The following is a 115343-nucleotide window of genomic DNA, read 5'->3' as shown; positions in this document are numbered from 1 at the left end:
TGCTCGGCCCTTCATGCAGGAGAAAACGCCATACCAGCTCTTTTAAAAAGCTCACCACTAGATTCACTCCAAACGATTGTCAGTTTTTTTGGAGAAATGCTCCCTCGTTTCCTCGATCAATTCAATCACCTTTGGGGTGGTTTCTTTCAATTCTTTGATTTGCTGATTTAAAAAATTCAAGTCATCTGACAAAGATGCGGAGAGCTTTTTGGCTTCTTCCATTTTTTCTTTGACGCAGCCGGTCAATAGACCTGGATTGCTTCGGTAAAGCTTGATTTTGTTTTTGCAGGCCGACAATTTTGCACCGCACGCTTCCCTGGTCGGCTTGTGCAGCAATGACAGAGCAGCCCCGACCGAGGCGCCGAGAAGGATGTTTCTAAGGACAACACGTTCACCTTTCATCACAAGATCTCTCCCTTTTGTTTTTTATAAATGGTTCTCTCTTCTGATGTCGTTTAGCAATTGGCGGCAGCCCTCTTCCACAAGCTCGTACACTTCTTCAAAATTTCCGGTGTAATAAGGATCAGGAACGTCTTCCGTTTGGCAGTCATCAACATAATCAAGAAGCCTCCTGATCACGGGCTTTTGGCTGAATCCGGCCAGACTTCGCACATTCCCGGCATTTTCCGCATCCATCGCAACGATGTAATCAAACTCCTCCAAATCGTTTTTTGTGACCTGTCTGGCGAACAGCCCTTCACAGCTGATGTTTTTTTCCGCCAGCAAGGCGCGTGTGCCTTCATGCGGCGGTTTGCCGATATGCCAGTTTCCGGTGCCCGCCGAATCGGCTGCAATCCGGTCGTCAAGTCCGCTTTTTTTGAGCATATCGTTAAATACCGCCTCCGCCATCGGCGATCGGCAGATATTGCCGAGACATACGAATAACACTTTAATCATTTCTTTCACGGCCTCCTCTATTCTTTGCCCTCTTTTTCCGAAGAAAAAACGTATTTGATTTTATACTAAAGATTTTTCTTTTTTTTTCAACTTTCGGAAGAAAATCTGACCGCCCTATTGACAAATCTGACAAACTTTCAGAATATTCTAGTTAGACACAAAATTAAGGGGGATTTTTCACCTATGAATTTTATTTCAAATGTCGTAGATACAATGAACGGTTTTTTATGGGGCCCTCCGCTTTTGATCCTCATCGTTGGAACGGGGATTTACTTAACATTCAGACTGGCTTTTCTGCAGGTCAGACTTTTGCCTTATTCTTTAAAGCTCGCTTTTTCAAAACATCAGGATAAATCCTCTGAAGGCGATATTTCTCATTTTCAGGCACTAATGACTGCGCTGGCCGCTACCGTTGGAACGGGAAATATCGTTGGTGTCGCTTCGGCCGTCGCCGCCGGCGGACCCGGCGCCGTCTTTTGGATGTGGCTGGCCGCATTTTTCGGTATGGCGACGAAATATTCCGAAGCCGTTCTTGCCGTCAGATTCCGCATCAAAGACAAAAACGGCGAAATGGCAGGCGGTCCGATGTATTATTTGGAACACGGGCTGAAGCAAAGATGGCTTGGCGTATTATTTGCGGTATTCGGGGCCCTGGCGGCATTCGGAATAGGCAATATGGTTCAGGCCAATTCTGTTTCAGGCGTCATGAATTCAACGTTTTCCGTGCCGACTTGGGTAACAGGTGTGATTGCGACGGTCTTCACGGCGCTGGTAATCCTCGGCGGAATTAAAAGCATCGGGAAAGTCACCTCGGTCTTCGTGCCGATCATGGCCTTATTTTATGTCATTTCAGGTCTCATCATTCTCATCGGAAACTTTGACCTTGTCCCCGGCGCCATCGGCTTGATTTTCTCAGACGCCTTTACCGGCCAGGCTGTGGCAGGGGGCGCGATCGGAACCGTCATTCGCTGGGGGGTCGCAAGGGGCGTATTTTCAAACGAAGCAGGCCTCGGTTCGGCTCCGATTGCAGCTGCCGCTGCGAAAACGGATATGCCGGCCCGCCAGGCGCTTGTGTCTATGACCCAGGTTTTCATTGATACGCTGGTTGTCTGCTCGATCACGGGTATCACGATCGTCATGGGAAACATGTACTCATCAGAAAAAAATGATGCTCTGACATCGATGACCTTTGCGCATTTTCTCGGGCCGGCCGGGTCATCAATTGTCGCTATCGGCTTGGCTTTGTTCGCCTATTCAACGATATTGGGATGGTCTTATTACGGAGAAAAATGCTTTACCTACCTCTTAGATGCAAAATACGCGATTTTCTACCGGGTGATCTTCGTCATCGCCGTATTTTTCGGGGCGATTTTCAAAGATGATCTCGTATGGGCGCTTGCCGATATGCTGAATGGCTTGATGGCGATTCCGAACTTAATCGGACTGCTCGGCTTAACCGGCATCGTCATCTATGAATCCAAACAAATCCTGGCGAAAATCAAAGCGGAAAAACAAGAGAAGCAAAACAGCCTTTCCGTCTGATGCGGGGGCATGCATGCCACAAAGGTTCTTTTCTTCTCCGGCATTTCTGTTACAATAGAGACTACGAAATCCGAGGGAAAGGAAGTGCCTGATGTCTGATCAAAAAACAGCCGAGCTGAACAAAATGATCGAAGAGATCTCACAAAAGTTAAACATGCTCAACATCGGTATCATCAAAGCAGAGGACTTCAGCAACGAAAAGCTTGATGATCTTCAATATCTGCATCAAATGGTCATGAAAAAGAAATCTTTCAGTCCGAGCGAGATGCAGGCAATCGCCGCGGAGTTGGCTTTGCTGCGAAAATAGAACCGTATGGACGAGAAAAAGACCGGAATGGATTCCGGTCTTTTAGATTGTTGACAAAATCCTAAAACGGTTTTCAGTTTTAGAATTTTGTCATTCTTTCAGCGTGATTGAAAACCCTTGCAGTCTAGGTAGGCCGAGCAGCGGAGCGGAGCGAATGTTGGAATTCGTGAGCACCGACGCACAGGCCTGACAACGAATGCGAGGGTTTGTTGACACGCTGAAAGACCGGAATGGATTCCGGTCTTTTTCATCAATCATTTAGCCGAGCAATTGCAATGCTTCACGGGTAAACGCGGGAATATCGTCGGGCGTCCGGCTTGTGACAAGCTGGTTCTGACACACAACAACTTCCTTGTCCTGAAATTTGGCTCCCGCGTTTTCCACATCAACCTGAATCGATGTATAGCCTGTCGCACTTCTGCCGTCCAATGTCCTGGCCGTAATTAAGAGCTGCGGTCCGTGGCAGATTGCGAATACCGGCTTTTTCTCATCCATAAAAGCTTTTGCAAAAGATACAAACCGTTGATCCGCTCTAAGGATATCGGGTGAAAATCCGCCGGGAATCAATAAGGCGTCAAAATCTTCGGGACTGACATCATCAATGGATGCGTCAACCTCCACATTCGCTTGCCCCTGCTTTCCTTTGAGCGTTTTGCCTTTTTCCTTTTCGATGACGGTCAACTGATGTCCGTCATCTTTAAACGCTTTGGCAGGCTTGGTATACTCGGAATCCTCAAAATAATCCGTCAGTACGACTGCAATGTTTTTGGCCATGTCGTTCCCTCCCTACATCTTCTGTTTACATAAATTCTTTTACCCCTGCCACACTAAATAAAACATGTCATGCTCATCTGATAAAGTACCTATTTCAAGACCTTTTCGGATGAGGACTTTCGAATCAATTTCTGACTGTTTACAATATTCGAAACGAAATATCTACAAAACTTTACAAAAAGTTCTTACAATAGAGGGTGTGACTTTAATCTGAAAGGTGGAGAAATGGTGGGAATACAGAAAAGACGTTTTTTAGTTCTCCGTATTCTGCTAGCCTCAGTGATGATATTCAGCATACTTATTCCAAACACCCAGATTCATGCAGAAGAACATAGCGAACATCCGCTCGTCAAGCTCAGCATACTAGGCACGACGGATATTCATGCACATATCATGGATTATGATTACTACGCCGACAAAGCGACGGCGGCATTCGGACTGGCCCGAACGGCGCAGCTGATCCAAAAATACCGCAGCCAAAATCCAAACACACTTCTCGTCGACAACGGCGACTTAATTCAAGGAAACCCTCTTGGAGAATATGTCTTCAAACATGAACGTGAACAAATCACCTCCAGATCAAAAATACATCCGATCATTGATGTCATGAACAAGCTTCAATACGATGCAGGAACGCTTGGAAACCACGAATTCAACTACGGTCTTGAATTTCTGGACGGGACCGTCAAAGGCGCAGAATTTCCCATCGTCAACGCTAACATCAAAACATTGGACGGGCGGCATAAATATAAGCCCTATCATATAGAAGAGAGGACATTTTCTGATGAAAACGGACAAAAGCATCAGCTGAAAGTCGGCTACATAGGATTTGTTCCGCCGCAAATTTTAACATGGGATAAAAAGCACCTTGACGGCAAAATCAAGGTCCAGGATATTACGGAATCAGCGAAAGAAATGGTTCCGAAAATGAAAGCCGAGGGCGCGGACGTCATCATTGCGATTGCGCACACCGGAATTGAAACAAAAGAACAGCAGGCAGGCGCGGAAAACGCCGTATATGATCTGGCCGTTAAAGCGGAAGGAATCGACGCGATCATTTCCGGCCACCAGCACGGTCTATTCCCGGGCCCCGATTATGCCGGAAATGCCAAAATCGATATTCAAAAAGGGACAATCAACGGGATTCCGGTCGTGATGCCGAAAAACTGGGGAAGCCATTTAGGCATCATCGATATGCAGCTTGAACAAAAAGACGGTCATTGGACGGTCAAAGATGCAAGCGCGAAAACGGAAGCGATTGCCGGGAATGTCGGCTCACAAAACGAGACCGTGACGGCAGCAATCAAAGATACCCATGAAAAAACATTGGAATACGTCCGCAAACCCGTCGGCAAAACGGAAGCCGATATTAACAGCTTTTTCTCACAGGTAAAGGATGATCCGTCCATCCAGATCGTCACAGATGCGCAAAAATGGTATGCGGAAGATGTCATGAAAGACACGGAATATAAGGACCTTCCGATTTTATCAGCGGGCGCTCCGTTTAAAGCGGGAGGCCGAAACGGTCCAGACTATTATACGAATATCAAAGCCGGCGGCCTTGCCATAAAAAATATCGGAGATCTGTATCTATACGATAATACACTGTATATCGTCAAACTGAACGGAAGAGAAGTCAAGGACTGGATCGAGATGTCCGCAGGCCAGTTTAATCAAATTGATCCATCTAAAACGGAAGAACAGGCGCTCCTTAATCAAGATTACAGATCCTATAATTTTGATGTGATTGACGGCGTGACCTATCAGATCGATGTCACACAGCCGGCGAAATACGATGCCAATGGCGGACTGAAAAACCCGCAGGCAAGCCGCGTCAAAAACCTGGCCTATAACGGCAAACCGGTGAAGGATGATCAGGAATTTCTCATTGTCACCAACAACTACCGCGCTTCGGGAGGCGGCGGATTCCCGCATTTGACACAGGATAAAGTCGTTTATGCGGCTGCTGATGAAAACCGGCAGGTGCTGATGAACTACATTATTGAAAAAGGAACGATCAACCCGGCCGCCGACAATAACTGGTCCATCGCGCCAATCAAAGGTGCCGAGGTGACATTTGAATCCTCCCTTCTTGCAAAACCTTTTGCTGAGAAAGCGAAGGACATCGATTTTGTAAGAGAATCGGCCAATAGCGGATATGGCGTGTACAAGCTGAATTTTGAAACAGACGGTGCAGAGCCTCCGCCGAATGACGATCATTGGAGATTAACGGTGATGCATACGAATGATACGCATGCACACCTTGATGATGCGGCAAGGCGCGCCGCAAAAGTAAAAGAAATCCGCGAACAAACGGAAAACAATATTTTGCTTGATGCCGGCGATGTCTTTTCAGGAGATCTTTATTTTACAAAATGGAACGGGCTCGCCGATCTTAAGCTGATGAACATGATGGGCTATGATGCGATGACATTCGGCAACCATGAATTTGACAAAGGGCCGCAGGTGCTCGCCGATTTTCTCGGCGGAAATGGCGCGGCCGTTGATCCGGCGAACAAACACTCGTTTGAAGCCCCATCATTTCCGATTGTCAGCGCAAATGTCGATGTCGCAAAAGAACCAAAGCTGAGCCGATTCCAAAAGAAACCGGCCGTCTTAAAGGCAGGCGCACGGAAGGAAACGGGGATTTATCCGTACATTCTGCTCGATGTGAACGGCGAAAAAGTCGCTGTCTTTGGATTGACGACCGAGGATACGTCATATACGTCAAGCCCCGGTGCGAACATTACCTTCCATGACGCTTATTCGTCCGCCGAAAAAACCGTCAAAGAAATTAAAGAGAAAGAAAAAGTCAACAAAATCATCGCCCTTACCCACATCGGCTACAACCGCGATCTGGAGCTGGCCAAAAAAGTTCAGGGAATCGATTTGATCATCGGCGGGCACACGCATACGCTTGTCGACCATTTGGAAGTCGTTCCAAACACTGAGCCGACGATCGTCGCCCAAGTAAAAGACTACGGGCAGTTTCTTGGAAGAGTCGATGTCGCCTTTGATGAGGACGGCATCGTTCAAACAGACCAATCCAGCTTTGACTTGATCGCCATTGACGATCATGCGGCAGAGGAGCCTGATGTCAAAAACGTCCTTGATGATTTTAAGCAGGAATTGGAAGACGTCAAAACGGAGCGGGTCGGCTATGCCGATGTTCCGCTTGATGGTAAACGCGAGCATGTCAGATCAAAGGAAACCAATCTCGGGAATTTCATCGCGGACGGCATGCTGAGAAAAGCCAGGCAAGCCGGAGGCGCTGACATTGCGATCACAAACGGCGGCGGAATCAGAAGCGGGATCGACAAAGGCAAGATCACCCTCGGCGAAGTCCTCACCGTGATGCCGTTCGGAAACACGCTTTACGCTGCCGATATGACCGGAGCGCAGATTAAAGAAGCGCTCGAGCATGGAGTCAGCCAGGTGGAAGAAGGCGGCGGGGCGTTTCCTCATGTGGCCGGTTTAACGGTTACTTTCACTTTAAATAAGCCTAAAGGGGAACGCATACTCGATGTGAAGCTTATCGATGAAAAAGGAACGTCAAGACCGCTTGATCCGAAGAAAACCTACCGTGTCGCCACAAACAACTTCATGGGCGGCGGCGGTGACGGCTACACCGTCTTTAAAAATGCCAAAAATGGCGTAGATCTTGGATTTAGCGATTATGAGATTTTCACGGAACAGCTGAAACTGTACGACTCTGTCTCACCGAACATCGAAAACAGAATTACGGAAGTCTTCTTGCCGGACCGGCAGACAAACGGCACTTGGACACTGAAGAAAGAGCCGTTCAAAACATACGCAAAAAACGCGAACAAGGCGATCGCCTATTTCCCTGAAACAGAACGGGAAGACATCAGGCTGAACATGACAAAAGCGCAGACGAACCTCATAAAAGCAAGACCAAACGATCCAAGCATCACATTGAAGAATGACAAAATCGCCATGCAGCTGCCGGCTGCAAATCTGGCAGACGAAGAAACGAAAATCGGCATCAGGATTGGAAAAAACATCAAACAGGCGGTCACAAAGGTTTATGATTTCAGCATTCAGCAAAACGGAAAAGCCGTCAGCTCATTCAAGGAGCCGGTCGGACTGTTTTTCCAGGTGGATCATCCTGACAAGCAAGCTGGCGTCTACCATGTCGACCGGAAGCATAACCGCTTTACAAAAGTAAAGAACGGCTACAGCAAAGACCATACCGCCGCCGGCTATGTTGACCATTTCAGCGAGTATACCGTCTTACATGCCCGTCATGCCGGAACGCCTTCAGCCCCTCCGGGATCACAAGACGGCTCGGCTGGCGGCGAACGTCCGGATGCTCCGGGCGGCGGAAGCCATAACGGCGGCTCTGGAAATGGTTCAGGCCATGACGGGGGGAATGGAGGGCAAGCACCGGCTGATCCGGCAAACGGATCTCTCCCCAACACAGCTACAACTTTCTACAATTGGCTCATGCTCGGTCTTCTATTGCTTGCAGCTGGCGGCGGCCTTTACCTTTACCAGCGAAAAAAACGCAACATCAATCACATGTAAACATCAAAAAAGACGGTTCTCTTTCTGAACCGTCTTTTTTTCTTCACTTGACCCATTTCACTACTTGATCGAGCGCCTGTCTTGTTTTCGGACGCGGCTCTTTGACGCGGTATCCGAAAGCGGCCATGACCGAAATATCAAACCGCCCTTCTTCAAGCAGCCCTTCTTTTTCAAGAATGTCATGAACCTTGTCATAATTGAATCCTTCAATCGGGCATGAATCAATTCCGATCAAAGCGGCCGCTGTCATCATATTGGCAAGTGCGATATACGTTTGTTTGGAGACCCAGTCAAACATCGCCCTGTCGCTTTCAAACAAGTGAAAATCGCCGTCTTGAAAGCTTTTCATCACACCGTCTTCTTTGAGCATATTTTCAATGATGTCATCCGGCATTTTTTTCACATGCTTTAATTGATGTGCGACATAGTCGGAGTCATACCTCATTTCCTTTGCCGTGCGGCCGAGCAGCAGCACGAAATGGCTGGCCGTCGGGAACTGCCCCTGCGCCCCCCATGAAACTTGGCGGAGCTTTTCGCGAAGCTCTTTGTTTTGAACAACGACAAATTTCCACGGTTCAAGACCGATTGAGCTTGGCGACAGTCTGCCCGCTTCTAAAATAAACTGAAAATCATCATCAGAAATTTTTTTGTCAGGATCAAATTCTTTAGTGGCATGTCTGAATTGAAATGCATCAAGAATCTCCTGTTTCTTGGATTGATCTGCCATTATCTGTTTCTCTCCTTTGCTATAGCGTATATTCCTTTCTCAATTACATTTTAATTATTATAATAAAAGATAAAAAGTACGCACATTTTTGTTGGATAGTATCATTTTTTATACTAAGGAGAGATCAAGATGAAAAAACATGCGGCAGACTGCACAGCCCCCGGCGGTTATTCATGTCCTGTAGAAGCGACGATAGATATTATCGGCGGCAAATGGAAAAGCGTGATTCTGTTTCATTTAATCGATGGGAAAAAACGTTTTAATGAACTCCGCCGCTTAATCCCCGGCGTCACCCAAAGGATGCTGACCCTTCAGCTCCGCGAATTGGAGCGCGACGGCATTGTTCACCGCGAAATTTATAAGCAGGTTCCGCCCAAAGTCGAATACTGCTTAACAGAATTCGGTAAAACTCTCATACCCATCATCAATCAAATGATGAACTGGGGAATGTCGCATGCCGGTAAAATAGATGAAGCACGGAGAAAATCGGCCGCAGCAGAATAGCTTCCAAAACCTATTTGACAGGCTCCACCCTCAGTAAAAAGTCTTGAACCTTTCGGAAATATTCCTCCGGATTTTGGCGAAACCCGCCGACATGTCCGGCCCCTTCAATCAAATACAGCTTTTTGACCCCCTTTTTCTTCTCGTAAAGCCGTTCGGCCATTTGCGGAGGCACAAGCTGATCATTTTTGCCGTGGATGATGAAAAGAGGCGTATCTGTCTGTTCAAGATTGCGGACCGGAGAAATGTCGGCAAGACTCCAGCCATGCCTCCTTTTAATCAGTCTGCTTATCAGCGGAATCAGAAGCGGCACGGCAAGCTTGACAACCCCTTTCAGCTGATGGCGGCAGAGTTCGGTTAAATCGCTGAAGCAGGAATCCGCGATGCAGAACTGAATTCTGCGGTCTTGTTTCATCAGTTCAACGGCAGCCGCCGCTCCCAGCGATTCGCCGAGCACACCGATAAATACATCTTTTCCAAGCTTGTGTTCAAGCTCATCCGCCCACAATGCCAAGTCGTTCTTTTCATAAAAGCCATAGGAAACATGCGATCCGCCGCTTAATCCGTGGCATCTGCTGTCGCAGAGCAGCACATGGTAGCCGAGCGACTGGAACAGTTCGACATATTTATAGCCCCCAAACAGCGACCATTTAATGCCATGGGTGATCATCACGGCTTTCCTGCTATCCGGAACAGGGAAAAACATCGCATGAAGCCGGCAGCCGTCGGCAGAAGTCAAAAACAGTTCCTCTTTATCATGTGACTGAAACACGTCATCAACAATTTCCCCATTCTTGATCCCGCTGAAGAACGTTTCTTCATAGCTGCTTCGGTTCGGAAGCACAAACAAATAGCTGACAATGAGACTGACGGCAAAAATACTGATCCCCAACCCCAAGATGATCAACAAAATTCCGATCCACACGGTCCTCACCCTTTACGCTCTGTTTTACCACATTGTATTCTGAACCGGTTTGGGCGTGAGTGTGAACACCGGTCGTTCCGAGCGGCTTTTCGGTCTGGTGGCCGTTTTCATGATGGATCGTATTCGGGCGATCGAAGACATCGCTATGAAAGACCGCTTCCAAGCTGAACGACTTTAGCTTTTCCTGAGCCGTTTCTTAAAACCCCCCTCGTATCAAATACGACCTTTGCATGGTGCAAGAGCAGTTCTTTCGGCAGTTCGGCGTGGTCCGTCAATATGACGACACAGTCATAATCCTTCAGTGACTCGGCATCAATCGATTGACTGCGAAGTTGTTTGCCGCCGATGTGAAGCTCCGGAAAATGAGGATCATGATAAGAAACCTCCGCTCCCATCCCGACCAGCTTCCCGATGATGTCGAGTGATTTTGATTCACGGACGTCCGCGACATTTCGTTTATAGGTAACGCCGTAGATGAGAATGTTTGCTTCTGTAGCCTTTTCCTTTTGAGCCAATTGCAATGCGCGTTCGGCAATATAGCGGACGATTCTTTCGTTCATCTCTTCTGAAAGCTGAATAAAATCGCTTGAAATGCCGATTTTTTTAATGACAAACTGCAAATATAAAGGGTCAACCGGTATGCAGTGGCCTCCGATCCCCGGGCCTGGATAAAATGCCGCAAATCCGTACGGTTTCGTACTGGCCGCTTTGATGACTTCCCATACATCCACGCCGAGCCGGTCGCAGATCATCGCAAACTCGTTAATAAATGAAATATTGATGAACCTGTACGTGTTTTCCAGCAGTTTTGTGAGCTCTGCCGTTTCGGGGGATGTAACCGGAACGACCTCTTGATAAATCCTGCTGTATAATTGATATACTTTATCCCGGCACGCTTCCGTCGTCCCCCCGACCACCTTCGGAACGACTTCGATCGGGAACTGATTTCCCGGGTCAACGCGTTCGGGGGAATAGGCCAAATAAAAATCCTTTCCGCAGACAAGGCCGCTTTTTTCAAGAATCGGTTTGACCATATCCCTCGTCGTGCCTGGGTATGTCGAGCTTTCCAAGACCACGAGCTGGCCTTTTTGCAGATGCCCGGCGATTGATTCTGCCGCTTTTGTCACATAATCCAAATTTGGCGCCGAGTCATCTGTTAACGGGGTCGGGACGCATATAATGACAGCAGCGGCTTCCCTGATCAGCCGATAATCCGAAACTGGCCGGAAAAAGCCGCTGTTTACAGCGTTTTTCACCGTTTCGCCTTTTATATCAGAAATATAGCTGCTTCCCTCTTTTAAGGATTTGATTTTTTGTTCGTCCAAATCAACTCCGATGACCGGAAAGCCTTTGGATACCAACAGCATAGCCAAGGGCAGACCGACAAACCCTAAACCTATGACAGCTATCGTCTGGTTTTGATATTCTTGATTGTTCATGTATTTAATCGCCCCTTCATACATTCCTTTAATAAAATATGTTTCATATTCTTTTTTGAAAGGGACGATTTACTAATTCACAAAACTATTTCTTTTTCATATCAGAGGTTTGAAATGAAGACAGCGGAAGCCGTACAGGCTGTTTGATCAATGCGGATTGATAGATGCCGAATATCGCTTCCAGCGCTTTTTTACCCTCTTTTCCGTCAATCAGCAGCGGTTCACCATCCTGGACTGCGCGAATGAAGTTTTGATACATCGCAGACTGTTCGCCCGATAGAGCAATCAGCTGTGACGCTTCCTCTATGTCTCCCTCTTCTCCGGCGATATACCAGCGGGAGATCCGGTTGAAAGAAGGGCCTTCCAATGAAATCGTACCGTTTTCCCCGAAGATAGAGAGCGAGCTTCCCAGATTGTTTGGCTGTGTTACAATATTTGCTTCTATGATTCCCTTTGCCCCGTTGGCAAAAGTCAGGATGCCGGCCGCTACATCTTCCGTTTCCTTCCCAGGCGCCGCGGTAAGTATTTCTCCGTATACGCTTGTCACATCTCCTAAAAACCATTGCAGAAGATCAATGAGATGTATCCCCTGATTGATCAGCATTCCTCCGTCTTTTTCCCAGCTCCCCCGCCACGAAGCTGCCGCATAGTATGCGGGAGAGCGGTTGAGGCGCAGCGAAACCGCGCCTAAGTATGGCTTCCCTAATTTCCCTTCTGCTATCGTTTCTTTTATTTTTTTCATAATCGGCCGATGGCGCATTTGATGGCAGACCATGAGCTTCAAGTTTTTTTGCTCAGCCAGCTGAATAAGTTCATCGGCCTCCTCCAGCGACAGTGTCATCGGTTTTTCCAAAATGACATGCTTTTCAGCCAGCAAAGATTGTTTCGCCATTTCCGCATGAAGACCTGAAACGGCCGCAATGATCACAGCCTCTATTTTCGTATCGGCCAGCAGGCTCGTATATTGCGGATAATGGGCTATCGCAGGACTTTCGCCTCTCAGGGATGCATAGTATTCAGCCGCTTCAGCCATTCTGTCTTTTTCGACATCACTGACGGCCGCAAGCTCAGCTTCATGACAGCCGCTCAAAGCGCGCAGATGTTTTTTTGCCATATAGCCGCAGCCGATTAAGCCAACACGAAGCGTCATCACTCCCCTCCCCCACTTGCCAGCAGCACGGAGATGATCTGATCCTGTTCATCGCTTGGCAGGAAAGGATCCATCGGAATGGCGAACAGCGTTTCAGACAATGATTCAGCTACTGGGAAATCTCCTTTTTTGTAAGGCAGTGAAGCATAAACATCCTGCAGATGAAGACAGCACGGGTAGTAAACGCCTGTATGAATCTGCTGCGCCTCAAGCGACTGCATGATCTCCCGGCGGTTTTTCGCTCCGATACAAAAGAGATGGTAAATGTGGGAGCGGTCTTCTTTTTCTTTCGGAAGCGTCAGGTGTGACGCCTCAGCCAAAGCCTCACGGTACCGGCCGGCGATTTTTCTTCTTTGTTCATTCCAACCGTCGATCTTCTCTAGAAAAATAAGCAAGGCGGCGGCGTGCAATTCATCAAGCCGGCTGTTGAAGCCGATTTTGTCATGAAAGTATTTTTTGCTTGTTCCGTGCGTTCTGAGTGTTCTTACACGTTGGGCGGCTTCAGAATCTGATATCGTCACCATCCCTCCGTCACCCAATGTCCCCAAATTTTTCGTCGGAAAAAACGAAAAACAAGCCGCATCTCCGAGACTGCCGACAGGACGGTCATTATATGTTGCGCCAAATGCCTGGCAGGCGTCTTCGATCACAAGCAGCCGATGTTTTTTGGCAACCGCCATAATGTCGTCCATATCAGCCGGCTGGCCGAAAATATGAACGGGAATGACCGCTTTTGTGGCAGGGGTGATGCGTTCTTCTATCTTTGCCGGATCGAGATTGTATGTTTCAGGATCGACGTCCGCGAACACCGGTGTCGCCCCGACCCTTGAGACGGCTTCAGCACTCGCGAAAAAAGTGAAAGGGGTTGTGATGACTTCATCCCCCTTGCCGATCCCGTATGCTTCAAGCGTCAGCACTAAAGCGTCCGTCCCGTTGGCGACTCCCACCGCATCACGAACGCCAAGTTTTTCCGCTATTTTCTTCTCCAACTCTTTTACTTTCGGTCCCAAAATATATTGCCCGCTGTCTAGCACCCGCTCAAATTCTTTTAAAATCTCGTGTTTAACCGTTTGAAACTGCCGTTTGAGATTAATTAACGGAATCATCTATTTTCCTCCTTGATTTGGCAAAGTTCCAAAATAATTTATGATCGATTCTGGTAACTTGCCACGGCTGGGTATCTCACTTTACTTGAGGTTCCGGAAATGTTCATTTTTCTATTTAATGAAGGAACGATGGTATAAGGAGATCTGATGTTTCAAATCAAAATCTTGTATTCTTCAAACTCGATTTATGTGAATCCAATCGAACGAATGGCCAATCAGAACCAACGGGGTAACCCAGCCGCCATGATAACGTGAATACCGATTTTATTCTTATGGAAACAATGCTTTAGCAAAAAATAGACTTGTTGACGGAAATTGAGTTTCAGCTCGATATCTTTTTTGATGCGAAAAAAAAGACCTACTTGTTCAGTAAGTCTTTTGTTGATTATTTAGAAAGCCCCAATTTGCTTTCTAATAATTGTTTATTATGAAGAACAGATTTGTCCTCTGGACGGTATTTTCTTGCCTCTTCATTGTGCTGGTACGATTTTTCAAAATCGCCTAAATTATAGTAGCATACACACATTTGCAGGTGCGGATACCACGTGTAATAAGCCGGATAGCTGAAGCTCCATTTATTTGAGTCAGGCACCAGCTTTGTCGCCTGGTCATACCAGTAAATAGCAGCCTGATATTCGCGCCGGCGCTGAAAAATATAGCCGATTCTGCTGCATGTCTCGGCTCGCGGCGTTTTGGAAAATTCAAATGACTGAAACAACGATCTAAGCTCATTTTCCATATCTCCGAGAAACCTGTAGCAGTCCGCTTTATTGATGCACGCGTATACTTTATCTTCAATCCAGCCTTCTTTCATTTCTATATTTTTATTATAGCTTTCAATCGCTTTCTCATAATGGCCGTTTTCTCTTAATTCATTTCCATAGTAAAAATAGTCCCTCGGTGAAAAAGCATCGCCGCGGTCGATTTTCTTTTGATAGATATTGAGATTGCGTCCGACTGAATGGCGGATTTTCTTATGTGTCACCGAAATATCGGCATTGATGATATTTCCGTAAACCTCCAGATACTGGTGGCAGTCGCCTCTCCATTTAAAATTTTTCTCCCTTTTTACAAGACGGTTGCGGCGGTATCTCAGCGTCACATTACCGAAATCATCCGTGCCGGCGTCATAATACATGGAAACAGAATCCACGGATGGATCAAGCGTTTCTTTTAATTCTTTTAATTTTTTCCGGTCTTTTTCAAGCAGGACATCGTCCGCATCAAGATAAAGAATATAATCTTTTGTGGCATGCTTAAACGATTCATTCCTTGCGGCGGCAAAATCGCCGATCCACTCAAAGAAAAAGACGCGATCCGTGTATTGTTTAGCAATTTCTACTGTTTTATCGGTTGAACCGGTATCGACAATATTGATTTCATCTACAATGTCTTTTACGGTATCAAGACATCTTGCCAATACTTCTTCTTCATTTTTGACAATCATACAGAGACTGATTGTGATCAAATCATCCACTCCTTATCGTTACTTTATCTTCACTCCAATAGATTATGAACAGCAGAACATTTTGTTTGTGCCCTTATCATAAATCCGGCAAATAGAGTTTGGATGTATAACCCGGAAACTTCCTTCCATTAGTGAATATAGATATTACTAGTGAAATTCAACGTCTGACAGGAGGATTGTGATGAGCCAAAACAATGAATTGGAACTGCTGTTGCACTCACTGGAGCTTGCCAATAATGAAAGTGAAATCACTGAAATGATAGAAGACAAAAAGTGGGAGGAAGCTGAACGGCTCATTAGAGAGAGATTGAACACCGATCCATTCGGAATGAGCAAGCTGATCAGTTTGGGTTTTATCAATGAAAAAAAAGGGTGCTTACAAGAAGCTTGTGAATGGTATGATGATGCTGCTCTTTTTATGGAGCAGGCTCAAAAAGAGCAGCTGTTCCGGGAAAAACTCAGTCTCTTCCGCAGTGTCGAATACCTGCGGCCGAAAATCATCTTCTTTGTCAAACCAGGTTTAGATACATTTATCAATCCTATAGTTGAACATCTCCCCCAATCATACAGAACGCTTAAGCTGATCGTCACAGATCTCAAACAAATCGACACCGGAATGAAGTGGGCGGATGTTTGCTGGTTTGAATGGTGTGACAACTTAACCATATACGGGAGCAAATTGCCTCTCGCGCATGAAAAAATTCTAATTTGCAGGCTTCACAGCTATGAAGCTTTTACGGCGTATCCTTATCAAGTCCGCTGGGATGTCATAGATCAAGTGGTTTTTGACGGTAGGCACATGGAGGAATACATCGTTGATCAAGTGCAAAACCTTCATAAAACAAAGACCATAACCATTCCAAACGGAGTGAACTTAGACCATTATACGTTTAAGCAGCGTGACAAAGGGTTTCATATCGCCTACGTCGGCTACATTAATTATAAAAAAGGCCCGATGCTTTTATTGCATGCTTTTAAGGCAATCCATGATAAAGATCCACGATACAAGCTATTTATCGCCGGCCAATATCAAGACATCCGCTATCAGTTATATTTTAAACAGATGATTGAAGAATTCGATCTGGCGGACAGCGTCCAGGTCGACGGATGGCAGAGCGACATTAACAAATACTTGGAAGATAAGCATTACCTTATATCAACAAGCCTTTTAGAGAGCCAGCAAATGTCGGTCATGGAAGCGATGGCAAAAGGAATTAAACCGCTCGTCCACAATTTTTACGGCGCCAAAACCATTTATGATGAATCGTTTGTATGGAGCACAATTGATGAACTGGTCGAAATGGTCACTGAACATGACTATACATCAAATCAATACCGCGCTTTTATCGAAGAATATTATTCATCTGAAAAACAACTGAAAAAAATGGAAGAGAACATTTCCCAATTCGCAAAACCGACAAAAGCGAGCGTCCGGACAGCCTTTCTCCATCCGCCCAAAATAACAGTCGGAATCGTCAATTATAATTACGCCCACTTTTTGGAACAATGTCTTCAATCCGTTATTAATCAGACATATCCAAACGTCGAAATCATTATTGTAGATGATCACTCTACTGACGGCTCGGTGGAAATCATCAATTCTTATAAAAATAAATACCCCAATATCAGGACGATATGCCATCAGGAGAATTCGGGTATGGCGGATACGGCATTTGCAGAAATTTTTGAAGAAGCGGGCGGAGACTATGTCATGCCGATAAGCGCAGATGATTTTTTGGCAAATAAAGAAGTACTCAACGACTTTATGCAATGTTTTTTTGAACAGGAAGATTTAGATTATGTTTACGGTGATTTTTTATTGGTAGATCAGAATGGAAATCGAATCGGAAGCTGGGTCTATCAATCATATACGGATGATGAAGCAGTCCGCAGGGTTTTTGAAAGAAGCGGTTCCGGAGTATATCCCATGGTCGGATTGTTCAAACTGTCTTTTTATCGGGATCACAACTATTCCTGGGTGGTTGATTCCAAAAATCCGTACGCAGGAGATGCACTCAACAGCATCGTAAACATTAAACGCGGATGGAAACGGCATTATGTACACAAACCTGTCTATTGCTACCGCAGGCATCAGCATAATTTCACATACAATATAGGCAAAAGAATTCCGTCTATTATTTATGTAATGGAATATATCATTAATAATTTTAATGAAGACATCTACCTGCCAGATATTAAGTGGAGTGAGCTGGAGCCAGCTCAGCGAACCGCGCTGAAGAACTTTATGATTGGAAAAGTTTACGCGAATACAGCAAAAACTTATCAAAGCAACGGATTTACACAGCATCTTGATCAAGAAGAGAAAAAGAGATGCGTCCAGCCTTTGATCAAAAAAATGGAGTATTACTTTGATTTGAGTCTAAGCTCGGGAGTTGAAACTTACAAACCAAACATGAATGAAATCAAAATGGAGATGAAACATTTGCTAGAATTTGATTAATGTTTCATTAGAAAGGACTGTCATATGAGCATCAGCTTGGTGGCAGTCCTTTTTCTTTTGCAAATTTTCCTTCGACTCTGTACATAAAAAAAGAGGCGCATGAAAACCGAAGTTTTCATACACCCCTTCAACCTCCCCATACAAAACATACGAAACGGCTAGAACAAAGCTATTCAGCTGCTCTTTTTGACTATTACGCGCCGGTTGGGCCTGTTGGACCTGTTGCTCCGGTCGCTCCCGTTGGACCTGTCGGACCTGTTGCTCCGGTCGCTCCGGTTGCGCCTGTCGGGCCGGTTGCTCCCGTTGCTCCTGTCGCTCCCGTTGCTCCTGTTGGGCCAGTCGCTCCTGTTGGACCTGTTGGGCCAGTCGCTCCTGTTGGACCTGTTGCTCCGGTCGCTCCCGTTGGACCTGTCGGACCTGTTGCTCCGGTCGGGCCGGTTGCGCCTGTCGGGCCGGTTGCTCCCGTTGCTCCTGTTGCTCCCGTTGCTCCTGTTGCTCCCGTTGGACCTGTCGGACCTGTTGCTCCCGTTGGACCTGTTGCTCCGGTCGCTCCGGTTGGACCTGTCGGGCCGATTGTTCCCGTTGGACCTGTTGCTCCGGTTGCGCCTGTTGCTCCGGTTGGACCTGTTGCTCCGGTCGCTCCGGTTGCGCCTGTTGCTCCGGTTGGGCCGGTTGGACCTGTCGGGCCGGTTGCTCCCGTTGGACCTGTTACTCCTGTTGCGCCGGTCGCTCCGGTTGCGCCTGTTGCTCCGGTCGCTCCTGTCGGGCCGGTTGCTCCCGTTGGACCTGTTGCCCCGGTCGCTCCGGTTGCGCCTGTTGCGCCTGTTGGACCTGTTGCTCCTGTCGCTCCCGTTGCTCCGGTTGGACCTGTTGCGCCGGTCGCTCCCGTTGGACCTGTCGGACCTGTTGCCCCGGTCGCTCCCGTTGCTCCGGTTGGGCCGGTTGGACCTGTCGCTCCCGTTGCTCCGGTCGGACCTGTCGGACCTGTTGCTCCGGTCGCTCCCGTTGCTCCTGTTGCGCCTGTTGCTCCTGTCGCTCCTGTCGGGCCGGTTGGACCTGTCGCTCCCGTTGCTCCGGTCGGACCTGTTGGGCCAGTCGCTCCCGTTGGACCTGTCGGACCTGTTGCTCCCGTTGGACCTGTCGCTCCCGTTGCTCCGGTCGGACCTGTTGGGCCAGTCGCTCCGGTTGCGCCTGTTGCTCCTGTCGCTCCCGTTGCTCCTGTCGCTCCTGTTGCGCCTGTTGGACCTGTCGGGCCGGTCGCTCCCGTTGCTCCTGTTGCTCCGGTCGCTCCTGTTGCGCCTGTTGGACCTGTCGGACCTGTTGCTCCCGTTGGACCTGTCGGACCTGTTGCTCCCGTTGGACCTGTCGGACCTGTTGCTCCCGTTGGACCTGTCGGACCTGTTGCTCCGGTCGCTCCCGTTGCTCCGGTTGGACCTGTTGGGCCGGTCGCTCCCGTTGGACCTGTCGGACCTGTTGCCCCGGTCGCTCCGATTGCTCCGGTTGGGCCGGTTGGACCTGTCGCTCCCGTTGCTCCGGTCGCTCCTGTTGGGCCAGTCGCTCCTGTTGGACCTGTTGCTCCGGTCGCTCCCGTTGCTCCTGTCGCTCCTGTTGCGCCTGTTGGACCTGTCGGGCCGGTCGCTCCCGTTGCTCCTGTTGCTCCGGTCGCTCCTGTTGCGCCTGTTGGACCTGTCGGACCTGTTGCTCCCGTTGCTCCCGTTGCTCCTGTTGGACCTGTCGGACCTGTTGGGCCGGTCGCTCCGGTTGGACCTGTTGGGCCGGTTGGGCCTGTTGGACCTGTTGGACCCGCTACACCAGCGGCCTCTAAAAGCGCTACATCATCTACAACGACATTTGCTGTCCCAGCTTGCGGAAGCGTATTTATCAAAATAAACGCCATCGTAGAACCCGCGGGAGCAGGATCTGTCGTTTGATAAACTTCAAGCCATGTGTTATTTTCCACAACTGGTAATCTATTAAATGGAATATTAACAAAAAGCCCCTGTCCTAGGAAGTTAAATGAACTATCAAAATAAGATACTTGGATCTGTACTTGAGGAGACGGTAAAAAACCTGATTTGGCTAAAGACACAAGAAACTCTAAACCCTCTCCCGCATTAACCGGGGCAAATTGAGCTATAAACGAAACTACATTTCCTCCCAGCAATGTTGCCGACCAAAAACCTGAATGAGAAAATTGAGTAGTGACGAATGCATTTTGGCCAACCCAAGGCGGGAGTGTCCCTGTCTCGAAACCTCCATTAATAACAACATTTCGAATTGACATCTAGGAATTTACCTCCTTTTCATAGATTTGCTTCAATACCTTTTTCAAGTTTGAAGCTAACATATACTATGTTTCCTCAAATAACTTGGTCACGTTATTTTCCATATGGTGAAAACACATTTACAACCGAATCTTGAAATTCCACCTTACAATCATTTAAAAGATATGAAGTAAAACTTTGCTCAAAAATTCCAGAAGAAGGAATCCCAAAAACTTACTTTTCAAAAATACAAGGAGATGCTCTGTTCGAACATCTCCCCTCATTATTAAGGGAATCTAATTATATTCAAATCTCTATTGAATGCTGTTGCAGAAGTTACGTTTGAAGCCGTTGTAACGGCTACTCTTACCGTATATGCAACTGTTGTAGTTGAAGGCACAGTATTAACAAAAGTGCTAGCTAGTGGGAAGCTTTGTGTGTACCAGCGGCTGCGAGGCTTCTATTACATTTTCGCGATTGAAGTGAAGCCTCAATTCAAAAATTATATTACTGTTTGCAGTATTTATAGTCTCTACTGCAAGTGCATAATCGACTTTAACATTTTGACCGCTGCTTACAGTTACTTCAGTATTTAGCGGAATAGTTGGCGGATTGTTAGACTGAAATGGAGCCAGAGGTGTTTGTAAAGAAAATTGCTGTTTGCGGGCTGGTTGGACCTGTCGGGCCTTGTGCTCCGATTGGACCTTCTTCTCAATAAGGCGACATCATCCACTAAAATATCCGGTTCCTGCTTGCGGAAGGTTGTTGATTAATATGAATGCCTGAGTGGTGCCTGGCGGAGCCGGTGTTGCCGTTTGATAAATTTCCAGCCGCGTTCTATTTTCGACAGCTGGTATTCTGCTAGAAGGCACAAGCGCAAAAAAGCCGTTCCCAAGAAAATTAAATCGACTGTCAAAATAGGCAACCTGCATCGGTGACTGAGGGCACCGGAAGAAATCCCGTTTTCGCCAAAGAGGCAAGAAATTCGGCTCCTTCCCCCAACAAATTGTGTAATATACGATGTGAACGTCCCTCCAAACAATCTCGCAGAGAAAAAACCGGAATGCGAAAATTCGCTTGTAACGGTTGTATTTTACGCCTACCCAGGGAGCGAGTGTTCCGGTTTCGAAACCGCCGTTTACCATTGCGTTTTGAATGGACATTTCCCCCCCAATTCTTTTTACTCTATTGCTGCAACTATCTTTATTAGATATTGAAGCTTTATATACTATGACCTTTTCTCTCAAGCAGACACGTTATTTAACATGCTATTTTATGGAAAGTGAAACTACCTTTTACAATATGACTTTATTTCATGACCCGGCCAGGATTGCCTACCGCCGTTTTGCCGGCGGGAATATCCTTTGTGATGACCGCGCCTGCCCCGATAACCGCGTGTTCACCGATGACGACTGATGGCAACAGGGTTGCATTGTTTCCGATTTTCGCCCCCCTTTTAATCGTTGGGCCTTTATATTGATAATTGCCCATTCCCATGTATTTATCATTCGATGTTGAACAGCACGGGCCGATGAATACCTCATCTTCTATTTCCATATCAGCGGTGATGTAGCATCCTGTTTGAATAGTCACCCTCCTGCCGATAGTTGTGTTGTTCTCCACCATGGCGTTTCGGCCGATGATGCTGTCTTCTCCGACCGTCACATGTTCGCGGATGCTTGCCATATCCCCCACAAACACGCCTTTTTTCAAACAGACATCCCGATACACCACAGCGCTTGAACCGATAACAACCTGATCTTCAATCGTCAAAGGCATTCCTGTTGATTTCGGCTGCCGCGCCATTTTTTTATTTGAAGCGGTTCCTTTGCCAAGCACGGTCAAATCACCGATTTTTACCCCGTTTCCGATCTGTGTGTCCTTTTTGATGATAGCATGATGGCCAATTGTTACATCATCGCCGATCGTCACATGTTCCTCGATTACAACATGTTCTCCCAATACAACGTTTTTTCCGATCGTTACACTTTTATGAATCATGTTTACGCCCCCATTTTTCATTTCCGTCTTTTGCATCATATTCAATTTGGACGTGATGAGAAACGGCTTCACAAAAAAACACGGCCGCCGATAGGCGGACCGTGCTACTTCTCTCTTCTGGCAAAATCGACAAACCTGAATTTGTCAAGTCTGTGTCTGCTTTCCGTATATTGAAACAGTGTCGTGTCATCAAGGAACACAAAGTTTTTTACAACGACGATTTGCTCGTATCCGTTTAAATCCAAATACTTTTGATCCATTTCCGTGCAAGGTTCAACAACGATTTCTTTGTGGGCATAGCTGATGACAAGGCCGAGTTCTCCCTCAATATATTGATAAATTGAATCCTCGCATATCTCTTTTGTTAAAAGAGGCACGCTTTTCCGGATAAAATAATCTTTGTCAAGAATGACATGCTCTCCGTTGATTTTTCGGGACCTGACAACACGCCATACCTCTTCGTCTTCTTTGATCCGAAGCTGTTTTTGAATGTATGCGTTCGGATGGGTCAAGCCGAACTCATGCACAACTGTACTGGTCTCTCTGCCAAGCGTTTCAGAAAGCTCTTTGAAACTGACAAGGCCGGAAACCGGGAACTGCATTTTTTCTCTATTGAGGACAACGGAACCTTTTCCTTTGATTTTTTGGATGTAGCCATTTTGAGCAAGCAGATTCAACGCTTTTCGAACGGTTTCCCTCGATGTCTCATGCAGATCGGCAAGGTCGTGTTCCGACGGCAAAATATCGCCGGCATTCAGGATGCCCTGATCAATTTGTTCTGTGATTTCTTTATAAATCATGACGTATTTATTGACTTTCATTTTTTACCACCCAGCTTAGTTTAGCATGGTTTGGCCAGATGATAAACTATCGATTGATATGGTCCCACTTTAAAATTTGTGAATTGCCCCGGAATCTCTTCGTCATTCGCAATCAGAACCTTGGCTGAGTATCCCTCACAATCAATATCTTCCGGAAGGCGGAACTCGGTTTCCTTTCCGTAGAAATTGTTGATGACCAGAAGTTTCTCATTTTTTCCGCTTCTCACATACGCGAAAAGCGCCGGATCGTCTTCAAGAATAAGCTGATAATCTCCGGTTGTGATGATATCGCATTCTTTGCGCAGCTTGTTCAGCTTTTGATAATGGTAAAAAACAGAATCAGGATCGCGCAGCGCTTCTTCGGCATTGATATCTTTGTAATTGTCCGGAATCGGAATCCAAGGGGTCCCCGTTGTAAACCCGGCGTTTTTTCCGGCGTTCCATTGCATCGGCGTCCGCGAATTATCACGGGATTTCGCTTTTAAAATCTCAATGACCTCTTCTTCCGGTATTCCTTTTTCTTTCATCAGCCGGTACATATTTAAAGACTCCACATCCCGGTACAAAGAAATGTCATCAAATTTCGGATTGGTCATTCCGAGTTCTTCCCCTTGATAAATGTAGGGAGTGCCTTGTAGCATATGGATCGCCGTCGCCAGCATTTTCGCCGATTTCTTGCGGTATTTCCCGTCATCACCATAGCGCGAGACGATCCGCGGCTGATCGTGGTTGCACCAGAACAGCGCATTCCAGCCGCCTCCTTTATTCATCTCTGTCTGCCATTCCGAAAGAATCTTCTTCAGCTTTAAGAAATCAAAATCGCTGAGCGTCCATTTTTCCCCGTTTGGATAATCGGCTTTTAAATGATGGAAGTTAAATACCATATCCAGCTCTTGCCTGGTCGGGTTCGTATATTTGATGCAATCGGCGATCGTTGTTGATGACATTTCGCCGACCGTCATACTGTCATATTTAGAAAAGACTTTCCTGTTCATTTCATGCAAAAATTCATGCACCCTTGGACCATCTGTATAAAATTTTCGCCCGTCCCCTTCATCATCATCCGGAAAACGCTGATCTTTTGAGATGACGTTAATAACATCAAGCCTGAAGCCGTCTATGCCTTTTTCAAACCAGAAATGCATCATCTCATATACGTTTTTTCTGACTTCTTCATTTTCCCAATTTAAATCAGCCTGTGTGACATCATAAAGATGCAGATAATACTGCCCCGTCTTTTCATCAAACTTCCATGCGGAGCCGCCGAATTTTGACTCCCAGTTCGTCGGCTGGGACCCGTCAGGCTTCGGATCCTTCCAAATATAAAAATCGCGGTAAGGACTGTCTTTCGAAGATGATGCTTCTTTAAACCACCGGTGCTCTGTTGACGTATGGTTGACGACAAGATCCATGATCACCTTCAAGCCGAGCTTGTGCGCTTCCTCCAAAAGCCGCTCAACATCCTCCAATGTTCCATATTCTTCATGAATCCGGTAATAATCACTGATATCATAGCCATTATCGTGTTGAGGAGATTCATAAATCGGCGTCAGCCAAATCACATCACAGCCTAGCTCTTTTATATAATCGAGCTTTTCAATAATCCCCTGAAGATCGCCGACGCCCGTTCCCGTCGTATCATTAAAGCTTTTCGGATAAATTTGATAGACCACAGCTTTTCTCCACCATGGCTGTTGTTTCATGTCCATATTCGTGCACCACCACTTTCTTTCTATATAAAATGGGAAAAGAGACTGCAGCATGCGTCCCAATTCCCCTCCTGTTATTTACGCTTCAGTTTTGCATAGGCGTATGTTCCCGCAAACGGCGCAACCAGCACAATGGCCATTCCGATCGCAAATGCGCCCCAATATTGGCTCATGATCGAGAAAATCCCCGGCACGCCGCCGACTCCGACGGAGCTCGCTAAAACGCCTTGTGATGAAATATACATTCCGGCAAGCCCTGAGCTGACCATCGCGATGATAAACGGAAATCTGTACCGCAGATTCACTCCGAATATCGCGGGTTCGGTAATGCCGAGATAAGCGGAAATACCTGAAGTCAACGAAAGGCCTTTTTGCTTCTCATCCTTGACAATGAACATCATGGCCAGCGCGGCTGAACCTTGAGCGATATTGGATAAGGCCAGCATCGGCCATAAAAATGTGCCGCCCAGCTTGGAGCCGATCAGCTGCAGATCGACCGCCAGGAATGTATGATGCATGCCGGTAATGACGAGGGCGGAGTACAATCCGCCATATAACAGGCCGCCCAGCGCGGCAAATGTTCCGAATACCGCAATAAGGCCTGATGTTAAAACATTCCCGATCGCAAATGTAATCGGCCCGATGATAATAAAGGAAGCAAATCCTGTCACAAGCAGTGTAATCGGAGCGACAACAAGAAGCTGTATGCTCTCAGGCGTCCGTTTTGTTAAAAACAGCTCGATTTTCGCAAGTAAATATGAAGCGAGCAAAATCGGCAGCACCTGTCCCTGGTATCCGACCTTCTGCACTTCAAGGCCGAAAAGGTTCCAAACAGGGATTTCGCCGCTTTGCTCCGCGGCTCCGTATCCCCAGGCGTTCAACAAATCGGGATGAACCAGCATGACGCCAAGCACGATCCCAAGAAGCGGATTGCCGCCGAATCGTTTTACGGCTGACCAGCCGATCAGAGCGGGCAGAAAGGTAAAGGCCGTTCCCGCAATCAAATTAATCATATTGGCAAGATCGGCCCACTGCGGATAAACTTCAACGATCGACTTCCCGCTGAAGAAAATGTCCGATGCCGTTAAAATATTGTTGATTCCCATTAACAATCCCGCTGTTACAATAGCCGGCAGAATCGGTATAAAAATGTCCGCAAGCGTTTTCACAGCACGCTGCAATGGGTTCATATTTTTCTCAGAAGCCTTCTTGACTTCATCCTTGCTGGATTCGCCGATTCCCGTTTCCTTCACCAGCTCTTCATACACTTTATTGACCGTCCCTTGGCCGATCACCACCTGAAACTGCCCGTTCGCTGAAAACGAGCCCTTTACGACATCGATTTGATCAAGTGCCTTTTGATCGACATTGCTTTCATCTATTAAAGCAAATCGCAAACGAGTCACACAATGAGTTGCCGCTGCAATATTTTCCGCGCCGCCGACTGCATCGACAATCTGCCGGGCGGATCTGTTCAGTTCCCCCATGCCAACCCCTCCGTTCTTATACTTGTATATACATGTTACGGTTATATTGTATTCCTGTATATACATGTAGTCAACATATTTTTTGAAGCGTTTTCAAAAATGTAAAACAAAAGGGAAATTCAATCACAAACATGAGAGGCCATGATGAATACGTATGCCATCAAAAAGAACCTGGCTGAACAGTTGCCAAACCGCTGTTCAGCCAGGTTTTCAAAGAAGAACATGCAGATTGATGAGAAGTGAAAAGACGGACCATGCGCTCTATCCGTCACAAGCGTTTCGATGTAATGAGGGCAAAACAAACTTCCGTAATCCATAAAAGTTTTAGGGGTCGCCGCCTGCATTGCCGGGGAAAAAATCCGCGCTTATCCGCATGGCTATGTGGCACACCAGCGTTTTTCTTTCCTTTCATATGCAAGGCAAATCGAGATGCAAAACTTTGCTCTTTTTTCCGAGCGGAGCATGCCTCGCTCATTCTCTATGCTAGCCGCTAAGAATGGTTCATATTTTTCCGGGGCTCATAAGCGCCGCTCTTTGGCCTGATATCTTTCAAATAATACTTTTCTGATGTAAAAAATTCATCATATAAAGACCTGACTTTTCTGCTCAAAAGTAAAAGGGCCGCAATATTTGGAATCAGTATGAAAGCAAGCGCGAGGTCAAGAAATCCCCAAATGGCCTTCGCCCCGCCCGCTGCACCTATGATAATTGCGGCTAAATAAATCACCTTGATCACATGACCGGCGATCCGGCCGAACAGAAACTCAGCTTGCTTAACCCCGTAAAAAATCACAACGGTAATCGTTGATACAACGAAAAAGACGAGTGAGATGGACACGAAGTATCCGCCTCCGCTGCCAAAATAGCTTTTGAAAGCTGCTGCCGTCAGCGCCGCCGGGTTTCGAAGGGCGTTTTCCCCCGTCCACACTCCTGATGAAAGAACGACAAAAGCCGTCGTCGTACAAATCAGCAAGGTGTCAACGACAATGCCGATCACAGACCAGAAGCCCTGCCTTACGGGATGATCGGTCATTGCAGCGGCATGGGCAATCGGCGCCGTCCCCATCCCGGCTTCGTTGGAATAAAGGCCGCGCGCAAATCCCCAGCGGACCGTTTCGGCGATTGCCGCGCCGGCAAACCCGCCTAATGCCGAAGAGGAGGTAAACGCATTCGAAAAGATGAGAGAGAAAAAAGCTGGCACTGATGAAACATTCATGATGACAATCAGGATTCCCGCCCCCACATACACCCCTGCCATCAGCGGCACCACCAGCTCTGTCACTTTTCCAATCCGCTTGATTCCCCCAATGACCACAAGGCCGATCAAAAAAGCAATGACGATCCCTGCGTACATTTTATTGAAAGAGAATGTTTCCGCCAGTGAAACAGATACTGAATTTCCTTGAACCATAATGCTTGGGATCAGTTCGACAATCAGCGCAACTGAAAAGAAGACGCCGAGCCATTTCAGCTTCAGCCCCTTTGTTATGTAATACATCGGCCCGCCGACAAATTCCCCCGCTTTGTTTTTTTCTCTATAATGGACGGCCAGCACACTTTCCGAAAACTTAATTGCCATGGCAAACAGCGCGACCAGCCACATCCAAAAAACGGCTCCTGGACCGCCGAACATAATCGCCGCCGGCACACCGACAATGTTTGCAGCGCCGATCGTTGAACTGAGAGCCGAAGTCAATGCTTGCAGAGGTGTAACCGTCCCCTCTCCCTTCGGCTTTTTGCCGATGCTGCCGATCGTTTGTTTGAACATATAAACGGGATAGCGAAACTGAAAAAATTTCAGCAGAATTGTAAAATAGACTCCTGTCCCCGTCAATAAAACAATTAAAGGCGGCCCCCACAGCCAATCCGAAATACGCTTGACCCATGCTAATGTTTCCATCCTATCACCCTTTTTTCGTTTATGGGTCATTACCACAACCGGAGAAAAATAAAACTTGTCACAAAGCGCACGATCTGTTTTTAAAAGGCATCTTCTTCCCGCCCCGCTTTCACAGTCCCAAAATGCAACATTGCCGCCGGCAGTAAAAAACAAGAGCAGACATCGGAAAAAACGTCTGCTCTTTATGAACGGCCGAGCCGTTTATATATTTTATCCTTGTAAAAAGCGGATGCAGGCTTGGAAAACATGCCTGTCTTGGCGGCGAGTCTGTCAAGCCTGAGCCGGCTTTCCGTTTTTCTTTTGATGAGCCGCTCGCGCTCATCTTCATCCGTGCATTTGGCGATTAAGTCGTCAATGGTCATCAGCTCTTTTTTCAGCGATGCTTCATCCCCTGCCATACCGGCGTTTTTCAACACCCGGTAAGCCATTCGGAGATCTTCGGGAACATGGGCGGCATCATCCTTTTTAAGCGGTTTGCCCATTCCCGGCAGCCCGTCGAACTCCCCGTCCTTGATCGCCTGCTTAATTCTATCCTCGGAGATGATACTTGAAAAATCCATGGTCTCACCAGCCTTTTTCATACATATAATACATCAGTCTGCCATAAAACCAGGGAACAGCCAATATACAATTGGCACAAAATATTTCCAGTTCGGTTTTCAAAAAGCCAACATCCTTGGATTGATGGGGTTTTCACGGTCTCTTTGCCTGTCTTAGTTTCCGCTTTTCTAAATCGGCATTTCATGGTATATTTTATACATTCGTTTTTTTCTTCGTTCCGATTGTTTTATGCTGATCCGGAAAAAGGAGTGTAACAATGAAAAGATTTATAAAGGAAAGAGGGCTTGCCTTTTTTCTGATAGCCGTTGTATTGCTATGGCTGAAAACATATGCTGCTTATGTGATTGAATTTAATTTAGGAATAACCAACACAGTACAAAAGATTTTGCTTTTTGTGAATCCGATTAGCTCAAGCTTGTTCTTTCTTGGATTGGGACTCTTGTTCAAGAAAAAAATACAGCAGACGGCCATAATAGTGATTCATTTTTTAATGTCTTTTTTACTTTACGCAAACGTCGTCTATTACAGATTCTTCAGCGACTTTATCACGCTGCCTACGATCATGCAGGCAAAAACAAACGGAGGACAGCTCGGGGACAGTATTTTCTCACTCATGCACCCTCTTGATGTCTTTTATTTTATCGATACGATCATTTTGATCGCATTGGCCGTTTTTTATAACAGACCGTCTGAAAAAACGACAAAGCGTCCGTTTAAAATCGTAATGGGTGCAAGCATTCTGGTCTTTCTCGTCAATCTTGCGGTTGCGGAGATGGACCGTCCGGAGCTTCTTACCCGTTCATTCGACCGCAACTATCTTGTGAAATACTTGGGAACATACAACTTCACAATCTATGATGCGATACAAAACATTAAGTCAAACAGTCAGCGCGCCCTGGCCAGCTCCAGCGACGTGACTGAGGTTGAGAACTATATTAAAGCCAATCAGGACAAACCGGACCCTAAATACTTCGGAAAAGCGGAAGGCATGAATGTGGTTTACATTTCAATGGAGTCACTTCAGACGTTCCTGATTGACTACAAGCTTAACGGCAAGGAAGTAACGCCGTTCTTAAACTCGCTGGCTCATGATAATGAAACGTTCTATTTTGATAACTTTTTCCACCAAACTGGACAAGGTAAAACATCAGACGCCGAATTCATGATGGACACCTCGCTGTATCCTTTATCTCAAGGATCGGTGTTCATTAATAAAGCGCAGAACACGCTTCAGTCGGCGCCGGCGATTTTAAAATCGCAAGGCTATACATCCGCGGCTTTCCACGGTAACTACAAAACGTTCTGGAACCGTAATGAAATGTATAAAGCCATCGGATATGACAAATTCTTTGACGCTACGTATTACGATATGAGCGAAGGTAAAACGAAAAACTACGGCTTGAAGGATAAACCGTTCTTTGAAGAATCAATGCCGCTGTTAAAGAGCCTGAAACAGCCGTTCTACACGAAATTTATTACGCTCTCCAACCATTTCCCATTTGAAATGGATGAAGGCGATACAGACTTCCCGGCCGGGGATACCGGCGACAGTGTTGTCGATCATTACTTCCAATCGGCCAACTACATGGATCAGGCGCTTGAACAGTTCTTCAACGATCTGAAAAAGGCCGGATTGTATGACAATACAATCGTCGTCATGTATGGCGACCACTACGGCATTTCGGAAAACCACAATAAAGCGATGTCCAAAGTATTGGGCAAAGACATTACGCCATATGAAAATGCTCAGTTACAGAGGGTTCCGCTGTTTATCCACGCACCTGGGGTCAAGGGAGTTAAATCCCACAAATACGGCGGCGAAGTCGATGTAGCCCCTACCCTGCTTCATTTGATGGGCGTGGATACGAAGGATTACCTGATGAGCGGTTCAGACCTTCTGTCTCCTGAACACCGCGAAGTCATTCCGTTCCGAAACGGCGATTTTGTTTCACCGAAATACACGAAAACGAACGGAAACTATTATGATACGAAGACAGGAGAGCTACTCAACGAAAAAGACATTGACGCGAACGTCGATGAATCGGTGAAAAAAGAGCTTGAAATGTCGGATAAAATCGTCGATGGAGATTTGCTGCGCTTCTATAAACCGAAAGGATTCAAGCCAGTCGATCCAAGCGACTATGATTACACCAATCATCATCCGAAATCATCCGAATCTGACGCATCTTCAACAACGACATCAGATTCCGGACAATAATCAAAAGCACCCGCCTTCAAATGGAAGGCGGGTGTTTTTTCATCTTCAAGCCGTGCTGTTCCTTTTTCGGGAACAGTTATGGTAAGCTTGATTTGGAATATAAAAAAGAAAGCGGGAATGAATTGTGATTGTAAAGAATGACCAAGAGCTGGAAGGGCTCAAAAAAATCGGCAGAATCGTCGCTTTGGCGAGGGAAGAAATGAAGCAAAAAGCCGCTCCCGGCATGAGTACAAAAGAGCTTGATCTGATAGGGAAACAAGTGCTTGAAGCTCATGGAGCCGCTTCAGCTCCGGAAAAAGAGTATGATTTCCCGGGTACGACATGCATCAGCATTAATGATGAAGTGGCCCACGGAATTCCGAGCCAATCCACCATATTAAAAGAAGGAGATTTAATCAATATCGACATTTCGGCTGAATTTGGCGGCTATTACTCAGATACCGGCATTTCATTTGTCTTGGGCAAAGGCGACGAAACCTTGCACAAGCTGTGCCAATGCGCGGAAAGCGCCTTTCAAAAAGGGCTCCTCCAAGCGCGGGCCGGGAAAAAACAAAACCAAATCGGCAGAGCCGTCTACAATGAAGCAAAAGCAAATGGATTCACCGTCATTAAAAACCTGACGGGCCACGGCATCGGAAAAAAGCTTCATGAAGCGCCAAACCATATTTTAAATTACTATGATCCATTTGACAGCGCGCTGTTTAAAAACGGAACCGTGATCGCTTTAGAGCCGTTCGTATCAACAAAAGCCGAGCACACTATCGAAGCCGGCGACGGCTGGACGTTCAAAACGCCCGACGGAAGCTTGGTGGCGCAGATCGAGCATACGATCGTGATCACAAAAGACGAACCGATTATCTTAACACAGCTGGATTAACCGTTCATCCGCCTTTCGGCTTCCCCGCAGCGAATCCAAGTCCGGGTTTTATGTTAAAATAAAAAGCAGCATTGCCGAAAGGAGCATATTCACTCATGTTGTTTGCCATCATCGGAGTAATCTTTTTGATCGAAAGCATATTTTTAACCGTATATGCCCATAAAAAAAAGAACGGTTTTTTAAAATATATCGGGATTGTTCTCAGCATTCTGATTGTTTCCATGATCATCTCCAGTTTGATAAATCATTGAAATCTTCTCTTCAGAGAACAGACCTTGGTTTCAGGACGAAAGGCTCAGTTTTTATCAATTTCCTCTAACCCCTTTTCAACGTTTCGGGATGGATGTTAGAATGCCAATTACATTGAATAATGGAAAGGAGTTTTCTGACATGCATTACGGAAGCAAAGGCTGGTATGTACAGGAATTGAAAAAGCTTGGGATGACGAAGTATGAAGGAAGAAAGCTTCAAAGCTACAAAACGCATTTTCTAGCGAATCTGCTTGACAGCGTGAAAAAATAATCTGCACATTTCAAGCCGCGCCGCTTTACCGGCGCGGCTTTTTTTATGCGCTCAGCTGTTTTTCAAAAGACGCTCTCCAGCTGTCTGACAATGCCTCGACCTCAAGGATTTTCCGAATGGCTGATTGATTGTTGCGGTCATGGTACATCAAATGATTGGCATGTGCGACCGTGATTTCGTGCGCGTCACGGGAAACGAACTGGAGCTGTGAATCGGGCGCAACGATTCCTTCTTCAAGCACCCTGAAATAAAACCCGCTGTAGCCGGTATTCCTCACTTTCAGCACCATATCTTTGACGTTCAGCTTTTTGGCAAGCTTAAAACAGGGCTGCCGCGGCTGGCTTACCTGCACCATAGCTTCTCCAAGCTTGAATATGTCGCCGATGCATACATCGCGTTCCGTCAAGCCTTTTACTGATACATTTTCACCGAACGCTGCCTGAGGAAGCTTTTTCTTCAGCTCGTTTTCCCAATAGGCGTAATGATCCCCCGGATAGACGCACACCGCTTTATCAGCGCCGCCGTGGTGAATGAGGTCAGCCTGCTTGTCCCCCTCGAAATTGGTCCGGCTCAAAAATACGGGGAAGTCGACGGGTTGCTTGAATATTGCCGTCTCTACTTTTTTTCCTTCAAATTCGTATATGTTCGGAGATCCCACATAAATGGAAGAAATCTCGTATTGCCGATTTTCCAAAGTCTCACGTCCTTCCTTTATTTTCATATTGTATCGATTCCTTTCATCCATGTCTATCCCGTGATCGAAAAATGGGAAATATGGTAGCATAGAAGAAAAGGAGGGTTCCCAGAGTGCTTCAATATCGAATCATTGTAGATGGGCGCGTCCAAGGCGTCGGCTTCCGCTACTTCGTGCAAATGGAAGCTGACAAACGCAAATTAACAGGCTGGGTCCGCAACCGCGATGACGGCACTGTTGAAATCCGTGCGGAAGGGCCGGAAGAAAGCTTGAAGCAATTTCTCAAAGCCGTCCAAAAAGGAAGCCCGTTCTCAAACGTGACTGACGTCAAAATCGAAGAAACAAAACAAATTGACGGATACCAAAAGTTTAATATCAGCTATTAAAGCCGCCGATTCGGCGGTTTTTTTCGTAAAGGCTCATATTGGCCTTGACTTATTCGGTCATTCATTTTAGTATTTAGTTAAATAACTAAATACTTAAATTCCAAGGATGTTATTACATGAACCAAACATTTAAAGCTTTGGCTGATCCAACAAGGAGAAAAATATTGAATCTGCTGAAAGAACAGGATTTGACCGCCGGTGAAATCGCCGGGCATTTCCAGATGTCAAAGCCGAGCATCTCCCAGCATTTAAAAATCTTAAAACAGGCCGAACTGATTCAGGATGAAAAAAAAGGGCAATTCATCATCTATTCGCTGAATACGACCATGTTTCAAGACATTATCAGCTGGGCTTTCAGCTTTACTGAACAAACTAGAACAGACGAAGGGGATGCAAAATGAAGAAGCACATCTTTTCACTATCTTTAATTTTGATTAATCTATTGGTTTGGGTGATTGCCTACCCGCATATATCTGATCAAGTTCCCATTCATTGGTCGTCTTCAGGCGAAGTAGACCGGTATGCCTCAAAAATGGAAGCGATGCTGACCGCGATGGGTCTGCTTGTGGTGGTATATATCTTGATGGCTGTGACGCCAAAAGTGGACCCCCGCAAAAAAAACTATCGCATGTTTTCTAAGACGTATGATATTCTCATCAACGCCATGATGGTGCTTTTTTCTCTCATCAATATCTTGATGGTGCTGTCGGGAATGGGATACGACTTGCCGACGAGCAGCATCGTCCCAGTGCTTGTAGGAGCCCTTCTGATCATCATCGGCAATTATCTTCCAAGAGTCCGCCCGAACTTTTTTATGGGAATTAAAAACCCTTGGACATTGAGCAGCGATGCGATCTGGAAAAAAACCCACAGATTCGGGGCGAAAGTATTTACGATTGCAGGAATTTTTATAGCGGCGGACGGTTTGTTTACGATCGGCGAAAATGTGATACTGCCTATTATTTTGCTTACCGTTATTGCACCATATGTCTATTCCTATATGCTATTCCGAAAAGAAAATGGCATGAATGGATGATTTTTTATGAAAGGCTGGATATGTATCAATCCGGCCTTTTTTGATTGTTTGGCAGCATCTGCTGGAACATTTGGTCAATACGGCTTCTGTCATTTTCCAATACCCATTGGTTCAGCCGGCTGTAAAGCGGCAGCAGTTCTTCTTTTTGAACGGCAATGACGTCGCATCCGCTGTCATCATATAAGTGGAAAATCATCTTACGCGCCACATTCACAACATAAATCTCGACATCATACCCCTTGTTTACAAAATCTTTGTCGCAAATGAATGACAGCAACTGTCCGAATCGGATATCAGCCTTTGTACAAGGAAGCAGATAACGATGGTTGTACGGAGCATTCTGCCTGTGCTACAATTTCCTTAAAACGGCTTTATGTTTCACATATTTTTTAAAGAGGTTGGTCTGCTTTTTTTGCTGCAGGGATACATCTGCGACAAGCATCATTTCATCCGTGTCTGAGAAAACTTGAGTGAAAATCGTAAGGCTTCTTTCTTTGATTTGGCGAAGATTGTCAGCTTCTGCATGATCCGCCCAAGGCATGGAGATTTCAAAACGGATGCCGTATGGCCAGTTGTAGAATAACGGCGGTCTTAAAGCGATTCCCTCAATATGCTCATTCAAGTATTTGTCAATGGCATTCATATGCAGCTCCTTTTTGTGACATACAAGAAGGCTGCCCGGACATTCGGACAGCCGCATTGGGATTTTATTTGAGTCCTTTTTGAATCGCCTTCCAGAAAGACGCCGATTCATGCCCCAGCGCGTAAACGGATACGCCGGCGATTTTATACTGTTTTGCCAGACGGCTTTTCGCTTGAATCGTTTTTTCATCTTCATACCAAACGACATGCTTATGTTTTCTGCCATCCTTGTAGGAGAACGTCATCGAACCGGATTTTTTATTGTAAACAGGCTTTGCCTTCACCTTCTTTTTGAGCGCTTGAAGCTCATTCCACTGCAGCATTTTGCTGTTATGTTGATCGGTTAGATCCCAGTCGTTTCCGTAAGACGGAATCCCCATAATGACTTTATTGGCTTTGATCGTTTTGACCGCGTATTTTAAAGTGCCTTTGATCCAGTTCGTGCTGGCGACAGAGCCAGGGCTGCTCCACACGCCGTGTTCATCGTATGTCATCACTTGCACATAATCTGCGTATTTTCCGATTTTCGCATAGTCGAATGGCCAGCTCCAATCATCTTGCCGGTGATCTGCGCTTTTCGCCGGCACTGACACCATCGTTTTGATTTTATGCTTTTTCAGAGTGTTTGCAACATATTGGATCAGGCTTGAATACTTTGCCCGATCCCCCGGCTTTACGGCCTCAAAATCGATATTGATTCCGGTAAACGATTGTTTTTTAGCCAGCTTTACGAGCTGATCCGCAAAGTGTTTGCGCGCGGTTTTGTTTGTCATGACGCGGGAAGCCAGGTTTCCGTCGAAATTTTGAATGGCTTCATTATAATTGGAAATGACCGCCCACGTTTTTATTTTTTGCATATGATAAGACGTCAATGAGTGATATGATGCCCCATCGCCTGTCGTATAGCCGAGGACGATGTTTGATCCTTTTGCTTCTGCTCCCGTAAACGCCGTCATGGACAACATGACAGCCAGCACGGCGACCAGCCAAACATGCTTTTTCATTCTAGTACTCTCCCTTGTGCATTTACTGATTGATATATGGCTTTTCTTGATAAAAATAATTCGGTGTTACGGTTTTATTCTCATAATGGCTGTGGAAAATATGAGTCGATGCCGGCGACAGCGGCGGAATCAGCCAGGTCCAGCTCGCTGTCAGCTCTCGTCCCGCTTCAGCTTCCTGCTCTTCAAAACGCTTAAACTGGCTTGCCGCCGTATGGTGGTCAACGATGCTGACGCCTGCCTCTTTGTATGAATGAAGGACTGCCCTGTTCAGTTCAACAAGCGCCTTGTCTTTCCACAATGAAGCATTCCGTTCTGTATCAAGCCCCATTATGCCGGCCACTTTGTCAAGCATGTTGTAGCGGTCTTCATCGGCGAGATTGCGCGCTCCGATTTCGGTCCCCATATACCAGCCGTTAAAAGGAGCTGCGTTATAATGAATCCCTCCGACCTCTAGCTTCATATCGGCTATAATCGGCACACCGTACCACTTCAACCCCAAACTTTTGAAGCCTTCAATCTCCGGATGTTCAATCCGGACCTCTTTGACGATTTCACGAGGCAGCTCATACCACACAGGTGGACGTCCATCTATTTGAAAAACAAGCGGCAAAACGTCAAAAGGCGTACCTTCGCCTTTCCAGCCGAGCGCTTCACACGCTTTTGTCAATTCCAATGACGCCGGATCGCCGATGACGCCTTGCTCAGTTTCATACCCCGCATACCTGATCAGCTGATGGTTCCAAATAGACACTTTTTTTTGCCCGTTTTGTTCCGGGGGGAAAACCGTAATGAACGGTCTGATTTTCCCTCCGTTTGTTGCAAGCTGAATATGGCGAAAAAGCGCATCCCGCACCTCTGCCTCGGTTTGAACGCCTCTTTGATCGATGACAGTAAGAGAGTTCCAAAACAGCCTGCCGATGCAGCGGCTGCTGTTTCTCCACGCCATTCTGGCTCCATGTTCGATTTCTTCCTTTGTATGTATATAGCTGCCTGTTCTGATGATGTCCTCTCGTATGATATGTAAACGCGACTTGATTTCAGCCTCGGATTTAGCCAATTCTCCGTAGCACAGCTCAATGAAGTTCTTTGCTTCTGTCCAAAGCTCTTCATTAATTTCCAAATGACCCCTCTCCTTCCTACTCCCAATGATTCTTATTGTATCGGTTTCCGTTTAAGTTTAAAACCTTTCTTTCAGAAATGATAAAAAACCGATAAAAAAGCATCCGCCATTGAGACGGATGCCTTGTTTTTATTTTTGTGTATGAAGCGCTTTTTGATTGAGCATAAAACGATAGACTGGCAGCTTTTTTCCTTCTTCAGAGGAAATGTAGCCCGTACTCACATAGCTGTCAACGGATTCAGGCTCAAGCGCTGTCGACAGCAGGTTGGTTTGAGGCTGAGCTGTAAAATAGACTTTTGTGCCCTTCGGAAATTCTTTTTTCTCGTGTTTAAGCTTCGTCTCCACCTGAATCACAGGCCGGCCTTCTGATTCGCCGGCCGTTTTTTGCGAAGTGACATGGTAGGCTTCGACCGGAAGCTTTTGTTTAACAGGCAGTACAGCGCTTTTCAATCCTTGGTCTTGCAGTTTTTTATCTATGTCCTGATGTCCGGGCAGGACAAGATAGGCGACCGGCCTTGTTCGTGAAAGTACGGGAACTGCCTCGCTGGCGCTATAGTATTGAACAGGAACATCGACGGCTTGTCCTGAAGCGATATCAGCCATTTTCAACGTATCTTGAAACGGTCCGGCGAAATCGCTTGTAATGACCACCTGATCATCATCATTCGCTTTCGCCCCTTTTTGGATCAGCTTTAATTTTTCTGAGGCGACAAGACGTTTAATCTCCGCCGCATGCTTTGCCGCCGTATCGATGATGGTTTCATGTGTTGCCACTTGGGCGGCGACCCTTCTTTTGAAATTTTCGCGGCCGATGTCAATTCCCCTGCTTTCGACTAAGAAAGATAGAGCCGGCTGAAGCGCGAATGCATTGCGGCCGATTCTCGCTTCTGTCCCTCCTTCATAGATCTCAATGTTTCCGTCCTTGCTTTTTCCGGTCGTATAATAGGCATCATTTGAGAATCCCTTTTCATCAAGCTTTTCTCTGACACCGTTCACAAAAAGGCTGTCTGATGCAGTTCTGATCGCTTCGGGTATATTTAGATTTTTCCCTGATAAAATCAAAAGATCATGGTATTTTAATGCGCCTTTTTCACCGACAGTCTGAAATTCATTTTGGCCGACTCCGTATTCATGGGCATCGATGACGACTTCGGGAGAATATTGATTGAATTCTTTATGAATCGCCCGTACCTCAGGGGATTCAAGCTTTACATGATCCCGGTTTCCGTCGATGCCGCTGGAAAGTCTTCTGTTAAAATGATAGGAGCCGTCTGGATTGACTCTTGGAACGATGATCACATTGACTTTTTTTAGCACCTTGTCCCCATAAGATCCGGCAAGCTTATCGGCGATGGCCAAAGCTGATTCCCCGGCGGCCGGTTCATTCCCGTGAATCTGTGCCTGAAGCCATATCGTCGGCTTTTTGGATACCGATCTGATCCGGTCGTCTTTTGAGAAATAAAGCACCGGAATATTTCTTTTTTCAATCGAAAAACCGATATTTTTCACTTTGACATTCGGACTTTTTTTTGTCAGTCTGTTTATAAACTTTATCATTTCTTCCTGTGTTGTGAATGCCTCGTCTACCTTTGTGAATGCAGGAGTTTGGTATGTTTCAGCAGGTTCTGGATAAAGTGGGGAGAGTTGTTCCGGCTGAGTGTAAAACTTTCCGTAATAAGGAGTTTCAACAGCGTGCGCGACACCGGACAGCATGAGTCCGCCTAACAAAAGCGTTATCCCAAAGAAAGCCTGTACTTTTTTTTGAATGCTCATCTTTCCTCAGCTCCTTTCACAGCATATCTGCATTATAAATGAAATTCATGAATTTTTTGTCTAAAATTTCAGAAAATGAATCATTTGGTGCATAAGAACAGTCGCGGGCTAGAACGATGGAAGGTAGTGTTGGATGAAAATATGTTTCTTTTTTCCCTTATGAAAAAAGAAACATTCGGTATGACCGAATGTTTCAGACATCACTGATGTTATCCCTGTGAGGCGGGAAGACGGTTTGACAGGCTGTTGAGCTCTTGTGAAAAGTCGGTTCCCTTCATTGGCACTCCGTGGCCGGTCAGCAATGAGGCCGGTTTCAACGCAGCAAGCTTTCGAATCGAATCAGCAGCTTTTGGCCAATCCATCGTGAAGTACGCTGGCGGCCCATTGAGTTCTTGTTTTTGAATCGCGACCTCTAAAAGGGATTCCTGTTCTACAGTTGTTATGGCGTCGCCCGCTATCAATGTTTTATCGGACTGCCGGAACAGCGAGATATGCCCGGGTGTATGGCCGGGCGTGCCAATCCATTTCCACTCTTCAAGGAACGGAACTGTGCCGTCTTCGTGAAGCGGCTTCACGCTTGATGAAACATCGATGGAATGCCGCGGAAACAACGGGGACAGCTTTGCGACCAAACCGCTTTTCACCTGGGGCTTGGCCGGTGGATAATCGGCTTTTCCCGTTACATACGGCATTTCTTCCGAATGGATAAAAACGGGAACGGACCATTTTTCCAACAGCTCTTCCAAAGCCCCGACATGATCGAAATGCCCATGCGTTAAAATGATTGCTTTCAGCCGCACATCGCCCTCAAACAGCTTCTCCGCTTCTTTCATGATGAAAGAAGCGGATTTGGGCATGCCGCAATCGATTAATACCGCTTCACCGGAAGAATTCATTATAAAATATACATTGACAATTTGAACCGTTAATCCGTATACCCCTTTGGCATACTCCTTACAGACCCCGCTTTTTACAGAGGTCAAAGGCATGTAAGTATCACTCATGATGTCACCGCCCGCTTGCAGAATATATACCGCTAGTGTGTGTCTTTTGGCAGTTGTTTATGTATGATCGCCCCGGACGGCGTGATGCATGTTAAAAATTGAGGGGACTGTAAATATGATAGATGATCACTGGTTTACCGTGGAAAAAATTGATGAAATGACTTTGCGATCGGTGAATACGGACACTGGGAAAATGTGCACTCCTATTTGCTGCTCGGAACAAAAGAAGCGGCTTTGATCGACACAGGCTCCGAATCGACAGCATCAAAAGAATCACCGGCAAGCCGACAAATATGCCGATCAATGTAATGACCACCCATGTGCATTGGGATCATACCGGCTGTCATAGAAAATATGAACGCATCTATGTGCACGAAGCAGAAAAAGAATGGCTGGCCAAGGGGCTCAAAGGGCTTCCAATTGAACAAATGCGGAAGGACATTGCACGCGATATTACAAAACCGGTTCCTGAAACATTTTACACCCCCTACAAAGGTGAACCGACGGACGTCCTGACAGACGGCGACATGATCGAAATCGGTTCAAGACCGCTGGTCATTTACCATACACCCCGGACATTCCCCGGGCCATATCTGTATTTTTGATTCTGCAAACGGCTATTTGTTTACAGGAGACCTTCTTTATACAGGGGCTCCCAATATGCTTTCTACCCGACGACAAATCCGGCCGATGCAGGCGATTCCTTTGAGAAAATCGCAGAGATACAGCTTGTCGGCAAAATTTTTGGAGGACATCATCAGCTCGGGCTTGCCTCCTCCATCTTAAAGGAAGCAGCCTCCGCAGCAAAATATTTAAAGGAGCGAAATCTGGCCAGACATGGGACGGGAATCCATACATTCAAACACCTCAGCATCCAATTTTATTGCAAAAAGATGATGGCTCTACGCCATCATCTTGAACACCCTTTTGTTTCAAACGCACTCTTTTTTCCGGCTGCACGGCATACTAATGCACTGAAACAAAATCCCGCCGCTCCGCCGAATGTGTTTACCATCAAATCGTCCACGTCAAAGGTTCTGGGCATCATCAATCCTGTGGCGGATAACGCAAGCTGGAGGCTTTCTATCGTAAGACTCGCCAAAAAACAAAAAACGATCCCCCGCTTGAAGGTGATATGCTTACGCAAAAGCGGGAGATATACACCGAAAGGAAAAAGCAGCAGCACATTAAAAAATGTCAGCTTGACGGAATTCCAAAAAAACCAATCCGTTCCGCCATGCTTATACATTTGATACCAATCCCACACAAAAAAGAACGGAATAAACTGAACATCGATATGCGCGAATTCCCTTTGCGGCGGAATATTGATTTCCCCTATCGTAAAATGCCAGACTGCGCATAAATAAACGAGGAAGCTCAAAAACACGATTTTTCTAATCAAGCTCGTCCTTTTTCGGTTTTTCACCACATCGTACAAAAAATAAAGAAAAACACCGATCAAGCCGAAAAACGTCAAATCAACTAACGAAAACATCCGATCACACCTTCATCTATGAATAAAAAAGAAGACAGGAAATGTCCTGCCCCTTTATTTTACCATATACCCAATACTTTCCACCACAGCCCGCCGACAACAAGCCATGTCGCAATATGAACAATTGACAGGATGAAGCCGATGAACCACCATTTTCCTTCAGGAATATAGCCGGCTCCGAAAAATACGGGCGCCGCTCCTGCGCCATAGTGCGTCGTACAGCCGAAAAGGTTGCTGAAAAACGCGAGGGTGAGCGCCGACAAAAGCGGCGGCGCGCCCGCGGCAACCATCACGGCGAAAAATGCCGAATACATTGCGCTGATATGAGCGGTTGCACTGGCGAAGAAATAGTGTGAATAAAAGTAGACAAGAATCAGCACGAGGAATGCGCTGATCCACGAAAAGCCCGAAACAAACGACTCCATCATAACGCTGAACCAGCCGACCATTCCCAGCTTGTTTAAAAATGTCGCAAGCATTAACAAAGTCGAAAACCAGATCAGCGTATCCCATGCGCCTTGCTCTTTTTTAATATCGCCCCAATCCAGCACCTGGGTCAAAAACAAGACCGACAACCCGATCAAAGCCGTCGTAGTGGCATCGATGTTGGCGTTGCTTCCAAATATCCATAAAAAAAGGACGAGAAAGAATACAATGACCATAAACAATTCAGATCTTTTAAAAGGCCCCATTTCCTTCAGCTTATTTGTCGCAATGCCCGCTGCGTCAGGTGTTTCTTTAATTTCGGGCGGATTCAGTTTATAAATGACAAACGGCGTAATGATCAGGCTCACAAGTCCCGGGACGATCGCCGCAACGGCCCAGCTTGTCCAGGTCAGGTTCACCCCTGCCACATCATGGGCAAGCTTGGCGATTAATGGATTAGCCGCCATCGCCGTTAAAAACATTGCTGAAGTAATCAAATTTCCCTGGAAGCCGACGTTCAGCAAAAATGCGCCGATTTTGCGCTCTGTTCCATTTCTCGGTGTTGAACCGAACGTCTCGGACAGAGAGTGGATAATCGGAAAAATAATGCCTCCTGCCCTCGCGGTATTGCTTGGGATCGCGGGTGACAAAATCAAATCGCTGAAAAGCAGCGAATACGACAGTCCGAGCGTTTTTTTGCCGAACATCCTGACAAACAAATAGGCGATTCTCGCCCCAAGACCCGTTTTAATAAAGCCGCGGGAAATGAAAAACGCGATGACGATCAGCCAAATTGTTTTATTTCCAAATCCGCTTAGAGTGTCTTCAATTGACAGCGTTCCGGTGAGAGCCGTAACGGCAAGAGCGAATACGGCGATCGCCCCCATCGGCAGCGGTTTTGAAATAAAGCCGATAATCGTCGCGACAAAAATCGCGAATAAATGCCATGCCTTCACATCAAGACCGGCGGGAACCGGTATGAACCAAATGACGACTCCGGCTAAAACCATGATGATGAAAGGAATCATGCGAAGTCCCTGCTTATTTTGCGGAGCTTTTTCTTTTGCCACGGCGCGTCTCCTCCTGTAAATCGTTGCTGCTTTTTATTTTTGCCCTTTATCACCAGTTCCATGAAAAAAATTCAGCTGCCGACTTGGCCGGCAGCCTGTAGTTTAAACCCAAGACTTCACTTTATCATGATCGGTTACAAACAGGAGCACTTTTCCTTCATCAAGACGCTTTTCGAACTGCTGCGCCTCCTGTTCTGAAAAGCCGATTTCATGAATTTTATTGCGGAGTTCGTCTCCTTTTTTATTGAAGAGATTTCCTACGGCGTTTTTGAGCCCTGTTTCTTCCGCTCCTATTGTATTGGCGTCTGCGTTTTCCGCAATTCTCTCCGTCCTGTCATCATCGTGGGAGAGAACGTATATGTCTTCTCTGGCAACACCAATGTCCCTGAGCTCCTCAATGTCTTTCATCAGCTTTTCATCATTTGTATATTCCCTTACAACGGGCTTCATCTCACATCTCCTCCTTTTCTTCATGTTGTATTAAAAACATACCCCTTAGCCCCGCGGGTAAACAACGGAATGTGCCGCCCGTAACATTTTCATGTCAATGTTACAATTGTTATAAATTTTCAGATATGACGTTTGAGCCTCCGTTTCTTTCAGGTACATGTTAAAAAGAAGACAAGGCGAAAATGGGGTGATTCTGCTTGAATTATTTCTCACCGGAACAGCAATACAATGCATGGATCATCAGTGATTTGCTCAAACAAATCTTTTCAAAGGAAGATCGTCAGGACGCGAATACCCACCTTTTTGAAACGTTTGCGGCGCAACAGTTCGGCATCAATATTGATTTTGTCTTTTCGATTATCATGAACATCGGAGATACTGAGATGCAAACGGCCAACAGCACGGAAGACATCCTGGCTTCATACCTTTTCTCACTGCTTCCATTTGTGACAAAGGACATGATTAACGACTCCAAAGAAAACGCCAATCAATATCTTTTAAATACAAAGGATGCAGATGTCTACCATTTGTTTCTCCCTGAATCGGTCCTCCGCGAAACGCTTAACCTGTAGCTTTGCAGACTTCTATGTTACATTATCGGTAATCAAAAGGAGAATAAGCCAATGCTGCAAAAACAAATCGAGCTTGCCAGACGGCCGCACGGAATTCCGGTGATGGAGGATTTCCGTATAAAAAAAACAGAGATTCCCGAAGCAAAAGACGGAGAAGCGCTTGTGAAAACGCTTTATGTCTCAGTGGATCCTTACATGCGGAGACGAATGCAGGATACAAAGTCTTATGTCGAGCCTTTTCCGCTGGATGAAGTCATCACAGGCGGCGTCATCGGAGAAGTCGCGTCTGCCAAAGGGGACAAGCTCCAGCAAGGGGACATCGTATTAGGATACTTGGGCCGGCAGGAGTATTCCGCTGTCAAAGAAACGCACCTCAGAAAAATCATCCGTCACTTGCCCCTGTCACCGCATTTCCTCGGAATTCTCGGCATGACCGGTCTGACGGCTTATTTCGGCTGCTTGATATCGGCCGTCCGAAACCCGGGGAAACGGTAGTCGTTTCAGGAGCCGCCGGACAAATCGCCAAAATCAAAGGAGCAAGGGTTGTCGGTATTGCCGGTTCTGATGAAAAGATTGCCTATTTGAAAAAACGCCTCGGATTTGATGAAGCGATCAATTACCAAACAGCCGGTGACATTGCATCAGCTTTGGAGAAAGCATGTCCGAACGGTGTTGATGTCTACTTTGACAATGTCGGCGGCAGCATTTCAGATGCCGTACTCACCCTTATTAACAAATATGCGAGAATTCCGGTGTGCGGAGCGATTTCTTCTTACAATGCCAAAGGTGCACAAGACGATATGGGACCGCAAGTGCAGACGGCTTTGATCAAATCGAGCGCATTAATGAAAGGCTTTGTCGTCAATGAATATCAGGAGCGGTTTTAGAAGGCGCCAAACAGCTTGCGGAATGGGGTGAAAAGCGGACGTCTTCAATATGAGGAAACGATTACGGAAGGCTTCGAACGGATACCGGAAGCTTTTTTGGGCTTGTTTAAAGGCGAAAATTTCGGGAAGCAGCTGATCAAGGTGGCCGATCAAAGCGTTAAATGAAAAAGAAGGCTGATCAGCCTTCTTCTATTTTTCGATAATTCGCCCTCTCTCATATACAATGCGCTGGAGGCGGATTCCAAGCTTCTTTGCGAGCTTTTTCAGCCGCTCTTCCTCGCCGCGGGTCACAAGGCTGATGACGGTTCCCTCGCTACCTGCCCTCCCCGTTCTGCCTGAACGGTGGATATACCCCTCTTCATTCGGCAAATCTGTATGAATGACATATGGCAGGTTTTGAATATCAATTCCGCGCGCCGCGATATCCGTCGCCAACAACAGAGTAAACTCTCCTGCTTCAAACGCCTGAAGGATCTTCGCCCGTTCGATCTTTTTCGCTTCACTGTGCAGAACGCCGACATCGACATGGTGGAAATCAAGCTTTTCGGCATACACACTTAGATTGCCGATATCCTTTACAAATACGAGCGCCTGCATTCCATCAAGCCTTGAAAATTTTTGCAGGATTTTGATTTTATCCCGCTGGTCGCAGACAAGATATTGATGCTTGATTTTTGCGGATTCTTCGCTCGTTCTTTTGATTTTCAATAGCTCCGCTTCCTTTGTCATTGTTCGGAGCTCGCGCTCAGCCTCTTCTTTTAATGTCGCTGAAAAGCAAAGGAGCTGCCGGTCTCTGAGCGTCGATTTAATGATGTTTTGAATCGTGCCGCGGTGCTCTGGCGTAAGGAGATGGTCTGTCTCATCAAGAACGATCGTTTTCACCTCATGCATTTTCAGTTTTTTTGTTTTGATGAGTTCCAGCACCCGACCCGGCGTACCGGCAATAATATGCGGATGTTTCTTCAGCTTTTCCTGCTGCTTTTTAATATTGGCTCCGCCGATGAAAGACGCGGCTCTGATCTCAGATCCTTTTTTCCACTCTGTGACCACATCAAATATCTGCATGACAAGCTCGCGGGAAGGAGCGAGGATCACAGCCTGAACGTGTTTTTGGTCCGGCTGCAGCTTTTCCAAGAGCGGCAGAACGTAAGCGAGCGTTTTCCCCGTTCCCGTCGGTGATTCGGCGATCACGTCGCGCCCTTCCAAAATGAGCCCGGCCGCGCTTTTTTGAACATCCGTCGGTTCGACAAAGCCTGATGCCTTCCAATTTTCTTGAATAAACGGTTTTGCTTTATTTAAAAATGGCCATCTGTCTGTCATGTTTTTCTCCTTTATTCTCAGGTTGATTCTGCTCCTAGTATCTCAAAACAGAAGCGGCTTCGCAATTTTTCTTTTACCTGCCCCCCAAGTGTCCGGTATAATGGGTTCGTTCTGACTATACATTAGAGGTGTAAAACATGAGTTTACTATCGGTAACAAAGCTAAGCCACGGTTTTGGAGACCGGGCGATCTTTCAGGATATCTCCTTTCGGCTGTTAAAAGGCGAACACGTCGGCCTCATCGGGGCAAACGGCGAAGGAAAATCAACGTTTATGAATATCATCACGGGAAAGCTTGAACCTGACGAAGGAAAAATCGAGTGGTCAAAAAAAGTCCGTATCGGCTATCTTGACCAGCATTCGGTCCTTGAACGGGGGCAGACGATCCGTGATGTATTAAGGAACGCGTTTCATTATTTATTTGCAATGGAAGAAGAAATGAACGCCATCTACGGAAAAATGGGGGAAGCTGATCCCGAAGAGCTTGAGAAGCTGCTCGAAGAAGTCGGAACGATTCAGGACGCCCTCACCAACAATGACTTTTACGCCATTGATGCAAAGGTTGAAGAAATCGCCCGCGGCCTCGGCCTTCACGATCTCGGGCTCGACAGGGATGTCACGGATTTAAGCGGCGGACAGCGGACCAAAGTGCTGCTTGCCAAGCTTCTGCTTGAAAAACCCGACATTCTCCTGCTGGATGAACCGACAAACTACCTGGATGAACAGCATATCGAATGGCTGAAACGCTACTTGCAGGAATACGAAAACGCGTTTATCTTGATTTCGCATGACATTCCGTTCCTTAACAGCGTCATCAATCTCATCTACCATGTTGAAAATCAGCAGCTGACCCGCTACGCAGGTGACTACAACCAATTCCGCGAAGTGTACGAAGCCAAAAAACAGCAGCTTGAAGCGGCCTATAAAAAGCAGCAGCAGGAAATTTCCGAACTTAAGGATTTTGTCGCCCGCAACAAAGCTCGCGTCAGTACGCGCAATATGGCGATGTCCCGGCAAAAAAAGCTTGATAAGATGGATATGATCGAACTGCCGTCAGAGAAGCCGAAGCCTGAGTTCCATTTTAAAAAAGCGAGAACATCCGGAAAGCTGATTTTTGAAACAAAAGATCTGATCATTGGTTATGATGAACCGCTGTCCCGCCCGCTAAACCTGAAAATGGAGCGCGGTCAAAAAATCGCTTTGTACGGTGCCAACGGAATCGGTAAAACGACATTGCTGAAAAGCCTGCTCGGCGAAATTTCGCCGCTGTCGGGTGAAGTCGAACGGGGGGAATACCTCCATATCGGCTATTTTGAACAGGAAGTCAAAGCAGGGGGCAACAACACCTGCATCGAAGAAGTGTGGAACGAATTTCCGTCCTATACGCAGTATGAGATCCGCGCGGCCCTTGCCAAATGCGGCCTGACGACAAAACATATCGAAAGCAGGGTTTCCGTTTTAAGCGGGGGCGAAAAAGCGAAGGTCAGACTATGCAAACTTATTCATACAGAAACAAACCTTCTTGTCCTTGACGAACCGACAAACCATCTGGATGTCGATGCAAAAGAAGAATTAAAAAGAGCCCTCAAGGAATACAAAGGCTCGATTCTTTTGATCTCCCACGAACCCGATTTCTATACGGAGATCGCGACAGATACATGGAACTGCGAATCATGGACGACAAAGGTTTTATAACATCAAAAAGCTTGTTTCCTTTCCCGGAAACAAGCTTTTTTCATTAATGTCCTGCCTTGATATGCGCCAAATGGCGACGGCCGCCGATTAAGACGGCCATGCCGATCAGCACCGCTATACAGCCGGCAAAATAAGGCGCATGCGCACTATAATGATCGGCAAGCACACCAGCGAGCCAAGGCGCGATGGCCCCGCCGATAAAACGGATGGAGCTGTAGGCTGATGAAGCGACTGACCGTTCGACAGGCGCCGCTTCCATTACCGCGGTCGTCAATATCGTATTGACCATTCCTAAAATACCGCCGCCAATAACAATGGCCGCAATAACGACAGCCATATGCTCCGTCCACACGCCGAGCACCAGCAAATCAGCGGCAAACAAAATAAACAGCATGATCAGGGAACGGACCGTTCCAATGGCGCGCTGTACGGCCGGAGCGGTAAACACGGACGTGATCGCGAGAAAGAGCCCCCAGCCGAAAAAGACGTAACCTAGCCCTCTTTCATTTAAATCAAGAACAAACGGAGAATAGGCAAGCAGCGTAAAAAAGCCAAAGTTATATAAAAAAGCGGACACAGAAAGCGTGAAAAGCCCTTGATACCGGAGCGCCCGTATCGGTGCGCAGATCGAAATTTTCTTTTGCGGCTTCGGAACGGCCGGCAGCAGAATGAGGATCGCAAACATAGCGACCGTCATTAAAATCGATACACCGAAAAACGGCGCCCTCCATGATATCGTTCCCAGTTCTCCTCCTGCAAGAGGTCCTACGGAAATTCCCAAGCCTAAAGCCGCCTCATATAAAATAATCGCTTTGGCGCTCCCTCCTGTCGCCACACTGACAATGACGGCAAGAGCGGTTGAAATGAACAAGGCGTTGCCGAGCCCCCAGCCGCCCCGGAAGCCGACAAGCTGGGCGATGGATTGGGAACATCCGCCCAGCGCAGCAAAAATAATAATCAGAATAAGACCGGATATCAATGTCTGTTTTGCGCCGATTCGGCTCGAAATGGCTCCGGACAAAATCATCGCAAAACCTGTCACCAGAAGATAGCTTGTAAATAAAAGCGATACTTGGCTCGGCGACGCATTCAATTGTGCTGCAATCGCCGGAAGAATCGGATCGACCAGCCCGATCCCCATAAATGAAATGACACAGGCAAACGCCACGGCCCAAACTGCTTTCGGCTGTTTAAAAAAACCGGAATTCTGTTGTTTCTCCATCAATCAATCATACCTTTCTTTCCATAAAAACAAACGCTATGTACATAGCGTTTGCGATTTTTGTTTTAATCAATATGTTCCAGCGCATTCCGGGCTTTTTTCTGCATGCCCTCCAGGCGCTTCCTGAACGATTGAAATTTTTCGATCTTTTCATCGATCATCCGCATTTGCTCGTCCAGCATATGCCGGATGTCTTCGAGCTTTTCTTTTCTTTCCTTCTTATCCAATGATAAAAGATAGCCTTCTTTATGCATTTCAAGGTGTTTGCTCGTTTCCATAAATTGCTGCAGCTCTTGCAGGGAAAATCCCAATACTTCCTTGGCGCTTATCACTCTTTCAAGCTCTTCCAGGTCATCTTCAGAATAAAGACGGACACCGCCTTCTGTTCGCTTAGGTGAAGAAAGCAGGCCGATTTCTTCATAAAAACGAATCGTTCTTTTTGTCAAACCGCTGCGCTTTGCCATTTGGTCAATCTTCATCCAGTCCACGTCAATGTCCTCCCGTTTTGGCTCTTTTTTTCTATTATACACCTACTATACTCTTACGTAAACGTTAAGTTTTACACACGGTTGAATTAATAAAAGGGCTTGCATTTTATACAAGCCCTTATCATTCAAAAACCCTTTAATTCAGAACTACAGGCAGCTCTGCCAGCGATCGAAAACCAATTAATTTTCGGTATTGGATATCGGAGGAAGCAAGCCGAAGCTTAGGCGCCCGCTCTAATAGGACGGGGATGGCAATTTGCGCTTCGAGGCGCGCCAATGAGGAGCCTAAACAAAAATGCGAGCCGGAGCCAAACGCAAGGTGCGGATTCGGGTTTCTTTTGATGTCCAGTATATGAGGATGAGGGAATATGTTCGGATCCCGGTTGGCCGCCCCTAAAAGGATGTATACTTGCTCCCCTTTTTTTATCATGTTTCCATTAATCTCGCAATCTTCCGAAGCCATACGCGCCGTCAGCTGAGTGGGGCTTTCATAGCGCAAACATTCCTCGACTGCAGATTCAATAAGCGGCGGGTTGTCCTTCAGGACAGCAAGCTGGGCGGGATGGTTCATTAAACAAAACAATCCGTTGCTTATAAGATTTACAGTTGTCTCATGTCCTGCAATGACAAGCAATATACATGCCGCAAGAAATTCCTCTTCCGTCAGCTGTTCCAGGCTGGCGAATCTGCTGATCAAGTCTTCCCTGGGATCTGTTTTCCTCTTTTGAATCAAATCTTTAAAATAGGCCGTCAGCTTGATGACGGCAGCATTTCCTTTTGCCAGCGCCTGTCGGGAGCGTGTAAAATCAATCGTCTTGATCAAGCTGGCCGTCCATTCCCTAAATTGATGCCTTTCCTCCTTTGGCACACCTAGGATGTTCGCTATGATGAGACTTGCTAAAGGAAATGCAAACTCTGAGACAATGTCCGCTGTTTGCCTGCTTTCCAGTTGATCCAGCAATTCCTCTGCGGCATCTTTTATAAAAGGGCGAAAGGATTCTGCCATCTTCGGTGTAAATTCTTTGCCTACAAGGGAGCGAAGCCGCCTGTGATCCTCCCGGTTTTTAAAGAGCAGCATATCATGCTGCACATGTTTAAGTTGTTCATATTTTCTTGACGTTTCAGGGAGTGGTATGCGGCTTTGAAACCTTGCGTCCTTCAAAATCGCCGCTGCCTCTTCATATCCTGTCACATACCAGCCCGGGTGCTTGAATAGCGTTCCTTTATATAAAGGATGAACAGACCGCATCTGATCATAAAAAGGGTAAGGGTCTCTCCAAAAATCGGATTCAATCAATAGGCTTGGTTTTGCCGGGTGTAATTCTGGCATCATGTCATACCTCCATATCGTCGGCCGTTTAATCAAGTTGACAAAATCCTAAAACGGTTTTCAGTTTTAGAATTTTGTCATCCTTTCAGCGTGATTGAAAACCCTCGCAGTCTAGGTAGGCCGAGCAGCGGAGCGGAGCGAATGTTGGCATTCGTGAGCACCGACGCGCAGGCCTGACAACGAATGCGGGGGTTTGTCGACACGCTGAGCAATCGGCGGATCACCGATTGCTTTTTTCCGCCAGTAAACTGGCTTTCATTTCGTCTACCGATTCGACCTCAAACCCCAGGTCATGCAGCATTTTTTCGTCTTCTGTTTCCTTCTGCCCGGCCGTTGTTAAATAATCTCCGACGAAAATAGAATTGGCGGCATACAGCCCTAACGGCTGGAGAGAGCGAAGGTTGACTTCCCTGCCCCCGGAAATGCGGATTTCCTTTGTCGGGTTGATAAAACGGAATAAGGCTAAAACCTTTAAACAGTAGAGCGGATTCAATTCATTGACCCCTTCTAGCGGTGTACCGTCAATGGCATGTAAAAAATTAACCGGAATCGAATCAGCATCAAGCGCTCTTAAGCTTTTCGCCATATCGACCACATCTTGCTTCGTCTCCTTCATGCCGACAATGACGCCTGAACATGGAGACATGCCCGATTGTTTTGCGATTTCCACTGTATTGACCCGATCATCATATGTATGTGAAGTTGTAATATTTGAATGATTGTTTTTTGACGTATTGACATTGTGATTGTATCGATCAACCCCTGCTTCTTTCAGCCGCAGCGCCTGCTCCGGCTTTAAGATCCCAAGGCATGCACAGACTTTTAAACCATAGGTATCTTTAATTTCTTGTACAGCATCAACGACTTGATCGATTTCCCGATTTGACGGCCCTCTGCCGCTTGCCACGATACAGTACGTTCCGATATTTAAATCGTGTGCACGCTTTGCCCCCTCAAGCAATGTCTTTTTGTCCACCATCCGGTACGAATCAATCGGCGCTTTTGAGATTGCAGATTGTGAGCAGTAGCCGCAATTTTCCGGACACAGGCCGGACTTTGCATTCATAATCATATTGAGCTTCACTTTTTTTCCATAAAAATGTTTTCTAATTTGAAAAGCGGCATGCATAAGCAAGAGGATTTCTTCATCTGGACATTCTAAGATCGCAAGTGCCTCTTGGTCTGTTACTTCCCCGCCGTCTAATACTCTTTCGGCAAGATCCATCCATTGATTCATCGTTCTGCCCCCATTTGCATTTGATTCATGATCAAGGAAATATCTACATGTTCCTCTATCATGTGTTGAATGTTTTCTGCTGTTATCTGTTTAAGCTTTGGCGTTATGCCTAAAATCGGCATATCGCATAATGTTTCAATCATGTTGGGATTGGTTTCTTCATCAAGGCCCGGACGGCCGCTGATTCCATTGATAACGATGCCGAGCAGCTGAAGACCCATGCTTTTCGCATATTGAACCGTTAAGTAAGTATGGTTGATCGTGCCAAGATCAGGCCTTGCGACAATGACGACCGGCAATTCCAGCGCCTTGATCAAATCGCTGACCAAATAATCGTTTCCGAGCGGGACCGCGATCCCGCCTGCTCCCTCGACGATGAACAAATCATGCTGATCCCTTATCTTTTGCCAATGATCCACGGCCTCTTTCAAGCCGACCGGCTTTCCTTCGAGCACTGAAGCGGTGTACGGAGCAAGCGGCTCTTTAAACTCAAAAGGCGTGATGTCTTCGTAAGAGAGAGACGATTGCGACATTTCCTTCAACAGCGCTGTATCGCTGGTCGGATGACTCCGCGAAATCCCGCTCAAAAACGGCTTAAACACCCCGACATCCACCTTTTTCTTCTTCAATAAAGCAGCAAGGCCGCAAGAAATGACCGTTTTCCCAACACCCGTATCAGTTCCTGTCACAAAAAAACCCTTCATGTTCCCATATCAACTCTTTTCTCATTGATTGAAATCCCTCTAGCAAATCATCTATGTCGCCCAAACTGCGGTCAGCGGTGACTGTCAGCCTGATCCGGCTTTCTCCCGCCGGAACCGTCGGCGGACGAATAGCCGGCGCAAACAGTCCCTTTTCCTTTAAACCATCCGCAAGCAAAACGGCTTTTTGAGCATCGCCGATGATGACGGGCAAAATCGGCGTTTGTCCTCCTCTTACCGCAAATCCCATCTGTTCAAGACCGGCTTTTATCATTTTTACAGATGAAAGCATTAAGCGCCGCTTCTCCCGGCTGTCCTCTATGATCTTCAAGGCTGTATATGCAGCCGCACAGCTCGCCGGCGGGATCGCCGTCTGAAATATAAACGTTCTGGCATGATTCAGCAAAAAATCAATCAGCACTTGAGAACCTGCGGCAAAACCGCCTTCCGTGCCAACAGCCTTGCTTAACGTGCCGATGACAACATCGGGGCGGACGCCGAAATATTCGCTCGTCCCTCCTCCGTTTTTCCCCAGAACCCCTGTCGCATGCGCATCATCAACAATAACGAAGGCTTTGTAGCGCTCAGCGAGCGGGATGATCTTATCAAGAGGCGCAATCGTCCCATCCATGCTAAAGACTCCGTCTGTTACAATAAAGCGCCGAAAGCAGTCTTGCACCGCTGCAAGCTTCTTTTCAAGATCATTCATATCAATATGGCGGTAAACAACCGTGTCGGCTTTTGAGAGGCGGCAACCGTCAATAATGCTGGCATGATTGAATTGATCGCTTAAGATCACGTCTCCTTTTTCAGGCAATGAAGAAAGGACGCCGATGTTGGCCAAGTATCCGCTTGAAAACAAAAGCGCCGCTTCCGTCTGTTTAAAATCCGCGATTTTCCGCTCGAGTTTTTTATGCCAGTCTGTGTTGCCTGTCATCAGCCGTGAGCCGCTGCTGCCCGCCCCGTATTGGAGCAGCGCCGTTTCCGCGGCCGAAATCAATCGTTGATCTTTCGACAAGCCCAAATAATCATTTGATGCCCAGTTGACTTGTCGTCTATCATGGATGTCCGCATTAGATTCCACCGTCTGCAGCGTTCGAAAAAGCCCCTCCGTTTTCGTCCTGTCAAGCCGGCTGCTTAACCATTCATTAAAATTCACGGCTTGTCACCTTATCGATCGCTTGTTTTATGATGGAAACCATCGCCTCCAGCTCTTCCACAGTACTCGCAAGCGGAGGCAGGAAGGCAACGACATCACCCAGCGGCCTCGTCAGCATCCCCAGCTCTCTCATTTTTAAAGAAACCTGGTACCCGACCCGCCAATCAGAAGGATAGGCTAATTTCGTCTCCTTTGATTGCACAAGCTCTATCCCGCACATAAAACCGAGCTGCCGGATATCGCCCACATGAGGGAGCGTATTGAGGTCCTGAAGAAGCGAATAAAGGACTTTCGATTTTTCCGCTACCTGTGTAACGATGTTTTCAGATTCAAATAAACGCAAATTTTCAATCGCAACTGCACACCCAAGCTGATTTCCTGTATAGGAGTGTCCGTGGAAAAACGTTTTTTGTTTTTCATAGTCATCGTAAAATGCACTGTAAATCTCCTCTGTTGCAAATGTCACGGCAATCGGCAAGTACCCTCCGGTAATTCCTTTCCCTGCCGCCATTAAATCGGGCTGAACGCTTTCGTGCTCACAGGCAAACATTTTTCCGGTGCGGCCAAACCCCGTCGCCACTTCATCGACAATCATTAAGACGTCATATGTCGTGCAAAGCTTGCGAACCCCCGACAAAAATCCTTCAGGCATTACGATCATGCCGGATGCTCCTTGCACCATCGATTCGATTGACAGTGCCGCTATTTCTCGATGATGCTCCATCAGCAGCTGTTCGAGTTCAGCCAGACATTCATCGCGGCACTCGTCAGGATCGCCGCTTTCAGAACGGTATACATAAGGGACATGTGCCTTGAAACTGTCAAACATGAGAGGACCGTACACATCATGAAAAAGCTCGATTGAACCGACGCTGACGGCGCCGATCGTATCACCGTGATAGCCGTTTCGCATAGAGATGAACGTTTGCTTCTCAGGCCTCCCGATGTTTTTCCAATATTGAAAAGCCATTTTCAGAGCAATTTCCATCGCCTCAGCCCCGCTGTCAGAATAAAAAACGCGCGTCAGCTTTTCCGGGCTTATCTTGATTAACGCTTCGGCAAGCTCTGTTGCTGGAACATTCGTCATCCCCAATAATGTCGAGTGCGCAATTTTGCCAAGCTGTTTTATAATTGCCTCGTCCAATTCCTTTTTACGGTGCCCGTGCACATTGAGCCACACTGAAGAAAAACCGTCGTAGTATTCCTTTCCATTGATATCTTTCAGCTTGATTCCGTCTCCGCTTTCGATGATGAGCGGATGTTCATCATAGTCTTTCATCTGTGTAAAAGGCAGCCAAAGGTGCTCTTTGCTTTTTTCAATTAATGATCGCCCCATCTTTTACCTCCCGCTTGAATCAATACAGGCTTTTTTTCCAAATCATCGATGCAAGTCTTCAAATCTGTTAATCCATCAACAAAAAAAACGCGGCAGCCGCTTTCGTCTCCATATTCTTTCATCTTTGTAATCCGCTGATAGCCCAGCTTTTGGCCGGCGACGTATCCCGTTATGTAATCCGGATCATCTGACCAGCATAATTCGGCGATGACGGCCGGATGCCTGCATACCTTAGTTGCAATGGCAAGCGCCTCTTTGATTCGTGAGTTTAGCGGTGCTCCATGACTGGCCGCCCATTGTGCAAAATCGGCTTCCGGCCAATCCAGCCTGGAGACCCGTACACCTTTTTCTTCTCTCCCATCAATCCGCTTGCCTGAATCGATATCAAACAATACGGCCCCCCTCACATCCGAGTATTGATCGATTTCCTGAAACACTTTGTCAATGCTCTGTGCAGGAACGCCTGCTTTGCTAAGCAGTGCAGCCGCCAACACTCTTCCGTCTTCTGCCGTGCAAACTTCATTTGTTTCAATCTGTAAAGGCTGAAGCGGCCTTATCGGTTCGTCCACACGTTCAAACTGAACTTGCATAAAGTCCGGTTTCCCCCGTGAATGAGATAAGCCTTTATCCAATAAAGCATTTACCGCATCCTTTAAACCGTTGAAAGAGGCGAGCCGTTCTCCCCCGGAAATATGTTTTCCGCCATTTTCATGCGAACCGTTTTGAGAAGCTCTCATTCTCACGCTGAAATATGTTTCTCCCTGCATCTGATCACCCCCCTTAAATGTTAACTTGTTTTTATTTTAAGTTAACATTATAAATAGAATATTAGTATCGACTGCATGTTATGTCAATATCACAGGGACAATCCGCCCCATAATAAAAAAGACAAAAGAGGACAGGAGGCTCCTCTTTTGTCTTGTTAGATCTTATGAATTATACTTTTTTAATCTGCCAATCAAACGGATCGGGCAGAAGCGACCAATCATCCGCCATCTCGGAATCCGTAAGCAGGCATCGATCCGCTTCAGCCGAAATCTCTTCTGGAGAAAGGTCGAGTCCGATAAAAACAAGCTTTGTATGGCGGTCTCCGAATTCGGGATCCCATTCTTGCAAAAACTCGGGCTCATCTCTCAAGATTCGTTCCTGCTCCTGCTTCGGCAAGGCCGCGACCCAATACGAAATCGGCTCAAGACTGGCGGACGGACCGGCCTGCGACATCAGCAGGGCGAGGCTGTTTCTCGTCGCGCACCAGGCGATTCCTTTCGCCCTGACCACGTTTTCCGGCAGTGAATGAATCCAGTTATAAAACCGCTCTGTATGAAACGGACGGCGCGCTTCATAGACGAAGGAAGAAATTCCGTATTCTTCAGTCTCAGGCGTATGCTGCTGATGCCCTTGATTTAATTCCCTCAGCCATCCCGCCGAATTGCTTGCCTTCTCAAAGTCAAACAATCCTGTATTCAAAATCTCCCCCGGGTCAACTTCCCCTTTTACCGCCCTGATCATTTTCGCAGCCGGCTGCAATGTTCTCAGCACTTTTTCAAGTTTTTCCAGTTCCTCTTGAGAAACAAGATCACATTTGTTCAAAATCATGACATCGCAAAATTCGATTTGATCAATGAGCAGATCGGCAATGTCCCGTTCATCCTCTTCACTAACGGCTTCTTTTCTGTCCAAAAGGCTGTCCCCGGATTGAAAGTCACGCCAAAAGCGATTGGCATCGACAACAGTCACCATCGTATCCAGCCGGCAAAACCGGGTTAAATCAATCCCCAGTTCTTCATCAATGTAGGAAAAGGTTTGCGCGACCGGTATCGGCTCGCTGATCCCGGTCGATTCAATCACGATATAATCGATATTCCCTTGTGTGGCAAGCTTTTCAACTTCGACGAGCAAATCCTCTCTCAGCGTGCAGCAAATGCAACCGTTTGACATTTCCACGAGCTTTTCATCTGTCCTTGAAAGACCTCCCCCTTGTTTGACAAGGCCGGCGTCGATGTTCACTTCGCTCATGTCATTGACGATGACGGCAACCTTCAGTCCCTGGCGGTTTTGCAATATGTAATTCAAGAGCGTCGTTTTGCCCGCCCCCAGGTAGCCGCTTAATACTGTTACAGGAATTTTGTTGTTCATTGTCATTCTCCTTCTTCACTTTTATAAATCGTAATTATTACGATTTATATGTTATTTCATCACATTTCAATCCAAAATGCAAAACCATTCATGAAAACAGCAGCTTCCATATGCACAGCAGAGCTAGAGCTGAAACAGCAGCTGTCACCATCTGTTTTCCCACGAGGCCTGCAGCAGCTTTCATTCCCAATTCTTTTGCGATTGTCAAGACCGTCACCATGCAGGCCGAAAAGGTCGATGCCAGATAAACCAATAAAAAAAGCGTGCCTCCGGATAAAGAATGCAAAAGTGCACCCCCGTCTTCATTAAACAGTAAAATTCCATCTTTCCTGATCATTGAAAAAACAAGGCCGGGCGCAGCTTCCGCCGGGGCTCCGAACGCTTTCAAAACCGGCGACACCAGCATTGTGAAAAAACGAATGATACCCAGTTCATGCAATACCGTTGCCGCCAGACAGATGATGAAAAAGATCGGCATGGCCTGAAACATAAACTGCTTAAGCACCGTTTTCACCCGAAATGCAGTTCCTTTCCATGAAGGCCGCTGCAAAAAGGATGCTCTGTTTTTAAAATAAGAGGACCACTTTTGTTCTGCCGGATACCAAAAGCGATTATGCACGGCCCCGACTGTGACGAGAGTCAGCAGATATGGAATAAAAAGCCACTCTTTTCCTCCCGCATGAAAAATCGAAAGGGAAGCACCGATTTGGTAGCTGCATGCAGAACCGAATGAGATCATTGAAACACATTGCCTCCGGGTGCATATGCTGCATGAACGGGTCTGCTGAACAGCCACGACATTACAGCCAAACCCGGTTATCAGCGGCACTAAATCCTGGCCGTTCATGCCGATTTTTCTCATCAAGGGATCCAATGAATCAACGATTCGATCCTTTAAGCCCGAATCATCTGCCGCAGCATTGGCTGCCGACATGAATAAAACGACCGGGAACGCCCAAACGAATGAATAAATGCCGAGAGTAAAAAGGCCATAGTTCCCCGCAAATATCGCTCCAAGCCAGGACGGCCAGCCTTCCGCCGCTTTTTTCAGCGGATCGATCAGCCATTCGTCCGCATACTGCTGCCCCCATCCGGAAACATGATAAGCCGCGATCACCGGCAGCATAAACAACACACATAAAACAGTGAGCGAAAGAAGCGGCCCCCAGATGCGATGGTCAAACCACATGTGTCGGGGAGGCGCAGATGCAAGCTTTAAGCATTCCATCTGTTTGCGTTTCAGCGGATGAAATGAAGCATCCTTTCTCAAAAAAGCAAAGAGTCGCTCTTTTTTGCTTTCCGTCATCCTTCGCGAATCGATGAGCATCACCGGCAAATCGTACCGTTCGATGTGATCAGAAAGCGCAAGGCGCATCTCCCGCGTCATTTTGTCTTTAAAGGTCACGATAAAATAGACATGTTGACACTCAGGGGGAATCAACCCGATGATCGTTTGAAGCTCTTCAGAAAAATGCGTGCCTCTTAAAACGACAATCGTGTGATCCGCTTTTTCAATTTCTCTCTTCAACGCTCTTTGTGTGAGGCTGTCATCCGGCCGAAGCCCGGGCGCATCCACGACCACCCAGCCTTGAAGGCTCTTGATCTCCCTTTCGGTAACAAAAACCGTCGAACCTTTGACATTGGTCTCTTCTCCGGCTTGCTGGTCTGTGATGGCGGAAAAAAGCGTCGTTTTTCCGACCGACTCCAATCCGACCAGCAGCAGCCGTTGCTGTTGCTTCGGTTTTTTTAACATTCGCACTGAACCTCACAGCAGCTCAAATCAGTCAGAAACATTTGGTTTTCCTTGTATTCTGAAAGCACCTTTTCATCCAGCGGATGCCCTAATTTTTTCAACAGGTGCTCCGCAATCACCGCAAATCTTTGCCGGAATTTATAAATAAAACAAAAGACGGCTTTTTGATGCTGGACACTGGGCCCGATTACATACAGGTTTTCCGTAATTGTCGACATATCCGCGTCTGTCAGCAGCGGTTTGCCGTTTTCCGCCCATTCAAATAAATGTTTGATCTGTTTGGTGCCTGAATAAAATCCAGTCGCAATAATCGGCTGTGTTTCAGAGCGGATTTTTCGGCCGTCGGCCAAATGCAGATCATATGCTGCGTCTTCCTTTTTCGTCATTTTCGCGACCCTGGCGTTTTCTAAAAAATGCACTTTTTCTTTTTGGTAAGCAGCTTCAATACGCTCCCGCGTATACGGCGATAGCGCCCGGCTCGGATCGGCCTCATCGTTTTCCCTTATCGAATTCGGCATGACCACCGTCACATCACTTCCATACTCTGCGAGCTGAAAAGCGGCGTCCATTGCGCTTTCATAACCGCCGACCACATAATAATGGGCTGTTTCAAATTGACTCCATGAGGCGACTTTGCTGTTATGCAGTCCAAGTTCTGCGCCCGGAAAAGAATGCTTGGGAAACTGGAACTCCCCCGTCCCCCAAATCACGGATCTGGCTTTTAGAACTCCTTGATCCGTTTCAACCAAAAAGCCGTCCTTGTCTTTATGCAGCTTCCGCACCGCCGTGCCTTCTGCTAGAGGCAGCTGAAAATGGCGGGCTAAAAGGTGTAAATACTCCGCGTACTCAGATCCGCTTAAATGCTCGCGCTGAAACGTAAAAGCCGGCGATGTCCCCGGGGCGACAGCATTTAAATCTAAAGCGCCAAATCCCTGTCCTGTAAAGGAAGGTGTAATCAGTCTCATTTCTTCGGGCCAGCGATAAAACGAGGCTCCTGCACGATCTTTTTCTAAAATCACGAACGATTCAAAACCGAGCTTTTTCAGAACGATTCCCATTCCAATGCCTGCGGGACCCGCTCCGACAATAACGATTTCGCTGTCCTGCAATATCAACCACTCCTTAAACGAAATCATTTCGATTTAAAACACGACCACTTGATTTTATCACAGCTGTCCCTCAAAATAAATAGTAATAATTACGATTTAACAGCGAAAGGAGTCTCTTCTATGAAATACGACCTTCAATTGCCGGCAAAACCGGAACGACACCGCCTTTTTGGATCTGTCGAGGCGGTAAAAGGAACAAAACCAACCGATAAAGAACAGATGAAAGATATTCAAAATACACCGAACGATTATTTATTTGACATTGACCAGGTCGGCATTACAAACGTTTCCCACCCGATCCGCATCACATCGGCAGTCAAGCCGTTTTCCCAGACGACGATCGGTTCATTTTCGTTAATGACTCATCTTGCGCGCGGCAGGAAAGGCATCAACATGAGCCGGCTGACTGAACAATTGCAGCGATACCATACGGAAAACTGGATCGTCGGACTTGATTCACTCAAAGACTTTACGAAGGAACTGGCGGTCAACATGGAACAGCAAGGCGCAGCAGTGTCTCTCGCATTTCCATGGTATTTTGAGCGGCTCAGCCCGGAACTCGAATTCCCCGGACTGATGCACGCCGATATTCATATGAATGTTTCGTATCATCAAAAAGAAGGCTGGACCGGGACCGTTGGCATCACGGCTAAAGTGGCGACACTTTGCCCCTGCTCAAAAGAAATCAGCGAGTACAGCGCCCACAATCAGCGGGGCGTCATCAAGATCACAGCGCACATCAATGACAGGGCCGCCATGCCCGAAGATTTTAAAACAGAGCTTCTGGCCGCAGCGGAAACGAATGCCAGCGCGAAGCTCCATCCCGTCTTAAAAAGACCCGACGAAAAAAAAGTGACCGAACAGGCCTACGAGAATCCGCGATTTGTCGAAGACCTCATTCGCCTGATAGCGGCTGATTTGTATGAAATGGATTGGATTGCGGCATTTGAGATCGAATGCCGCAATGAAGAATCGATTCATTTGCATGATGCCGCCGCGAGGTTGGCGTATTCCAAAATATAAAAGCACAGGCTGCCGGATGTTCCGGCAGCCATTTAGGCGTTAAGCAGGCTTTGATCGAGCCAGTATACGGCTGTTTTTAAACAGCAGCATGGAAAACAAGTACAACACCGCTGTAAACAGTGCAACCGCGAAAAATCCTCCGAATTGGGAATATAACAGCCCGGCCGCTGAAGCCCCGGCCGTTTGCCCTATGTACATGCAGGAATTTGCCAGTGACGCAATCGTCCCTCTCGCTTGAGGCGCTGAGCTTTGCAACAGGCTCATCATCAAAGTGAAAATCATACCTGTCATGAAAAACATCACAAAAAAGATGGCTTCGAAAAGCGAAATCCGCGTCGTTTGCGAAAGGATGACATACAGCACAGCCAAAACCGCAATTCCGGCATACAACGAATACGCCTTGCCCAGCTTTGCCGCTACATGAACGCCCAGTGTACTCCCAAACACATTCCCCAATCCAAGAATAAGCATCGCGGTTCCGATTTGGCTGACATTTAACCGAAAATCATCCGCAAGCCATGTCCCCAAAAAAGAAAAAGCCGCAAAGTTCCCTGTTTGAAAGATAAAATACGCGAAAAATGTTTTAAACACCTTTGGCTCCGAAAGCAGCATTTTGTAGCGGGCCGCGATCAAAATGTTTCCCGCCGTCTTCTGACTTGGCTTCAAATCAGGCAAAACGAGATGAATGAACCATACAAAGAAAAACGAACAAACGCCAAGAATCAAAAATGGGGCAGACCAATGAATGGAAGCCAGGTACCCTCCGATCGGCAAGCCCAGCATCTGCGAGAAGGATAAGCCTGCCGCGGCGATCCCCATGCTTTTCACCATTCGTTCCTTGGAAACGAGAGCTGGAATCGAAGCCCACACTTGCGGAGTGACAAACGCGGCGCTGACCCCGGCCGCAAAACGCAGGAAAATCATAATCCAAAAATCAGGAGCAAATCCGCTTAAAAATGTGCTTGTTCCAAAAGCGGCCATTCCCCAGGTCATCACCGTTTTTCGATTCAGCCCGTCAGAAACCGGACCTGCGATTAAAGCAAATAAAGCATAGCCAAGCGCATATGCGCTCACTAGCCAGCCCGAGATTTCCAACGGAACGCCGTACAGTTCCCTTAAAGTCGGAAGCAATGGAGAAATTAAAAATGTATCCGTGCCAATCATAAACATGATTCCAAAGAAAAGCGGAAGCACTTTTTTCAATCACTGTCACCCTTTCGGTTATCTCTTATTCTATTGTTCGAATATATTCGAACAATAGAATAATATCATCTTGTATGCTACCATTCAAATCATAAGTATATTTACGCAAGGAAGGTGAATCACATTGAGGACGCTTTACCATCCAAACCGGAGCGACATCAGCTTATCTGCTGTTCTTTACGCCCTTAGTGATCAAATCAGACTTCAAATCATTAAACATCTAGCAGAAGCCGGCGAACAATCGTGCAGCGCTGTCAATATCCCCATTCCAAAATCAACCCTTTCCCATCATTTTAAAGTGCTGAGGGAATCGGGAGTGATCTATACGAGAATAGAAGGCACACAGCGCTTTATTTCGCTTCGCCAAGATGACTTGAACAGCCGCTTTCCAGGCTTGCTTCAAGCTATATTGCAGGCAGCCGAGCCGTTGTAAATCTTTCACATAAAAAACCTGCCGGCGTTTATCCGGCAGGTTTTTTATGATTGTTCAAGCTCTTCGATCAGCAGAGAAAGCTCGGTCCAGCGCTCCATTGCTTCGTCAAGCTCTGCGGCCGTTTTGTTTTGCTCCTCCATCAAGGACTGAATTGTTTCAAAATCGCTGCCCGCAGCGGCGATTTCCTCTTCCAGTTGCTTATGTTTTTCCTCCAGAAGTGCGATTTTATCCTCAATGCCTTCCCATTCGAGCTGATCCTTATAGGAAAGCTTTTTCCTTTTCTTTTTCTCAGGCTTAGCAGGGGCGCTTTCTTCAGCAGCCGGTTTCTGGCGGTTCAGTTCCTTCTGCTTTTCCATATATTCGCTGTACGAGCCGTGAAAGCGCGAGATGATCCCGTTCCCTTGAAACACGAGAAGACGGTCGACGACCCGGTCAAGGAAGTAGCGGTCATGGGATACTGTAATGACAACGCCCGGGAACTGCTCAAGATAGTCTTCCAGCACGCCAAGCGTCTCGGTATCCAAATCGTTTGTCGGCTCATCGAGAAACAGGACATTCGGCTCCTCCATCAGCACTTTCAATAGATAGAGGCGGCGTTTTTCCCCGCCGGACAGCTTGCGAATGTAGCTGCGCTGCATCCGGCGCGGAAACAGGAACCTTTCCAGCATCTGCTCGGCGGAAATCACCTGTCCATCGGCTGTTTTGACGATCTCAGCCGTCTCTTTGATATACTCCATGACTTGCAGCGTATCATCCATCTCGCTGTGGTCTTGTGTATAATAGCCGATTCTGACAGTCTGGCCGATCGTAATCGAGCCCGCTTCAGGCTCAAAACGTCCGGCGAGAGCGTTTAACAGCGTCGTCTTGCCGATGCCGTTCGGTCCGATGATGCCGACCCGGTCGCCGGGGACGATCAGCTCCTGAAATCCGGCGATGAGCTGTTTTCCGCCGCGGCTGATGCCGACTCCTTCAGCCTCGATCACCTGCTTTCCAAGGCGGTAGGAACCGATCGCAAAATCAAGGGATGAAGCGGCTTCAGGCGCGTCCTGCTCCTTCAGCTCTTCCACGCGCTGAATTCGCGCTTTCTGTTTTGTCGAACGTGCCTTTGCCCCCCTCCTCAGCCAGGCAAGCTCCCTCCTGAGCAAGTTTTGCCGCTTCGTTTCGTTCTGTTCAGCGAGTGCTTCACGTTCAGCCCGCTTTTCCAAAAACACTTCATAATTCCCTTTATACGTATAAAGGCGGCCGCGATCCAGCTCATAAATCCGGTTTGTCACGCGGTTGAGGAAATAGCGGTCATGAGTCACGAGAACAACTGAGCCCGGGTAGCCGCTTAAATAACCTTCAAGCCATTCGATCGTTTCATTGTCAAGATGGTTTGTCGGCTCATCCAAAATCAGGAGGTCGGCGGGCTGTATCAATGTCTTCGCAATCGCCACCCGCTTTTTTTGCCCTCCGGAAAGGGTGCCGACGTCTTTAGCCACATCTCCGACACCCAGCTTCGTCAAAATCGTTTTCGCCGCCGTGTTCGCGTCCCAGGCGCCATGCTCATCCATTTTTCCTTGTGCGGCCAGGAGGTTTTTCTGTTTCTCCGGATCTTCCGGAGACGCGTTCAGCTCTTGCAAAGCCTTTTCATACATCCTCATCGTCCGCATCATGACGGAATCTCCCGAATATATATACTCAAGCACCGTTTGTCCGCCGTCCAAGTCCGGCTCTTGATGCAAAAACTCGGTATGGAGGCTGCCGCTTCTCGTCAACACGCCTTTCTCCGTCGATTCATTGCCGGCGATCACCTTCAGCAGCGTGCTTTTTCCTGTTCCGTTCGGACCGATCAAGCCGATCCGTTCGTTTTCTTCGATATGAAATGATATATGATCAAACAGTGTTTTGTCTCCGTATGTTTTATATAAACCTTCCGCTTTTAAAATGCTCATGTGTCTACCAATCCTCACCTAAATTCATAACTTTATTGTAAATCAGTTATGAAAAGAAAACTAGTGAGAGGTATATGAATATGTCAACAAAGGGCATGAGCTTACCGCAAAACGACCGGAAGCCAGACATAAACGCCTGCGACGATGATCAAAACGCCTGCGACATTCAGCCAAAAACCGGCTTTGATCATGTCCCGCATATTCAATACATTGGCGCTGAAGACGGCGGCATTCGGCGGAGTCGAAATCGGCAGCATGAAGGCGCATGATGAAGCAAGCGCCGCTGCCGCCATCAGCCCGTACGGTTCAACATGAAGCGCGGCTCCGAGTCCGACCGTCATCGGAATTACCATATTGGCGACAGCCGTATTCGACATAATCTCCGTCATAAATAAAATCGCCGCCGTTAATACGATTAAAACAAACAAGTAAGGATGTCCTTCCAAAAGCTTCAGCTTTCCGGCAATCCACCCCGTTAGATCCGTTTTGGAAAAACCGGCCGCAAGCGACAAACCGCCCCCGAACAAGAGAAGCATTCCCCAAGGCAGCGACTGCATATCCTTCCATTCCAAAATCCGCTCGTCTCTCGTGCTCGGAATCAAAAAAAACAGAACCGCCCCAAGAATCGCGATCGATGTATCAGTGATGGCAAATGGAAGCAGAAATTTAAACATCCATAAAAATGCCGTCAGCAAAAAAACGGCCAGCACCGATTTTTCTTCCCGTGTCATCGCGCCAAGCGCTTTGAGATCATGATCGATAAAATCGGGCTTTTTTCCTTCAAAGCGGCTGACTTTAAACTGCACCTTCGTTAAATACACGTATAACATGATTAAAAAAATGACAGTAATCGGAAAACCAAATAAAAACCATTCAAAAAACATAATGTCGCGATTCAGCATTTGTCTGGACATTGCCGCAAATACCGCATTCGGAACGGAGCCGACCAGTGTGGCGAGCCCGCCGATGGAAGCGGCATATGCCACGGCCAAAAGAATGCTTTTGCTGAATTTCTGAAGCGAATCCCCTTTTAATATTTCTTTTTCCTGCACTTCTTTAATGACGGCGAGGGCGACCGGCAGCATCATCAGCGCGGTAGCCGCATTTGAAATCCACATTGACAGAAACGCCGTCGCCAGCATCACGCCAAGCACGATCCGGTGGCTTTCCGCACCGATCAGCTTCAAAATGTGAAGCGCCATCCGTCTGTGCAGACTCCATTTCTCAATGGCGACCGCAATGATAAAGCCCCCCATATACATAAACACAATCGGATCGCCATATGCTTTAGCGGCCGTGTCCATATCCAAACCGCCTAATGTCGGCAGCAGAATGACGGGCAATAAAGATGCCGCCGGAATCGGCACGGCTTCCGTGATCCACCAGACGGCCGTCCATGCCGTTACAGCCAGAACGATCCGGGGGGCGTGCGCCAGTTCAGCCTCGGGAATGAGGCCAAAAATCAGCAAAAAACCGATCGGCCCCAATAGCAGCCCGGTCAGCTTTGTTTTTGTGTATACTTTCATATCCCTTCCCCCTTGAAAGCGGTTTCTATTAAACACTTTCGATTAGGGTCAGGGAAATTCCTTTTAAAAATTTAAAATAAAATTTTAATTATATACCGGAATCGAAAATACTAAAAAACCCGATCAAGATCAGCCTTGATCGGGCTTATAAAAATGTCATAAACCATCACCAGAGCAAAAAGAGCTTCAATAAAGGAAATGGAAACAATCACTTGCTTTCCCGGCGGACATTAGCTTTTGATTAAAAATAAAATACAATAAAGAAAGATGCAGTCCCTCTCCTGACAATATACTTACATCCGGACTCCCGTATCCCCATTGCTATGCTTGTTCCCCGTTTCTTTTTCTGCTGTTCATTTGCTCCAGCTGCAGCACATATTGTTTCTCAGCCAAATCGAGATTTTCATAGCCTATTTCTTTTACAATTTCAAGGTATTCGTCCGGATCAGATACTTTCTCAAGCTTTGCCTTCAGCTCTTTCATCCTCCGTTTTTCGGCTACTTCTTTTTTTATGGCGAGATATTCCCGCGTCTTCTTCAGTATTTCATCGCTTTGCTTGAATGCCTTGCTGCCATAATAGGCTTTCTCATTGAAGTGAATCGGCTGTGCCTTCTTTTCTTGCCCCGCAGCCTCCATTAACGCTTTTCCTCTGGCTGATATATGGTCTTGGCTGGCTTCTGATGTCCCGTATTCTTTTTTGAATTGTGAATCCAGTTGTTCGATCTTGTCAACCGTACATTCCCGCTTCACTTTTGAAGCGCTCATGTGCCGGTTGAAATCAGCAGTCGAAAAGGCTTGTAAATCGATCATATCGGTAATGCCCTGAAAAATGGCTTCAAGTGTTTTTTTCTGCCGTGCAACGATTGCCTTTGATTTTTCATCCGCTTGGGCTAATTCTTGTTCCAAAAAAGCAATATCAACAAAAGTGTCTTCACCCAGCCCGGCTTCTTCTGCGGCGGCGGATATACTGTCCAAAAAAGCGATCTGCATGTCGATCATATCCAGCCATTCATCAACAATTGCGGCATGCTCCCTGTAAAATGCTTTGATATTGTCAGCACCTTTTCCTTGAAAATCGTCACCCAAATCTGCCATTCCCATAAACGCTTTTCTCAATTCGACAAACTTTCCCCTTATTTTCCTGTATTCACCTGAACGAGCTTCCATTGCAGTTATTAGTGTTTTTGCTTCATATACCTTCATGGAGACAACCCTTCCTAAAGCCTTGCTCAAGACTATCTTACCATTTCGCGGAAGGGAATTGGTGAATGCATCCTGAATATCCATTAAAATGGCATTTTACTATAGAAAAAAAGCTGCCCGGTTCTCCGGCAGCTTTCCTCTTTTTTGTTTATTTTTCGAATTGATATTCGGCCATTTTCGCGAGGTTTTGCGCGTTGCTGCTGATTTCCTGCATGGTCGCCGAAATTTGTTCGACGCCGGCAGCCTGACCGCTTGTATGTTCATTAATCACTTCAATCGAATGCTCAAGCTCTTTCAATAAAGCGTGAATCTTTTTCGTGATTTCATCAATCTGGCCGACATTTTCCTTGGAATGCGTCGCAAGCTTTCTGATTTCGTCGGCCACGACGGAGAACCCTTTTCCTGATTCACCCGCTCTGGCCGCTTCAATCGCTGCATTCAGCCCAAGGAGATTGCTTTGATCTGATATGCCTTTTACGGTAACAGATATTTTTTCGATTTCTCCCGCGCTTTCGCTGACTTGCTTTGCCTGCTTGGAGATGCCGGACATCTGCTCGGAAAAACCGCTGACAGATTCGGCGATATCCTGTATGGCTGAAGCGGTCTGGTCGACGATGACCGACAGGCTTTCCGCGACGCGGTGAAGCTGATCTGATTTTTCCAGGCTTGTGCCAAGTCCTACGCCGCCGATGACCCGCCCTCTTTCGTCATGGAGCGGAATCGCCCTTGCGGCAAGCGGGAAGCCGAACAGCTCTTTTGGCACCAGGCTGGCTTTCTTTTGATTCTGACGGATCGCTTCCGTGATAATGTCTCCTTCCTGCAATGGATCGCCGGGTTTGACATTCAGGGAAAACGTTTTCCCGGGAATATTGATGATCAGTTTTTCCGTGTCATATATCCCCACTGTCACATCATCCTGTATCAGCTGATTCAGGAAAGGCGCGACTTTCACAAACGCATCCAGCAGAGGATGGATGTCTGTCTTTACTTCACTCATATCATAAACCTCCTTTTAATATGGAAACATTCTTTTTTGATGCTGAACAGAGACCCATTTTAATGTCGTAAATTCATCAAGGCTCCATTCTCCGTTCAGCCTTCCGAGGCCGGACTGTTTTTCCCCGCCGAAAGCAATGTGCGGCTCGTCGTTGATCGTTGTGTCATTGACATGGATCATGCCCGTTTCAATCTGTTTGGCGATTTCAACGCCGCGTTCCACATTTCCTGTATGGACGGCGCCGCTCAACCCGAACGGCGTGTCATTTGCGATTCTGACCGCCTCTTCTTCCGTCTGGAACGGAATGACGCAGACGACCGGTCCGAACAGCTCTTCCCGGGCGATCGACATGTCTGGCTTCACATCCGTTAAAATCGTCGGTTCGACGAGATTTCCTTTAATATCGCCTTTAATCAGCGGAACGGCCCCTTCTTCAATTCCTTTTTCAATGGCCTTCCGCAGATTTTCCGCCTGGCGTTCATTAATGACAGGGCCGATAATCGTTTCCGGATCCATCGGATCTCCCGACTTGAACGCGGATACCTTTTGATAAAACAATTTCAAAAATTGCGGATAAACCTCTTTATGAACGAGAATCCTGTTGGCCGACATACAAATTTGGCCTTGATGGGTAAAACGGCTAAAGGCCGCGGCATTGACGGCATATTCCAAATCAGCGTCTTCTAGAACAATCAGCGCGCTGTTGCCGCCAAGCTCAAGCAGCGGCTTTTTAAAGTGCTTGATCGCAAGCTGGCCGATATAACTGCCAACCTTTGTTGAACCTGTAAATGAAATGATTCTCGGAATCGGATGCTCTACAAAGCTGTCACCGATCTCTTCAATATCCGTCACCACAACATTTAAAAGCCCCTTTGGAAGTCCGGCTTCTTCAAAAATTTTCGCAATCAAGGTTCCGCCGCAAATCGGCGTGTCCTCATGCGGCTTCAACACGACGCCGTTCCCCGCTCCAAGCGCAGGGGCAACCGATTTGACAGATAAAAAGAACGGAAAATTGAATGGACTGATCACCCCGACGACGCCCGCGGGAATCCGGTAAATCCGGTTCTCTTTTCCAGCGACAGGCGAAGGCAGGATTTTCCCTTCCATTCTGAGCGGAAATCCGGCCGCTTCTTTGATCATATTAATGACAAGATCGATTTCAAAAGCGGCTTTTAATCTTGTTCCGCCAAGCTCTTCCATAATGAGAAAGACGATCGCTTCTTTATGCTCTTCAATATAGGCTGCCGCTTTTTCCAAAATCGCCCGCTTCTCATACGGGCCGACGCGGTCCCATTTCTGTTTCGCCTCCAACGCCGCCTTATAGGCCTGGTCGATGTCATCCGGCGTGGCTTTCTGAAAAGAAGTAATCGTTTTATGGGTATAGGGATTTATATCAGCCAAGACGCTTTCGCTTTGGCCGTCCCTCCACTCCCCTCCGATGTATTGACGGTTGAGATCGGTTATTTGAATCATGTCAGGACATCTCCTATCAAACAGTTTTGGGAAAAGTTAGACTACACAACATATGTATCGGCTTACTTTCAAGAAAATTCAATATTGTAGGTCTTTTGATATAAAAAAAGATTTTACCTTGAGTTCGGCAAAATCCTGATATGATCGTCAAGCTTTATTTTCATGAGCTTTGAACAGTTCGATAATTGATTTTTCTTCTTCGCTTAGCGTATGGTTTTTGTTAAAGCAAATCGACACGTGAAAGTATGGAATGACCTCTTCGTCAAGAGGGATTTCCGCAATCTCCTCCGCATCTGACACGACCATTCTGCTCAACAGGCTGATCCCGCAGTCGACGGCAATCAAAGCTTTAAGCGTCTGGATTTTATCCGTTTGATAGACGACTTTCGGCTTGATACGATATTTTTTTGAAAAATATTGAAAGGCTGTGCGGTGTACAAATGATTGGCCGAGAACCAGCATCTTTTCATGTTCTAATTCTTGAAAGTTGATGGACTCGCGCCCGCTGAACCTATGCTGTGCGGAGGTGCAGATCACAAGCTCTGAGCGCGTGATGGGGATGCTGATGATCTTGCTGTTTTGGATAGGCGAGGACGAGCCGATGATCGCCAAATCAAGCTTATTGTCTTCGATTTTTTTCATGAGCAGCTCTGAACCGTCTTCAACCAAATTGATAAACGGCAAAAGCCCTTGATCATCAATCTGCTTCATTATACCGGCGGCATAATAGCCTCCGATGATCGGCGGCAGACCAAGGCGAATCGTCGGATGATTAAACTCTCTTATTTCCCTGACGGTATTTTCGACTTCTGTTAAAATATGTTCGGCTTTTTTCTGCAAGTACTGACCGGCAATCGTCAGTTCAACGGAACGGTGCGATTTATTGATCTCGAACAGTTTAACGCCGAGTTCATCTTCGAGGCGGTGAATCGCAAACGTCACAGAGGGCTGTGACACATAGAGGGCTTCTGCGGTCTTTGTAAAACTTCTCGTATAGCAAAGCGTCTGAAAATACTCTAAATCTTTTAAGTTCATCTCAAAGGTGTCTCCTTTATTAAAAGGCTATCATTTACAAATGATAGCCTCCTTACCGGAATGCTTACAAGTGACAGTTTTGTTAATATCGCGGTTTCCAGATGGAACGGCTGACTTCTTCTTTCACATCGGCGATGTCTCTTTGATTGATGCCGTCTTTTATCGCTTGAGCAACAACCGCTTCCGCGACGACTTTTGATACGTTTTGCAAATCCGCAACAGGAGGAAGAATAGAAGCGCCTTCCACTTTAGGATCGACCAATTCGCCTACTGCCCGGGCGGCAGCCGAAAGCATGTTTTGCGTGACGATCTTCGCTTCGGCCACGATGATTCCGAGGCCCAGTCCAGGATACATCAGTGCGTTGTTGCCTTGGCCGATTTGATATGTGACGCCATTGTATTCGACATCATCAGACGGAATGCCGGTGCACACCAGCGCTTTGCCGTCCGTCCATTTGATGACGTCAGCCGCTTTTGCCTCAATCAGTTTTGTCGGATTTGAAATCGGGAAGATGGCCGGACGCTCGACATGCTTCGCCATTTCCTTTATGGCCTCTTCGGTAAAGGCGTTCGGCGTTGTTGACGTTCCGATCAAAACGGTCGGCTTCACAAATGCGATAATGTCTTTCAAATCTTTAAGTGTTTTGCGATTTAATTCAGCTTGAGGGCGCGCGAATTTCTTTTGTCCGTCCGTCAAATCTGGCAAATCATCTGTCAGAAGCCCCTGTTGATCCACTAAATAAAACCGCTTTTTCGCTTCTTCATGCGTGATGTCATTCGTCCGCAGCATCTCTTCCAAAATTTGATTGGCGATTCCGATGCCCGCTGTACCCGCTCCGAAAATCAGCACTTTTTGCTGATTCATCGGGAGCTTTGACACTTTCATAGACCCTAACAGCGCCGCCAAAATGACAATTCCCGTTCCTTGAATATCGTCATTGATCGTACAGATGGTTGATTGATATTTTTCGAGAATCTTGGCGGCATTGGAGCGGCCGAAATCTTCCCAATGAAGCAATGCTTTCGGAAATAAGTTTGTGACTTCTTTCACAAATTTGTCGATAAATTGATCGTAAGCCCCGCCTCTTATCCGTTCGTGTTTATTTCCCAGGTAATTTGGATTGTCCAGCAGTTCTTTGTTGTTTGTTCCGACATCAAGGACAACGGGCAAAACCTTGCTTGGATCGACGCCTGCCGCAGCTGTATAAACGGCTAATTTTCCTGTCGCAATCTCAACGCCGTTGATGCCGCAGTCGCCCATTCCTAAAATCCCTTCGCTGTCCGTGACGACGATCAGGCGGATATCCCGGCCATCGGCAAAGCTTTCAAGAGCGTCTTTGATATGTTCTTGATCATGGATCGAAAGATAGACGGCATCTGGAGAAACAAAGCGGTCACTGTATTCCTCAATGGCATCTGCTACGACGGGATCATAGACGACAGGCATAAATTCGACAAGGTGTTTTTCCATCGTATAGTAAAACAGGGTGCGGTTTGTTTTGTAAATATCCATTAAAAAGATTCGTTGTTCAAGCCGTGATGACTTGCTTTGATATTGGCTGTAGACTTGCCGCTCCTGTTCTTCAATCGATTGAACGACCGGCGGAATTAAACCGTTCAGTCCCATTTCGTCCCGTTCTTCCTGCTTAAATCCGGTTCCTTTATTTAATAATGGGTTAGCTAAAATGCTCACATTTGACATATGAAAAACCTCGCTTTATCAATTTTTTTACATGATTCCGATGATATTCCACCAAAGCAAACCAAGGCCCGTCCAAATCGCAAACGTCAAGAGAGAGACGGCAAAGCCCAATCCAAACCACGCTTTTGTTGAAACATACTCAGAACTGAAATAGAGCGGTCCGGCCAGCGTTCCGTAGTTCGTCGGCTGTGCGCAAAGCGCCGTCAAAAAAGCCAAATACAACGCCGAGGCAACAGGCGGAGCCCCCATGCCGACCAAAATCGCCAAAAACGGCGCATAGAAGGCATTGACATGAATGATCAGGCTTGTAAAGAAATAATGGCTATAGTAGTAAACAAACCCCAATACAACGAATGCCACGCCCCATGACAAACCGTGGACTTCAGCACCGACCGTCTGGCTGAACCATTTAATCACGCCGAAGCGGTTCAGCTGGGCGCCCATCATTAATAGCGGCCCGAGCCAGACAAGCAGATTCCAGGCGCTTTTTTGTTCGGGGATGTCAGACCATTTGATGACGCCGAAGAAGACGAGCATCGTCACGCCGATAAAGGCTGCAACCGTCGTCGAGACGCCGAGCGCATTCCCGAATATCCACAATAAAATCATCACAAGAAAAGAGAGCAGCATATAGATTTCCGAACGTTTCACAGGCCCCATCTTCTCCAATTCTTTTTGGGCCATTACCGGTGCATCAGGCATTTCCGTGATTTCCGGTTTATATAGAACATAGATAACCAGCGGGATCACGATTAACGAAACTGCCGCAGGCAAGAGAGCCGCCAAAGCCCACAGCCCCCAGGAAATATGGATGCCTGCTTGCTCTGCCAAAGACACCGCAATCGGACTCGTCGAAATCGCCGTTAAAAACACGGCCGATGTCAGCAAATTCGTATGGAATCCTAAGAAAATCAGAAATGAGCCAATTTTCCGCGATGTACCAAGCTTCGGATCAGATCCGTATGATTTCGCGAGCTGCTGGATAATCGGAAAAATGATCCCCGCTCCCCGCGCCGTATTGCTCGGAATGGCGGGCGACATCACCAGCTCGCATAACACCAGCGCATATCCAAGCGTCAGCGTCCGTTTACCGAACAACTTGACAAACAGATAGGCAATTCTTAATCCGAGTCCTGTTTTTGTAAATCCGATCGCCGCGCAATATGCAGCGACGATTAACCAAATCGTGCTGTCGCTGTAGCCTGAAAAGGCAACTTCAGCGCTGACTGTATGCGTCACGGTCAAAATGATGACATCAATAAATGCATAAAGTCCAAGCGGAGCCGCATTTAAAATGCAGCCGACAATCGTTGCCAAAAACAAGGCCAGCACATGACCGCCCTGAGGAGAAATGCCTGACGGATAGTGGATAAACCAAAACGCCGTTCCGATCATGATGGAAATCAGAAAGGGAATAGGTTTAAACGCCAGCTGCCGGGCCTTTCTTTCAGGATCGCTTCCCTCAGCCACAAGTATCAACTCCTTATTCATTTTGGGTACGCTGATATTGTAGTCACGCCGCCCGGCCAAAAACCCCTATAAAATTTTTATACGATAATAAATAAAACTAATGCAGCCCGTCCCGCAAGGCTGTATGGCATACTGATAAATCTTTCTTATCGGCCTATAAATAAACGCTATTTGAGAGTCTTCTCCCGGCCGCATTATGATTTAACGTAGGGAATATTTCATTTCAATAAATAAAGAAAAGAAGGAATGCATATGAACATTTGGACATCGATTTCAAGCGTCATTATTATTTTGCTATTGATTTCTTTAGGATTTGTTTTAAATGAGAAAGGCTGGTTTGTGGAAGGATTTAAGGGGAGCATTTCAAACCTGATCACAAAAATAGCGTTGCCCTGCTCCATTTTCGTATCGGTATTGAAATTTTTTACAAAAGAAAAGCTGATCGACTTATCCGGCAGCTTGATCTGGCCGCTATGCGGAGTCATCATTTCCTATATCATTGCCTTTTTATTTTCTAAAATGCTGCGCACCAGACAAGGCAGAATCGGCACATTCAGGGCTTCATTTGTCAATGCGAACGCCATTTTTATCGGATTGCCGCTGAACATCGCCTTGTTCGGTGAAAAAAGTCTTCCATATTTTCTTGTCTACTATATTATAAATACCGTTTCACTCTGGTCATTAGGCGCCTTTTTAATCGCCAAAGACAGCATCGGCGGAGACCACGGAACCCAAAAGATTGCGTTCAAACAATTATTGTCCAAGCTGTTGCCGCCTCCGCTTCTCGGCTTTATCATTTCGATCGTTTTCCTCTGGTTTGAAATACCGGTTCCCGAGTTCGCCAGCTCAGCACTGACATATGTCGGGAACCTGGTCACACCGCTGTCATTGATTTTTATCGGAATCGTCTTAAATGAATCCGGCCTGAAAAGCATCCGTTTTGACAAGGATACGATCGGCGTTTTATTGGGGCGCTTTGTCATCTCGCCGCTCGTGCTGTTTTTGCTGCTCTTGCCGATCCCGCTTTCTTCACTGCTGAAGCAAACATTGATCGTACAATCGGCTACAGCGACGCCGACCGTCACCCCGATGCTTGCCGCAGAAGCAGGCGGGGATGTCGACTTTGCGACCAATACCGTTGCGACAAGCACGATCCTCTTCATGTTCGTCGTACCGATATTGATGCAGCTTTTGCAGTTTGTATAAACATCAATAAGGAAGAAGGCTGACCTTCTTCCTTATTTTTTAATTCCTGCCGGCAAAGTAAACGGTGGAAATAAGCATGGATACACAATGCAGAATATATAAACCCGTTATTAAAAAGAATGAAAAAGAGATTCCTTTGTAAAGGATGGCTAATACCCAGACTATTAAGATTCCAACCATTGTGATGTTCCAAGAAAGCGTTTTTGCCTGATAACGAATTTTTTGATGACGCTCATTGAACAGCCTCATTTTTTGATTAATACGTTTGTTAATAAAATAAGCAATGATCATACCTGCCACCCCAATCCCTATACCAGACAGAGCAACCAACATGTTAAGCATATGTTCAGTCAATGTTTTCATCCCCCTCAAAAATGAATAAATCTTCAATCAAACACTCAAAAATTTGTGCCAGTTTATGCGCCAAAACAAGTGAAGGCTTATACTTTCCCTTTTCAAGCGAAATGACTGTTTGCCTGGACACGTTTAGCTTTTTTGCCAGTTCTTCCTGCGTCATGTTGAACGAAGTGCGCTTTTCCTTTATTAACGTCTTCATATGACCTCCAGATGAAAAATGTAAAGTTGACCATACGTCAAGTTTACTTTACAACACAAAATGCAAAAAAGGATAGATCAAGCAGGTGTTCCTCCTGCTCATCTATCCTTTAAATTGGACTGCTGTTTTATTACGCGTCTAAATCGACGTTATGGTAGACTTGCTGAACATCTTCCAAATCTTCCAGGGCATCGATCAGTTTTTCAAATTGAGCTTGGGCATCCTCCGGAAGCGTCACTTCGTTTTGCGCAAGCATCATCAGCTCTGCGACGGTAAACTCGGTGATTCCGGCGTTTTGCAGCGCCTCTTGCACGGCATGGAATTGATCAGGCTCGGCGTAGACGATTACAGCGTCGTCTTCTTCGATAATATCGCGGACATCGAGATCGGCTTCCATTAACAATTCAAGCGTTTCATCCGCCGTTTTGCCTTCAAAGCCGATGACAGCCGTCGGATCAAACATGTATGCGACAGATCCGCTCACACCCATATTTCCGCCGTTTTTTCCAAATGTGGAACGAACATCAGCCGCAGTCCGGTTGACATTGTTCGTCAGCGCATCAACGATCACCATCGCGCCGTTCGGCCCGAATCCTTCATAGCGCAGCTCGTCATAGTTCTCTTCAGAACCGCCCTTTGCCTTTTCGATCGCCCGCTCAATAATCGCTTTCGGGACATTGTACGTTTTCGCCCGCTCAAGCACGAACTTCAGCGCCTGATTTGATTCGGGATCCGGCTCGCCCTGCTTTGCCGCCACATATATTTCACGTCCGAATTTGGCATATATCCGGCTCGTATTCGCATCCTTCGACGCTTTCTTTTCTTTTATATTGTTCCATTTACGGCCCATGATGTAACCACTCTCTTTCGTCTTTCATTCACAAAATCTATTATACCGCAGGGCTGTGCGATTTCATCAAATTGATGCATCGAATTTGCGACATTTTTTTGGAAATCTGCTAGGATGCGAGATTTTGGCTGTCTTCTTTCATAATCACGGTGACAAAAATCCCGGCGATCACAAGCATGATTCCGATCAGATGAATCACGGTAAATTGCTCCTTCAGGACGAGGCCGGATAAGACGACGGCGGAAACGGGCAATACCGACGTGAAAATCCCGGAAATCCCGGGATGGATGAAGCCGGGCTTTTGCCGCAAATGATCGGAGCGGCTCCGCGGGGCAGGTCGATTTTGTAGCCCCGAAAGCTTCATGCCCGTCGATTGGAAGACGTGCAAAGAATAAAGGTAGGACGGGCGATCCAAAAACACGGTCGATCCGCTTTGCAAAATCCCCATGGAGATGAGCTGCAAAGCCTGAAGCGCACCGGAAACGATGAGAATCGAAGCCGGGGACGCTTGAATCCCGATCGTTCGCAAATAACGGCTGAGCGCCTCTCGTAAAGGAAGATAGCCCTTTGGCTCCTCATAACCGAAAGCCTCCAGACGGTGAGCCACCTTCCCCATCATCTCCTTCATCACAGACAATGGAAACATGTCTTTGGAAAGCTCGCCTTTGCTAAGCTGGACCAAAGCCGGATTTGATTCCGACTGGTTGATTTCCTGAACCGTCTTCCGGCTCGGCTGCTGAAACCCGGCGGCGACATACTTCCCCCAATCAGGCGACGAACGGTTGGCCAACAGCGTCCACGTATTGCTGACGACGACCGTCCCTTTCCCCATTCTGCCTTCAATCAGCCCGTCTGCCGCAAGCTCCTCCAAAGCCGTGATCACCGTGCTTCTGTTCACATTGAATTGCCGCGCAAGTGTGCGCTGGCTCGGTATCTTGCTTCCGATCGGCCATTCGCCATTTCCGATTTTCTCTTTTATATACTCAATAATCTGTTTGTATTTTGGACGTTTCATGATCGATCTCCCTGACGCAAAGTGGTTGGCTTTATTTTTTTCAAACTGGTTGAAGCCATTTTACCAAACGTTTATTAAGATGGATACCACACAAATCAACTGGTTGGTTTTTAAAAAGGAGTTTGAGGATACATGCAAAAACAAACGATTCAGCTCACCTTGTCATACTGCATCATGATCGGTTTATGGGCCTCCGCGTTTCCCGGAATCCGCGCAGGTCTTACGCATTATACCCCGGAGCATCTCGCATTGCTTCGCCTGCTTATAGGCTCTTTGGCGCTTTTGCTCATCGCCGTATTCACCCGCATTCGCCTCCCGGAGATAAAGGATGTTCCGATGATCTTATTGCTCGGATTTTTAGGATTTTCCGCTTATCACATGCTGCTCAACATCGGCGAACAAACGGTGAGCGCCGGGATTGCGAGCCTGCTCGTTGCGACAACGCCTCTATTTTCCGCCGCATTGTCCGGTCTGTTTTTCCGCGAAAAGTTCGGATCTGTAAAATGGGCCGGGTCTTGCTTCAGCTTTTTGGGCATCGGCTTGATCTCGCTCGGTACAGGGAATTTCAAACAATCAGCCGCGGGAATTTTACTGATCTTGCTGGCCGCTTTTTCTGAAAGCGTCTATTTCGTCCTGCAAACGCGCTATATCCAAAAATACGGCTTCATTCCGTTTGTCATCTATACAATTTGGGGAGGAACCATTCCGATGCTCGCGTTTCTGCCTGGATTAGGCGAAGAGCTGATCAATGCGCCGCTTCATTCTACAGCCAGTGTCCTGTATTTAGGATTGTTGCCGACTGTGGTGCCGTATTTTGCCCTTGCCTATATTACGTCGCGGGTCGGTGCTGCGGAGGCGACGGTTTCGTTGTATGTAACACCTGCTTTAACGCTTATCATCGCGTGGGTATGGGTCGGTGAAGTTCCCGCTTTTTTTTCGTTGCTTGGAGGGGTGATGACGATAGCCGGTGTATTGTTTGCATACTGCAAAATGGGAAAATACCAATAGCACTGAAGCCAATCAAGCTAGGCATAGCCCTGGTCAATCACGCTTGAGTGCTTCTTGTTTTTATATTCAATAATGACAAACGATTGCGTCTGGTCATCAAATGCCAGCGTATCGATCCGAAAGCCGGCCACTCGAAACTCAGACGCAATCAACCTGATGCCTAATAATTGTTTTAAATTCTTCTCACATAGGTCCGGTATGTCTTTTTCTTTCCTAAATGGTTTTTCCCGGATTTCTTTTAGATCTTGATGGTGTAATTGAAAGAGATACATGGCTGCGCTCCTTACGTTCATTAAGAATAAACGACATCATTTTCTAAAAGCATCTTCTTCAACAATCCGCTCGGTTTATTCGCGCTGTCTGATAAACAATTCATATCCCCCATAACAAGAAAGCTGTCCTTCGCCCGGGAGACGGCAACGTTTAAAAGACTTTTATTCGCGTCTATGAAAAAGCAGCCGTCACTTTTGCCGTATACTGTCGACATGATAATGACCCTTCTTTCTCCGCCTTGAAACGTATGTACCGTTCCGACGTCGATAAACGGTTTTATATCCGGCGACAATGCTCGTTTAATGGCGCGAACTTGCATTTTAAAAGGGGTGATGATCCCGATTACACTTTCCGGATTGTCTTTATGATAAGCATTTCGAATTTTATAGAAGTGCTCGTTAATCCATGCGGCGATAGCCCTTGCTTCTATTTCATTATATCGGCTGCCCGCTTTTTTGCTCGACTGTTGCGAATCAACTTGTATATGGCCAAGTGGGGGAATCGATAATTGAGCCAACGGAAACTCATCATCTTCACCCGCCCTCCCTCTCATTGGCTCAAGTTTTCCTTTGTAGACAAGCTTATTGCAATAAATCGATAATGTCATCATAGCAGCGCCTGTGCTCGCTTAAAAATAAACCGCGCTGCTGATGTTTTTCGTATTTGCAGCTTTTGCACGCCACCCTCATCACACTTGACTCCGACGTATTCAATCCAAGTTCGCGAAGCTTCTCAAATCGGCCAACCGATGTGATGACATCATTAGAAAGCGCTAATGACATATCCAATGTTTCGTTGATATTCCACACAGGTTCAATCTGATAGACATCTCCGACAACGACAGCCCGCTTGGCAAGCGAAAATGAGCATGCCGCAATCTCAGGGGTCACCTGCCCTGCCTCATCTACGATTAGCAAATCAATATAATTGTAGAGAAAATGCTCTTTCCCGTTATCATAAGACAAAAGCATTTTCGGCAGCTGATAAAAGGTCATCACAAAACAAGGGGCCAACATACTTAAATTTGTATAAAACTGATTTAACACGTTTTCGAAATTTCTGCCCTTTTGTTTTTCCGACAGCCTTTTCTCCGAAAGCCATCTGCACTCATAGTAATGAACGGCCAGCCAAAAGGAAGCGTATTTGATCGTTGTATCTAAAAATTCGTTAACTTGATCTAAAGAAGCAAATGAACCAGGATATTCTTCAAGAATGTTTAGGGATATGAGTTCTTCTATTAATTTCTTATACTTTTTGGTTAATTCGCTGATTTGTTGATATGTCGCTTCAACCTGCTTTATTTTTTCTCTCGCCTTTTTTGCTTTCTTGCTGTATAGAGAAATAATTTCATCAAGATTCATCGACTCATCAATGAAACCTTCATCAGGCTGGATAAAATACCGGACATGACTGACTAATTTATTCTTAAAGAACGGAAAAAACTTGAACAAGCGAACGAAAAATGGCAGGTTTGAAAAGTGCGTCTGCCACGCTTTTATTCTTTGTTGAATTGCTTGAAATGTGTTTTCCCACTCGCTTTTTTCAGCCGTTAATTGCCTAAGATATGTATCCATGGATACTCCCTTTGGAGCCATTTGATCATATTCAGAGAATAGGAACAAAATCTTTTGTCTGATCTCCTCAATCGCTGCTAATCGATTTGAAATCGTCTGCTCGCATTGCTTAATGTCAGTGTGGTTTATGCCAAAATAACGATTGCATTCTTTGAGCAACTTTTCGGCGGATCGCTCGATATTTTCCTTGCCTTCAACTTCCTCAAAAAAGTTCTCTCCCCGAGGATTCGTATATTGAAACCCTTTTTCTTTAGCCTCTTTCTCCTTGCTGCCGGACGGAAAATAAACAGCAAAACTGTCTGCTCCTTCGACCCAACGCTGTTCAAGATTGCTGTTTTTCCACTTTGGTTTGATCTTTCCGAATGATTCGATAATATTGGTGACCGCCTGATTGTTTGTTGATGAAGCGACAATGACAGGAGGTTTTTCTTTTTTCAATGCTCTTTTGACATAGAGATTGGCAACAAGCGATTGCAATAACGTCGTTTTCCCTGTACCCGGAGGACCGTTGACAGCCAGAATCTCTCCCTCTTCCATGTGATTGAAATGGTTCAGACACTCCCTTTGCGAAGGTGATAAAGGATATTCCCCGCCCATTTGCCCTACATGCTTCTGCATCTCTGACATCCGGTTTGGAGTAAGGGGCGATAAAGTGGTGAACTCCTGGTTGAGAAAATTTTGATAAAGCCGCAGATTGTCCGGCTGGCTGGATAAGAGGTGATCATATAACTTTAATATATTTCTAGTTGCGTTGACGGAATCGTCCTTAATAATGTAAACATTATTCTCCAATTCAATATCGTTAATTGTATTTGAGCTGATGTTACTTTCAGTAACGGTCTCATACAGATCTTTCGCAAAATCAAAATAGCTTTTCCAAGTAAGATTGTTTTCCAGCCTTTGATAATTGTTGCTCATAAATTCATCAAAATCATTGACATAGCCGATTGCAAGCTCCTTGTCAAGGATCGGATGAAGATGCTCTCTCGGAATCCACGGATATTTGCCTTCTGAGGGCAACAATACACCATTAACAGTCAAAACCGCCGGAATATAAAGAATGCCGCTCATGTCTTCAATATTCGTATCAACCTTCTGCTGCCCGTCAAAATTCGTTTTTATCGTCTTTGCCACAATGATAACATCCAGTTTTCCTGAAACATTTTTGCGATCTGAGAGGGCGGCGTAGTGCTTACTGTCGACCCTTCCTTGAATGATGCTGTCTAAATCTGAAATCATAAAACGACTGTTTTTAAAGTTTATTTTTAGTTTCGCAGCCACGCTATCGCGAAAATACTTGGTTACAGTTTGGGGTGACATCGCTTTTCCTCCTGATGTATGAAGAAGTAATACTACATCGTATTGGTAATGATAATAATTAATAACAATTATATCCTAAATGAATATCGGGATAAATATTGATAATGGGAAAAAGCAGTTTGAGCCGGTTTGAATTTCCGGCAAAAAAAGAAGCCTACAAACCGATATTACCCCCCTGCAGGCAATTCCGCTGCTTGAACATTCCCTGACGCCATATTGTGGCTTTGGGATAAAGCAGCTCCGCCTAAGACTGCAGCTTGTAATCTCCTTTATCTTCATTTGGGAAACGCTCCTTCTTTTCAAAAACAAGAAACCACTCGCCTTCCACAAAGGCAAGTGGTTCAATTATCATTTATTTTAATTGCTGATAAGAAATCAATCGATGAATATGGACCGCCAAGTATGTTAGTTCATCATTCGGAATGACGATTCCGTGTACCTGCTTGATATAATCCTTAATTTTGAAAGCTACATCCATTGCTTGCGGGTATAAATTAGCAATTTGCTCAAACAATTCATTCTCCTGATCTGCCAGCAATTTATCAGCGTAAAATCTTTCAACGAAAAATTTAACGTGTGTGATAAATCGGCTGTAATGAATATTTTCTTGATCCCATTTCATGTTTAATGTATAACGGACAAGATTGACAATACTCCCGATCATTTTTGCATATTTCATTCCGTCTTTTGATTCTGTCTCTTCACCTAACGCATTGATTAAGTGGAACGCAATATTTGCCGCTTCCTCTTTCGGCAATTGGATCCCCAGTGTTTCATTGATGAGCTGCAGCGCATAATTCCCTGCCTCAAACTCTGCCGTATAGTAGTTTTTAATTTCCCAGTAGACGCGATTCGTAATATTGATGTTCTTTTTATAACGCTCTACTGCAAAATTCAAGTGATCCATTAATGTAAAGTATACACCGGAATTCAGCTTTGTTTTTAGTTTTTCTTCCGCATAATGAACAATTTGCTGTGTCAATTCTATAAATTCTTGCGGTATTGAATCCAACAGTTGGAGAAATTCCTTTGCCTTCATATTGTCTACTGGCATAAACACTTGATCAGCCTGTTTTTCTTCAATCATATTCCCGGGCTTTTGCCCGTAACCGATGCCCCTGCCGCATAAAACCATCTCCTGACGGTTCTGATCTTCAGCCAGTACCACACTCGAGTTTAAAACCTTTTTTATTTTAAACATCGCCATCACCTTTTCATGAATGCGGTTTTTTAGTCTAATACTTCTCCATTTGTCTCAATCACTTTCTTATACCAGTAGAATGAATCTTTACGTGAGCGCTTCAATGTCCCGTTGCCATCGTCATCTTGATCAACATGGATAAATCCATATCTTTTGGACATTTGAGATGTTCCCGCACTAATAATGTCAATGGGTCCCCAGCTGGTATATCCAAAGAGATCAACACCTTCTTCAATGGCTTCTTTCATCTGACGGAAATGCTCTCTGAAATAGCTAATACGATAGTCATCATGGATCGATCCATCGCTTTCGACGACATCTTTCGCACCCATGCCGTTCTCCACAATAATGAGAGGTTTTTGATAGCGATCATACAATTCAATGAGCGAAATTTTTAAACCGACCGGATCGATTTGCCAACCCCAATCTGTTGACGGCAGATACGGATTTTTCACACCGCGAATCGTATTGCCATCTGTTTTTTCCAGCCCTTCCTGTGCAGATTCTGTCAGGGACATATAGTAGCTAAATGAAATGAAGTCTACCGTATGTTCTTTCAAAATGGCAAGATCATCCGCTTCCATCTTAATATTGATATTTTTTCGTTCCAGCATGCGTTTGATCAATGGCGGATATTCGCCAAACACTTGAACATCTGCATAGAAATAGTTATCGAGGTTTTGCTTCAGTGCGCGTTCAACATCATTCGGATGGCAAGTGTGCGGGTATGTCGTGAGTTTCGTTAGCATACATCCCACCTGACTGTCCGGAATGATGCGATGGCAATCTGCTGTCACAAGAGCGGATGCCACAAATTGATGATGCAATGCCTGATAAACGGTTTCCTCTATTTTCCCCTCCGGACAGCGGTCAGGAATAATTCCCGCTGTAATGAAAGAATGGCGGTGTATACTGTCTATTTCATTAAAGGTAAGCCAATATTTCACAACATCTTTATACCGTTCAAAACACACATTGGCGAACTTCACAAAGAGGTCGATCACTTTTCTTTCAACCCATCCGTTGTATTTCAGACTAAGTGCTAATGGCATTTCATAATGTGACAGAGTCACGATCGGTTCAATGTTATGTTTTTTCATTTCTTGAAACAGACGATCATAAAACTGAAGACCTTTCTCGTTAGGCTCTGCTTCTTCTCCTGTCGGGAAAATTCGGCTCCATGCAATCGATATACGCAATGTTTTAAAACCCATTTCTGCAAAGAGAGCCACATCTTCTTTATAGTGATGATAAAAGTCAATCCCTCTGCGCTTCGGATATTTTTTTACGTCCGGGTCTTTCATTGCACGATCAATGTTTTCAGAAGAAACAGCAAGGTGTCCTTCATAATCTTCTACACTCAAATTCGAACGGTACATGGCAATATCAGCAACAGACGGTCCTTTTCCATCAACATTCCAGGCTCCTTCTGCCTGGTTTGCGGCAATCGCACCGCCCCATAAAAAATCTTTTGGAAATCCTTTTGTTTTTGTCATCATGATTACCCTCCTAATTTTGTAACAACCATCAATGTATCTTGACGATTGACCTCTTTTAATTGCGTGACTTTTATATCATATTGATCCGTATTCGTAATAACTGCTAGTGTAACTGGATCATAACCTGCTTCTTTAATTTTCTCCAGTTCAAATTGAATGAGCAGATCACCCGCTTTGACTTTATCCCCCACTTTTACCAATGGTTTAAAGAACTTGCCCTCTAGCTGAACGGTGTCGATTCCAATGTGGAAAAGAACCTCAACTCCGTTTGCTGTTTTCATGCCGAGCGCATGGTCTGTTTCAAAGAGAAGCGAAATCTCGCCATCTACCGGTGCATATAGCTCACCCTTTGAAGGAATAATGGCAATTCCTTCTCCCATTACCTTTGAAGAAAATATGTCATCTTCTACATCAGATAGTGAAATCATTTGACCGATGACTGGACTTTTGAACGTCTCATCTGCGCCAAGTTTTTCAGCGAAAGCACCTCGCTCTGCTTCTTTTTCCGTTTCTTCTGTCTTTCGATCTTTTCCGAAAATAAAGGCAGCAGCAAACGCAATAACAAACGAGATGGCAAAACCGATAACTGCAAACATGAAGTTGCGCGGAAGCTCGTCAGATATGAACATCGACATACTTGCAAGACCAGGTCCAACAAGAACAAACGCTTGAAGCCCGACAAGTCCAACGAAGATGCCGCCGGTGAAAGAACCGATCATGACACTGCTAAGCACACGTTTATTTTGTAACGTCACCCCGTACAATGCCGGTTCGGTAATCCCAAAGAATGCGGAAATCCCTGCAGAAATGGCAGTTGAACGAAGCACTTTATCTTTTGTACGAAGGGCAATTGCGAAACACGCCCCGCTTTCAGCGAGATTGTGTGCCAGCGACGCAGGCAAGTAAAGCGCTTCTTTTCCGAGATTGCCCATTGTTGTGACAGCGTATGGCACCATCGCTTTGTGCATCCCCGATGCGACCATAAATGGAAGGACTGCTGCCAGGATCGCAACTGCAACCCAGCCCACTTTGTCAAACATAGCAAGGATAAGTGCTGTGAAGCCTTGCCCTGCTGTAAAACCGATTGGCCCCAGCAGCAGGAGAGTGATCGGAACTGTAATCACCAATGACATCATCGGTACGAAGAAAATACGAATGGGTTTTGGCGAAATACGAGTAAACCATTTTTCCATCTGTGCATACAGCAGGACAGATAAAATCGCCGGAAACACCTGATAGGCATACGCAATATTTTTCACATCGAATGAAAACAATTGAGCGCCTTCTGTCAGCATCGCCGTCATGTTTGGCAGAATAAGAGCGCCGACTGCCGATAATGCAACAAGCGGATTCACTTTTAGTTTATTGGCTGTCGTCACGGCTACCAGCAGTGGCAGGAAGTAAAGCGGCGCATCGCCAACCATATTTAATATTTGATACGTTTGCCCTTTGGCATCAATGAATCCGAATAGCGATAATAGGAGGAGAAACGATTTTAAAATCCCTCCGCCCGCAATGGCTGGAACAAGCGGTTGAAAAACGCCGACAATGAAGTCTAATAGTACAGTCCCCGCTTTTCGCTTTTCCTTCGGCTGATTGGAAGACCCATTTTGTCCAGAAGGTGCCCCGCCCAGAAGGCCGGTCAATTTCTCATAGACTTCAATGACATCGTTTCCAATCACAACCTGGCATTGGCCCGACATACGGACAGCGATGACACCTGGTGTTTTCTCAAGTGCCGGTACATCCGCCTTGTTTTGATCAATCAGTGTAAAACGGAGTCGTGTTGAACAATGCTCCAAGTGGGCAATATTCTCTTTGCCGCCTACATGCTGCAATACGTCTCTTGCTGTTTGTGTGTAATTCACTGTTTCTCCCCCTTTTCTGAAACATGAGACCTATATTTAGGCAATAAAAAAAGGACCTAAACCGACAAATTAAAAAATTTATCGGTTTTAGATCCTGCCTGCATGACCAGTCACATGTCTAATTTATCAATATTGGATTTGATTAAAGTATATATCGGTTTTATGAAAGCGTCAACATTTATTTTGTTTTTTTAAAAGAAGAAATTTCCTGGTCGAATGGCCTACAATTTATTCCTAATAGCGATCATGAACATCCTCAAGCACCCGCAAATCGCGCGCCAAAGTTCCAGGGTTACAGGACACATAAACTGCACGCTTCGGCTTTATCTCAATAATCGTCGCAACAATGCATCATCCGACACTCCTCAAGCAGCGAGAAGTAGACGAGCACATTCTAATTCTCTTCCATCTCGAAAAACATTGACTTTGCCTGTTCAATATTTATGCTTTTTAATTGCCAAATGGAATTCGTTCAACACCCCCACAACCACTTCTGAAGCAACCTTGTTTATGCCGAACCCCCTCTTTCCCTTTAAGATGTTATCTATTATTAAAATGATCTTATCGCAAGTGTAAATTTTTGTAAGGGTATTTTGTCAATTAGTGAGAGATTTTTGTCAATAATTCGATTTAATCCCAACTTGTACAACTCAAAGAAAGTTGATGCACATCATCCATCTTCTGTCCTTACTTTCCCCCTCCTCACCGTTGTAATCTGTCTTATTTGTACTGAACAGAGGTTAGTCGATTTCAAGTAGGCCTCCTCCTGTTTGTTGATAAACTAGGAGATTTTGAAGTGAGTGAGGGGCTGTTTTTAATTGCATATCTTAATTTGTAATCCGCCTGTTATTTAGTAAATTGAAAAAAGCCTTTTCATTTACGAAAAGACTCTTGAATCGAACATGAACAAATTCTATTCTTTTATTTTTCTAATGATCTTAATTACAGCTACATTCACACACATTATGCAGTAAGTGAAATATTTTGCGTAACATGAAAAAGTCTTTCATAGGAATACTAAACAAAAAAGTTCTTCTCAAATCCAAATTTTACTACAGGAAGAAGTTTTTAAGTCCCATTACGGATTCGAACCGCAATCCTTCCCTGCTCATCAAAGTACAAATTTTTTATACTTTCATGAACAGGGCGCTCTACCATTTGAGCTAATGGGACGATATTAATTATAATATACAGATTATTTCATTAATGTCAACACAATTTAACAAAGATACAGCTTCATCTTGCGAGTAGCTATATAGGGTCATTAATTCTCCTAGAATACACTTTTTCAATCTAACCTCGTTATTAATGAATTTTTTAAATTTTCTTAAATCCAAACTCAGAATTATATTTTCTGGTTGATTAGGTTCTGAATATTTACATAGACGTTTACCAATCCTCTTCACAACTTTTGTAAATAAAACAAAGTCTTCAAAACTTAGTTCTTTTATAGTTTTAGGAGCATTTTTAACATTAAAAGACTTTATAATTTCTTCTTTGCAGCTAAGTAAATGGTTATATTCATCTCTTAATTTTTTCTCTAAATTCCTATCCCGTGTATGTACTATCATATTTCTACAATACCTATAATATTCAGCAATTTTAAAATCTAAGTTGTCTTGATAACGAAATTCTTGAGCAACATTTTTAAAGCTCTGTTCTAATTTTGATCCACAGTTATTTTTATACTCCCATTTGGCTGATTTATTAATCTCATTGAATTCATTATTAAATTCATATAAAAACAATTCAAATTCTGTATAAACCTTAACAATATAACTCCCTGCCATTTTAACACTCAAAACATCATAAGATTTAGAAAAATCGACTATAATACCATGAATATCTGATAATCTTTTTATATAGAATGTAAATTCAGATTGACTTTTTAACTTAAGTAAATTCCTTATTGCCAGTTCATTCACTTCTATAATCGAATCAATAAATCCTAATCTTCTCTTTAAGTTTCTATAACTCTGTAATTGGAACCCCAAAATACTTCTCCTATATATCATAAATAACAATTGTAATTTTAATTTAAAATTTCACTTGTAACTCTTTTAACATCTCGAAGGTGTTTACATAGTCAATTCCAAAAGCCTCACATACTACAGGAATTAAAATTCTTTTCCTTGACTGTGGATTATAAACTTCATGTGTTACTAAGGTGTATCCTTTAGCCTTAGCATATGCTATTAGCCATGCATCAGCATTTCTTGCAAATTCATCTTTCGCTGCATCTGTAAATTGTGAGCTATTATTAGCCCATTGCTGAATTTCAGCATAAATTTGTAAAACATCTAGTGCATCTGTTCTTTCAAAATAATCTCTAAAATTTTCAGAAGTCCATTCTTGTAATTGATCAGGATCATCTTTTGAAGTAATTATTTCTTGCTGTATCCTATCAATACTACATATTTTAGAATCATCCGCCAGTTTAACTAGAGCATCCCAAAAACTTGGTGCTACTTCAAAAGAATAATACCCCCTATATGCTCCGATAAACACATTCGCATCAAGTACATACATACTATACACCCCTTCCTTCTATATAACTCGCATAATTTTGAAATGTTGACCTTTTTAGTCCTGTTAATTTATAAGCATCTGTAAATTGCATATTACCTGACTTCGTCTGATAAATTATAGCTTTAGAAAACAACTCCCCAAGTCTAATTCTTGTGGTATTATGAAAGTTCCCCCCAGAGGACGTTGAATTGCGTTTCGTTTGATTCTCTTCCAAGTATCTGTGGTAAAAGTCAAAGAATTCTTTTTTAGATATAATTCCTAAATCTAAAGCTCTTCTCCCTATCACTAATTGACTTACTTTAAAAATATCCGCTAAAGTTTTATAAACATTTCTATCTCCGTAGTGTGCATACCACGCTTTTTTAAAAGTATCATGTGGACACAAAAACTCTGCAGCAGCTGCGTTACATAATTTTTCAACTTGTTCATCAACTTCATTAAGCGGTGATGCCTCTACTACAGCACTTGATCCAATAAAAATATGTGCAATCTCATGTATTAATGTGAATATTTGTGCTGACTTTGCATCTACTCCATTAATGAAGATAAGTGGTGCCATATCATCAACTAAAACAAAACCTCTGAACTCTTCTATATTTAGCGGTCTATGGGTATTAGAACCTACTATTCCATTCACCATTACCATTATACGATTTTCTTCACATTTACTTATAAGATAATTTAGAGCCTCTTGAAAAGTTCTTTGTTTACTTGCCCATTCAGACTTTATTCCAAATAACTCACTAATTTTATTCGCAAGTTGACTTGCTTTATTACCTTGATAAGATCCTACAAAATCTAAAGAATCTCCTATATATCTTTCAAAGTAATCCTTCATAAAGTCTTGTCGTCTTTGCATTAAATGCAAAGTCTCAATTAAATCTGGGCTAGGCTGTTTCCTCATGCCCTTATCAATTGTTCTATAGTGAGGTATTGGCAATTGTTCGACTGGAGGTTTTTCAAGAAATAAGTATCCTAAGGGGGTTGAAGTCGCATTTGCGTATTCTTCTAATTGTTTCAATGTAGGTTTAATATTTCCGTTAAGCCATTCATCTAATTTTGGGAATTTATTATGTAATTTGTCTTGCTTTATTGTCCGATTATAAGCCCATTTTAAAAGTTCTGGTTTTATCTGCACTCTTACTGTCATATCTAATTTCACCTCCTAAAATAGAGCAATTACTTATCCAATATTTGTTACATCATTAATATAACAATATCCGCTAAGCATGTAAAGTGAATTTGAAATATATCTTGGTAAAAAAGTACCCTTTTTACATTAAAGACAAAACCTTTATATTTAACCATTTAATCTGTTGGATGACCTTTTTTCTGGAATGTCAAAAAGCTTCAACAATCAGTGTGGTTTATTCGCGGTGTTGACAAACAATTTATATCTCCAATGACAAGAAAGCTTTCCTTCGTCCGTGAGTCGGCTACGTTTAAAAGGCTTTATGCGTCTATGGATATTCAGGCGTCATTTCTCCCGTACACAGTCTATATAAAGAGATCAGCGGCTACCCGCTTTTTTGACTGGTAAGAATCGAATTGTATATGGCCAAGGGGTATGAGAATTGAGTCAACACTGCTCATCTTCAGCCGCTTACCTTTCATTGGCCAAGGTACTCGTTTGTTGCAATACCCAATAATTTCATCGTAGCAACGTCCGTGTTCACCTACACAAACCGCCTTCAAGAACGAAGTTGAATTTTCGAGGAAAAAAGAAAGCCACAAAGAACCTCTACCTCTAACTGGCCAATTGCTACTTATGTTCTTCCTGCGTCATCATGGCTCTGGAATAACACAACTTTGTTTAAGACAGTGAATGATTGCGACAAGTGAGTGAGGGGTTTCTAGGTGTTTAGAATCCAAATGCTAAACTAAAAAAGGGAAACTTTTATGAAAACAGGTACATATTTGCGGAAGTTAGTTCATAAGAAAAAAATCATTTGTTTACTCTGTGTTTTCTGTTTAATGTATATACAAAGTTCTCAGGAAAATACAAAGCGTAACATATAAGGCATCGAGAACAAGCTTCTGAAAAGACAAATTTAAAACAACACCGGAAATGATTTTATCAATAATTGAATTATTAAATTTAATAAAAAAGGTATTGAACAGTATTATGAAATTTACAAAGCACGACGTCATTCAGACGTAGGTTATGAATCAAAGAGTGTTACAAACCGCAACAGAAAGTTTTCAGTTCTTCATAAAAGAAAATGTACATCGTAGAAATTATTCTGAACCAATTAATCAGTTACATTCAGGAAAGAGTTAATCAATTATTTCTTAAGAGAAATAAATTAACAATAGCTAGAAAAACAAGCCTCATATGAAAGTCTTTTAAAAGAAGCAAGGTCCCTTTTCGGAACCCTGTTTCTTACGCACCTTCAAACTCCTCTGTATTACGATTTATTGTATCAACCACCTGCAAAATTTTTCTCACATCTTCTTTATTGTCATTGAACAAGTCAGTAACACTTCCTAGTGTGCGGAACGGATCTTCTTGTAAGACTTTCTTTTCAAGCGTTCCGTTCTTCACAACGTAATCAATGATCAGTTTCACAAAACGCAGCTGCCTTGTATTTAATTTTTCTTCGCTAAGGAATTCTGAAAATGCTTCGTTAGCAGCTTTTTGATCTAATCCAACGATTTGACGAACCAGTTTAGTAATCGGTGTTTTACCAAACTCCTTTTGATAATCCTCTTGTGTACCCAACTCATTCCATAGGATGTCTTCAAGTGTTTGAACATCTTGACGGGTTAACGGTTTATTATGGCGTAATTTATAAACGGCCGTCTGATCTTGATTCTCTTTCAAATATTGATTGACCTTTTTGCGATAATTTTGTAAATCATTTGATCCGTAGATTGGCTCATTACCTTCATTGATTATTGAAAATGTATCTTTAAAATTAACGTAATAATCTTTTTGGCTGTCCTTTTCTAGAAACTTCACAAGTTCGCGAATGGCCACTCGTACTTCTTCAAGATCAAAAATACTCGCTTCTTCCCAAAACGCTTCAGTTTGCACTTTTAACAAGATGTTTCGCTTTTCGTTTATTTGTGGGATTGTACCTAATTTCGACAAATCCTCAGCAGTTTGCACGACGCTTTTAATAGGTTTTGTTACAGTTTTAGCAGTTAATTTTGCTAGTTCAATAGAGTACATTACACTATCAAAACGCTTCGCCAATTCATCATCTAAAATGGAAATAATCAATGGAGTAATGTGCTCTTTAATCTCGCTTACATTCGTTACTGTGAGCGCCTGCCAGTTCGAACGATTTTTATATTTGTGTACAAATTGCAAATGCATGCGAACCTGAAAATTTTCATCGTTTAAGCGATAGATTTCCTGATATACATCATCAATTAATTGATTTCGATGACTAATGTAAGGCTCTTCCTGATAAATGAGCGCCTGCAGCTCCCTAATGATATCGACTTTAAGATTAAAGATTCTCTCTGTTAATCCTATAGAAGCACTGCCTTCTATTCCTCTTTCATTTTCACGAAAGAACTCAAAGTTACGTAAATAATCAAAGATTAAGAAGTATTTTTTATTTTCGCCGACTCCAAAAAGATCTTCACAAGTTCTTGTACCACGGCCGATCATTTGCCAAAATTTTGACTTAGATCTTACTTTCTTAAAGAACACGAGATTAACGACTTCAGGAATATCTACTCCTGTATCCAACATATCAACTGATACAGCAATTTGCGGATTCTTATCTTTTGTAGAAAAATCATCTATCAAAGATTGAACATATTGTACGCCATAATGAATTTCACTGGCAAAACCGCTGTACTCGGGATACATATGATTAAACCGCTCTACAATTCGTCTAGCATGCGCTTTATTATTGGCAAAGATTATCGTTTTTCCAAGCTTATCTCCGCCCTCAACCTTGATTCCTTTTTCCATGAGTTCATTTAGCACATGATCAATTGTATCATCATTAAATAACCATTGATTCACTGCCCCGCTGCTGATTTCTTCTCCATGTTCATCATCAAAGGTTTCTTCATAATATTCTTTCTCCTCTTCTGATAAATCGTCATACCGAAGACCGTCATCCATGATTTTAGAAGTAGATTCATTTGAACGATAGTGAACAAGATACTTATCTTTAACAGCTTGCTCAAGTTCATAAGCGTAAGTTGGCACACCTGTTTCTAAATCGAAGATATCATACGTATTTCTGTCAATTTCATCTTTTGGCGTAGCTGTTAACCCTAACAAAATGCCGTCAAAATACTCAAAAATCGCACGATACTTTTTATAAATGCTACGATGGCTTTCATCTACTATAATTAAGTCAAAATGACCTGGTGTGAATAACTTATTTCCATCTTTCCTCTTTGTGTCGTTTATCGCATTCATCATCGTCGGATATGTAGAGAATACAATACGACTTGACTCTGGATTATCCTTGTTATCAAGCAGATTACACAGCGTCAAACTTGGAAGAAGATTATTGAAGTTTTTTTTCGCCTGTAAAACAAGTGTTTTACGATCAGCTAAAAATAAAACATTTTTTACCCAGTTATGCCGAACCAAGATATCTACAATTGATATCGCTGTTCTTGTTTTCCCGCTACCCGTTGCCATGACAAGAAGTGCTTTTCTTTGCTTTGCTTCAATAGCATCACAAACTTCTTTAATGGCTTCTACCTGATAGTAACGATTTGTAATGTTATCATTAATTTCAATTTCAGTAAGCGGTCGTTGAATTGTGCGACGGCTAATTAATCGTTCAAGATCGCCCTTTGTATAAAACCCTGATACTTTTCGTTCCGGGTAGTTTAGATCATCCCAAAGTCGAATGTCAAAACCGTTTGTATAGAAAATAATTGGACGCTGTCCGTGCATTTGTTCAACACAATCAGCATACAATTTCGCTTGATGCTTCCCTTTATTGACATCATATGATGATTTTTTAGCTTCAAGTACTGCAAGAGGTTTCCCGTTATCTCCAAGCAGTACATAATCGACAAAGCCTTTTCCTTGTGCATTTGGCATGCCAGATACAGGATACTCCGTGATAATATCTTTTCCAAATTCCCAACCGGCAAGTTTCAATTCTAAATCAATATACATTTTGCGCGTATCAAATTCTGACAGTTCATCCACTTGGAAATCATAATGTTTCGTATTTTCAAGCCGCTTTTCTGTCAGTTCTTGACGAAGTTTAGCATTCTCCTTCATCAAGTCTTCCAGTTTCCGATCCTTTGAGCTTAATTTTTCATAAAGCTCTTTATATTCTTCCGGTCTTTTTCTCGGCTCTTCACCAGTAAGTAGAATATCTTCCCTAAATTCCGACTCGGAATAAATTTCAGAATAACAATAATCCAGCCAATCAATAAATTGATGAAGATAATGTAATGATAAGACCGCTTCGTCTCGAGTAATAACTGAATTTGTATGTACGGCAACATTTCCTAACTTGATGATATATTTTAAGAAAGGAAACAGCTTATCATCAAGGATTGATTTAAAGGTCCGTTCATGAATCAAACTCGATAAATTATCTTGGTATGGTAATTTCAACTCACTATCAAATGTATACAACCATTTCACAGACAACTCAAGCGCACGCCGCGTTAAAATCGCACAAGTTGCAGGGCTTACTTGAAGGCTTTTCTCAGCCTCCAAGCAAGCAATTGTAAAGCTTTCAAAATGAGCTTTTTCTTTTAAAAACCCAAAGTTGCTTAGCAATTGACTCCCCCCAGATAAAAATATCATTTATATATTTTCAATCACTTAATTATTGAATAACTCACCTCGAAATGCACGTTGCATTAAAGATTGAAAAATATTGTCTATATATTTCATGCTACCATTCAATTTTTCTATTTGTAACTCTATATTTTTCACTTTATTCGTGAAGTCTTTTTGTAAATCTAACGGTGGACAAATTGTATTAAAGTCCATCAATTGTTTTTTATTCACTTTCGGGATATTAGTCCTTTTACTTTGAGAATTTACATGATTTAAAAATAATTGTGATCTTAGAATATATGTGAGAAATTCCTTTGTTGTCACATTTTCATCTACTAAAATTGGATAAGAATCCGCACTACAAAGCCCCTTAAACTTAGGTATGGCTACTTTGTTAAGATAAGGCCTTATTTTACTATATATAATATGGTCATCTGTAAATAAGTACTTGCTGCTGGTTGGTTTTACTTCTCCAACAGTTTTTACATTAACTAATCTGCCAGTATTTTTTTCAATATTATCTATTCCGATGTATTTATATCCTAGGTAATTGTCGAAATTTTTCACCATTTTAGTATCGATCTTTGCAATCTCTTCAAAAGATTTCAAATTCCATTTTCGGGTATTCTTAATCGGATCCCCAAACATCTCTAAAAACACGCTATGCGTAAGGTCGGATAATGCTACAATTTGAGCTTTGCGTTTGTGGATGAGAGATTGAGCTTTATCTAATAAATCTATTATTTGTTTTTGAATGTCTAACGTCGGAAGATATATATTTAATTTTCTTAAATCTTGTTTGTTAAAACCAGCTTGAGCTGCTCGTGTACTAACATTCTTCACAAAGTTTTGAAATACATTTGATTTAAGATAGTAATATAGATACTTTTTTAAAATCTTATGTTCATCTGGTATTGTCTTAATAATAGCAACATTATAGGCTCCTTTTAAACCGGTTAATATCTTACCAATTGAGGCACCATATCTTGCTATTAATATGTCATCTTCTTCACAAGTTTTCAGATTCTGTTTTAAGGGTACATACTCAAGTACATTTCTTTCTTGTGTGAAATCCCTTATTTGTAACATTCGAATATACCCGTCTCTTTCTTCGGTTGTCCATTCACTTTTAGGAGGTTGTGTTCCTCCTTGAAAGTCACAAATTGACAACAAAGGAACAATCGTTTGAATCACCTAATCAACCTCTCCATTTCTTTTAAACCATTTAGTATTTCATTTTCTAATCTCCTGATTTCACGTAAAATTATTTCTGGGTTCTCATACTCAATCTCTTCACATTCAATTTCCTTATACTTATTGATAGACAAATCGTATCCGTTTTCTCGTATCTCATCAACAGGTACGAAAAAGGATTGCTCTGTACGCTTTCTGTCTTTTTCATTTTCAATGTTCTCAAATCTTTTAATGATATCCGGAATGTCGTTGTCTTCAATCGGATTTCGCTTATCGTCTAAAGAGTAGCCGTCAGCTTTCATATCATAGAACCAGACATTGTCGGTGCCACCGGCACCTGTTTTAGTAAAGATCATAATTGCCGTTGATACTCCTGCATAAGGCTTAAAGACACCCGATGGCATAGAAATAATAGCTTCAAGCTTGTGATTATCGACAATTTCTTGACGAATGGCTTTATGCGCTTTAGAGCTTCCGAATAAGACGCCATCCGGAACAATGGAAGCCGCTCGTCCTCCTTTTTTTAGCATTCTTAAGAACAATGCTAAGAAAAGCAATTCTGTTTTTTTTGTTTTTGTGATTTTTAATAAATCATCTGAAACAGAATCATAATCTAAAGAACCTTTAAATGGTGGATTAGCAAGGACAAGTGTGTATTGCTCTGTGTCTTTGTTTTGTTCAGATAAGCTGTCACGATAGGCAATATTCGGATTATCAACACCGTGAAGCATCATATTCATCGCACCAATTCGAAGCATAGTGCCGTCCATCTCAAAACCGTGGAACATCTTTTCATTGAAATGCTTTTTTAAACCTTCAATGTAAAACAGATCACCATGGTTTTCTCGTAAATATTCACCTGCTGCGACAAGAAAGCCGGCAGAACCCGCAGACGGATCGACGATAATGTCTTGTGATGTCGGTTTCATTAAGCGAACAATCATATCAATGATATGACGTGGTGTTCTAAATTGGCCGTTTGTTCCCGCAGTGGAGAGCTTTGATAATAAGTACTCATATAAATCTCCGAGCGTATCCTTTTTCCCATCGGTTTGAACTGATTGTAAAATACCGCTAATCCCGGCAACCACTCGGGCCAATAATGACGGTGTTGGAATAACAAATATCGCGTCCTTCATAAACTTTGCATATGTCGATTGTTTTCCGCCTAGTTCTTTAATAAACGGAAAGACTTCTTCCGTTACGACTTTAAACATTTCATCCGGGCCCATATTCGAAAAGATTGACCAGCGCAATTGCGGTTTATCTTCTGGAAAAATCCCTTGAAAATCTAAACCTAATAATTCCGCATCCGCTTCTTTCTTTTTCTCGTTATCATCTAATCTTTTGATATACAATAGGTATGTAAACTGTTCAATGACAGTTAGAGGGTTTGTGATTCCCCCTGTCCAGAATGTCTCCCAGACCTTATCTACTTTGTTTCGTAATTCACCTGTTATCATTTATTTTGCACCTCATTATTTTTAAAACAAAATCTATACCAATTATACTATAGTACTGCCAAAAAAAATAAGTGTAGCAAGTCATTTTTTAACTGAAAATAAAAAAGGCAATCATTAGTTGCCTTTTTTAATCCTAAGCACAGCCACACACTCCACATGACTTGTATGCGGAAACATATCAACAGGCTGCACTTCAAGCGTCGCATACCCGCCATCCTCCAGCACCCGCAAATCGCGCGCCAGGGTTCCCGGGTTGCACGATACATACACTACACGCTTCGGCTTCATTTCAATAATCGTCCGCAGCAAAGCCTCGTCGCAGCCTTTGCGCGGCGGGTCAACCACTAGCGTGTCAGCCGTAATGCCTTCCTCATACCACTTCGGAATCACGGCCTCAGCTTCGCCAACTTCAAACTCAGCGTTCTCAATACCATTCAGCTCAGCATTCCGCTTCGCGTCCTCAATCGCTTCCGGCACAATTTCGACGCCGTACACTTTCTTCGCCTGCTTCGCTAAAAACAACGAAATCGTGCCAATGCCGCAATATGCATCAATCACGGTTTCTTCGCCGTTCAGTTCGGCGTATTCAAGCGCTTTGTCGTAGAGCACCTTCGTTTGCTCAGGGTTGACTTGGTAGAACGATCTTGCCGAGATGGCGAATTTGATGCCGCCGATTGTGTCGTAAATGTATTCTTCTCCCCAGATGACGGTTGTTTCGTCGCCGAAGATGACGTTTGTTTTTTTCGGGTTGATGTTTTGGACGATCGATTTGACGTGCGGGAATGCCGCGGTGATCTCCTCGACGATTTTCGCTTTGTGCGGGAAGTCGTTTGTTCTTGTGATGAAGACGACCATCATTTCGCCTGTGACGGCGCCGTATCTGACCATGATGTGTCTGAGCCAGCCTTTGTGGCGTTCTTCGTTGTACGCTTTGATGCCGTATTTGCCGCAGATCTCTTTAATCGCCTGAACGACGCGGTCGTTTTCCGACTGCTGGATCAGGCATTCGTTCATGTCGATGATGTCATGGCTGCGCTGCTGGTAGAAGCCTGCGATCAGACCGCCTTCTCTTTCGCCGACAGGGACCTGCGCTTTGTTTCGGTAGTTCCACGGGTCTTCCATGCCGAGGGTCGGGTAGACGGTGATCCGGCTTAAATCGAGCTTGCCGATTCGCTCAAGCACGTCTTTGACTTGCTTCTGCTTGTAGAGAAGCTGGCCTTCGTAGTTGATGTGCTGAAGCTGGCAGCCGCCGCACTGCTTGTAGATCGGGCACGGCGCGTCCATGCGGAAGCGGCTTTCTTCTTTCAGGTCGATGAGGCGGCCGAAGGCGAAGCCTTTTTTGACCCGTGTTACTTTGATCTGCGCTTTTTCGTCAGGCAGGGCGTTCGGGACGAAAATCGGGAAGCCGTCGACTTTGGCGACTCCTGCGCCTTCGTGTGTCAAATCTTCAAATACAACATCATAATATTCATTTTTTTGTACGGGGGCTTTTTGTTTCATAATTTTCACCTGCTATAAGAAAAACTTGGCCCGCGTAGCCTTGAGACCAAGTTCAATCATCGAGTCTTTGTGCTTTTTCAGTGGACATGACGACGTTGATGTGGCGGTAGAGGTTTTCGAATTCGCCCGGCAGTTCTCCGCCGTATTCGCCGTCAAGATTCAAGAGCATCTTATCCTTCAGCGTTACCTTGACGCGGTTCGCCTTCGTATAAATGACATGCTCATCATGAATGTGTTCGCCGCGGAGAGCGAGTCCGGCCAGCCGGATAAATTCCGCAAGATTCGTTCGTTTCAAAATAATCAGGTCAAACATGCCGTCGTTCAGGCTCGAGTCCGGCGCGAGTTTTTCAAAGCCGCCGACTGAATTGGTGAGCATCACCAAAAACAGCATCACTTCGCCGTGGAACAGCTTGCCGTCATATTCGATTTCCACCTCGGTCGGCTTTAATGAAGGAAGCATTTCCATACCTTTGAGATAATAGGCGAGCTGCCCGAGCATCGTTTTTAATTTGCTGGGGACATCATATGTCAGTTCGGTCAGGCGTCCGCCTCCGGCGATATTGATGAAGTATTGGCCGTTTACGCGTCCGATGTCGATCGGCCGGGCTTCACCCTCTAGTATTGTGTCAACGGCCTTTAAAATATCCTCTCTCGGAATGCCAAGGGCTCTCGCGAAGTCGTTTGTCGTCCCGACGGGAATCACCCCGAGATTCGGACGCTCTTCCAAAGGCGCCAATCCGTTGATGACTTCGTTCAACGTCCCGTCCCCGCCCGCTGCGACAATTAAATCAAATTGCCTCTCAGCGGCGCTTCTGGCGGCCTGAACGGCGTCTCCTTCCCCTGTTGTGGCATGGCATGAGGTTTCATAGCCGGCCTGTTCGAATTTTTGCAGCACCTGGGGAAGGTTTTTTTTAAAAAGTTCGCGTCCGGAAGTCGGATTGTATATGATTCGTGCACGTTTCATGTTTTCATCATCCTATTAGAGTATCCGTATCATTTCTTTACCAACAACCTTTAATTATACTAGTTGTTAAAAAAATCGCAACAAAATGGGGGTGATCTTTGTTTAACATTAGATAAATTGCACTAAAAAATGGTAAAAGAGACTTTGCGAAGTAATTGTTGTAAAATCATAAATAGTATGAAAAAAGGGGCTGATGCTGTGAGTAAACCTGTTTATTTCAACCATGACGGAGGGGTGGATGACCTCGTATCTCTATTTTTGCTGCTGCAAATGGAGGATATCGACTTGATCGGGGCGTCCGTCATTCCCGCTGATTGCTACCTGGAGCCCGCGTTAAGCGCGAGCCGAAAGATCATTGACCGCTTCGGCTCCTACCGTGTTGAAACTGCGGCTTCCGATTCCAGAGGGGTCAATCCTTTTCCGAAGGAATGGCGCATGCACGCTTTTTATGTCGACGCCTTGCCGATTTTAAATGAAAAAGGGGCTGTTGAAGCTCCAGTTTCGGATCTTCCGGCCCACCTGCACTTGATTGAGGCATTAAAGAACATTGAAGAGCCGGTGACATTGCTGTTTACCGGTCCGCTGACGGATTTGGCGCGCGCTTTTGAAGCAGATCCGTCGATCGAAAAGCATATTGAAAAGCTGGTCTGGATGGGCGGCACTTTCCTTGAAAAAGGGAATGTCGAAGAGCCTGAACACGACGGCACGGCGGAGTGGAACGCGTTTTGGGACCCATACAGTGTGAAGGCGGTATTTGAGCATGATATTGAAATCGACATGGTCGCACTGGAAAGCACGAATCAGGTGCCTTTGACAAATGATGTCCGCTTGCATTGGGCGCGCCTGCGGAAGCATGTCGGAATCGATTTTATCGGCCAATGCTATGCGCTGTGCCCGCCGCTTGTACATACTGAGACAAATTCCACCTACTATCTGTGGGATGTGCTGACAACGCTGACGCTCGGCAAGAAAGAGATGATCCGTTCGCGGAGCGTCAACACCATTGTACATACGGAAAGCCCGCGCCAGGGAACGACAGAGGAGCATCCCGGCGGAAGGCCTGTCAAAGTCGTCGAGCAGGTGGACAGGGAGGCATTTTTTGCGTACTTTGAAGAACTGATGAAAAAGGCTGATGGCATTCCATCTTGATAAGGGGCGATGACATGAAAAAAGGACAATCCATTTATATCAGGCCGCTGACCGCTGATGATGCTGAAGCATGCCTTAAGCTTCAGACGGATAACCGCGCGTTTTTCGAGCAATTTTCGATGGAGCGCGCCCCTGATTTTTATACGCTTGAAGCGCAAAAAAAGCGGCTGCAAACTTTTTATGACAACATGCAGAAAGACGAAGATTATTACTTTGGTATCTTTCACAGGAATGATGATGCGCTGATTGGAACCATCAATCTCTTTCAAGTGCTGCGCGGCGCTCTGCAATGCGCCTTTATCGGCTATTTTTTAGATCAGCAGCATAATGGCAAAGGCTATACGACGGAAGCGGTCAGACTGATGATCGATTATGCGTTCCATGATTTAAAACTGCATCGCATCGAAGCCGGCGTCATGCCGCATAATATTGCATCAATTCGCGTCCTCGAAAAAGCGGGCTTTCATAAAGAAGGGATCGCGCGGAAAAACGTCAAGATCAACGGCAAATGGGAAGATCATCAGGTGCTGGCGATCATCAATCCCAATGATGAAAAAAAGCCTCAGCTTTGAATAGCTGAGGCTTTCTTATATTTACTCTTCTTCCGTTCCCGGCTTTTTCCGCCGGAATTTGGCCAATACTTCATATACGATCGGCACGATCAAGAGAGTCAGCAGCGTCGAACTGATTAAACCGCCGATAACGGTGACGCCGAGCCCTTTTGATATGACCTGGCTGCCGCCTTCAAATCCAAGCGCCAGCGGAATCAAGGCGCCGATTGTCGCAATCGCGGTCATCAGGATCGGGCGGAGCCTTGTCGAGCCGGCTTCCAAGAGCGCTTCCCTCGTAGACAGTCCTTCCGCTTCCTTATGGATGACGCGGTCGATTAAGACAATCGCGTTTGTCACGACGATACCGATCAGCATCAGCATTCCGATCATCGCGTTCAGGCTGATCGTTTCACCTGATACATAAAGTCCGACCAATGCGCCGATAACGGTAAACGGCAGCGAGAACAGGATCGCAAATGGCGCGAGCGCACCGCCGAATGTGATCACGAGCACGAGGTAGACGATCGCAATCGCCGCAAGCATCGCTAAGCCGAGCTTTGTAAAGGAATCTGCGATATCCGCGGTAACACCGCCTGTATCAATCGTGACGTTGTCAGGCAGGTCAAGCTTGTCGATTTTCTTCTGTACATCGACAGATACGCTTGTGATATTGTCTGATGTGACTTCGCCGGTGACATCGGCATAGACTTTTCCGTCGCGTTTTGAGACGGTATCGGATGTCGTGCCTTCTTTCACTTTTGCCACATCGCCGATTTTCACTTCCTGGCCTGTCGCTGTTGTGATCTTTTTGTTTTCTAAATCTTTGACGCTCTTATACTCGTCTTTTTCGGTTTTAATGTTGACATCGAGCTCTTTGCCGTCTTTTTTGACGGTTGTCAGAGGAGCCTGTGATGTTTCTGTCATGAGCGTCTGTGAAATTTGCGAAGCCGTTAAACCAAGCTTGCTCAGCTTCTCTTGATCAGCGACAAATGTATATTCGTCATATGTGCTGGAAAGGCCTGAGTTGACGTTCTTCAGATCTTTTTGATCTTTCATGATTTTTTCGATGTCTTTGACAGTGCCTTTAATATCTTTTTCTGAATCACCGTACACATAATACGTTAATTCATTGTTATTTCCTGAAGAGTTGAAATTCTGTGTTTTCCACTCTCCGCGTTTGGATGTTTTCTGAATGTCTTTAAGCACGTCATCTTTTTCTTTATCAAAGTCAGGCGTATCATCTTCATATTTGATATAGAAGAGCGCGCCGTTTGAATTTCCCTGGGCGAGCGGGCTGCTTGAGCCTAAGGAATATTGAACCGTATCGACATGCTTTCTGTCCAATAAGATTTTTTCGGCTTTTTCAGCTTCATCTTCAGCTTCTTTTTTCGTTTCACCCGGTTCTGGCGTGTATGTGATCTGCACCGTTTTTTCCTCTTCTGAAGGCAGGTAGCTTGCGCCGATCAACGGAACAAGGAACAAGCTTCCCAGCAGCATGAGAATCGCGATGATCGATGTGATCCATTTATGGCTGAGCGCCCAGTTCAAGACTTTTTTATAGGCGTTTGCAAGTCTTCCCGGTTTATGTTCTTTCGCTTTTAACGGCGCTCCCGTCAACGATTTTTTGAACAGGCTGTGCGCGAGCATCGGCACGAGCGTGATCGCAATCAGAAGGGATGCGGCAAGCGCAAAGACAATCGTTAAGGCAAACGGGATAAACAATTCGCCGATTTGACCGCCTACAAGTGCAAGCGGCAGGAATACCGCAATCGTTACGATCGTTGATGACATAATCGGTAAAAACATTTCTTTCGTCGCTTCGCGAACCAGTGCTTTTCCGCGGAGCGGTTCATCTTTCAGCCTCATGCGGCGGTAGATGTTCTCGATGACGACGATCGAGTCATCGACGACCCGCCCGATGGCGACCGTCATGGCGCCGAGCGTCATGATATTCAATGTGATATCAAGCTGGTTCAGCACAAGCAGTGCGATCAGCAATGACAGCGGAATCGAAATGATCGAAATTAAAGTTGATTTAATGTCTCTTAAGAATAAGAGGATAATCACAACCGCAAAGATCGCTCCGAAAATGGCCTTGCTCAGCATCGTTTCGACTGATTCTGTGATCGGTTTGGCCATGTCCAGCGTTGCGCTGTACTGGAAGCCTTTGTGGTCTTGTTTGTATTGTTTCAGTTCCTCTTTGACATTATCGGCAACCTCTACCGTATTGGCATCATTCGCTTTGACGATGTTGATGCCGATGCTGTCTTTTCCATTTGTGCGTGAAATGGATTCAGCTTTTTTGACGTCTTTAATAGTTGCAATATCAGAAAGCTTGACCGTCGGCACTTCTGTGCTTTGCTGAGCCTGTGCGGCTGCTTGCGCGCTCTGTGCCGCTTGTGCACTTTGCGCCGCTTGTCCGCTCTGCGCCGCTGCTGCTGAGCCCGCGGAAGCAGATGCGGTCGGGATTCTCATATTCTTTAAGTCTTTGATTGTTTCAATATCGCCGCTGACGACGACGGATTTTTCTTCTTTTCCGAATGTGTACAATCCAAGCGGAGTTGTCACATCTGATCCTTGAATCACTTGCTTGACTGTGTCTTTGTCAAGCCCGTATTTTTTCATTTTGTCTTCTTTAAAAGAGAATTCAACCTCTTCAACCTGCTGTCCTGACACTTGGACGGAAGCGACGCCTTCGATGCCTTCAAGCTTAGACACAAGTCCGTCTTCCACTTTTTTCGTCAGTTCTTGAAGATTGTCTTTGTCGCTTGAGACGCTGAGCGTCAAGATCGGGAAGGAATTCATGCTGTAGCGTGAAATCTCCGGATCTTTCGCGTCATCAGGCAGCTTTACGTTTTCAAGCGCTTCAGCCGCTTCTGTTTTCGCTTTGTCCATATCTTTCTCATAATCATATTCAATCATCACGGATGAGGCGTTTTCATAGGACGTAGAGGTGACAACGCTCACTCCGTCCAGATTCTGCACCGCCTGTTCAACCGGCTTTGTTACCTCATCGGCCACTTGGCTTGGAGTAGCGCCCGGATATGTCGTGTTAATCGCAAGGTAAGGCATGTTCACATCAGGAATGGATTCCTGCTTCATATTCAAACCCGCGTAAAGGCCGGCAACCGTAACAATAATCGTCATCAGCCACACAGCGAACTTGTTCTTCAGCACAAAATTAATGATAGAATTCATTACGACCTCCATTTTTTCATATCTTTTCAGATTACTTGTTGACTGACTGGTCATTCTATACAATAATAAACTTCATCAGTAAACAGCGTCAACTTATATATGTTAAAATTTAACCAATTTTAATGTTGTTTTAAAGGAGTACGTTCATGACAGAAAAAGAAGAAAAAATCATTCAGGCCGGCCTCCGACTGTTCGCGAAAAACGGCTTTGCCTCAACGACGATTCAGGAGATCGCCAATGAATGCGACATATCAAAAGGAGCGTTTTATCTGCATTTCAAATCCAAAGATGCGCTGCTGCTCGCAATCATTAAGTATTATATCGATAGAACCACCGAAAATATGAAGGCCATACAGCAAAAAAATTTCCAGCCGAAGGAGATTTTCAAAGAACAGATTGCTTATCAATTTAAAGAAAGCAGGGAGCACAGAGATTTCATCCTTGTGATGATCAGCGAGCACAGCATCCCGGAAAACAGCAGGATCGGGGAATATTTTAAAGACATCGGCAAAAAATTTCATGAAGCTTACCAAAATGCGCTGCTGGGAGCTTACGGCGGCGCCGTTCAGCCGTATTTGCCCGATCTGTCGATTATGGTGCAGGGAATCGTGCAAGCCTATCAAAACCTATTTATCTTTTATGAGCTTGATATTGACTTTGATCAGCTTGCCGCCTTTATCATCAGGAGAGTTGACGAGATGGTCGGCGGCCTGCTTCAAAGCGGCGAAGAGCCGATTCTTGCCGACGGCTTTTTTAAATGCGGACAAAAGGATATAGATAAACAAATGATTCTGGAGGAAATTTCGGAATTAAAAAAACGCGAGGCCTTTTCTGAAGACATCATGATCACGCTTGATGTCATCGAAGAAGAGCTGACTAAAACAGCGCCTAGAAAGCCCGTTATTCAAGGAATGCTCACAAACCTGGAGCAGCAGGAAAACGTCGGTCATGTCTTTCAGATGCTATCCCGGTTTCTTGATCGTTGACAACAGATCATCCTGCCGGCAAATCAAAACCAGATTCCCATAAAACGGGAATCTGGTTTTTTGATTTATTCGGCTTTGACCAGGATCTTGACCTGGTCTCTTTCTTTTAATAATCCTTCAAAGCCTTCCTCGATGACTTCATCAAGTGTAATTCGTTTCGTTACCAATTTGTCGGCCGGGAAATATCCTTGGGCCATTAAACTGATGACAGCCGGAAACACGTCGCGGTATCCGATGATTCCGGTTAATGAGCGTTCTTTCATGACGATATCATGCGGATGGATTGGCGCTTCTTTTTCAAAAATGCTGACAATCATTGTTTCCCCGTTTATTTTCGTTGCATGGATCGCTTGTTTTAAAACAGGCGGCACGCCAGTCACTTCATAAGCTACATCCACACCGCCGTCTGTCCGTTTTTGAATTTCGCTGACGGCGTCGCACTGTTTTGGATCAATGACGATCGCGCCAAGCTCTGCTGCTTTTTGGCGGCGGATGTCAGATAATTCAACCGCATAGATTTCTGATGCGCCGGATGCTTTTAATGCTTCGATCACCAGCAAGCCGATAGGGCCTGTCCCAAAAACGGCCGCTTTGTCACCGACTTTCAATTTGCTTTGGCGGACAGCGTGAAGCGCAACGGCTGACGGTTCAACTAGCGCACCTTGTTCAAATGACACCGCTTCCGGCAATTTGTGAATCATCTCTGCCGGCACGGCCGCATATTCGGAAAACCCGCCGCCGCCTCCGGCAAGACCGAAGAATCCCATTTTATCGCAAAGGTTGTACATTCCTTGTTTACAAGCTTCACATTCTCCGCATGCATAGATAGGTTCAACCGTTACACGGTCACCGGCTTGAACGTTTGTAACTCCTTCACCAACTTCAACGACCTGTCCGGAAAATTCATGTCCCAAAACGATTGGGGCTTTATCACCGCTCAACGGATGTGTTTCCGTCGGAATGAAAATAGGGCCGGCCGTATATTCGTGCAGGTCGCTTCCGCAAATTCCGCACCATTCCACTTTTACTTTGACTTTCCCCTTCAGTGCCTGCGGTTCGTCGATTTGTTCTAAGCGAATATCCCTAGCATTATGCCATCTAAGCGCTTTCATTTCCTCATCCCCTATTAAAATATTTGTTTTCTCATGACCATTATACTCCTATTTCCTATAAAAAACATGTAAAAAGTAACAGAAAAAAATAAAATTCAAACGATAATTTTTGAAAAAATGTTCCGCCCCATGTTTTGCTGGATTCAAGAATGAGATGCCGGCAAAGCTGACAGGACAGCAAAAATGCGCTTTCAGAATAATGCCATTCATATCCAATGGCTTATGTTTGTTTTTCTCCCGTTTAGTACAATAAGGTGTATTTTGTAGCATTCAGAGGTAAAGAAAATAGGAGGTTTACAGTATGAAAAAACGTGCTGTCTCTATTGTTATCGCCTTATTATGTTTTTCGGCTGCCTCACAGACCAGCTATGCTCACACTGTTTCACCCGTCAACCCGGATGCCGGGCAAACAACCAAAGCCGGCATGAACTGGCTGGCCCATCTGCCAAACCGTTCAGACAACAGGGTCATGTCAGGCGCATTCGACGGATACAGCCGCGATACGTTTTCAGTGGCGGAAGCTGATCGCCTGAAACATGCAACCGGGCAGCTCCCCGCCGTTTACGGCTGTGATTATGCAAGAGGCTGGCTTGAGCCGGAAAATATCGCCGATACGATTGGCTACAGCTGCAACAGCGAGTTGATTTCTTACTGGAAAAGCGGCGGCATCCCGCAAATCAGCATGCATCTTGCTAATCCGGCTTACAGCACCGGCCATTTTAAAACTCCAATTTCAAATAGCCAATATCAAAACATATTAGACTCATCCACAACAGAGGGAAAACGGCTTGACGCCATGCTGGGCAAAATCGCAGATGGTCTACAGCAGCTGAAGGATGAAGGTGTGACCGTGCTGTTCAGGCCGCTTCATGAAATAAATGGCGATGGTTTTGGCGGGGGCTTAGACAGTATAATCAAAAAACAGCGGGAAAATCTCTTTGTACAAACAGCTTATCAAAAAATCTATCACTATATGACCAATGAAAGAGGATTGGACAATCTGTTATGGGTGTATGCGCCTGACGCAAACAGAGATTTTAAGACAGATTTTTATCCCAGTGTTTCATATGTTGACATTGTTGGGTTGGACGCGTATTTTACCGACTCGTATTCGATCAAGGGGTATGACGAGCTGACGTCTCTTCATAAGCTGTTTGCCTTCACAGAGGTCGGGCCGCAGGAAACGAACGGCGGCCTGGATTACTCTTCATTGATCAATGCCATCAAACAGAACCATCCGAAAACCGTTTATTTCTTGGCATGGAATGACGGCTGGAGTCCTGCCGCGAACAAAGGTGCGGCAAATTCTTTATCATGACAGCTGGGCGCTGAATAAGGGAGAAATATGGGACGGTGATTCATTAACGCCGATCATTGAATGAAAAAGCCCCTTGGAGAAACGTCTCCAAGGGGCTATTTTTTATCGTTTATTAATTTCTTCAAGAAGAAGCTTATTGACCATCGGCGGGTTCGCCTGGCCTTTTGAAGCTTTCATGATTTGGCCGACAAGGAAGCCGATTGCGCGGTCTTTTCCGTTTTTGAAGTCTTCGATCGACTGCGGATTGTTGTCCAGCGCTTCTGTGACAAGCTTTCTGAGCGTGGCCTCATCAGAGATTTGCACAAGGCCTTTCTCTTTGACGATTTTTTCGGCGTCTCCGCCTTTTTCAATCAGCTCTTTAAAGACTTTTTTCGCGATTTTGGATGAAATGGTTCCTTTTTCGATCAGCTTAACCAAGCCGGCAAGCCCTTCAGGCGTGAGCGCGACGTCTGAAAGCTCTTTTTGCTGGGCATTCAGGTAAGCCGACACCTCACCCATCAGCCAGTTCGACGCAAGCTTTGCGTCAGCGCCTTTTTCGACGGCCGCTTCAAAGAAGTCGGACATTTCTTTTGTCAGCGTCAAGACTTTCGCATCATAGGCAGGCAGGCCAAGCTCGTCGATGTAACGCTTGCGGCGTTCATCCGGAAGCTCAGGAATGCTGTCTCTGACGCGCTGCTTCCACTCATCGTCAATGTAGAGCTCGACAAGGTCGGGTTCAGGGAAATAGCGGTAGTCGTCAGACCCTTCTTTAACCCTCATCAAAATCGTCGTTTTTGATGCCTCGTCATAGCGGCGGGTTTCCTGCTGAATGACGCCGCCTGACAGCAGGATCTGCGCCTGGCGCTTCTCTTCATGCTCAAGGCCTTTTTGGACAAAGGCGAATGAGTTCAGGTTTTTCAGCTCTGTCTTTGTCCCGAATTCTTCCTGGCCGATCGGACGCAGGGAAATATTCGCGTCACAGCGAAGCGAACCTTCCTCCATCTTACAATCGGAGACGCCTGTGTATTGAATGATCGATTTAAGCTTTTCAAGATAGGCGTACGCTTCTTCAGGTGTGCGGATGTCAGGTTCTGATACGATTTCGACGAGCGGTGTTCCCTGACGGTTGTAGTCGACAAGGGAATAGCCGTCGCCTGTATGCGTCAGTTTTCCGGCATCCTCTTCCAAATGGAGGCGGGTGATGCCGATGCGCTTTGTTTTTCCGCCGACTTCGATTTCGATCCAGCCGTTTTCGCCGATCGGTTTATCGAACTGGGAAATTTGGTACGCTTTCGGGTTGTCAGGGTAGAAATAGTTTTTCCGGTCAAACTTTGTCTCCGTCGCAATTTCGCAGTTTAAAGCCATGGCCGCTTTCATTGCAAAATTGACCGCTTCTTTATTTAAAACAGGCAGCACGCCGGGATAGCCCAAATCGATGACGCTTGTCTGCGTATTGGCCGCCGCACCGAATGGCGTCGGAGAACTTGAGAAAATTTTCGATTTCGTTTTTAGCTCCACGTGGACTTCAAGTCCGATTACCGTTTCAAAGTTCATGTGTTTTCACCCCTTACAGTTCAGGTTTTGCTTTATGATGGTCTGTCGCCTGTTCGAACGCGTGGGCGACGCGGTATACTGTGCTTTCGTCAAAGTGTTTGCCGATGATTTGCAGGCCGAGCGGCAAACCGTCCGCAAATCCGCACGGCACGCTGATTCCTGGTACGCCCGCCAGGTTGACAGGGATCGTCAAGATGTCGTTGGCGTACATTGTCAGCGGATCGCTTGTTTTTTCGCCGATTTTAAACGCAGGCGTCGGTGTTGTCGGTCCGATGATGACGTCATAGTTTTCAAATACGTCTTCAAAATCTTTTTTGATCAAGGTTCTGACCTTTTGCGCCTTTTTATAATACGCATCATAATAGCCTGAGCTTAGCGCGAACGTACCGAGCATGATGCGGCGCTTGACTTCGTTTCCGAAACCTTCGGAACGGGTCTGTTTGTAAAGGTCGATCAAGTTGTCCGCATTATCCGTGCGGTAGCCGTAGCGGATGCCGTCGAAGCGGGCCAGGTTGGCCGAAGCTTCAGATGAAGAAAGCAGGTAGTAAGTCGCCAGCGCGTATTTGCTGTGCGGAAGTGATACTTCTTCCCATGTCGCGCCCAGTCCTTCAAGTACTTTTAAAGCTTCGAGGACGGAATTTTTCGCTTCTTCCCCGACGCCTTCGCCAAGGTATTCTTTTGGAACTGCGATTTTAAGTCCTTTAATATCGCCTGTCAGCGCAGACAGATAGTCCGGCACTTCCACATTGGCGCTTGTCGAATCCATTTGATCGGCGCCCGCGATCGCTTGGAGAAGATACGCGTTGTCCTCGACAGATCTTGTGATCGGGCCGATTTGATCCAATGAAGAGGCAAACGCGACAAGACCGTATCTTGATACGCGTCCGTATGTAGGCTTTAAGCCGACGACGCCGCAGAAAGATGCCGGCTGGCGAATTGAGCCGCCCGTATCCGATCCGAGCGAAAACGGCACTTCTCCGGCCGCCACAGCCGCAGCAGATCCGCCGCTGGACCCGCCTGGAACAGTTTCCAGGTTCCACGGGTTTTTCGTTTTTTGGAAGCCTGAGTTCTCTGTGGAAGATCCCATGGCGAATTCGTCCATGTTCAGCTTTCCGATGGTAACAGCCTCCGCTTCATGCAGACGCTCAACAACCGTTGCATCATAAATCGGGTCGAAATTTTCAAGAATTTTGCTGGCGCAGGTTGTGCGCAGATCCTTTGTGACGATATTGTCCTTGACTCCGATCGGCATGCCGAAAAGAAGGCCGTGCTCGTTCCGGGTGTCAAGCGCTTCGTCCAATTCTTTCGCATAAGCGCGGGCTTTTTCTTCATCCAGCTGCAAAAAGGCTTGTACCTTTCCGTCAACTTCGTGGATCCGTTTGTAAGATTCATCGACTAAATCTGATATGCTGATCTCTTTGTTATGTATGAGACGTTTTAATTCAGATATTTTATGGTCAAACAGTGACATCGTCTCTCTCCCTCCTTTAGTCCAAAATGGATGGCACGCGGATATAGCCGTCTTTATGATCGGGCGCGTTTTTGACAACGTCCTCGACCGGAAGGCCTTTATCCGGGACATCTTCCCTCATGATATTCTTCATTTGCAATACGTGTGTCGTTGGTTTAACATTCTCTGTATCGACTTCATTCAGCTCTTCCGCAAATGAAATAATGCTGTCAAGCTGTTCTGTAAACATAGCCGCTTCTTCATCTGTAATCGCCAGTCTGGCCAGATGGGCGACATGCTTCACTTCTTCTATAGAAATACGCGACATTAAAAAACACCTCCAAGATGATTCTCGCTTAGTCATATAATACTGATCATATCAAATATTAGCCTTGTAAATCAACAAAACCGCGAATCCCGCCCCGTTTCCGCCGGTTTATTTTATTGTATACGAAAAATCCCCGCGAATGGCCCATCCTAATATTCAGAATATTTTTACTTTTATCATTTTTTGAAAACGTTTTCATTATGATGCTTATCGGAAGCATCGCGTCCTTTTGTCAATACAGAAGGTGTTCCTCACGGTTGATTGATGACCAATAGTTTGATAGGTTAGGTAACTAAGTACGATCAAAGCGGCAGCGCCTTATCTTTTTCAATACCTGATTTCATAAAAGAAGGCCCTGCAATCATCTTCGTACACATCAAATCAGTATTGTTAAAATCCCAGGAGAGGTGATGCCACATTATTAAAGCAAAGAGGAGAGATATGAAACGTGAGTGTTGAAGTATTTATTTCGTTGGGGATTTATTTTGCCGCAATGCTCTTAATCGGCTGGTATTCCTATAGAAAAACATCCAATTTAAATGACTATATGCTCGGCGGCAGAGGGCTCGGGCCTGCTGTTACGGCGTTATCGGCCGGTGCGTCGGACATGAGCGGCTGGATGCTGATGGGATTGCCCGGAGCCATGTATGCTACAGGAATTTCAAGCGCCTGGCTTGCCGTCGGCCTTACATTGGGAGCTTATGTGAACTATCTGCTCGTCGCACCGCGCTTGCGGACATATACGGAAGTGGCGAACGACGCGATTACAATTCCAGACTTTTTCGAAAATCGATTCAATGATACGACAAGGGTCTTGCGTCTGGCATCGGCCATCGTCATTATGGTGTTCTTTACGCTGTACACGTCAGCGGGTATGGTATCGGGAGGACGGCTGTTTGAAACGGCGTTCGGTCTTGATTATAAGATCGGTTTGTTCGTCACCGCCCTCGTTGTGATTGCTTACACGCTGTTCGGAGGATTTTTGGCAGTCAGCCTGACAGACTTTGTGCAGGGCCTGATTATGTTTATCGCATTAGTGCTCGTGCCGATCGTTGCCTTTACTCATTTAGGCGGAGTTGCGCCGACATTCAATATCGTAGAAGAAATCAATCCGAGCTTAATGGATTTCTTCAAAGGAACGACCGTCATTAGCATTATTTCATTCCTGGCCTGGGGATTGGGGTATTTCGGGCAGCCCCATATCATCGTCCGCTTTATGGCGATTTCTTCAGTGAAAGAGCTGAAGCCGGCCCGCCGCATCGGGATGGGATGGATGATCATCTCTGTCATCGGCGCGTTGCTGACCGGACTGATCGGGGTGGCATATGTCCATCAAACAGGTATCAGCCTGAAAGATCCGGAAACGATTTTCATCGTCTTTTCTAAAGTATTGTTCCATCCTTTGATCACCGGATTTTTGCTGTCCGCATTGCTTGCGGCCATCATGAGTACGGTATCGTCCCAGCTTCTGGTCACATCAAGCGCCATGACCGAAGACTTTTACAGAACATTCTTCCGCCGCGAGGCATCGGATAAAGAGCTTGTCCTTGTCGGACGGCTGAGCGTTCTTTTGGTCGCTGTCATCGCCCTTCTGCTGTCTTTAAGCCCGAATGACACGATTCTGAAGCTCGTCGGCTATGCGTGGGCCGGATTCGGTTCGGCATTTGGACCTGCGATTCTTCTCAGCCTGTACTGGAAGCGGATGAATCAGTGGGGCGCTCTTGCAGGCATGATATCAGGCGCTGTCACAGTGCTGATCTGGATTATAGCCGGACTTGAAAAAACAACCGGCATATATGAAATGATCCCAGGCTTCTTCGTAAGTCTGGCTGCAGTCATCGCCGGCAGTCTGCTGACAAATAAGCCCACGGAAGAAGCGGCTGATATGTTTGAAGAAATGGAGCAGACGCACCAGGAAGAACATGCCCAATAATGAAGAAAAGCCGTCAAGAATACGTTTCTTGGCGGCTTTTTATTGTCCTTCTCCTGTATCATCATCTTCCCGGCCATCCTGCTCTTTTTTTTCTTCATGGAATTCTTTTGATGTTTGTCCGGCAATATAATCAAAAGGAGTATAGTGGTTTTGAACGGTTTTCTTGCGGATAAACATGTGATATGCGGCGATGAGAATGACGAAAACGACGGCCAATGGAAACAGCAGCGACAACAATAGCAGCAAAGTCTGTATCCCCCTTTAAAAACCAGTTGTCCGTTTATCTTCTCTGTGAGAAAATCATATCAATCATCATAATAAAAAGGAAGAAAGGAGTTCATGCGCATGGATTGGCATATCGATATCGACACGCTGATGAAGCTTGGCATCGCGACATTGGTCGGGATGGTCATCGGTCTCGAGAGGGAATTGAAAAATAAGCCGCTCGGTTTGAAAACCTGCATCGTCATCGCCATCAGTTCATGCGTTTTGACGATGATCAGCATTGACGCGGCATATCATTTTCCAAGATCGAACAGGATCATGATGGACCCGCTCCGGCTGCCCGCGCAAATCATTTCCGGCATCGGCTTTATCGGAGCCGGCGTGATTTTAAGAAAGAGCAATGATGTCATTTCCGGGCTTACCACATCGGCCATGATCTGGGGAGCGGCCGGCCTCGGCGTCGCGATCGGTGCGGGTTTTTATAAGGAAACTTTTATCAGCCTCGCCTTTATTTTAGTCAGCGTCGAATTTCTGCCGTGGGTCGTCGGCAAAATCGGCCCGAACCGTCTGCAGGAAAAAGAAATCCGCGTCCGCATATCATTGTCTGATAAGGATAAATTGACGGACATTTTGAAAGAAATGAAATCAAAAAACATCCGGATCCACTCCGTCCGGATCGACGATATGCCAGAAAAAGAGTTTCCGGTCATGGAAACGAAAGTCAGGGTTCACAGGAAGAGATATGTAACTGATGTCTATTATGATATTAAAGCGATCGACGGAGTCGTCGGGGTGAAATGCGACACGATGTAAGCGCATGAAAAAAGAAGCAGCCGAAAAGGCCGCTTCTTTTTTATCAATCATGTATACCAACCTTGCCAGTGCTTCAGACTTCTTCTCTCCTGAAACAACGAGAGAGATTCCCCTGCTCCTTGTTGCTTCATGAAGCTTGCCGTGTTGATAACAATCCCGGCTTATTGCCGGCTCTCTAAGATCGAATATCATTTATTTGATTACATTTCCTTTTGAATCATATATACCGATCAGTTCAGGAGCTGTAGACATATTTTTCAAGATGGCAATATGAGCATTTGTTACAAAGACTTGTGTTCGAAAAGCATAAATGACTGTATCTCCAACTTGTACTTCATTTGTATCTAATAAACCGTAATAATCAATGTTGGCAGGTGCAATATCAATAGCGGAAACCTTCTTTAAGTTACGCCTGTTTGTTCCAACCAACGCTTCTTTCATGTGGGAACGCGGGTAGAAACCGCCGCCGAACACATATGCTTGATGGTCGTAAAGATGGGATACTTCAGATACGTATACCATAGCCGGAGTTTCATCCAGCTTTTTCACTGCATGTATTGGCGTAGTTCCAATTAATGCATGCCCGGGTTCGCCTTGAGTCGCCCCATTTTCCTTTAATAATGCCAATGTTGCAGAAGATGTGGCGCTTGGCATATTCATCTCTAGTTTGTCGAATCCCCTGTCCTCCAAAAAGGCTTTTGCGGTTTGCATTGATATGACATTCGGAGTTATTGCCGGAACACCGTCTTGA

At 45.4% G+C, this 115343-nt stretch carries 99 protein-coding genes, 1 tRNA gene and 5 pseudogenes (2 of these 105 running past the window's edge); 27 read left to right on the top strand and 78 right to left on the bottom strand.

Annotated elements, in window-relative coordinates:
* The 3 genes in view from R5H20_RS04510 to R5H20_RS04500 are tightly spaced (at most 24 nt apart) and all read right to left on the bottom strand, a layout consistent with a single transcriptional unit that may run on beyond the window.
* Nucleotides 1–55 carry the 5' portion of a YihY/virulence factor BrkB family protein gene (locus R5H20_RS04510; protein WP_029419815.1) on the bottom strand. The gene continues 770 nt to the left of window position 1, outside the view, so 55 of the gene's 825 nt are visible here — the first part of the coding sequence; its start codon is at nt 53–55; its stop codon lies off the left edge, out of view.
* Between the two features lie 8 nt (nt 56–63).
* Nucleotides 64–402: a hypothetical protein gene (locus R5H20_RS04505; RefSeq protein ID WP_006639917.1), complete on the bottom strand. Its 339-nt coding sequence runs from the start codon at nt 400–402 to the stop codon at nt 64–66.
* 24 nt (nt 403–426) lie between these two features.
* The gene (locus tag R5H20_RS04500) at nt 427–897 is read right to left on the bottom strand and encodes a low molecular weight protein-tyrosine-phosphatase (protein ID WP_006639918.1); all 471 of its coding nucleotides are present in this window, start codon (nt 895–897) and stop codon (nt 427–429) included.
* A gap of 183 nt (nt 898–1080) precedes the next feature.
* Here R5H20_RS04500 and R5H20_RS04495 point away from each other — a divergent pair, with 183 nt between their 5' ends.
* Together R5H20_RS04495 and R5H20_RS04490 are read left to right on the top strand one after the other, a co-directional pair.
* Nucleotides 1081–2439, top strand: a complete 1359-nt coding sequence (locus R5H20_RS04495; RefSeq protein ID WP_006639919.1) for an alanine/glycine:cation symporter family protein — start codon at nt 1081–1083, stop codon at nt 2437–2439.
* 91 nt (nt 2440–2530) lie between these two features.
* On the top strand, nt 2531–2746 hold the full coding sequence (locus R5H20_RS04490; protein WP_006639920.1) for a DUF1128 domain-containing protein: 216 nt from the start codon (nt 2531–2533) through the stop codon (nt 2744–2746).
* Nucleotides 2747–3004: 258 nt separating this feature from the next.
* On the opposite strand, the gene R5H20_RS04485 is transcribed toward R5H20_RS04490, so the two are convergent.
* Nucleotides 3005–3520: a type 1 glutamine amidotransferase domain-containing protein gene (locus R5H20_RS04485; protein WP_006639921.1), complete on the bottom strand. Its 516-nt coding sequence runs from the start codon at nt 3518–3520 to the stop codon at nt 3005–3007.
* A gap of 225 nt (nt 3521–3745) precedes the next feature.
* Between R5H20_RS04485 and R5H20_RS04480 the strand changes: the two genes are divergently transcribed.
* Nucleotides 3746–8068, top strand: coding sequence for a bifunctional 2',3'-cyclic-nucleotide 2'-phosphodiesterase/3'-nucleotidase (locus R5H20_RS04480; protein WP_040348705.1), 4323 nt, complete (start codon nt 3746–3748; stop codon nt 8066–8068).
* 43 nt (nt 8069–8111) lie between these two features.
* Here R5H20_RS04480 and R5H20_RS04475 read toward each other — a convergent pair whose 3' ends face one another.
* Entirely contained in the window at nt 8112–8795 is a 684-nt protein-coding gene (locus R5H20_RS04475) for an NAD(P)H-dependent oxidoreductase (protein WP_006639923.1), read from the bottom strand.
* 129 nt (nt 8796–8924) lie between these two features.
* On the opposite strand from R5H20_RS04475, the gene R5H20_RS04470 reads away from it, so the two are divergent.
* A complete protein-coding gene (locus R5H20_RS04470; protein WP_006639924.1) occupies nt 8925–9299 on the top strand; it encodes a winged helix-turn-helix transcriptional regulator in 375 nt (124 codons plus the stop codon).
* 10 nt (nt 9300–9309) lie between these two features.
* Here R5H20_RS04470 and R5H20_RS04465 read toward each other — a convergent pair whose 3' ends face one another.
* The 5 genes from R5H20_RS04465 to R5H20_RS04445 form a co-directional block, all read right to left on the bottom strand.
* A complete protein-coding gene (locus R5H20_RS04465) occupies nt 9310–10221 on the bottom strand; it encodes an alpha/beta hydrolase (RefSeq protein WP_006639925.1) in 912 nt (303 codons plus the stop codon).
* 143 nt (nt 10222–10364) lie between these two features.
* Nucleotides 10365–11660 (bottom strand): nucleotide sugar dehydrogenase, encoded by a 1296-nt coding sequence (locus R5H20_RS04460; protein ID WP_006639926.1) that lies wholly within the window; start codon nt 11658–11660, stop codon nt 10365–10367.
* An 85-nt stretch (nt 11661–11745) separates the two neighbouring features.
* On the bottom strand, nt 11746–12810 hold the full coding sequence (locus tag R5H20_RS04455; RefSeq protein WP_006639927.1) for a Gfo/Idh/MocA family protein: 1065 nt from the start codon (nt 12808–12810) through the stop codon (nt 11746–11748).
* Entirely contained in the window at nt 12810–13916 is a 1107-nt protein-coding gene (locus R5H20_RS04450; RefSeq protein ID WP_006639928.1) for a DegT/DnrJ/EryC1/StrS family aminotransferase, read from the bottom strand. The genes R5H20_RS04455 and R5H20_RS04450 overlap by 1 nt, the downstream gene beginning before the upstream one ends.
* A 385-nt stretch (nt 13917–14301) precedes the next feature.
* Nucleotides 14302–15384, bottom strand: a complete 1083-nt coding sequence (locus R5H20_RS04445; RefSeq protein WP_006639929.1) for a glycosyltransferase — start codon at nt 15382–15384, stop codon at nt 14302–14304.
* 181 nt (nt 15385–15565) lie between these two features.
* Between R5H20_RS04445 and R5H20_RS04440 the strand changes: the two genes are divergently transcribed.
* Complete coding sequence (locus tag R5H20_RS04440; RefSeq protein ID WP_006639930.1) at nt 15566–17845, top strand: glycosyltransferase; 2280 nt, start codon at nt 15566–15568, stop codon at nt 17843–17845.
* Between the two features lie 193 nt (nt 17846–18038).
* On the opposite strand, the gene R5H20_RS04435 is transcribed toward R5H20_RS04440, so the two are convergent.
* From R5H20_RS04435 to R5H20_RS04405, 8 genes are all read right to left on the bottom strand, one after another.
* Nucleotides 18039–20129 carry an NTTRR-F1 domain gene (locus tag R5H20_RS04435; RefSeq protein WP_244185788.1) on the bottom strand — a complete coding sequence of 697 codons (2091 nt, stop codon included), beginning with the start codon at nt 20127–20129 and terminating at the stop codon, nt 18039–18041.
* A gap of 705 nt (nt 20130–20834) precedes the next feature.
* Nucleotides 20835–21254 carry an NTTRR-F1 domain gene (locus tag R5H20_RS23530; protein ID WP_224254520.1) on the bottom strand — a complete coding sequence of 140 codons (420 nt, stop codon included), beginning with the start codon at nt 21252–21254 and terminating at the stop codon, nt 20835–20837.
* Nucleotides 21255–21417: 163 nt separating this feature from the next.
* Nucleotides 21418–22110: an N-acetyltransferase gene (locus R5H20_RS04430; protein ID WP_029419854.1), complete on the bottom strand. Its 693-nt coding sequence runs from the start codon at nt 22108–22110 to the stop codon at nt 21418–21420.
* 104 nt (nt 22111–22214) lie between these two features.
* The gene (treR, locus tag R5H20_RS04425) at nt 22215–22931 is read right to left on the bottom strand and encodes a trehalose operon repressor (protein ID WP_006637431.1); all 717 of its coding nucleotides are present in this window, start codon (nt 22929–22931) and stop codon (nt 22215–22217) included.
* A gap of 20 nt (nt 22932–22951) precedes the next feature.
* Nucleotides 22952–24640, bottom strand: coding sequence for an alpha,alpha-phosphotrehalase (gene treC, locus R5H20_RS04420; RefSeq protein WP_040348123.1), 1689 nt, complete (start codon nt 24638–24640; stop codon nt 22952–22954).
* Nucleotides 24641–24714: 74 nt separating this feature from the next.
* Nucleotides 24715–26127, bottom strand: coding sequence for a PTS system trehalose-specific EIIBC component (treP, locus tag R5H20_RS04415; RefSeq protein WP_006637429.1), 1413 nt, complete (start codon nt 26125–26127; stop codon nt 24715–24717).
* A 490-nt stretch (nt 26128–26617) separates the two neighbouring features.
* Nucleotides 26618–28027 (bottom strand): alanine/glycine:cation symporter family protein, encoded by a 1410-nt coding sequence (locus R5H20_RS04410; RefSeq protein WP_029419857.1) that lies wholly within the window; start codon nt 28025–28027, stop codon nt 26618–26620.
* Nucleotides 28028–28209: 182 nt separating this feature from the next.
* Nucleotides 28210–28587, bottom strand: a complete 378-nt coding sequence (locus R5H20_RS04405; protein ID WP_006637427.1) for a DnaJ family domain-containing protein — start codon at nt 28585–28587, stop codon at nt 28210–28212.
* A 257-nt stretch (nt 28588–28844) separates the two neighbouring features.
* Between R5H20_RS04405 and R5H20_RS04400 the strand changes: the two genes are divergently transcribed.
* The 4 genes from R5H20_RS04400 to R5H20_RS04385 all read left to right on the top strand — a co-directional run bounded on the left by R5H20_RS04400 (nt 28845) and on the right by R5H20_RS04385 (nt 32205).
* Nucleotides 28845–30806, top strand: coding sequence for a lipoteichoic acid synthase (locus R5H20_RS04400; RefSeq protein WP_006637426.1), 1962 nt, complete (start codon nt 28845–28847; stop codon nt 30804–30806).
* Between the two features lie 124 nt (nt 30807–30930).
* Entirely contained in the window at nt 30931–31683 is a 753-nt protein-coding gene (gene map / locus R5H20_RS04395; RefSeq protein ID WP_006637425.1) for a type I methionyl aminopeptidase, read from the top strand.
* A 95-nt stretch (nt 31684–31778) separates the two neighbouring features.
* Nucleotides 31779–31934, top strand: coding sequence for a hypothetical protein (locus R5H20_RS04390; RefSeq protein WP_087962499.1), 156 nt, complete (start codon nt 31779–31781; stop codon nt 31932–31934).
* Between the two features lie 139 nt (nt 31935–32073).
* Nucleotides 32074–32205 (top strand): YflJ family protein, encoded by a 132-nt coding sequence (locus R5H20_RS04385; RefSeq protein ID WP_006637423.1) that lies wholly within the window; start codon nt 32074–32076, stop codon nt 32203–32205.
* Between the two features lie 43 nt (nt 32206–32248).
* Here the strand turns inward: R5H20_RS04385 and R5H20_RS04380 are convergent, their stop codons facing one another.
* The gene (locus tag R5H20_RS04380; RefSeq protein ID WP_029419858.1) at nt 32249–32899 is read right to left on the bottom strand and encodes an MOSC domain-containing protein; all 651 of its coding nucleotides are present in this window, start codon (nt 32897–32899) and stop codon (nt 32249–32251) included.
* A 113-nt stretch (nt 32900–33012) separates the two neighbouring features.
* Between R5H20_RS04380 and R5H20_RS04375 the strand changes: the two genes are divergently transcribed.
* The 3 genes from R5H20_RS04375 (at nt 33013) to R5H20_RS04365 (ending at nt 34321) form a co-directional block, all read left to right on the top strand.
* Nucleotides 33013–33285 carry an acylphosphatase gene (locus R5H20_RS04375; protein WP_006637421.1) on the top strand — a complete coding sequence of 91 codons (273 nt, stop codon included), beginning with the start codon at nt 33013–33015 and terminating at the stop codon, nt 33283–33285.
* 116 nt (nt 33286–33401) lie between these two features.
* Nucleotides 33402–33686: an autorepressor SdpR family transcription factor gene (locus R5H20_RS04370; protein WP_006637420.1), complete on the top strand. Its 285-nt coding sequence runs from the start codon at nt 33402–33404 to the stop codon at nt 33684–33686.
* Nucleotides 33683–34321, top strand: a complete 639-nt coding sequence (locus R5H20_RS04365; RefSeq protein WP_006637419.1) for an SdpI family protein — start codon at nt 33683–33685, stop codon at nt 34319–34321. Before R5H20_RS04370 ends, R5H20_RS04365 begins: the two co-directional genes overlap by 4 nt.
* A 25-nt stretch (nt 34322–34346) precedes the next feature.
* Here the strand turns inward: R5H20_RS04365 and R5H20_RS04360 are convergent, their stop codons facing one another.
* The 6 genes from R5H20_RS04360 to R5H20_RS04335 all read right to left on the bottom strand — a co-directional run bounded on the left by R5H20_RS04360 (nt 34347) and on the right by R5H20_RS04335 (nt 39864).
* Nucleotides 34347–34517, bottom strand: coding sequence for a DUF3885 domain-containing protein (locus R5H20_RS04360; RefSeq protein ID WP_141231104.1), 171 nt, complete (start codon nt 34515–34517; stop codon nt 34347–34349).
* Between the two features lie 153 nt (nt 34518–34670).
* The gene (locus R5H20_RS04355; protein ID WP_095260035.1) at nt 34671–34964 is read right to left on the bottom strand and encodes a DUF3885 domain-containing protein; all 294 of its coding nucleotides are present in this window, start codon (nt 34962–34964) and stop codon (nt 34671–34673) included.
* Nucleotides 34965–35028: 64 nt separating this feature from the next.
* The gene (locus tag R5H20_RS04350; protein WP_006637418.1) at nt 35029–35967 is read right to left on the bottom strand and encodes a glycosyl hydrolase family 18 protein; all 939 of its coding nucleotides are present in this window, start codon (nt 35965–35967) and stop codon (nt 35029–35031) included.
* A 22-nt stretch (nt 35968–35989) separates the two neighbouring features.
* Nucleotides 35990–37087, bottom strand: a complete 1098-nt coding sequence (locus R5H20_RS04345) for a nitric oxide synthase oxygenase (RefSeq protein ID WP_006637417.1) — start codon at nt 37085–37087, stop codon at nt 35990–35992.
* A gap of 129 nt (nt 37088–37216) precedes the next feature.
* Nucleotides 37217–38860 carry a M14 family metallopeptidase gene (locus tag R5H20_RS04340; protein WP_006637416.1) on the bottom strand — a complete coding sequence of 548 codons (1644 nt, stop codon included), beginning with the start codon at nt 38858–38860 and terminating at the stop codon, nt 37217–37219.
* A 209-nt stretch (nt 38861–39069) separates the two neighbouring features.
* Nucleotides 39070–39864 (bottom strand): MBL fold metallo-hydrolase, encoded by a 795-nt coding sequence (locus R5H20_RS04335; protein ID WP_088272712.1) that lies wholly within the window; start codon nt 39862–39864, stop codon nt 39070–39072.
* Nucleotides 39865–39979: 115 nt separating this feature from the next.
* On the opposite strand from R5H20_RS04335, the pseudogene R5H20_RS04330 reads away from it, so the two are divergent.
* Nucleotides 39980–40745: pseudogene (locus R5H20_RS04330) on the top strand (MBL fold metallo-hydrolase); the annotation flags it as partial.
* Nucleotides 40746–40774: 29 nt separating this feature from the next.
* On the opposite strand, the gene R5H20_RS04325 reads toward R5H20_RS04330, so the two are convergent.
* The 3 genes from R5H20_RS04325 to R5H20_RS04315 form a co-directional block, all read right to left on the bottom strand.
* Nucleotides 40775–41359, bottom strand: a complete 585-nt coding sequence (locus tag R5H20_RS04325; RefSeq protein ID WP_006637413.1) for a VanZ family protein — start codon at nt 41357–41359, stop codon at nt 40775–40777.
* Nucleotides 41360–41418: 59 nt separating this feature from the next.
* Nucleotides 41419–42813, bottom strand: coding sequence for an anion permease (locus R5H20_RS04320; protein WP_087962502.1), 1395 nt, complete (start codon nt 42811–42813; stop codon nt 41419–41421).
* A gap of 144 nt (nt 42814–42957) precedes the next feature.
* Nucleotides 42958–43305: a YflT domain-containing protein gene (locus tag R5H20_RS04315; RefSeq protein WP_006637411.1), complete on the bottom strand. Its 348-nt coding sequence runs from the start codon at nt 43303–43305 to the stop codon at nt 42958–42960.
* Nucleotides 43306–43502: 197 nt separating this feature from the next.
* Here R5H20_RS04315 and R5H20_RS04310 point away from each other — a divergent pair, with 197 nt between their 5' ends.
* Together R5H20_RS04310 and R5H20_RS04305 are read left to right on the top strand one after the other, a co-directional pair.
* Nucleotides 43503–43877, top strand: a complete 375-nt coding sequence (locus tag R5H20_RS04310) for a DUF3212 family protein (RefSeq protein ID WP_006637410.1) — start codon at nt 43503–43505, stop codon at nt 43875–43877.
* A gap of 51 nt (nt 43878–43928) precedes the next feature.
* Nucleotides 43929–44929, top strand: a pseudogene (locus R5H20_RS04305) (NADP-dependent oxidoreductase).
* 24 nt (nt 44930–44953) lie between these two features.
* Here R5H20_RS04305 and R5H20_RS04300 read toward each other — a convergent pair.
* Nucleotides 44954–46084, bottom strand: a complete 1131-nt coding sequence (locus R5H20_RS04300; protein WP_006637409.1) for a DEAD/DEAH box helicase — start codon at nt 46082–46084, stop codon at nt 44954–44956.
* A 137-nt stretch (nt 46085–46221) separates the two neighbouring features.
* Here R5H20_RS04300 and R5H20_RS04295 point away from each other — a divergent pair, with 137 nt between their 5' ends.
* A complete protein-coding gene (locus tag R5H20_RS04295; protein WP_006637408.1) occupies nt 46222–47778 on the top strand; it encodes an ABC-F family ATP-binding cassette domain-containing protein in 1557 nt (518 codons plus the stop codon).
* A gap of 43 nt (nt 47779–47821) precedes the next feature.
* Here the strand turns inward: R5H20_RS04295 and R5H20_RS04290 are convergent, their stop codons facing one another.
* The 11 genes from R5H20_RS04290 to R5H20_RS04240 all read right to left on the bottom strand — a co-directional run bounded on the left by R5H20_RS04290 (nt 47822) and on the right by R5H20_RS04240 (nt 60249).
* Nucleotides 47822–49000, bottom strand: coding sequence for an MFS transporter (locus R5H20_RS04290; protein WP_006637407.1), 1179 nt, complete (start codon nt 48998–49000; stop codon nt 47822–47824).
* 65 nt (nt 49001–49065) lie between these two features.
* Complete coding sequence (locus R5H20_RS04285; RefSeq protein WP_006637406.1) at nt 49066–49488, bottom strand: MerR family transcriptional regulator; 423 nt, start codon at nt 49486–49488, stop codon at nt 49066–49068.
* Between the two features lie 136 nt (nt 49489–49624).
* Nucleotides 49625–50821 (bottom strand): cytochrome P450, encoded by a 1197-nt coding sequence (locus R5H20_RS04280; RefSeq protein WP_029419863.1) that lies wholly within the window; start codon nt 50819–50821, stop codon nt 49625–49627.
* A 217-nt stretch (nt 50822–51038) separates the two neighbouring features.
* The gene (gene bioB, locus R5H20_RS04275) at nt 51039–52055 is read right to left on the bottom strand and encodes a biotin synthase BioB (RefSeq protein ID WP_006637404.1); all 1017 of its coding nucleotides are present in this window, start codon (nt 52053–52055) and stop codon (nt 51039–51041) included.
* Nucleotides 52052–52759: a dethiobiotin synthase gene (gene bioD, locus R5H20_RS04270; protein ID WP_006637403.1), complete on the bottom strand. Its 708-nt coding sequence runs from the start codon at nt 52757–52759 to the stop codon at nt 52052–52054. Before bioD ends, bioB begins: the two co-directional genes overlap by 4 nt.
* Nucleotides 52731–53915 carry an 8-amino-7-oxononanoate synthase gene (gene bioF / locus R5H20_RS04265; protein ID WP_006637402.1) on the bottom strand — a complete coding sequence of 395 codons (1185 nt, stop codon included), beginning with the start codon at nt 53913–53915 and terminating at the stop codon, nt 52731–52733. Before bioF ends, bioD begins: the two co-directional genes overlap by 29 nt.
* Nucleotides 53905–55251, bottom strand: coding sequence for an adenosylmethionine--8-amino-7-oxononanoate transaminase (gene bioA / locus R5H20_RS04260; RefSeq protein ID WP_006637401.1), 1347 nt, complete (start codon nt 55249–55251; stop codon nt 53905–53907). The genes bioF and bioA overlap by 11 nt, the downstream gene beginning before the upstream one ends.
* Nucleotides 55236–56018 (bottom strand): 6-carboxyhexanoate--CoA ligase, encoded by a 783-nt coding sequence (gene bioW, locus R5H20_RS04255; protein ID WP_006637400.1) that lies wholly within the window; start codon nt 56016–56018, stop codon nt 55236–55238. The genes bioA and bioW overlap by 16 nt, the downstream gene beginning before the upstream one ends.
* Before the next feature lie 169 nt (nt 56019–56187).
* Nucleotides 56188–57387 (bottom strand): GTP-binding protein, encoded by a 1200-nt coding sequence (locus R5H20_RS04250; protein WP_006637399.1) that lies wholly within the window; start codon nt 57385–57387, stop codon nt 56188–56190.
* A gap of 88 nt (nt 57388–57475) precedes the next feature.
* Nucleotides 57476–59140, bottom strand: a complete 1665-nt coding sequence (locus tag R5H20_RS04245) for a nucleoside recognition domain-containing protein (RefSeq protein ID WP_006637398.1) — start codon at nt 59138–59140, stop codon at nt 57476–57478.
* The gene (locus tag R5H20_RS04240) at nt 59134–60249 is read right to left on the bottom strand and encodes an NAD(P)/FAD-dependent oxidoreductase (protein WP_006637397.1); all 1116 of its coding nucleotides are present in this window, start codon (nt 60247–60249) and stop codon (nt 59134–59136) included. Before R5H20_RS04240 ends, R5H20_RS04245 begins: the two co-directional genes overlap by 7 nt.
* Nucleotides 60250–60369: 120 nt before the next feature.
* Here R5H20_RS04240 and folE2 point away from each other — a divergent pair, with 120 nt between their 5' ends.
* Entirely contained in the window at nt 60370–61272 is a 903-nt protein-coding gene (gene folE2 / locus R5H20_RS04235; protein ID WP_006637396.1) for a GTP cyclohydrolase FolE2, read from the top strand.
* A gap of 39 nt (nt 61273–61311) precedes the next feature.
* Here the strand turns inward: folE2 and R5H20_RS04230 are convergent, their stop codons facing one another.
* Nucleotides 61312–62475: an MFS transporter gene (locus R5H20_RS04230; protein WP_006637395.1), complete on the bottom strand. Its 1164-nt coding sequence runs from the start codon at nt 62473–62475 to the stop codon at nt 61312–61314.
* Between the two features lie 124 nt (nt 62476–62599).
* On the opposite strand from R5H20_RS04230, the gene R5H20_RS04225 reads away from it, so the two are divergent.
* Nucleotides 62600–62908 carry an ArsR/SmtB family transcription factor gene (locus R5H20_RS04225; RefSeq protein ID WP_006637394.1) on the top strand — a complete coding sequence of 103 codons (309 nt, stop codon included), beginning with the start codon at nt 62600–62602 and terminating at the stop codon, nt 62906–62908.
* 44 nt (nt 62909–62952) lie between these two features.
* Here the strand turns inward: R5H20_RS04225 and R5H20_RS04220 are convergent, their stop codons facing one another.
* The 8 genes from R5H20_RS04220 to R5H20_RS04185 form a co-directional block, all read right to left on the bottom strand.
* Nucleotides 62953–64842 carry an ABC-F family ATP-binding cassette domain-containing protein gene (locus R5H20_RS04220; protein WP_006637393.1) on the bottom strand — a complete coding sequence of 630 codons (1890 nt, stop codon included), beginning with the start codon at nt 64840–64842 and terminating at the stop codon, nt 62953–62955.
* A gap of 101 nt (nt 64843–64943) precedes the next feature.
* A complete protein-coding gene (locus R5H20_RS04215) occupies nt 64944–66368 on the bottom strand; it encodes an SLC13 family permease (protein WP_006637392.1) in 1425 nt (474 codons plus the stop codon).
* A gap of 321 nt (nt 66369–66689) precedes the next feature.
* On the bottom strand, nt 66690–67571 hold the full coding sequence (locus tag R5H20_RS04210; RefSeq protein ID WP_006637391.1) for an LXG domain-containing protein: 882 nt from the start codon (nt 67569–67571) through the stop codon (nt 66690–66692).
* A 148-nt stretch (nt 67572–67719) separates the two neighbouring features.
* A complete protein-coding gene (locus R5H20_RS23525; RefSeq protein WP_373870226.1) occupies nt 67720–68121 on the bottom strand; it encodes a methyl-accepting chemotaxis protein in 402 nt (133 codons plus the stop codon).
* A gap of 462 nt (nt 68122–68583) precedes the next feature.
* Entirely contained in the window at nt 68584–70041 is a 1458-nt protein-coding gene (locus R5H20_RS04200; RefSeq protein ID WP_006637389.1) for a benzaldehyde dehydrogenase, read from the bottom strand.
* 147 nt (nt 70042–70188) lie between these two features.
* The gene (locus tag R5H20_RS04195) at nt 70189–71076 is read right to left on the bottom strand and encodes a LysR family transcriptional regulator (protein ID WP_006637388.1); all 888 of its coding nucleotides are present in this window, start codon (nt 71074–71076) and stop codon (nt 70189–70191) included.
* 82 nt (nt 71077–71158) lie between these two features.
* On the bottom strand, nt 71159–72778 hold the full coding sequence (gene maeA, locus R5H20_RS04190; protein ID WP_006637387.1) for an NAD-dependent malic enzyme: 1620 nt from the start codon (nt 72776–72778) through the stop codon (nt 71159–71161).
* A gap of 27 nt (nt 72779–72805) precedes the next feature.
* Nucleotides 72806–74248: a DASS family sodium-coupled anion symporter gene (locus R5H20_RS04185; protein WP_006637386.1), complete on the bottom strand. Its 1443-nt coding sequence runs from the start codon at nt 74246–74248 to the stop codon at nt 72806–72808.
* A gap of 252 nt (nt 74249–74500) precedes the next feature.
* On the opposite strand from R5H20_RS04185, the gene R5H20_RS04180 reads away from it, so the two are divergent.
* Entirely contained in the window at nt 74501–75454 is a 954-nt protein-coding gene (locus tag R5H20_RS04180; protein ID WP_006637385.1) for an AEC family transporter, read from the top strand.
* A gap of 39 nt (nt 75455–75493) precedes the next feature.
* Here R5H20_RS04180 and R5H20_RS04175 read toward each other — a convergent pair whose 3' ends face one another.
* The 5 genes and pseudogenes from R5H20_RS04175 to R5H20_RS04160 all read right to left on the bottom strand — a co-directional run.
* Nucleotides 75494–75817: a DUF2178 domain-containing protein gene (locus R5H20_RS04175; protein WP_224254463.1), complete on the bottom strand. Its 324-nt coding sequence runs from the start codon at nt 75815–75817 to the stop codon at nt 75494–75496.
* Nucleotides 75801–76010 (bottom strand): helix-turn-helix transcriptional regulator, encoded by a 210-nt coding sequence (locus R5H20_RS04170; RefSeq protein ID WP_006637383.1) that lies wholly within the window; start codon nt 76008–76010, stop codon nt 75801–75803. Before R5H20_RS04170 ends, R5H20_RS04175 begins: the two co-directional genes overlap by 17 nt.
* Before the next feature lie 130 nt (nt 76011–76140).
* Complete coding sequence (locus tag R5H20_RS04165; protein ID WP_006637382.1) at nt 76141–76860, bottom strand: YebC/PmpR family DNA-binding transcriptional regulator; 720 nt, start codon at nt 76858–76860, stop codon at nt 76141–76143.
* Between the two features lie 109 nt (nt 76861–76969).
* Nucleotides 76970–77224, bottom strand: a complete 255-nt coding sequence (locus tag R5H20_RS23520; protein WP_326073827.1) for a DMT family transporter — start codon at nt 77222–77224, stop codon at nt 76970–76972.
* Nucleotides 77207–77875, bottom strand: a pseudogene (locus tag R5H20_RS04160) (PLP-dependent aminotransferase family protein); the annotation flags it as partial. The pseudogene R5H20_RS04160 and the gene R5H20_RS23520, both read right to left, overlap by 18 nt.
* Before the next feature lie 132 nt (nt 77876–78007).
* On the opposite strand from R5H20_RS04160, the gene R5H20_RS04155 reads away from it, so the two are divergent.
* Nucleotides 78008–78883 (top strand): DMT family transporter, encoded by an 876-nt coding sequence (locus tag R5H20_RS04155; protein WP_006637380.1) that lies wholly within the window; start codon nt 78008–78010, stop codon nt 78881–78883.
* A 17-nt stretch (nt 78884–78900) separates the two neighbouring features.
* Here R5H20_RS04155 and R5H20_RS04150 read toward each other — a convergent pair whose 3' ends face one another.
* The 17 genes and pseudogenes from R5H20_RS04150 to R5H20_RS04075 all read right to left on the bottom strand — a co-directional run bounded on the left by R5H20_RS04150 (nt 78901) and on the right by R5H20_RS04075 (nt 99996).
* Nucleotides 78901–79155, bottom strand: coding sequence for a hypothetical protein (locus tag R5H20_RS04150; RefSeq protein ID WP_006637379.1), 255 nt, complete (start codon nt 79153–79155; stop codon nt 78901–78903).
* Nucleotides 79156–79175: 20 nt separating this feature from the next.
* Entirely contained in the window at nt 79176–79766 is a 591-nt protein-coding gene (locus tag R5H20_RS04145) for a DEAD/DEAH box helicase (RefSeq protein WP_254726457.1), read from the bottom strand.
* On the bottom strand, nt 79738–82050 hold the full coding sequence (locus R5H20_RS04140; protein ID WP_224254461.1) for an AAA domain-containing protein: 2313 nt from the start codon (nt 82048–82050) through the stop codon (nt 79738–79740). Before R5H20_RS04140 ends, R5H20_RS04145 begins: the two co-directional genes overlap by 29 nt.
* A gap of 167 nt (nt 82051–82217) precedes the next feature.
* Nucleotides 82218–82271: pseudogene (locus tag R5H20_RS04135) on the bottom strand (hypothetical protein); the annotation flags it as partial.
* Nucleotides 82272–82402: 131 nt separating this feature from the next.
* Entirely contained in the window at nt 82403–83251 is an 849-nt protein-coding gene (locus tag R5H20_RS04130) for a PRD domain-containing protein (protein WP_006637377.1), read from the bottom strand.
* A gap of 29 nt (nt 83252–83280) precedes the next feature.
* Entirely contained in the window at nt 83281–84747 is a 1467-nt protein-coding gene (locus R5H20_RS04125; RefSeq protein WP_006637376.1) for a glycoside hydrolase family 1 protein, read from the bottom strand.
* Between the two features lie 5 nt (nt 84748–84752).
* Nucleotides 84753–86618, bottom strand: a complete 1866-nt coding sequence (locus R5H20_RS04120; RefSeq protein WP_006637375.1) for a beta-glucoside-specific PTS transporter subunit IIABC — start codon at nt 86616–86618, stop codon at nt 84753–84755.
* 252 nt (nt 86619–86870) lie between these two features.
* Nucleotides 86871–86966, bottom strand: a pseudogene (locus R5H20_RS23515) (hypothetical protein); the annotation flags it as partial.
* A 723-nt stretch (nt 86967–87689) separates the two neighbouring features.
* Nucleotides 87690–87791 (bottom strand) — tRNA-OTHER (locus R5H20_RS04115).
* Between the two features lie 8 nt (nt 87792–87799).
* Entirely contained in the window at nt 87800–88612 is an 813-nt protein-coding gene (locus R5H20_RS04110; protein ID WP_006637374.1) for a hypothetical protein, read from the bottom strand.
* Nucleotides 88613–88655: 43 nt separating this feature from the next.
* Entirely contained in the window at nt 88656–89147 is a 492-nt protein-coding gene (locus R5H20_RS04105; RefSeq protein WP_006637373.1) for a DUF4411 family protein, read from the bottom strand.
* A gap of 1 nt (nt 89148) precedes the next feature.
* Nucleotides 89149–90297 carry an ImmA/IrrE family metallo-endopeptidase gene (locus R5H20_RS04100; RefSeq protein ID WP_006637372.1) on the bottom strand — a complete coding sequence of 383 codons (1149 nt, stop codon included), beginning with the start codon at nt 90295–90297 and terminating at the stop codon, nt 89149–89151.
* 1233 nt (nt 90298–91530) lie between these two features.
* Nucleotides 91531–94872, bottom strand: a complete 3342-nt coding sequence (locus R5H20_RS04095) for a DEAD/DEAH box helicase family protein (RefSeq protein ID WP_006637371.1) — start codon at nt 94870–94872, stop codon at nt 91531–91533.
* Nucleotides 94873–94917: 45 nt separating this feature from the next.
* On the bottom strand, nt 94918–96069 hold the full coding sequence (locus R5H20_RS04090) for a restriction endonuclease subunit S (protein ID WP_006637370.1): 1152 nt from the start codon (nt 96067–96069) through the stop codon (nt 94918–94920).
* Entirely contained in the window at nt 96066–97532 is a 1467-nt protein-coding gene (locus R5H20_RS04085) for a type I restriction-modification system subunit M (protein WP_006637369.1), read from the bottom strand. The genes R5H20_RS04090 and R5H20_RS04085 overlap by 4 nt, the downstream gene beginning before the upstream one ends.
* A 114-nt stretch (nt 97533–97646) precedes the next feature.
* The gene (gene rlmD, locus R5H20_RS04080; protein ID WP_006637368.1) at nt 97647–99032 is read right to left on the bottom strand and encodes a 23S rRNA (uracil(1939)-C(5))-methyltransferase RlmD; all 1386 of its coding nucleotides are present in this window, start codon (nt 99030–99032) and stop codon (nt 97647–97649) included.
* Between the two features lie 52 nt (nt 99033–99084).
* Nucleotides 99085–99996: a diacylglycerol kinase gene (locus R5H20_RS04075; RefSeq protein ID WP_006637367.1), complete on the bottom strand. Its 912-nt coding sequence runs from the start codon at nt 99994–99996 to the stop codon at nt 99085–99087.
* A 198-nt stretch (nt 99997–100194) separates the two neighbouring features.
* On the opposite strand from R5H20_RS04075, the gene R5H20_RS04070 reads away from it, so the two are divergent.
* Together R5H20_RS04070 and R5H20_RS04065 are read left to right on the top strand one after the other, a co-directional pair.
* Nucleotides 100195–101145, top strand: coding sequence for a nucleoside hydrolase (locus R5H20_RS04070; protein WP_006637366.1), 951 nt, complete (start codon nt 100195–100197; stop codon nt 101143–101145).
* A 14-nt stretch (nt 101146–101159) separates the two neighbouring features.
* The gene (locus R5H20_RS04065) at nt 101160–101717 is read left to right on the top strand and encodes a GNAT family N-acetyltransferase (protein WP_006637365.1); all 558 of its coding nucleotides are present in this window, start codon (nt 101160–101162) and stop codon (nt 101715–101717) included.
* Nucleotides 101718–101738: 21 nt separating this feature from the next.
* Here R5H20_RS04065 and R5H20_RS04060 read toward each other — a convergent pair whose 3' ends face one another.
* Entirely contained in the window at nt 101739–104894 is a 3156-nt protein-coding gene (locus tag R5H20_RS04060) for an efflux RND transporter permease subunit (protein ID WP_006637364.1), read from the bottom strand.
* A gap of 146 nt (nt 104895–105040) precedes the next feature.
* On the opposite strand from R5H20_RS04060, the gene R5H20_RS04055 reads away from it, so the two are divergent.
* Nucleotides 105041–105880, top strand: coding sequence for a TetR/AcrR family transcriptional regulator (locus tag R5H20_RS04055; protein ID WP_006637363.1), 840 nt, complete (start codon nt 105041–105043; stop codon nt 105878–105880).
* Between the two features lie 65 nt (nt 105881–105945).
* Here the strand turns inward: R5H20_RS04055 and R5H20_RS04050 are convergent, their stop codons facing one another.
* Nucleotides 105946–106992 (bottom strand): 2,3-butanediol dehydrogenase, encoded by a 1047-nt coding sequence (locus tag R5H20_RS04050; protein WP_006637362.1) that lies wholly within the window; start codon nt 106990–106992, stop codon nt 105946–105948.
* Nucleotides 106993–107293: 301 nt separating this feature from the next.
* On the opposite strand from R5H20_RS04050, the gene R5H20_RS04045 reads away from it, so the two are divergent.
* A complete protein-coding gene (locus R5H20_RS04045; RefSeq protein ID WP_006637361.1) occupies nt 107294–108310 on the top strand; it encodes a glycosyl hydrolase in 1017 nt (338 codons plus the stop codon).
* 102 nt (nt 108311–108412) lie between these two features.
* Here R5H20_RS04045 and gatB read toward each other — a convergent pair whose 3' ends face one another.
* From gatB to gatC, 3 genes are read right to left on the bottom strand one after another with little or no spacing between them, the layout of a single operon-like run.
* A complete protein-coding gene (gene gatB / locus R5H20_RS04040; RefSeq protein WP_006637360.1) occupies nt 108413–109843 on the bottom strand; it encodes an Asp-tRNA(Asn)/Glu-tRNA(Gln) amidotransferase subunit GatB in 1431 nt (476 codons plus the stop codon).
* Between the two features lie 13 nt (nt 109844–109856).
* Nucleotides 109857–111314, bottom strand: a complete 1458-nt coding sequence (gene gatA, locus R5H20_RS04035) for an Asp-tRNA(Asn)/Glu-tRNA(Gln) amidotransferase subunit GatA (protein WP_006637359.1) — start codon at nt 111312–111314, stop codon at nt 109857–109859.
* 16 nt (nt 111315–111330) lie between these two features.
* Nucleotides 111331–111621: an Asp-tRNA(Asn)/Glu-tRNA(Gln) amidotransferase subunit GatC gene (gene gatC, locus R5H20_RS04030; RefSeq protein WP_003179590.1), complete on the bottom strand. Its 291-nt coding sequence runs from the start codon at nt 111619–111621 to the stop codon at nt 111331–111333.
* A 448-nt stretch (nt 111622–112069) separates the two neighbouring features.
* Between gatC and putP the strand changes: the two genes are divergently transcribed.
* Nucleotides 112070–113554 carry a sodium/proline symporter PutP gene (gene putP / locus R5H20_RS04025; protein ID WP_006637358.1) on the top strand — a complete coding sequence of 495 codons (1485 nt, stop codon included), beginning with the start codon at nt 112070–112072 and terminating at the stop codon, nt 113552–113554.
* Nucleotides 113555–113593: 39 nt separating this feature from the next.
* Here the strand turns inward: putP and R5H20_RS04020 are convergent, their stop codons facing one another.
* Nucleotides 113594–113800 (bottom strand): DUF3951 domain-containing protein, encoded by a 207-nt coding sequence (locus tag R5H20_RS04020; protein ID WP_006637357.1) that lies wholly within the window; start codon nt 113798–113800, stop codon nt 113594–113596.
* Nucleotides 113801–113893: 93 nt separating this feature from the next.
* Here R5H20_RS04020 and R5H20_RS04015 point away from each other — a divergent pair, with 93 nt between their 5' ends.
* Nucleotides 113894–114592 carry an MgtC/SapB family protein gene (locus R5H20_RS04015; protein ID WP_087962498.1) on the top strand — a complete coding sequence of 233 codons (699 nt, stop codon included), beginning with the start codon at nt 113894–113896 and terminating at the stop codon, nt 114590–114592.
* Nucleotides 114593–114596: 4 nt separating this feature from the next.
* A complete protein-coding gene (locus R5H20_RS04010) occupies nt 114597–114725 on the top strand; it encodes a hypothetical protein (protein ID WP_255131274.1) in 129 nt (42 codons plus the stop codon).
* A 59-nt stretch (nt 114726–114784) separates the two neighbouring features.
* Here the strand turns inward: R5H20_RS04010 and R5H20_RS04005 are convergent, their stop codons facing one another.
* Nucleotides 114785–115343, bottom strand: the final stretch of a protein-coding gene (locus R5H20_RS04005; protein ID WP_006637355.1) for a YhfX family PLP-dependent enzyme. Its footprint extends 593 nt past the window's final position; the window shows 559 of its 1152 coding nt (coding positions 594–1152); the start codon falls outside the window, past its right edge — the gene reads right to left on this strand; its stop codon occupies nt 114785–114787.

The organism is Bacillus sp. KICET-3, assembly GCF_033261025.1.
Lineage (GTDB): Bacteria > Bacillota > Bacilli > Bacillales > Bacillaceae > Bacillus > Bacillus sonorensis.
This window is presented reverse-complemented; position numbering and strand designations above follow the sequence as displayed.

Coding starts and splice junctions, on each gene's coding strand:
- R5H20_RS04335 (WP_088272712.1), bottom strand. CDS start 39,864: ATGAGTGATACTTACATGCCTTTGACCTCTGTAAAAAGCGGGGTCTGT.
- R5H20_RS04065 (WP_006637365.1), top strand. CDS start 101,160: ATGAAAAAAGGACAATCCATTTATATCAGGCCGCTGACCGCTGATGAT.
- R5H20_RS04410 (WP_029419857.1), bottom strand. CDS start 28,027: ATGGAAACATTAGCATGGGTCAAGCGTATTTCGGATTGGCTGTGGGGG.
- treP (WP_006637429.1), bottom strand. CDS start 26,127: ATGGGGGAACTGAACAGATCCGCCCGGCAGATTGTCGATGCAGTCGGC.
- R5H20_RS04140 (WP_224254461.1), bottom strand. CDS start 82,050: ATGTCACCCCAAACTGTAACCAAGTATTTTCGCGATAGCGTGGCTGCG.
- R5H20_RS04250 (WP_006637399.1), bottom strand. CDS start 57,387: ATGAACAACAAAATTCCTGTAACAGTATTAAGCGGCTACCTGGGGGCG.
- R5H20_RS04155 (WP_006637380.1), top strand. CDS start 78,008: ATGCAAAAACAAACGATTCAGCTCACCTTGTCATACTGCATCATGATC.
- R5H20_RS04105 (WP_006637373.1), bottom strand. CDS start 89,147: ATGTATGTACTTGATGCGAATGTGTTTATCGGAGCATATAGGGGGTAT.
- R5H20_RS04440 (WP_006639930.1), top strand. CDS start 15,566: ATGAGCCAAAACAATGAATTGGAACTGCTGTTGCACTCACTGGAGCTT.
- R5H20_RS04300 (WP_006637409.1), bottom strand. CDS start 46,084: ATGACAGACAGATGGCCATTTTTAAATAAAGCAAAACCGTTTATTCAA.
- R5H20_RS04470 (WP_006639924.1), top strand. CDS start 8,925: ATGAAAAAACATGCGGCAGACTGCACAGCCCCCGGCGGTTATTCATGT.
- R5H20_RS04475 (WP_006639923.1), bottom strand. CDS start 8,795: ATGGCAGATCAATCCAAGAAACAGGAGATTCTTGATGCATTTCAATTC.
- R5H20_RS04405 (WP_006637427.1), bottom strand. CDS start 28,587: ATGGATTTTTCAAGTATCATCTCCGAGGATAGAATTAAGCAGGCGATC.
- R5H20_RS04435 (WP_244185788.1), bottom strand. CDS start 20,129: ATGTCAATTCGAAATGTTGTTATTAATGGAGGTTTCGAGACAGGGACA.
- gatB (WP_006637360.1), bottom strand. CDS start 109,843: ATGAACTTTGAAACGGTAATCGGACTTGAAGTCCACGTGGAGCTAAAA.
- R5H20_RS04295 (WP_006637408.1), top strand. CDS start 46,222: ATGAGTTTACTATCGGTAACAAAGCTAAGCCACGGTTTTGGAGACCGG.
- gatC (WP_003179590.1), bottom strand. CDS start 111,621: ATGTCGCGTATTTCTATAGAAGAAGTGAAGCATGTCGCCCATCTGGCC.
- R5H20_RS04460 (WP_006639926.1), bottom strand. CDS start 11,660: ATGAACAATCAAGAATATCAAAACCAGACGATAGCTGTCATAGGTTTA.
- R5H20_RS04320 (WP_087962502.1), bottom strand. CDS start 42,813: ATGATTCCTTTCATCATCATGGTTTTAGCCGGAGTCGTCATTTGGTTC.
- R5H20_RS04290 (WP_006637407.1), bottom strand. CDS start 49,000: ATGGAGAAACAACAGAATTCCGGTTTTTTTAAACAGCCGAAAGCAGTT.
- R5H20_RS04500 (WP_006639918.1), bottom strand. CDS start 897: ATGATTAAAGTGTTATTCGTATGTCTCGGCAATATCTGCCGATCGCCG.
- R5H20_RS04150 (WP_006637379.1), bottom strand. CDS start 79,155: ATGTATCTCTTTCAATTACACCATCAAGATCTAAAAGAAATCCGGGAA.
- R5H20_RS04195 (WP_006637388.1), bottom strand. CDS start 71,076: ATGAACTTAAAAGATTTAGAGTATTTTCAGACGCTTTGCTATACGAGA.
- R5H20_RS04370 (WP_006637420.1), top strand. CDS start 33,402: ATGAACCAAACATTTAAAGCTTTGGCTGATCCAACAAGGAGAAAAATA.
- R5H20_RS04505 (WP_006639917.1), bottom strand. CDS start 402: ATGAAAGGTGAACGTGTTGTCCTTAGAAACATCCTTCTCGGCGCCTCG.
- R5H20_RS04050 (WP_006637362.1), bottom strand. CDS start 106,992: ATGAAAGCGCTTAGATGGCATAATGCTAGGGATATTCGCTTAGAACAA.
- R5H20_RS04400 (WP_006637426.1), top strand. CDS start 28,845: ATGAAAAGATTTATAAAGGAAAGAGGGCTTGCCTTTTTTCTGATAGCC.
- R5H20_RS04215 (WP_006637392.1), bottom strand. CDS start 66,368: ATGAAAGTATACACAAAAACAAAGCTGACCGGGCTGCTATTGGGGCCG.
- R5H20_RS04390 (WP_087962499.1), top strand. CDS start 31,779: ATGTTGTTTGCCATCATCGGAGTAATCTTTTTGATCGAAAGCATATTT.
- folE2 (WP_006637396.1), top strand. CDS start 60,370: ATGAAATACGACCTTCAATTGCCGGCAAAACCGGAACGACACCGCCTT.
- R5H20_RS04045 (WP_006637361.1), top strand. CDS start 107,294: ATGAAAAAACGTGCTGTCTCTATTGTTATCGCCTTATTATGTTTTTCG.
- R5H20_RS04175 (WP_224254463.1), bottom strand. CDS start 75,817: ATGAAAACATTGACTGAACATATGCTTAACATGTTGGTTGCTCTGTCT.
- R5H20_RS04495 (WP_006639919.1), top strand. CDS start 1,081: ATGAATTTTATTTCAAATGTCGTAGATACAATGAACGGTTTTTTATGG.
- R5H20_RS04245 (WP_006637398.1), bottom strand. CDS start 59,140: ATGTTAAAAAAACCGAAGCAACAGCAACGGCTGCTGCTGGTCGGATTG.
- R5H20_RS04365 (WP_006637419.1), top strand. CDS start 33,683: ATGAAGAAGCACATCTTTTCACTATCTTTAATTTTGATTAATCTATTG.
- R5H20_RS04485 (WP_006639921.1), bottom strand. CDS start 3,520: ATGGCCAAAAACATTGCAGTCGTACTGACGGATTATTTTGAGGATTCC.
- R5H20_RS04010 (WP_255131274.1), top strand. CDS start 114,597: ATGAAAAAAGAAGCAGCCGAAAAGGCCGCTTCTTTTTTATCAATCATG.
- R5H20_RS04075 (WP_006637367.1), bottom strand. CDS start 99,996: ATGAAACGTGCACGAATCATATACAATCCGACTTCCGGACGCGAACTT.
- R5H20_RS04180 (WP_006637385.1), top strand. CDS start 74,501: ATGAACATTTGGACATCGATTTCAAGCGTCATTATTATTTTGCTATTG.
- R5H20_RS04165 (WP_006637382.1), bottom strand. CDS start 76,860: ATGGGCCGTAAATGGAACAATATAAAAGAAAAGAAAGCGTCGAAGGAT.
- R5H20_RS23525 (WP_373870226.1), bottom strand. CDS start 68,121: ATGTCCGGCATCTCCAAGCAGGCAAAGCAAGTCAGCGAAAGCGCGGGA.
- R5H20_RS04170 (WP_006637383.1), bottom strand. CDS start 76,010: ATGAAGACGTTAATAAAGGAAAAGCGCACTTCGTTCAACATGACGCAG.
- R5H20_RS04060 (WP_006637364.1), bottom strand. CDS start 104,894: ATGAATTCTATCATTAATTTTGTGCTGAAGAACAAGTTCGCTGTGTGG.
- R5H20_RS04210 (WP_006637391.1), bottom strand. CDS start 67,571: ATGAAGGTATATGAAGCAAAAACACTAATAACTGCAATGGAAGCTCGT.
- R5H20_RS04455 (WP_006639927.1), bottom strand. CDS start 12,810: ATGACGCTTCGTGTTGGCTTAATCGGCTGCGGCTATATGGCAAAAAAA.
- R5H20_RS04220 (WP_006637393.1), bottom strand. CDS start 64,842: ATGAGCATTTTAAAAGCGGAAGGTTTATATAAAACATACGGAGACAAA.
- R5H20_RS04340 (WP_006637416.1), bottom strand. CDS start 38,860: ATGAGCATTCAAAAAAAAGTACAGGCTTTCTTTGGGATAACGCTTTTG.
- R5H20_RS04280 (WP_029419863.1), bottom strand. CDS start 50,821: ATGATGCCAGAATTACACCCGGCAAAACCAAGCCTATTGATTGAATCC.
- R5H20_RS04350 (WP_006637418.1), bottom strand. CDS start 35,967: ATGAAAAAGCATGTTTGGCTGGTCGCCGTGCTGGCTGTCATGTTGTCC.
- R5H20_RS04360 (WP_141231104.1), bottom strand. CDS start 34,517: ATGATTTTCCACTTATATGATGACAGCGGATGCGACGTCATTGCCGTT.
- R5H20_RS04200 (WP_006637389.1), bottom strand. CDS start 70,041: ATGATTCAAATAACCGATCTCAACCGTCAATACATCGGAGGGGAGTGG.
- bioA (WP_006637401.1), bottom strand. CDS start 55,251: ATGGGGCGATCATTAATTGAAAAAAGCAAAGAGCACCTTTGGCTGCCT.
- maeA (WP_006637387.1), bottom strand. CDS start 72,778: ATGTCAAATGTGAGCATTTTAGCTAACCCATTATTAAATAAAGGAACC.
- gatA (WP_006637359.1), bottom strand. CDS start 111,314: ATGTCACTGTTTGACCATAAAATATCTGAATTAAAACGTCTCATACAT.
- R5H20_RS04385 (WP_006637423.1), top strand. CDS start 32,074: ATGCATTACGGAAGCAAAGGCTGGTATGTACAGGAATTGAAAAAGCTT.
- R5H20_RS04130 (WP_006637377.1), bottom strand. CDS start 83,251: ATGTTTAAAATAAAAAAGGTTTTAAACTCGAGTGTGGTACTGGCTGAA.
- bioD (WP_006637403.1), bottom strand. CDS start 52,759: ATGAAGGGTTTTTTTGTGACAGGAACTGATACGGGTGTTGGGAAAACG.
- bioB (WP_006637404.1), bottom strand. CDS start 52,055: ATGAATCAATGGATGGATCTTGCCGAAAGAGTATTAGACGGCGGGGAA.
- R5H20_RS23520 (WP_326073827.1), bottom strand. CDS start 77,224: ATGAAGCTTTCGGGGCTACAAAATCGACCTGCCCCGCGGAGCCGCTCC.
- R5H20_RS04325 (WP_006637413.1), bottom strand. CDS start 41,359: ATGTTTTCGTTAGTTGATTTGACGTTTTTCGGCTTGATCGGTGTTTTT.
- R5H20_RS04490 (WP_006639920.1), top strand. CDS start 2,531: ATGTCTGATCAAAAAACAGCCGAGCTGAACAAAATGATCGAAGAGATC.
- R5H20_RS04100 (WP_006637372.1), bottom strand. CDS start 90,297: ATGACAGTAAGAGTGCAGATAAAACCAGAACTTTTAAAATGGGCTTAT.
- R5H20_RS04355 (WP_095260035.1), bottom strand. CDS start 34,964: ATGAATGCCATTGACAAATACTTGAATGAGCATATTGAGGGAATCGCT.
- bioW (WP_006637400.1), bottom strand. CDS start 56,018: ATGCAGGGAGAAACATATTTCAGCGTGAGAATGAGAGCTTCTCAAAAC.
- R5H20_RS04085 (WP_006637369.1), bottom strand. CDS start 97,532: ATGATAACAGGTGAATTACGAAACAAAGTAGATAAGGTCTGGGAGACA.
- R5H20_RS04315 (WP_006637411.1), bottom strand. CDS start 43,305: ATGAAGCCCGTTGTAAGGGAATATACAAATGATGAAAAGCTGATGAAA.
- R5H20_RS23530 (WP_224254520.1), bottom strand. CDS start 21,254: ATGGTAAACGGCGGTTTCGAAACCGGAACACTCGCTCCCTGGGTAGGC.
- treC (WP_040348123.1), bottom strand. CDS start 24,640: ATGGACATGAAACAACAGCCATGGTGGAGAAAAGCTGTGGTCTATCAA.
- R5H20_RS04480 (WP_040348705.1), top strand. CDS start 3,746: ATGGTGGGAATACAGAAAAGACGTTTTTTAGTTCTCCGTATTCTGCTA.
- rlmD (WP_006637368.1), bottom strand. CDS start 99,032: ATGAAACAAAAAGCCCCCGTACAAAAAAATGAATATTATGATGTTGTA.
- R5H20_RS04145 (WP_254726457.1), bottom strand. CDS start 79,766: ATGATGACATTATCGATTTATTGCAATAAGCTTGTCTACAAAGGAAAA.
- R5H20_RS04450 (WP_006639928.1), bottom strand. CDS start 13,916: ATGATTCCGTTAATTAATCTCAAACGGCAGTTTCAAACGGTTAAACAC.
- R5H20_RS04125 (WP_006637376.1), bottom strand. CDS start 84,747: ATGACAAAAACAAAAGGATTTCCAAAAGATTTTTTATGGGGCGGTGCG.
- R5H20_RS04015 (WP_087962498.1), top strand. CDS start 113,894: ATGCGCATGGATTGGCATATCGATATCGACACGCTGATGAAGCTTGGC.
- R5H20_RS04430 (WP_029419854.1), bottom strand. CDS start 22,110: ATGATTCATAAAAGTGTAACGATCGGAAAAAACGTTGTATTGGGAGAA.
- R5H20_RS04055 (WP_006637363.1), top strand. CDS start 105,041: ATGACAGAAAAAGAAGAAAAAATCATTCAGGCCGGCCTCCGACTGTTC.
- treR (WP_006637431.1), bottom strand. CDS start 22,931: ATGAAAGTCAATAAATACGTCATGATTTATAAAGAAATCACAGAACAA.